The sequence below is a fragment of the Aquirufa echingensis genome (assembly GCF_042714525.1).
GTDB classification, from domain to species: domain Bacteria; phylum Bacteroidota; class Bacteroidia; order Cytophagales; family Spirosomataceae; genus Aquirufa; species Aquirufa echingensis.
The window spans coordinates 393,819-502,840 of record NZ_JBBKYA010000004.1; the positions used below are offsets into that span (position 1 = coordinate 393,819).

Sequence of the window (109,022 nt, forward strand, 5' to 3'; positions counted from 1 at the left end):
GTGTTGAGCAGTGCGGGAGGAGATGGATATGCTGCGGGTTATACGGCGGGCAATGGGGGTAATCTTAGTATCTCGGGTTTTGGGGGCTTGAGTTTGCGGGGTGATGTGAATGCGAGTATGGGCTTGGGCGTTGGCGTAGCTGGCGATATCAGTTTAAGTGATGGCAATGGGGTGTTGACCTCAGGCGGTGGTGTGAATGATGGTTTGGTAGGGGGAGTGTTGAAGGGAGTGAATGTGACGAAGTTGGGCGTGGGGGTATTGGGTTTAGGGGGAGCGAATGCGTATACGGGAGCCACCAACTTAAATGCAGGTTCCATCGTCCTGAATGTTGCTGAAGGAATTCCGTCAACGAGTGATTTAACGATGGCGGCAAATACAACCTTTGACCTACATGGATTTAACAATACGGTGAAGTCACTGGCTGGGGTCAGCTCGAGTAAGATTACCAATAGCGCATCGAGTCCGGTTACCCTAAGTTTTGGCACGAATACATCTACCTATAGTGGATTAATTGAGGATGGAACTGGTGTCCTTAATCTCCAAAAGATGGGTGCTGGTACGACGACGTTGTCAACGACCGCAAATACCTACACAGGTACAATGACGATTTCGGGTGGTATTTTGGCAATCAGTCATGCCTTGTCATTAGGTTCAGCAACGGGTTCTACAGTGGTTAATGGTGGCTATTTGCAATTAAATAATGTCACTGTTTCTAGTGAACCTTTGACGCTATACACTGCTTCCACGGCGGGAACCTTGCGCGCCATGTCGGGGACAAGTAGTTGGAATGCTCCCATAAATTTAGGTAGTGCGTCATCCATGTATGTGGAATCGGGGGCGAGCTTAGCGATTGCGCCTTCGAGCGGTGTTGCTATTCAAGGAACCAATACAAATTTGACTGTATATACTGTTGGGAATTTAAGCATCACAGGTGAAATAGCCACAGGTAATGCAACAGTAACGAAAAATAATGCGGGCATTTTGACCTTGAATGGGGCTAATTCTTACAATGGTTTGACTACGCTGAATGATGGCCAAACGATTATCAAAAATGAATTAGGCTTAGGCTCCAATTTGGCAGGAACCACTCTGGGGGCAACGGCTAATTTGACCTTGGATGGTGCGCTGAATGTGACGGGTGAATCCTTAACGATGACGAGTAATGCCATCACGGCCAATGGCTCTATATTGACTAAAAACGGTGCGAGTTCATGGTCAGGAAATATCTCGCTGAATGGGACTAGTGTGTATTGGAATACGGAATCCGATTTTAATGTTATTGGAAATGTTACGAATACGAGCACGCTTTGGACCGTCGGAAGAAGCGCTGCAAGCACCGGAAATTTAACGATCAATGGAACGATTTCCGGAGCGGGTGCTTTGGAAAAAACAGGTAGTGGAATTCTATTATTGAATGCCGCAAACACGTATACAGGCTTAAGTAAAATTACTGCAGGAACGTTGCGATTAGGTATCGCTGATGCCATCAAAAACACGAATTCATTGACCTTAAATGGAGGAGAATTACAAACAAATGGCTTTGACCAAACACTTGCCAACTTAAACGTTAGTGCGAACTCGTCTATTTTATTAGGAGCATCTACCGTACATGCACTTCGTTTTGGTGCCTTAGGAACCTTCTATTTTAAAATGCTAAAATTGTATGGGTGGGAAGGAAGTTACAGTACTGGAACGAGTGGAACGGCCGGCCAAATATTCATTGGAAATAGTTCCACGTTAACCCAAGATAAAAAGGATCAAATTCGTTTTTATGATCCTGCGAACCCAACGAATAAATATGCGCCTTTGCATTTGTCTACAGGCGAAGTTGTGCCGAATGGGGCAGCCAATGCCACTTCAGGAAAGGCCAATGTGCGCATTTCAAACGAACCTACAATTAATGGAGTTTGGACGTTAGTAGGTAATATCAACACGTTTAATCCGAGTGATGAGAATGCGAATATAAACGCTGGGGATTTGAATCTGTTAGCCGGAAAATTCGCCACAGATAAATCGGTTGTAATCAATTCTAATTTGGCAGGAGCCTCTCAGGCAGGGATTGTAATCGTGGATGATATCGTGAATCCTACCTTTAATACGACTGCTGTCCGAAATTTCACGATCAATGCGGGTGCTGATTTACAAGTGAATCAAACGATTAACTTGGGTTCTCCCAATCCAAGTACCTTGGCTGGAATAGGATTAATTCTCAATAGCTCTGGGAATATTAACTTGAATGCGAATGTTACGACAACGGCCGCGAATGTTTCAATTTCTGGAACACCTAGAGCTAGCGGGAATATTACGATAAACGCTACCGGATATGTGAAATTAGGCAGTGGATTGTCAATTAGTGCGCGCGGCGTGACGAATACCTACGCATCAACGGCCGGTCTAGGAGGTAACGCAGGCAGTATAGCCATTACTGGTACAGGTGGTTTGAGTTTATTGGGAGATCTGAACGCTGCTGGGGGAGGAGCCTATTCCAATGGCAGTTACGTAGGAACCCCATTGAGTATCCTATTGAGTACAAATGCTACTACTTTAACTGTGGGAGAGGGGAATGATGGCCAGCTAGGTAAAATAAGTGGGGCAAATGTTACATTGTACGGGACGGGAAAATACCTATTTAGTGGGATGAATGATTATTCGGGAACGACGATTCTGGCGGATGGATCTTCCCTTCGATTAGCTGCCGCTGGGGTTATCCCGGATTTAAGTGCTGTAACACTGATGACTACTGCCAACGTGCTTGAATTAGGCGATTTTACAGAGACTGTGGGTAGTATTTCAGGAGTGGGAAATATTCGAAGCTATGGAGTCGCAAGTTCTGTTTTAAATACAGGTATTGATTTATCATCTACCGCATTTAGTGGTACGATTAGTGATGGAACAGGAACGGTCAATATAACCAAGCAAGGCACAGGGAATTGGACATTAAATTCTGCTAATACCTATTCAGGTTTAACAACGATATCGACGGGTAGAATTACCATGACCAATGCGAGCGCTTTGGGAAGTGATGCCCAAGGAACTGTTGTTGCCAATGGTGCGGAGTTGGATGTGCAAGGAAATTTAGCTATTGGAAATGAAGCATTAACGATATCGGGAACCGGTATTTCATCGGCTGGGGCATTGCGCCTGGTGAGTGGTGATGTTTCATGGGCAGGGCCTTTAACTGCCTCAGCCGCTAGTCCTCGGATGGTCGTAGCTACAGGTACATGGAATCATACGGGTGATGTCACGTTGAATCAAACCTTGACAACTGCTGTGCTGGGAACAAGTTTAAAATTTGCTGGAATCCTATCAGGGGCAGGAGGAATAACAAAATCGGATGTAGGCTTTTTGGAATTAAGTGGAGCCAATACGTATAGCGGTGCCGTTTCCGTTTCCGCAGGTAATTTGATTATCAAACATGCCACGGCGTTGGGTACGAATGCTGCTGGGACAACGATTAGTTCAGGGGCCAACTTGACACTCGATGGTGGGTTTAGTGTATTAGGCGAAAGTCTGAATTTAAGTGGGGCGATTTCTACGGGAAATGGTGCCATGCGCGTCATAAATGGCCCAAGTAGTTGGTCGGGCAACATTACGTTACTTGGTTCTTTGGTCTACATTAATGCCGAATCAGGTCTAGAAATTTCAGGTAATATTTTAAACAATATCACCAGTTTGACGCTAGGTCGGACGACAGGAACGGGTGCCGCCAATGTCCTCATCAGTGGAATCATTTCCGGTTCGGGAGCTTTGGAAAAAACAGGTACCAATGAATTAACCTTGCAGGGCTTAAATACTTATACGGGTTATACCAAAGTCAATGCCGGTTCCTTGAAATTAGGTGCTGCGAATGTCATTCCGGATAATGTTTTCACCCTGAACGGGGGCGAATTAAATACGAATGGATTCAGTGAAACGCTGGGAACGTTCAATATTACGGCCAACTCCAGCATTCGTTTAGGACCCACCACGCCACACGTTTTACGTGCGAATACCTTGGGGACCTTCTATTTCCGCATGTTGTACATCCGTGGCTGGGAAGGGGTTTATAACGGAGGTACTTCGGGAACTGCGGGTCAGATTTATCTTCAGAATACCAATTTCTTAGTGCGCGATAAATTGGATCAAATTCGTTTTATCGATGAGACCAATAGCAATGCCAAATACGCGCCTTTGCAATTGTCCGACGGAGAAATCATCCCTACCGGTGCGGCCAATGTCGTGACAGGGCAAGTGAATATTCGGGTTTCCAATGAGCCTACTTTTAATGGCGCTTGGGCGCTTTCGGGTTCAACGAATACTTTTAATGCCAGCGATGATAATGCAAATATTAATTACCTCGAGTTACAGACAAATTTAGGCACGACGAATGTGGTCATTAATTCTGCCTTCGCGAATGGCAGCCAGGCCGGGGCGATCTTGTTCGATGAACCGATTGCCGTGACGACAAACAATACCGTCGCGCGTGCATTTACGGTGACGGCTAGTCGGGATATTCATGTGAATCAGGCATTGGGAATGGGTTCGACGGCGTCTACGACGAATCGGGCGCCAACGGTAAGTTTTACGGCTGGACAAAACATTCGAATCAACGCTGCTTTGAGTGTTAGCCCATCGACGATTAATGTGGCGTCAAATTCAATTATTGCAAGTCCCTCGATCAACATGGTCGCTGGAGGAACTATTTATGTGTCGTCGACAGGTTCTGTTTCAAGCGCCGGTGGCGCAAATAGTAGTACGAGTTCGGCTGCTTTTGGGGGTGCTGGAGGTGCTTTGAGTTTACAGGCTGCCGGTTTGTCATTAGCGGGTAATTTAAACGCCGCTGGCGGAGTATCAACGTATGGGTCAGTGAATTCGGGTGCAGGTGGAAATGTGACCTTACAAAATACAATGACCTCTTCGCTTGACAATGAAGGCCAGACCAACGGTGTCATTACAGGAGCATCTTTGGTAAAAAATGGAGTGGGAACCTTGTCTTTAAAAGGGGCTAATGCCTATGTGGCAGCGACCACGCTTAATGCCGGAATGATTATTTTAGGTGCATCTGAATCCCTACCCAATGCAAGTGCGATAACCATTGCATCGGGAGCTACTTTCGATATGGCCGGTTGGAGCGAGACGATCGCGGGATTGAGTGGTGCAGGTACGATTCGCAGTTCTTTGTCGGGAGCCTCTTTGCTTACCTTCGGTTCGAATAATGCGAATACAACATTTACGGGATTGATCGAAGATGGAGCCGGAACATTATCCCTAACCAAAATGGGATCGGGTACTTTTGAACCAATTTATGCGAATACCTATAGTGGATTAACCACGGTGAGTGCGGGTACCTGGATTGCCTCGCAAGTTAATGCCTTCGGATCAAATGCGGGAGGGACATCTGTGCTATCGGGTGCCGTGGCCCAATTGAAGGGGCCATTGAATTTTGGAACGGAGAATTTTACAATTGCCGGAACCGGAATTTCATCGAATGGCGCTTTGCAAATACAAACAGGTAATGTGACGATTGGTGGGACTGTCACGGTTGGGTCAGTTGCGACAACCCTTAAAGTTGAATCGACAGGCTTGAATTTGAATGGAGACATCAGTGTGCCAACGGGCGTTTTGACCTACTTAGGAACAGGAACGACTCAGTTAAACATAGCTGGAAATATCAATTCGGCTGTTGGCCAAATCGTCAATGGCATTTCAGAAACGACAATCTCTGGTATAATCAGTGGTGCGGGTTCGTTGACCAAACGCGGCCTAGGCAATATTACGCTTACCAATGCCAATATCTTTACGGGCTCAGTTTCTGTTGAGGTTGGCAACATGACAATTAGCCACAATCAGGCCTTAGGTTTAGGCGCGGGTGCTACTTCGATTGCGGCCTTATCTAAATTGATTTTACCTGGCGGATTAACGGTTGCTGCTGAGGTACTGAATCTGGCGGGGACGGCATCGGGTGTGGCGAGTTTGGTCTCACAAGGTGGGGCAAATGCATGGAATGGAACGATTAATTTGAGTGGAACGACGAACACCATTCTACCGGAATCTAATTTAGTGATAGGAGGAAATATCGTCAATGCGGGAAGTATTTTGAATGTGGGGACTCCAGTTAATGCAACGACCGTGCGATTCAATGGAATCATTTCGGGTGGGGGTGCTTTTGAGAAAACAGGATTGAGTACGGTGGAATTTGGGGCACAAAATACCTTTACCGGATATACCAAAGTGGCTTCGGGAATTTTACGTTTGGCAGTCAACGAATCGATTCCGAATGCGGGTGTGATGTATTTGGATGGCGGAGAATTTCAGACGGATGGCTATCAAGAGACAATAGGTACGTTACATGTCACAAATCATTCTCAGATTACCTTGGGATCCGGAGTTCATGCCTTAACCTTTAATGCCATGGGGGATTTCAACTTCCGGAAATTACGGATTAATGGTTGGCTTGGGGCCTATGGTTCCGGAACTTCGGGTACGGATGGTCAGATTTTTTGGGGCAATTCACCTTTCTTGATACGTGAAAAATTGGATCAAATTCGATTCTATAATGCCGCGGGTCCGAGTACCCATTACACGACGCAATTGGCCACTGGAGAATTGGTTCCGATGGCAGACATTACCAATGTCACGGGTCACAGTAATATTCGTATTTCGGATGAGGTTCGTACCAATGGAGCCTTTGTATTGGCTTCTGGGACTTATACGTTTACGCCTTCGGATGACAATGCCATAATCAATGCGACGGAGTTGAGAGGTTTGTTGGCCACAAATTCGGTCGTGATAAATACAGCAAGCCCAACAGGCACGCAATACGGTTCCGTATTATTCGATGTGGATATGCCGGCAATGGGGACACCAACGGTGGTTAATACACAAACAGTCAATGCGGGTGCCAATATTTGGCTTAACAAAAACTTGACTTATAGCCCGGTAGGCAGCACCGGAAAAGGGACAAATTTGATTTTCCGAGCAGCGAAAAATATTAGTGTGCTGGGTACATTGACAACGAATACGCTTTCTTCTTCTTCGGGTACGACCATTCCGGCGGCTGGCGATATTAGTTTGGAGGCGACGGAAAACCTGAAAATTGCAAGTGCGATTTCAGCTATCGGAGGGAATAATACATCTTTGACCTACGGGGGAAATGGTGGAGCTGTGTTGTTAAAAGGTATTGCAGGAATCACGATGCTGGCGAATGTGTCCAACAATGGGGGGACTTCCGCAAGCGGTGGAGTTTATAATGGTATTTCAGGATCAGTCATTATTCAAACGGAAAATGCAACCCAAACAACGGGTGGAGGGGTCAATGATGGGCAGTCGGCCGGTGTGTTCAATGGACTGAATTTGACCAAAGAAGGAAGCGGTATTTTTATGCTCAAAGGTGCAAATACCTACACCGGAAATACGACTGTGAATGCAGGAACTTTGCGTTTAGGGGCTTCGGAATCGATCACCAATACGAGTATTTTAACGGTGAATGCCTCGGGCGTATTTGAAATGAAGGATTTTAATGAGACCGTAAATAATATATCAGGTTCCGGTCTCATTCGAAATGGTGGTTCGACGACGAGTTTGTTGACTTTGGGGGCTAATAATTTAGCGAGTACCTACAGTGGAATATTGGAAAATGGCGGCGGTGTTTTGGCCTTGACGAAAAACGGTACTGGAATTTTGACCTTGTCGAATGCGAATACCTATTCGGGGGCGACCTTGTTGAATGCTGGGGGTATTTTGGCAACTAATAATACGGCATTGGGTGATGCGGTCGGGACTACGACGGTCGCATCAGGTGCGGTGCTTCAAATCCAAGGTGGGATTCAAGTATCTGAAAATTTGACGATTACGGGAACTGGAATAAGTTCTTTGGGAGCACTTATAAGTAAGAGCGGGGATAATGTTTGGCAAGGAAATATCACAACAGGTACCGCAGCGACGTCTATTCGGGTAGATGCGGGGAATTTGACGATGCAGGGAACGACAACGATGGGAGGGAATCTGAACATCGGTGGTGCAGGAACTAGTTTACTACATTCGGGTGCATTGATTTCTACGGGTGCCTTAACCTGGGACGGAGCACTTGTACAAAGCTATTCTGGTCGGATTTCAGGCACTGCGAATATTGCGAAAAGTGGAACGGGTAATGTGACTTTGAGCGGAGATAATACGTATACGGGTACGATGACATTGTCTACTGGGACCTTGATTTTACAACATGCGAATGCCTTAGGGACTGCGCTGGGGTCAACGACCGTGAACTCCGGGACGAGTTTGATTTTGGATGGAGGTATTTCGATTGCCTCTGAGCCACTTTCATTGAATGGCGCCTTGGCGAGTGGAACGGGAACATTGCGGTCGATTAATGGGACGAATGCCTTTTTAGGGCCGATTACCACCGGAGGGTCTTTGGTTTATATTAATGCGGAAAGTGATTTGAGTTTAGGAAGCATTTCGAATTCGATTAGTTTGACCTTGGGTTCTGCGACGGGCGCTGGAAATATTGTGTTAACTGCAGGTATTTCGGGAGGGGGATCTTTGGAAAAAACGAGTACGAATCGCTTGACTTGGAACGCGACTAGCTCGTATTCGGGCTTAACTCGCTTGACGGCTGGAACGATGCATTTGGGTATTGCGCAGGCTATTCCTGCGGCGAGTGCCTTCTATTTCAATGGAGGAACTTTGGTCACCAATAATTATTCCAATACGTTGGGGACGCTTTATTTGACTAACAACTCGGTGTTGGAATTAGGAACAAGTGCGGCACATAATTTGATCTTTTCGAGCATCAGTCAATTATTTGATTTTAAGCGTTTAAGCATCAAAGGCTGGCAGGGTGATTATACGAATATGACGCCGGGAACGGTGGGGCGGGTGAAATTTACGTCATCTGTGAGTACTTATGTGCTCGATCAAATCTTGTTTGAAAGTCCTACACCAACTTATCATTATGCGAATATGATTACGGACGGAACGTTTGAGATTGTTCCTGGGGCGAATATGATAGTCAATCCAACGAGTTATAGCAATGTGATTTTGAGTACGGCTACGCCGAGTAATGGGACTTGGAGTGCCTTGACTGGGGGCGTTTACACCTTCACGCCTAATACGGATAATGCGATTTTGAATGTGACGGAGGTCCAAACAAAACTGGCCACTGGGGATGTGACTGTACTTACTTCGAATGGTTCTGGAACCCAGTCGGGCGCCATCATTGTCGTAGGGGCATTATCGGCATCAAATGCTTCGGCGGCTGCGCGAAAATTAACGTTGACAGCTCGAGGTACAGTCAATGTGTATGCGGGTATGACCTTAGGTTCGTCGACCGCGGCTACTTCCTATCCGGGGATTGAGGCATATTTTGAATCATTAACAGGAGATGTTACGGTTTCGTCTGCGGGTTCTATTACCACTTCGGCTGGGAATTATACGGGGAATGTGTCTGCGTCACGGGCTGGGAATGCGGGTAATATTACGTTGAAGTCGGTGGGTGGCATCATGTTAAATGGGCCTCTAACGGCAATTGGGGGTAATAATGCATCGACCTTCACGAATTCGGGTGGAGGAAATGGTGGAAATATTACATTGATCGGGCCCTTGGGAATAACGGCGAATTCGAATATCACTTCACAGGCGGGAAATAATGCCTTTGCGAGTAATTATGCCAATGCTTTTCCAGGAATTTTGACGGTAGAAACGGATGCCTTGACGGATGCAAGTGGGCAAAATTTGGGACAAACGTCGACGAGTATCATCAAGGCAGGAAATGTCGTGAAGAATGGGACGGGAACGTTCATGTTGCGGAATTACAGTTATGGTGGATTTACGACGGGTGGGGTTTTAGTGCAGACGCCATCTGTGCAAGTAAATGTAGGTACCTTGAAATTAATGACTGCGACTAGTATTTGGGATTATGCGGATGTGTCAGTGGCATCTGGGGCGATTTGGGATTTGGGTGGATTTAGTGAGACGGTTGGTTCGATTGCGGGAGCTGGGACAATCCGGAATGCGGCTACGTTGACATTGAGTTATAATAATCCGAGTTTGACGACTAATTTTTCTGGTTTATTGGAGGGAAGTATGGCGCTTGTGAAGAATGGGCCAACAGGTATTTTGGAATTGAGTAGTGCGAATACCTATACCGGTTTAACGACGATTTCGCAGGGAATTATTCGCTTAAAGCATGCGGATGGTTTGGGGACATCGGCAGCGGGAACGCTTGTGTCGGATGGAGCTAGTTTGCAATTAGACGGAGGTATTTCGGTTGCGACGGAGGCATTGACTTTGAATGGAACCGGTGGTGGGTTGGGTTCATTGCGGAATATGTCGGGGTCAAATACTTATGCGGGTGCGATAACTTTGGGTACGCCGGCGGTGCGGATTAATTCGGATGCGGGAATGTTGAGTATTTCGGGGGCTGTTTCAAATCCGAATGGATTGACATTAGGTGGCGTTTCGAATGTGGATGTTTCGGGAGTAATCTCAGGAGCATCGACCTTGACTAAAGATGGAGCGGGTTATTTATTGTTGCGAGGGAATAACACCTATTCAGGTTTGACGACGGTTTCAGCTGGTAAACTATTTGTGGAATCAGCGAATGCATTGGGCTCAACGGCCGCGGGGACATCGGTGACAGCTGGTGCGAGTTTGCAAATACGTGGCGGGGTTTTTATGGCGGCGGAGCCTTTGACGATAAATGGGTCTATGGCGGCAGGTGATGGGGCATTAGCGAGTACATCCGGAATTAATACCTGGACGGGACCAGTGACTTTGGGGTCTTCGGCAATTGTTTCAGCAGATGCGGATGAGTTGCGGATTTCGGGGTCGATTACGACTGCAGGATTTTTATTTAAATCAGGGAAAGCGGCAGCATTAGGTAGCTTGAAGGTTTCAGGAATAATTTCAGGTGCCGGGATGGTGGAGAAGATAGGAGATGGGACTTTGACATTGAGTGGAAATAATACCTATACGGGCTACACGAAGGTGTCAGGTGGCGTTCTTTCGTTAGGAGCCAGTGAGGTGATTCCGAATGCAAATGCATTCTATTTCAATGGAGGAACATTACGTACTGAAGGATTTACGGAGACGACGGGTGTGGTGCATATTTCTGAAAATTCGCAATTACAATTTGCGCCAGGTGTACAGCGGGTGACTTTTGCTTCGCCAGGAACTTTTACTGCGGGCAAATTATTGAATGTTTACGGATGGGAAGGGGATTTTGCGATACCTTCCAGTGGCCAACGCCCTAACGTGGAGGATTCGGGAATGATTCAAATAAGTTCATCGCGTTATGTGACCATCAATGGGGTCTTGCGTTCAGCGGGTGGAATAAACCAATATGGACAGATTAATTTTACGGGATTCCCGGGTACGGCGGGTAAATTATTTATCAATACGCGTTTGAGTTTGCCTTTGTTGGAGCAAATCAAAATCATCAATGATGCCGATAGTTCAGTTCATTTCTCGGTGCAACTAGGGAGTAATGAGATAGTGCCGGATTATACGCGGTAGGAGGAGGGGGTAGACGCTGCCGGGGTCGCAGACCCCGGCAGCGTCACCGCCACAACGATCTATTTAAGATTAAAGTATGCGTGTCCGCGAGATTATCAGGTTGTTTTTAAGCTAAAATGGGGGCAGGCAGTTTATCAAGTTCTTGGATAAACATGTGATGATCGTAGAAAAAAAAGTCTTCTGGGATTCAGTGGAGGTCGAATTATCTAGAAAATGATAATCGAAGTGGGGAGATACTAAATTGGACTTTGGCTCGTTAGCGGAGTGACGCTGCCGGGGTCGCAGACCCCGGCAGCGTCTACCCTCATCACTATACTTGTGCTTTCAAGAAATGCACAATAACCTCCAATCCCCTCTCAAAATGATCGTTATTCGGAATAACGATATCACAAGAACGTTTGTGTGGGCGAATATATGCTTCGTATGTGGGTTTTACATGGTATTTCCAACGGTACATCACGTCCTGTAAGTCATAACCTCGTTCCTCATTGTCGCGTTTGATGCGGCGCTTCAACTTCACCTTATCTTTGGCATCAATGAAGATTTTTAAATCCAATAATTTGGCAACTTCTGGAAAATGAAAGACAAAAATCCCTTCCACCACTAAGATTTTGCGTGGATGGAAATGTAATAAATCAGGTACTTTCGTTGAATTGTTAAATGTGTATTCCGGTCGGGTTACGACTTCGCCTGAACGTAATTTTTCAACATCCGCCGCAAAAGCTTCATCATCAATAGCACCCGGCAAATCGAAATTCTCAATACCATTATGGTCTTTGGTCTGATGCTCAATCGGACGGTAATAATTGTCCTGCGATAATAAACAGATTTCATCAGCCGGAAACTGCTCCATCAAGCGCTTCAAAAAATGCGTTTTGCCCGAAGCACTCCCTCCCGTAATTCCGATAATAAATGGTTTGTCGATGTTGCTCATATAAGCTACAAATTTGCGAAAAGCATCGCTAGGAATCAAGCCTCAACGAACGAATTTTACATAATCAGCCTCTTGGTCTTTGGATGTCTGAAAGTCGACGCGCATGTCTACATCCCGAAATAATTGAATTAATTCATCCAATTTAAATAGGCGTTTTCCACATCCTTCATGAATTCCGCCCGTAAGTATTTCCTCCATGATCACACAACCATCCAACTTCAAAACGCGGTCAATTTCATGCAACACGCTGGCAAGGTCATCCATTTCATGCAAGGAATTTAATAACCAAACTTGGTCCACCGATGCAGCTGCTAAAGGAATAGCTGATGCTTCTGCATGCAATATTTGTATGGGCGTTCCGACACGGGTTTGATAATGGTTTTCAAAATAAGACAAGCCTTCTTCGATGTCTGGCCAGTTTAATACATCTTTATTCGGGTCCAATAAAAGTAATTCGCCCGCGGCATTTTCCGCCATCTGCTTAATCTCCCACCAAGCGGCTCCACAACCCAATGAAAGGATGCAATCATCCTCCGACCACCCCGCAACCTCGAATAAACTTTTCTCCATGCAGCAAATTATCAATTCTGTTTATCTTTGACAAAAAAAGAATGCTATGGCTTTATTTATCGCACCTACCGCCAGCGTCATGGGGCGCGTCAAAATTGAAAAAGATGTCACCATTTGGTACGGCGCTGTCGTACGTGCAGACGTCGAGGAAATCCACCTAGGGGAAGGTTGCAATATTCAAGATAATGCCGTTTTGCACGCGGATGAGGGTGATAAAACGATTATTGGTGCGCGTGTGACCGTGGGTCATTCAGCCATTGTACATGGTGCGGAAATCGGGGAAGGATCCTTGATCGGCATGCATGCAACGGTTTTGAATCGGGCCAAAGTGGGAAAATGTTGTTTAATCGGCGCACATGCTTTAGTCACTGCGGGCATGGAAATTCCTGATTATTCATTGGTTTTGGGTAGTCCTGCCAAAGTAGTCAAAACCCTGAGTCCCGAGCAAATCGAAGCCTTAAAACACGGCGCGGATCATTATATCAAAATGGGTGCCAAACACGCCGCTGGTGAATATCCACTAATCAAATCATGATTGAACTCATCCTCATCCGTCATGCCCACGCTGGACCCTATACGAGTCCGGATGAAGCCCGACATTTGTCGGAGAGAGGAATCAGCGAGGCGAGAAATCTAGCGAAAATACTTGCAGATTATCCCTTGCCAGATGGAATTTGGTATGTTTCCGATGCGATTAGAACCTTGGAAACCTATCAAATTATAACGGATAAACCCGCTGAAGTATCTAATGATTGGTACCATGCTTCAGGACCTGCCTATTGGGAAAAATTACGTCAAAGTGCTGTATCCTGCGTTTATCTCGTTGCACACAATCCTTCCATTTCTTATGTGGCTTCCTATTTATCTGGGGAGGAAATTCAAATGGATACGGCCAATTTTGTACATTTGCAGTGGCCCACGCTTGATGATTGGGAGCAAGTCACGCAAGGCAGCGCCACAGTTAAAGCACGGTTTTAATATGAATAATCAGAAAATATTTCGTTGGGTGATTATCTTGTTCACCCTTTTGATGATTGCTTTGGCGATCGATATGGCGAGTAATACGACGGCGCCATGGAATAAGAAGAAGGTGAGCAGGGGTCAGTAGTCAGTAGTCAGTGGTCAGTGGGTAGTCCGGAGGGAAATAAGTCCGGAGTCCGAAGGGAAACAGTAGTCAGTTGTCAGTTTTCAGTGGTCAGTTGTCAGTGGGCAGTAGTCATTACCTAGTCACTAGTCCGGAGATGATGTCTCTTGTTTTATAACCCTGGGTTTTAACCTGGGGATTTCAGCGAAATCGAAACGATATTTAAGGCTTTTTGCCGTCCCTAGGTTGAAGCCTAGGGTTAATTAATAAGACGCGAAGTATCGCGTCTCTACGATCTAATGTCTATCGTCTAATGTCCAACATCTAATGTCTAAAAGACGCGAAGTATCGCGTCTCTACTATTCAATCGCCGCATTTCATGTGTCTCAAACTTTGGCAATCTTGTAAGGTTTGCCAAAGATAAAACCTCTTCATTCTTCACTCTTAACTCTTCACTCTTAATTCAAAACCGACTCCACATGCTTCAAATGATGCACACAATGCCAAGCATATATCCCCAGCACGCGATCCAAACGATAGCTTATCCCTCGCTCCGGATGAAAATACGTCTTTGACCAGTCAGACTCCTGCATCGTTTTCATCAAATAAACCCAACGCAAGTGAATGTATTTAATACCCTCGATCGACCATTGAATAGGTGCCTCGTTGCCATCCGGCATCTCAGCCCATGTATTTTCGTCGTAGGGTTTGATCGTCGGATTGTCCTCCGTCAATGCCATCTTGAAACGAATGTAGCTATTGATGTGGCTGTCAAATAGATGATGAATCACTTTTCTTGCCGACCAGCCTCCAGGACGATAAGGTGTTTCCAACAGGCTTTCATCTACGTTGGCTAGTAAATCTGCCAATTGACCAGGTAAGTCGGAAATAATTCCAATCCATTCCGCGCGTAATTCCGGCGTAATGATTTCAGGTGCTGAAAATTTCCCGATGGGATATTGCAAAGGATTTAATTCTTCCATGTTATCGAGTATAAAAAGCCGTGATATCAGCGCCTGCCTGACGTGTATGCGCAATCAGTGGATGAACCCCCTGGTGGATACTTTCCATCATTTCCTTGCCGCTTTCTTTGGCCAGTTGGGCTACATGCAACACATATTCAATTTCCCCCTCTTCCATTTCCAAAGGAACAACCACTTTATAAGCCTGATTTCCCAAAGCCGCCAATCGTGCCGCTTCTTTTTTAGCTGCCTCAAAACTGTTTTCTAAATCAGCTGTATCGACCACGATAACTTGTGGCTCTTGAGCTGTTTTTTCACTCAATACTGCTGCTATCGCTTGATCCAAACCTTCCAAAAGCTTCCGGAACGCATGGTAATTCTTTCCATTGCGCATCCGCTCGCGAATCGATTGGCGAATAAAATACGTGATTGAATCCGTAACCGTTAAACCAATTTCAGCCGTTTGTTTAAAGATTAATGAACTCGGAGACATACCCGGAATCGTGTTTGGGTCATGTAAGACAACCACACCATCCGCAGTTAAAAATCCGTCAATCCGCGTGCATACCCCAAATCCCAAATCATCGAAGGCTTGTTTCACCTGCGCCTGAATTTGCTGCAATTGAGCCAAAGATGCGTCCATCGGAATACGCTTGCGCGTTAATTTCGACTTGTATTTGGCATTGAAATCAAATACTTCCACCGACTCATCAATGACAATTTCCGTCGGCGGCAAGGCAACCGAAACTCCTTTTGGTGTCTGAATAACCCCACAAGAGAATTCATTTCCGTTGACAAATGCCTCTAGTAACACAGCATCTTCAGAATGCATCGAATGAATGCTTGCCTTCGTAACCGTATGAACAAAATAGTCCTTCAGCGCAGCGTGTAATTCCGCCGGATGCACATAAGTCTGATGATTAAAACGCACAGGAAAACCGATGCCCTCATCTAAATTGACCATTTTTTGAAGCACATCTACTTGCTCCGCTTCTGAATAGGTAATCCATTGCTCCCGGTAAATTTCCTGAATGAACAAGCATTTTTTGATTGCTTGGTCAAATACTTCCAAAGAATCTTCCTTCACAAAAGCCAAGCCAATCGACGATCCCTGATGCGGCGCTTTGGCCACAAATGGAATTCCAATAGCTTTTTTGACTTGCTCGAACAAGGTCTCCCGACCGTACGCTTCGTAGTCGGCACGCTGCAACACAAAATATTTTTTATCCAAACCGACGCTCTTTGCAAGCCAATCGTTTTGTTTGATTTTGTCGATTCCAATCGAAGAACCCAATAAACTTGGTCCTGAATACGGAATATTAAACCACTCCAATAAACCCTGAATACTGCCATCCTCTGCGCCAGGGCCATGCATGGCGATGAAGGCAAAGTCAAAATGATTAGCAAAATCGGCCGGGGAAATGGGGATTCCGATTTCCTCCAACATGCTCGAATAATTGTCGATGTCGGTCAACGATTCGGTATAAACCGAAAATGGCGCACGCTGGTAAGCAGCAGGCGGGAAGAAATTTCGGATCGATTCCTGGTAGATGAGTTCTTCCTTGATCAATACAAAATTGCCTAAGCCATCTACAAAAACGGGGACTGGGCTAAATAAAGCCTTGTTGATATGAGCCATGGCCGTTTTGCCACCAGCAAAACTGATTTCACGCTCACGCGCTTGTCCACCAAAAAATATTCCAATTCGCATCATCCTACTTTGATTTCTTCTACAGCTGTAATTTCAGGTACATCGCGACGAATCGCTTCTTCTACGCCGGCACGGAAGGTCATAGCCGACATATTACATGACTGGCAATTACCGACTAACGCTAATTTTAACACATTTTCTGTCGTGATTTCAACGACCTCTACATTGCCACCATCTGCCACTAAATAGGGTCTAATGCTATCTAAGGCTGTTTGGATTCTGGGATAGAGTGGGTGATTTTCCATGCTTGTGTTTATTGTGCGTTGTTTATCGCGATTTGCTGCGCCAAATTAGCCGCAATTTGTCCAAATGCATCGGCCGTCGGACCTTCTTCCGCCGCGATCGGTTTTCCCGCATCACCGGCTTCCCGAATTCCTTGTACCAATGGCACCTCTCCTAAAAAGGGAACCTTATATTTCGTCGCTAATTCCTTGCCGCCATCTTTGCCAAACAAATAATATTTATTGTCGGGCAATTCCGCCGGTGTGAAATAAGCCATATTCTCTACCAAGCCCAAAATAGGCACGTTGATGCTATTTTGTTTGAAAAATTGCAATCCTTTTGTCGCATCTGATAAGGCCACTTTTTGTGGAGTAGTGACGATTACGGCTCCGGTCAATTTGATCAATTGTACCAATGTCAAGTGAATATCAGATGTTCCTGGAGGTAAGTCGATTAATAAATAATCTAATTCTTCCCAATTCGTATCGCCAAAGAACTGACGCAAAGCTTGCGTCATCATTGGACCACGCCATGGCACAGGGCTTTCCGTAGGCGCTAAAAAGCCCATCGAAATTAACTTAATGCCATATTGGTTAATGGGTTGAATGCGATTTTTGCCATTCACTTCTTGCACCAATGGTTGCATGTCTTCTGCACCAAACATCACCGGAATCGAAGGACCCGAAATGTCGGCATCTAAAATACCTACTTTGGCACCTGCCTTTTTCAAAGCCATCGCCAAATTCGCCGTAACCGTAGATTTACCTACACCCCCTTTGCCAGAAGCCACCGCAATGACATTCTTAACACCTGGAATTAAGGGATCTTGCTGTTGGATAGACGTAACCTCTGCGGTCATGTTGATGACAACTTTTAGGTCTGGATGCACCAAATTATGAATAGCACCCTCGCAATCTTGTCTGATTTTTTCCTTCAGCGGACAAGCGGGTGTGGTCAAAACGACTGTAAAGCGAACCTCGCCCACGCCCAATTCAATATCTTTAATCATACCCAAAGTCACCAAATCCTTTTTCAGATCGGGTTCTTGGACCGTGCTCAACGCACCCAAGATGATTTCTTTCGTTACACTCAATTCTCCCATAATACGTTCTTTCCTTTCAAACCTCAAATATAGGGCTTTGTATTAAGATAAGGCCAATATTTGTTGGTCTATTTTTGCCAACATCTTAGATGAATCAATACTTGATTTGGCATCCTCAATTTCCTTCCGCAGCCGTAATAAGATTTCGCGATGTTGCGCGTACAGCAAGGGATGCGGTCGATGTTCAAGGGTTCGTAGCATTTCTTCCCATTTTTTGGCGATATCTAATAAATCATCCTCGAAATGAGCCTGTTTGAAACGCTTGTAAATGTATTCTACTGCTTGTTCGGTGGGATGAATCATGTCCGACTGGTAAAATCGGTAATCGCGTAATTCGTCCATCATGATTTCATAAGCGGGGAAATAGCTCACTTGATCTGGAAATTTCTTCGCCAAAGTATCTGCCGCCACCCGCAAAATGGCTTTAGATGTCGCATTTTCGGGTATCCCGTCTCGCGTATGTCGGACGGGCGAAACGCTTAGGATAATTTTTTGCAATGGGTTTTCTCGCAAAAAGCTTTCGTATGCCAAACAAATTTCTTCCACCGTGCTTTGTTTCTTGATAAATCGCGAAGCGGCCTGTTTATGGCAGTTGGCAATTGCCCTTCCCAATTGTTGATCCTCGTAATAAAAGGCCGTCCCCCAGGTGATAATCAGGAAATTGCTAGACTTTAAAAATGCGATCGTTTTCGACTTGATTTCTGCGAGTCTCGTTAAAAAGTCCGTGGGATTCTCGCCCATAAATTGCGAATGAAAATCCGGATGGACATAAAAATTCCCTTGTTGGTATAAATCGCTCGCTTGTAAATTTTGCTCACGTAATCCCTGCAAAATTTTCAGCGGATGGAACATCGTACCCAAAGCCTGATTAGAAACTTCCAAAGGCAATTGATCCAAACGCTTTCCCATGTTTTCCGCAAAACAGGATCCGATGCAAAGGATTTGGCTGTTCGGTTCTATCAGGTGGGTAGCGCGCGGGATGGAGAAGGTGGTGGTGAGGTTGATCATATGTAAATCCCCAGGCTGAAGCCTGGGGTTATTAAAATATATAGCCTCAGGCTACAGCCTGGGGGGAGTCGACGCGAAATCGCGTCTTAACTTTGGCAATCCTCTAAGGTTTGCCAAAGGAAAATGCCTACAATCCTTTCGCCCAACGATTCATTTTATTTTCCATGACATCCAATGGCATATTGCCATCTTTCAAGATTTCATCGTGGAAATCGGAAAGCTTAAATTTAGGTCCTAATTCCTTGCTCAAGCGTTCGCGAATCTCGCGGATTTTCAATGCCCCAATTTTATAGGAAAGTGCCTGCGCTGGAATCGCCATGTAGCGTTCGATTTCGGCAACGGTTCCTTCTTCGCTGAGTGGTTCATTGTCCATCATGTACTTGATGGCTTCCTCTCTCGTCATGTTTTTTGCGTGCATCCCTGCATCCACGACAAGTCTAATCGCCCGGTGCATTTCATCACCTAAAGCTCCCATATATTGGTATGGATCCGTATATAAACCCAATTCTTTTCCTAAGCTTTCCGTATAAAGTGCCCAACCTTCTGCATAGGCCGAGTTGCCACCGAAGCGACGGAATTTAGGCAATTGGCTATTTTCTTGTTGGAGACTCACTTGGTAATGATGTCCTGGTATCGCCTCGTGCAAGAATAAACTTTCCATGCCGGAAGTGGTATTGAATTTGGTCGCGTCTAAAATCGGTACATAGAAAATACCGGGACGAGTTCCATCTTCGGATCCTTGGAAATATTCCGCTGATGCAGATGCCGCACGGAATGCTTCGGTTTGACGAATCTCAAATGGCGTTTTGGGAACTCGGCCAAACATCGTCTTTAATGCTGGTTCCATCTTTTTGTGAATCGCATGAAAAGCAGCTAGTACTTCAGCTGGTGTCTTGTATGGATAGAATTTAGTATCCGTTTTCATGTGCGCGAAGAATTCTGCCAATGTTCCTTTGAATCCGACTGACTGCTTCGTTTTCTCCATTTCCGTCCGAATACGCTTCACTTCGGATAAACCGGTTTGGTAAATTTCCTCCGCAGGTTTATCTGTGGTCGTCAACACGCGAATTAAATATTGATAATATTTAGCTCCATTCGGAATGGCTGAAATACCCGTAGTCGTACGGGATTTTGGTAGGTATTCCGTTTGAAGATATTGTGCCAAACGTGCGTAGGCAGGCACGATCTCCGACTGGATTATTTGCGTGTATTCTTGTGTGAATTTCGCTTTGTCGGCCGCCGTGAAATCCTTTGGAAAATTATTCAATGGACCGTAAAAAGTGCTTTGTTTGATATCAGTCACGTTGAACGATTGCAATTGCGGAATGATTTTTTGAACTAAAGCCTTTGGCAAAACAATGTTTGCTGCAACGCCTTTTTTGAAATAAACGATGCTCGAATCCATGTATGCGGCCCCGATGTGCATGCGTTTTTCCCAGTTTTCATAATCCTTTTTCGTGGCGAAGGGTTGCATCACGGAACCGCTGCCCAATTGCGCAAAGGTCAAGTGAAAGCCATAAAATTGGTTTAAGGGCATTAAATTGTCTTGAAATGTCAAGCCCTCTAATCCCAATTCGATGTCACGCTTCAAGATATCAAAGGTGATTTGGTCATTCGCATCTAATTTCTCTCGATCGATTTCGCCTAAACTCGTTTGCGTTTTCGCTAAGAGTGCCTTGATTTTTGCACGATGTGCATCCGTGAAATCAATGTTTAATTGATCGTTGTAACGATTGTCGCCATTGGCCGTCGCCGCAACGGGGTTGAGTTTCAATTGCTCCTCGTAGTACGTATCCACAAGTGTGCTGAGTTCTTTCTTGGCATCGCCTGATTTACAAGAAACGAAGGCCAGCAAGCATAATAGGTAAGTCAGTTTTTTCATTATGTTGATTTAGAATTTCGAATATAAAAAGAAAGCGGAACAACACCTGCATGCCTTGCGCATTTGTCCTTTTTCTACAAAAGGTAATTTCGCCAAAAATTCTATATTTGTAGTTTGCATCACATATCAACACCTAAGCATTTATCAATTTATGTCAAATAGGGGAGCTGAACGCGAACGACTGAGTCTTCGTAACGATAATAAAGGTTGGAAAAAGTGGGGGCCTTACTTGACAGAGCGTCAGTGGGGCACGGTTCGTGAAGATTATTCAGCCAGCGGAAATGCCTGGGAGACGATTTCACATGATATGGCTCGCTCGAAAGCCTATCGCTGGGGTGAAGAGGGAATCGGTGGAATTTCAGATAATAAACAACATGTTTGTTTTGCTTTTGCCTTTTGGAATCACCGCGATCATATCTTAAAAGAACGCTTTTTTGGCCTTACGGGTAATGAATCAAATCACGGGGAAGACGTGAAGGAATTGTATTATTACCAAGATTCTACACCTACGCACTCCTACCAAAAAATGCTGTATAAGTATCCGCAGCATACATTTCCCTATCAAAAACTCATCGACGAAAGCAAAAAACGCACCCGTTTAGAGCCGGAATATGAGTTGATGGACACGGGCATCTTCGATAAAAATGAGTTTTTCGACATCTCCATGGAATATGCCAAAGGGGATGAACAAGATATTTTAATTCAGGTAACGGTGGAAAACCGTTCTAAAGTAGCTGCGCCGATCACGGTATTGCCAACGATTTGGTACCGAAATACCTGGTGCTGGGGCTACGAAAAGTATAATTATAAACCGATGTTGACGGGCGTAGGTCATTCCTTTATCGAGGTGGATCATCGCGTCGTAGGCCGCTTTAAATTATATGCTGAAGATGCGGATGAGTTCTTGTTTTGTGATAATGAGACCAATTTCGACCGTTTACACGGTTCGCCGAATCTTTCCCATTTTACAAAAGATGGCATCAACGATTACATCGTCAATAAAAATAAACACGCCGTCAATCCGAATCACATCGGTACCAAAGCATCCGTTCGCTATTCGGCGAAGATTCCGGCAGGTGGGAAGAAGGTATTTCGTTTGCGTTTAACTACTCTGACCTTGCGTGAACCCTTCGCGGATTTTGATGAAATCTATGCAGCCCGATTGAAAGACGCGGACGATTTTTACGCAGATTTACAAAAAGATATTCAGGACGCGAGCATGCGTAATTTGCAGCGTCAGGCCTATGCGGGTATGTTGTGGACCAAACAATGGTATTATTACAATGTATTCGAATGGATCAAAGGGGATCCTGCCATGCCAAAACCGGATGCTTCTCGGAAGCTCGGTCGAAACAGCACCTGGCGCCACATGTATGCGGCGAATATCCTTTCCATGCCAGATAAATGGGAATATCCTTGGTTTGCGGCATGGGATTTGGCCTTCCATACCTTGCCATTGGCACGTTTGGATCCTGATTTTGCCAAACGCCAATTAGCTGTAATTCTGCGCGAATATTACATGCACCCGAATGGGCAGATTCCTGCTTATGAATGGTCATTCTCGGATGTGAACCCTCCCGTGCACGCTTGGGCGACATGGAAGGTTTACGAGATCGACAAGGAGATGAATGGGGGCAAAGGGGATGTCGTTTTCTTGGAGCGTATTTTCCATAAATTATTGCTGAATTTCACCTGGTGGGTGAATTTGAAAGACGAGGGAGGAAATAACATTTTTGGAGGTGGTTTCTTGGGTATGGATAATATCGGGGTGTTTGACCGTTCGGCACAATTGCCTACGGGTGGGCACTTGGAACAAGCGGATGGAACGGGATGGATGGCGATGTACAGCTTAAATATGTTGCGCATTGCTTGTGAGATTGCCTTGGAAAATCCGGTGTATCAAGATATGGCTTCCAAATTCTTCGAACATTTCTTACACATCGCCGGTGCGATGCAGTCGATCGGTGGAGATAAGTTAAACCTTTGGGATGAGGACGACCAATTCTATTATGACATGTTGCATAAGGAAGATGGGTCTGCCGAATTGTTGAAAGTACGTTCGATGGTGGGCTTGATTCCACTATTTGCCGTTGAGGTGTTGACCTCGGATATGTTGGAGAAATTACCAGCTTTCAAACGCCGTGTGGAATGGGTGTTGAACAACCGACCGGATTTGGCGAGTTTGATTTCGCGTTGGTATGAGCCGGGCAAAGGGGAGAGTCGTTTGCTCTCGATCTTGCGTGGTCACCGGATGAAGATGATTATGAAGCGGATGTTTGATGAAACCGAATTTTTATCGGATTATGGCATTCGTTCCTTATCGAAATACCACAAGGAAAATCCCTACAAATTTGCCATTGAAGGCGGAACGCTGCAGGTTGATTATACCCCAGCGGAGTCGACGGGCAGTATGTTTGGGGGTAACTCCAACTGGCGTGGCCCGATTTGGTTCCCGATGAATTATTTGATTTTGGATTCCTTGAGCAAGTTCTCGGATTATTATGGTTCGGATTACGAGGTAGAATTCCCAACGAATTCCGGCGAAATGATGAACATCAAAGATGCCGCTGAAGGGGTTTCTCGACGCTTATTAGCCATGTTTGTGCCGAATGAAAAGGGCGTTATACCGATGTACGATGGGCATGAGAAATTACATGAGGATTCCCATTTGTTCTTTGAGTACTTTGACGGAGATACCGGAAAGGGCTTGGGAGCGAATCATCAAACCGGTTGGACCGGCTTAATCTCTGAAATTATCCTTCAATTACATAAAAAATAATGCAAACACCCGAAGAGCGTTTCGCGGCCTTAGGCCTTGTTTTACCCCCAGCACCGAAACCTTTAGGGGTTTATAAACCGGGTTTGCAGGTAGGGGAATTTTATTATGTTTCGGGCCATGGTCCTGTCATGCCAGATGCATCCTTGATCATAGGTCGGATCGGTGCGGATATGGACATCGAGGCGGGGAAGCATGCTGCCCAACAAGTGGGCCTTACCATTTTAGCCACCTTAAAGGCACAATTAGGTTCGTTGAATCGGGTAAAACGGGTGATTAAGGTTTTGGGGATGGTCAATGCGACGGATGATTTTTTGCGTCATCCCTATGTGATTAATGGCTGTTCAGAATTATTTGCCAAAGTTTGGGGTGAAGAAAACGGCATCGGTGTTCGTTCTGCCGTGGGTATGGGGACCTTGCCGGATAATATACCGGTGGAGATTGAGGCGATGTTTGAGCTAGACAATTAAACGTGATACATCACGTTTAATTGTCTAGCAGTCGCTAGTCACTAGTCGCTAGTCTTTTTGGCAAAGCATTTAGAGACGAGATAATCGCGTCTTTTTTCTTTGGCAATCCTTTCAGGTTTGCCAAAGTTTGAGGCGCTTTGCGCCGATTCCCCAGACTGAAGTCTGGGGTTATAAATTTTGATTGTTTGTTATGGGTTGATTTGAGGCGCTTTTTGCGCCGATTCCCCAGACTGAAGTCTGGGGTTATAACCCCAGGTTTTAACCTGGGGAGTAGACGCGAGGTATCGCGTCTATACTAAGCCGAAATTTCTAACATCCTTTTCAGCGCCTTATACGCCGGCACACGGATGGATTCTTCTAAATTGATTTCAGGTAATTCGTAGTACAAGGCATTGTACAACTTCTCCAAGGTATTCATTTTCATGTAAGGACATTCCGAACAAGCACAGGTGTTTTGCTCATTCGCCGGTGCTGGAATCAAATGCTTATGCGGTACAGATTGCTTCATTTTGTGCATGATGCCTGCCTCGGTAGCTACAATGAACGTAGAGTTTGAAGAGGTTTCCACGTATTTCAACAAGGCCGTCGTCGAGCCAACGTAATCCGCTTCTTTCAAGATGATTTCCTTGCATTCTGGGTGGGCGATCAACAAAGCGTCTGGGTATTCCTTTTTCAAGGCCGCTAATTTCTCTAAGGAAATGTCGATGTGCACCATGCAAGCGCCTTCCCAAAGAATCAATTCCCGACCGGTTTTGTGTGCCACGTAGCGACCTAAATTCGCATCCGGTGCGAAGATGATTTCACGATCCGCTGGAATTGACTCGACGATTTGGACCGCATTGGATGAGGTACAAATGATGTCGGTCATGGCCTTGATTTCGGCTGAGCAGTTGATGTATGAAACAACAATTGCATCGGGATGAGCTGCTTTTAATGCCGCAAATTCCGAAGCTGGAACCGAATCCGCTAAAGAACATCCCGCGTTGAAGTCCGGAACCACTACTTTTTTTGAAGGGTTTAGGATTTTAGCTGTTTCACCCATGAAATGCACGCCACAGAAGACGATTAAATCTGCCTCTGTTTTTTCAGCGGCTTGGGACAAACCGAGGGAATCGCCAACATAATCAGCTAATTCCTGGATTTCACCATCCACATAATAATGTGCTAAAATCACCGCGTTTTTCTCCTTTTTCAGGCGCTGGATTTCGGTAATTAACTCAACACCTTTGGGGGTGGAGCGGGCGATGTAGCCAACTGATGTTGCTTCTTCTATTAGATTCATTTCGCTTTGAGGCTAAGGTCTAAACTTTTCACTTGGTGGGTTAAGGCACCCACGGAAATATAATCAACCCCTGTTTCGCCATAGGCGCGGAGTGTTTTTTCATTGATTCCACCGGAGGCTTCGGTTACGAACCGACCGTCAATTTTCCGGATAGCAGCGCGGAGGCGATCGGGGCTGAAATTGTCCAACATGATTCGTTGGACGCCACCGATGGCCAAAACCTGGTCTAATTCGTCTTCGTTGCGCACTTCGATTTCAATGGCTAAAGGTTCTGGTAAGGACGCATTGTAGGTAAATGCTTTTTCTAATGCCGCTTGGATTCCACCTGCAAAGTCGACGTGATTGTCTTTGATGAGGATCATGTCGAACAAACCATAGCGGTGATTTACTGCGCCACCAATCTTGCAGGCCCATTTTTCCGCCAAACGGAAGTTGGGCGTCGTTTTCCGCGTATCCAACAATTTGGCACGCGTACCTTCTAAAATATTGACTAATGAGCGCGTGTATGTCGCGATTCCCGACATCCTTTGCATGCAGTTCAGTACCAAACGTTCCGCTTTTAAAATGGATTGGGAGGAACCTGTTACTTCCAAAACGACTTGACCCGGTTCGATCCAAATGCCATCGTGGATGAAGACTTTCACCTGCAAGGACGCGTCCACTTCCTTGAAAATCGCCAAAGATAATTCTACCCCAGCGAGAATTCCGCGGTCTTTCACCAACAATTGTGCTGTACCATTCGCATCAGCAGGGACGGTGGAAAGGGAGGTATGATCTCCATCGCCAATGTCCTCAGCGAGGGCAGCTTGGATAAAAGCTTGTACGTAAGTGGGCGCTAAATAATTGAACATGTCGATTTTTTGGAAAGGCAAATTTACGAAAATTCCATTCCGAATTGATTTCTAAGAAAATTATCCTATTTTTGCTACTTATCATGCAAAAGAAGGTAAACGTATTTCATTTATTGTTGTTTATGCCCGTGCTGTTTTGGCTCGTGGCTAAACCAATATCGTTCGTTAAGGCCGACCAAGCAAAGGTAAAAACGGAGAAACAGCAAAAGACGATTCAAGTCGCTGAACAGCATGTTTACCAAACAAGCTCTAGTACCCAACTCGATTTTCCGCAGGATTTTGTATTCCCTAGCCTTCACGTAATCATCGCGAAGGTTTCTTCTACAGCCATTAAATTGCCTTCGGTGGTCCATCGGACGCAATTTATGCGCATTTTATTAACTCAATTTATTGCCACACTGGCGCCGTGAAATCAGTCGCTAGTCACTAGTCGCTAGTCACTAGTCGCTAGTCGTCAGCCGCTAGTCAAATGACCAACGTCTAATGTCTAATGTCTAACGTCTAAAGTCTAACGACTATTATTTACAATTTTTTATTTACAATTTAACTTAAAGTTATGCGTTACAAAAGTGCCGTTATTTGGCTGTCTACGATTATTTCAGCCTTATGTATTTTCTTCCTATCGTTTACATGGAAGTCAAACCAATTAAAAGATCAAGCAATTCAATATGCGACTACAGCCGATGGTAAGGTAGATGCAGCGAAGCGTTTGCATTTCATTGATTCCCTTTGGAAGCAACCGGTTTACATCGGATATACCTTACAAGAAGTTACGCAATATGCCTTGCAAAAAGGTCTTGACTTAGAAGGTGGTTTACACGCGGTTTTGGAGGTTTCTCCAGTAGAAATCTTGCGTGCCCTTTCTGGACAATCCAACGACCCGAATTTCGAGAAGGCTTTAGCAGAGGCAAGTGCTGCACAAGCGACTTCGACGTCATCGTTTAATGAGTTGTTCTACGAGGCATTTGCTCGTATTGCTCCGAAACAATCGTTGGCATCTGTATTCTCAAACTCGGTAAACCGTGGAAAAATTTCTTCTACTTCATCAGATGCGCAAGTGAAGCGTGTGATTGATGCGGAGATTGACGGTGCTGTGGATCGTGTTTACAAGATTATCCAAGCGCGTATCGATAAATTTGGTGTTGCGAATCCAAACATCCAACGTTTGCCAGGTTCAAACCGTATTCAAGTAGAATTGCCAGGGGTAGAGAACCCAGAGCGTGCACGTAAATTATTATCAGGTGCAGCGAAATTAGAATTTGTTGAGTGTTATGAATTGAACGAATATGGTGCAGGTTTAAATGCCTTAGGCGCGATTTTAGAGCGTGAGGCGAAGGCTCCAGCAGTAGCAGCTACAGCAGCAGCTCCAGCAGCGAAAGATACAGCAGCGAATGCATTGGCATCTCAATTAGCAGCTCCAGCGAAAGATTCTGCAGGTAAAGCGAAGGCAGATACGTCAGGTTCAGCCTTGACGAAATTGTTTATCCAAATGGGTAATGGTATCGGTGTATACGTAAAAGATACAGCGCGTGTGAATGCATTGTTCCGTCGTGCAGATGTGAAAGGTTTCTTCCCAGCGAATTTGAAATTTGCTTGGGCAGCGAAAGGTGTTCCTGCAACGAATGGCGATGAGATCTTAGCATTAGAAGCATTGAAACAAGCGGAAGGCCAAAAGGCTCCTTTGGAAGGTGATGTGATTACAGATGCTGCACAAGATTTTGACCAAACAGGTCGTGCAGAAGTAACGATGTCCATGAACGGAACAGGTGCTCGCATCTGGAAAAACTTGACAGGCGCGAACATCGGTCGTCGCATTGCGATTGTATTGGATGGTTATGTGTATTCTGCTCCGGTTATCAACGGTGAGATTCCAGGTGGTCGTTCTTCGATCTCAGGTAGCTTCACGGTAGAAGAAGCAAAAGATTTAGCGAACGTATTGAAAGCAGGTAAATTGCCAGCTCCTACACGTATCGTGGAAGATGCATTCGTAGGTCCATCATTGGGTGCGGAGGCGATCAACCAAGGCTATATGTCGATGTTATTAGGTTTGTTATTGGTTATCGTGTTCATGGTCGGTTACTATGGCGCTCCAGGATGGATGGCGAATTTGGCCTTGTTCTTCAACGTATTCTTCATCGCGGGTGTATTGGTTCAAATCCAAGCAGCTTTGACTTTGCCAGGTATCGCGGGTATCGTGTTGACATTGGGTATGGCGGTAGATGCCAACGTATTGATCAACGAACGTATTCGTGAGGAATTACACAAAGGAAAAGGTTTATTGGAAGCCATCAATGTTGGTTACGAGAAAGCATTAAGCGCGATTTTGGATGGTAACATCACGACAGTATTGATCGGGGTGATTTTGATCATCTTCGGTTCAGGTTCTGTGAAAGGATTTGGGGTAACACTTTGTATCGGTTTGGTTACGTCGGTATTCTCTGCAGTTTACATCTCACATTTATTGGTGAATTGGATGGCAAAACGTGCGATCAAAGCTGGTAAAGAGAAGGAAATGACGTTTGAGACATTCATCTCACGTGATTTGTTCAAAGGCATGAACTTTGATTTCATCGGAAAACGTAAGTATTCATACTGGTTCTCTTGGTTGTTAATCGCTGCAGGTGCTATCGTTGTGATTATGCAAGGTGGTTTCAACTTAGGTGTTGACTTCAAAGGTGGACGTTCGTATGTGGTTGAGTTTAACCAAGCAGTTCCTACGGATAAAGTAAAAGAAGCTTTGGCAGATGATTTCGGTGGAAAAGGTGTTGAGGTGAAGACTTTCAACGGTCCTACGAAATTGAAGGTGACTACTTCTTATTTAGTAGAAGATGAGTCGATTGTTGCGAACAACACGGTTCGTACGGCATTGGAAACAGGATTGAAGGATTTCGCTGCAAATGCTCCAAAAGTAGTTTCTGAGTCGAAAGTAGGTGCGACCGTAGCAGATGATATCTTGATGCAATCGTTTGTATCGATTTTCTACGCCTTGATCGCGATCTTTATCTACATCTTGATTCGTTTCCGTAAATGGCAATATTCATTAGGCGGTATTGTTGCCTTGTTACACGATACATTAGTAGTATTGGGTATGGTCGGTATCGTTCGTTTGTTCGGTTTCGAATTGGAAATTGACCAAGTATTCATCGCGGCGGTCTTGACGGTGATTGGTTATTCAATTAACGATACCGTGGTCGTATTTGACCGTATTCGTGAGGAAATTGGTGTGAATCCAGATTTGGGTAATAAGGCCTTGATGATCAAAACAATCAATGAGTCAATTAACCATACGATGTCACGTACAGTAATGACGGCAACAACGGTATTCTTGGTAGTAACGGTGTTGTTGATTTTCGGTGGTGATGTATTACGTGGATTCTCATTCGCGATGTTCGTCGGGGTTGTATTTGGTGCATATTCTTCTATTTTTGTAGCGGCGCCAATCGTAATCGACCTAGGAACATCTTCGAAACCAAAGAAATAAGTTCTCATGCCGGTTGCTCGAAAGGGTGACCGGCATTTATATATTCCAACAAATTAATCAACTATGAACAACAGTATCTGGAGAAAGAAACCCATGCACATGTTTGAGCAAGACATGCAAAAAAGCGAGCTCAAACGCGTATTGGGAAAATGGAGCCTAACGGCGATTGGTATCGGTGCGATTATTGGTGGGGGTGTTTTTGTATTAACAGGAACAGCCGCGCATTTTCACGCAGGACCTGCCTTAGCGATTTCATTCATTATTGCAGGTATCGGCTGTATTTTTGCCGCGCTTTGCTATGCCGAATTTGCGGCGATGTTACCAGTAGAGGGTAGTGCCTATGCCTATGCTTACGGAACCGTAGGTGAATTATTTGCCTGGATTATCGGTTGGGGACTAATCCTCGAGTACGCCATGGGTGCGATGACGGTTGCGGTATCGTGGTCGGGCTATTTCAATAAACTCTTACATCTCTTTGGGATACATTTACCTGCCAACTTAACCAATGACCCGGTGTCATTTGGTGGGGCTTCGGTTAATTTACCAGCTTTGGTGATTGTTTGGTTTGTGACTTGGATCTTGGTTAAAGGGATCAAAGAGGCAGCGAGTGCGAACAATTTAATCGTGGTATTGAAAGTAGCGGTGATCTTGTTTGTGATCATCATGGGTGCGTTTTACATTGATGTGGCCAACTGGACTCCATTCATTCCGGAGGAAACATTGGTACAACATGAGAATGGAGAGATGTTGCCTGCGTATGGATGGGGTGGTATCATCTCAGGTGCATCGGCGATTTTCTTTGCATACATTGGATTTGATGCGGTGTCTACCCAAGCGGGTGAGGCAATCAATCCGAAGAAAGATATGCCATTCGCGATCATTGCTTCCTTGTTGATCTGTACTGTATTGTACATCGCGGTATCTTTGGTATTAACAGGTATGATTAACTACAAGAACATTACGGGTGATGCGTTAAAAGCGCCAGTTGCCTATGCATTTGATGTTGCGGGTCAGCCTTGGGCGGTATTTGTGATTACAGCAGCAGCGACAGCAGGTTTGCTTTCGGTGATGTTGGTGATGATGTTGGGCCAAACGCGTGTCTTCTTAGGCATGGCGAAAGATGGTTTATTGCCAAAGTTCTTTGCGGAGGTACACCCTACGTTTAAGACACCTTGGAAATCGACGATTTTGGTCGGAGCTGTGGTTTCAATCGTAGCCGGTTTTACTCCAATTTCATTATTGGGTGATATGACGAGTTTTGGTACCTTATTTGCCTTTACGATGGTATGTTTAGCGGTATGGATTTTACGTTTCCGTGATCCAAACCGTGATCGTCCATTTAAGGTTTCAGGATTGAACATCGTGGCTCCTTTGGGAATCTTGGTGAATACCTTTTTGATTTTGAATTTAGGTCGGACAGCCCAAATCTTCGCTTTAGCGTGGTTGGTGTTCGGTTTGGTGGTCTACTTCTTGTACGGCCGACCGAAGTCGCACTTGAATACGAGAGAGTAAATGGAAAGCCCCTGTGTAAGGGGCTTTTTTATGGGCTTTTTTCTCTTTGGCAAAGCTTCGCGCTTTGCCAAAGGTTGAGGCGCTTTTTGCGCCGATTCCCCAGACTAAAGTCTGGGGTTATAAATAACCCTAGGCTTCAGCCTAGGGATTCCAGCCGAAGGCAGGTGGGCGACATCCTATCTCTATAACCCTAGGCTTCAGCCTAGGGATTCCAGCCGAAGGCAGGTGGGCGACATCCTATCTCTATAACCCTAGGCTTTAGCCTAGGGATTCCAGCCGAAGGCTGGTGGGCGACATCCTATCTCTATAGCCCTAGGCTTCAGCCTAGGGATTTCAGCCGAAGGCTGGTGGGCGACATCCTATCTCTATAACCCTAGGCTTCAGCCTAGGGATTCCAGCCGAAGGCTGGTAGGCGAGACATTCTTCATGTTCTCAGACTTAGGTTAACTATTTGAGATTATCAGTATTAAAGGGACACATTGATAATAAATTTTATACATTTGCATTGGATTGGGTGTAGCCTGGTCGGTAGAAGAGTCAATGTTTTTCGCATTGGCTCTTTTATTTTTATCTGAGTAATATCTTTTTCAAAGGTTGAAGGATTTTCTTTGCTATAATATCAAAAGCAGGATTCAGAGCTTGTACATTTAATAGATATTTGGCTATCGGATAGGCTGTTAAATCGGCAATTTGTAAGCCAACTAAACCTTCTTTTTTATGATTGAATTTGAAGGTAATACGCAAAGAATTGAATGATTCAGCCGAGTTTTTGTAAGTTCCATTTGAAATAATTTTGGTAATATGAGAGGCTAATTTATTATCCTCTTTTTCACCTCTTTTTTCTAAAACGATAACTAACTCATTTAGATTTGTTTGATTCTTTAAATGTGAAATACATAAATCAAAGACAGAAGAAAGGCACAACTCATAGGGGTCATTTCCTAAATTTCCATATTTTTTCACGTAGTTGAATTTATTAAGGCCTACAGGAATTATCCAATATGAATGGTTCTCAAGCGTTTTATTTAGTTCTCGGTAAAATTTTAATTTAGTTTTTTCATCTAGCAAAATTTTAAATGCATTAGCACATTTTCTTATATCACGCGAGTGAAAAATAGGTGAATTATCTCGCCAAAAAAATGATTTCAATTTCGTTATTTCTGATTTTAAAATTTCATTTTCATTGTCGGATATAAGTATGCCACACAGGAGAAATATCGGAAAATGAAAGTCAATTTTGCTCAGACCATGGTCCCCGCATTCATCAATGAATAGATAGTATTTCATGATGGAAAATAATAGAATATAGGTAGGGTAAGGGTACCAGTTATCACAATATCAGCTTGTTGATTATAAGACTAAGAGTTTTAAGTTAAAACCTGTAGAGCCCCAGGTTAAAACCTGTAGATCCCCAGACTAAAGTCTGGGGTTATAAATAGCCCTAGGCTTTAGCCTAGGGATTCCAGCCGTAGGCTGGTGGGTGAATTTCATCATATTCACCGACTGTCTTCAGATCCCCAGACTGAAGTCTGCAGATCCCCAGGTTAAAACCTGTAGAGCCCCAGACTAAAGTCTGGGGTTATAAATAACCCTAGGCTTTAGCCTAGGGATTTCAGCCGAAGGCTGGTGGGCGACATCCTATCTCTATAACCCTAGGCTTCAGCCTAGGGAATCGATGCTGCGCATCTCAAACTTAGGCAAAGCGCGAAGCTTTGCCTAAGAGATAAAGGTTTGCCAAAGAGCTATTTTTGGCGTATTTTTGCAGCTTGATTTATCATTATGCAAAAGCTTGACGCGGAAATTGCCAAACGACGGACCTTTGGTATCATCTCTCACCCCGATGCGGGAAAAACAACCCTGACAGAAAAATTGCTACTCTTCGGAGGGGCCATTCAAACGGCAGGGGCCGTAAAATCGAATAAAATTAAGAAGGGGGCGACCTCCGACTTCATGGAAATCGAGCGCCAAAGAGGGATCTCGGTGGCGACGTCTGTGATGACTTTTGAGTACAATGATGTAAAAATCAACATCTTGGATACGCCGGGTCACAAGGACTTTGCGGAAGATACCTATCGGACTTTGACGGCCGTGGATTCCGTGATTTTGGTGATTGACTGCGTGAAGGGTGTCGAGGAACAAACAGAACGATTGATGGAAGTTTGTCGCATGCGCAAGACGCCTGTGATTATTTTCATCAATAAAATGGACCGTGAGGGCCAAAACCCGTTTGACCTACTGGACGAATTAGAACAGAAATTAGGCATCTCGGTGCGTCCTTTGACATGGCCGATTAATATGGGCCAAAACTTCAAAGGCGTTTACCATTTGTTGGATCGTTCCTTGAACTTGTTCTCAGCGAATAAAACGAAGATTGAAAAGAATGTCGTGTCAGTAGATATCGCAACGCCGGAATTGGATGCACGTGTGGGTGAACGTGATGCGAACCAATTGCGCGAAGATGTCGATTTGATTGAAGGGGTTTACGAAACTTTTGACAGAGAAGAATATTTAAGTGGGGAGTTGGCGCCCGTGTTTTTTGGTTCGGCGGTCAATAACTTTGGTATCCAAGAATTGTTGGATACGTTTACCAAAATCGCTCCTCCGACCCAAGCGCGTGGTACGGATGTGCGTGTGGTGGAACCCAATGAAAAGAAATTTACCGGATTCGTATTCAAGATTCACGCGAATTTGGATCCGAAACACCGTGACCGGATTGCGTTCTTACGTATTTGTTCGGGCGTGTTTCATCGCAATACATTTTACCAACATATTCGTTTGAAGAAGAACGTTCGCTTCGCGAATCCGTATAATTTCATGGCGCAGGATAAAGAGGTCGTGGAGGAAGGATTCCCGGGGGATGTAATCGGTTTATACGATACGGGTACGTTTAAAATTGGCGATACGCTGACCGAAGGGGAGGTGATGAATTACCAAGGAATCCCGAGCTTCTCGCCGGAGATTTTCAAGGAATTGATCAATTTGGATCCGATGAAATCCAAACAATTGGAAAAGGGTATCGATCAGCTCACCGACGAAGGTGTTGCCCAGTTATTTACGCAACCCCAATTAGGTAATCGGAAGATTGTGGGAACGGTGGGAGACCTGCAGTATGAGGTAATTCAATACCGTTTGGAGCATGAATACGGGGCGAAGTGTCGCTTTGATGGCATGTCGGTGACCAAAGCTTGTTGGATCACCTCCGAAGACCCGAAAAAACTTCAAGAATTCGTTCGTTTGAAGGGCCAAAACATCGCACAAGATAAGGACGGAAATTACGTGTTCTTAGCTGAATCCGATTGGATTCTTCGCATGAACCAAACGAATAATCCCGAGATTGAATTCCACTTTACGAGTGAGTTTAAGTTGGCGTAAAAGTCGTTAGATCCCCAGACTAAAGTCTGGGGTTAATTTATAACCCTAGGCTAAAGCCTAGGGACTAGACGCGAAGTATCGCGTCTCTACACTAACCCCAGATCCTTCTGAATCACCCCAACCTTCTCCTGCAAAGCAGCAAAGGTCTTGTCGAAATCGGCAGCGGATGCCAAAGGTGCATTCACCGATACATAGAACTTAATCTTCGGTTCCGTGCCCGATGGACGCGCGGAGACTTTGGAGCCGTCGGCAAGGATGAGTTGGATGACGTTGGAAGCTTCGATGCCACGGCCTACGGTGATAGGTGTTTGGATTCCAGAAACTAAATCTGTCGAAACGAGGCCTTCGTAATCTAATACGGTTACCGGTTTAGAACCCGCCACGGATGCAGGAACGTTCGAACGCAGATTGATCATCATTTGCTTGATTTCCTCGGCGCCGGCTTTGCCCTTTTTAGTTAGGGAAATTAAGCCTTCGTAATAGAAATTATTCTCAATGTACATTTCGGCTAGGAAGTCGAACAGGGATTTGCCCTGATCTTTCGCGTAAGCTGTTAATTCTGCGATCATGGCACATGAGGCCACCGCGTCTTTGTCGCGGACTGCATCGCCAATTAAATAGCCGTAGGACTCTTCGCCACCGCCGATGAACTTTTCTTTGCCCTCCAACTCGCGGATGACCTGCGCGATGTATTTAAATCCGGTCAAGGTATTGTAACACGGCACGCCTTTGGACGCACACATTTTATCAATCAAATCCGTAGTCACAATCGTTTTGGCCACAAATTCATTGCCTTTCAAATCCGTTACTTTCAATAAGTAATACAGAATCAAACTTGCCATTTGGTTACCGTTCAACAGTACCCATTCGCCATGCTGGTTTTTCACGGCTGCACCCACGCGATCCGCGTCAGGGTCCGTGGCAATCACTAAATCCGCATCGATCGCTTTGGCTTTGTTTAAGGCCAAAGTCATCGCTTCTTTTTCCTCCGGATTAGGATATACGACCGTAGGGAAATTGCCGTTGGGAATTGCTTGTTCTTCCACGACCGTTACGGCCTCAAATCCTAATAGCTCTAATGCTTTGGGCACTAAGGTAATTCCCGTTCCATGGATTGGAGAGAAGACGATTTTAAGGTCTTTTTGACGTTGGATGACGTCTGGCTTCCGACAATTATCCTTAATCGTTGTCAAATAAGCGGCATCGATGGATTCGTCCAATAAATGTAATAGGGAATCATTGCCCTCAAATTTGATGTCGGCAACGGTGGAAATGGCATTTACCTCCGCTACGATGTTCTTGTCATGCGGCGCTACGACCTGCGAGCCATCAGCCCAATAAGCTTTGTAGCCATTGTATTCTTTGGGGTTGTGGGATGCGGTGATCACCAAACCGGCTTGGCAGCCCAACTCGCGTACGGTAAACGATAGCTGCGGGGTAGGGCGCAAGGCAGGGAAGAGGTAGACCTCAATGCCATTTGCGGTGAAGATATTCGCTGCGATGCGCGTGAATTCCGGAGAATTATTGCGGGAATCGTGCGCGATAGCCACCTTGATTTTTTGCTTAGGCAGACATTTGTTCAGGTAATTCGCAAAACCTTGTGTCGCAGCACCCACGGTGTACTGATTCATGCGGTTGCAACCTACGCCCATCTCGCCGCGCATGCCGCCCGTCCCAAATTCCAGGGATTTGTAGAAGGAATCCGTCAAAGCGGTCTGTTCGCCGGCAGCGATCATCGCTTGGATTTGTGTTTTGGTTTCGGCGTCATAGGGGCCGTTTAACCATTGGTCGATGTTTGCTTGGGTAGTTGCGTCAAATGTCATATCCTAATCGCTTAAATTTCTCCAGTAAAAACGTGTTTGGCAGGGCCAATTAAAAATATTTGGGTGAATCCGTCTGTGCTGTTTCCTTCGAATTGCACGGCTAATTCACCGCCTAAAGTCTTGATTTGAATGGGGCTAGGCATGCCTTTGGTGGCATTGGATACCAAAGCCGCTGCCGTCACGCCTGTTCCGCAGGAATAGGTCTCGTCTTCCACGCCGCGCTCGTAGGTCCGAACGAAGAGGGTTTGGGGATCTAATTTCTCCACGAAATTCACGTTGGTGCCATGTTGGCCTTGATAAGCCTCCGAGTAACGGATCGCTGCGCCGATGTTCTTCACGTCGGTGAATTGCACCTGTTGGACGTAACGCACCACATGCGGCGAGCCGGTATTGGTAAAATAATCGTCATCGTGCTGGGCGATATTTGCCACATCTTGCATTTGCAAGGCTATTTTTTCAGGTGTGATATGTGCCAAATGCGGGCCATCCACCGCGATAAAATGTGCTTTTTCTTGAACGATGCCTTGGTCGGCGGCAAAGCGTACTAAACATCTGCCACCATTTCCACACATCGTACCCTCGGTACCGTCTGAATTAAAATAAACCATGCGGAAATCGTAACCCTCAGCCATTTGGAGCAACATCAAGCCATCTGCACCTATCCCAAAACGGCGGTGGCACAGCTGTGCAATCGCGGGGGTATCGAGGTTAAAAGCTTGATTTCGGTCGTCAATGATGACAAAATCGTTTCCGGTTCCTTGGTATTTGTAAAATTGCATGACCCAATTTAAGAAAAATGTGGAAAGTATCGTGCTCGAATGACGTTAAGATGATGTTTTTCGTGCCCGGCAATCATCCAACACAGCGCCCGGACGGAAATCGAATTGCCGTTGGCCTGCCCTAATTGATTCGCCTGCGTCTCTGTCAAGGAGCTCATAAACAAGACATTGGCCTTACGAACCGCTTCGTATTGTTCGATGACTTGTGCCAAAGTCTGGTTTTCATAGCCCGCTTGTTGCATGTAGGCATTCTCGTCGAAACCGGGTAGGGATTGCGTCTCTCCCCGACTGATCGCTAGGGCGCGGTAGGAAAAGATCCGTTCGGTATCGATCATGTGTCCCAAGATTTGTTTGAGGCTCCATTTGCCAGCTGAGTAGGCGTAATTGCCGTCTTGCTCTGTTAGGCCTTTGTAGATTTGCAGGATTTCAGCCGTTTGGGCTTCATATACCTCAAAGAGATTTGCATCTGCGGGGAAATCCAAGTATTCGGCGAAATAGGGTGCGTTCGGGTATTCGTAGTTGGCAGGGAAATGCATGGTGTCGATGGGTTTATTCTCTTACCTTTGGCAAACCTCAAAGGATTGCCAAAGGTACAGGGGAAAAAGGAAAATGGGAAGCATAGAACAGATAAAGCGAATCAAGAAATTGATTTTTTAGGAAAGGGATGCTGATCCGCCAAAGTCGTGATTTTCAGTTGGATAAGCGTGTTCATCTCCACGATCCCTAATTTTTTCATATTTTTTTTCACGCATCTATTGCATCCAAGCAGAATTTCCCTAATTTTGTGCCACCAATTACAAGACGGTCCGGTAGTTCAGTTGGTTAGAATACATGCCTGTCACGCATGGGGTCGCGGGTTCGAGTCCCGTCCGGACCGCCAACTAAGAGAAAAGCCTCAGAGAAATCTGAGGCTTTTTTTTGCCCCTTCCTAAATGGGGGTGCAATAAATTGGATTATCCTAATCGATTCGGATGGTTCTTATTTATTCAAAATGTCTATATTAAATATCTTACTTTAGGAGACAAAGTTTTCTATAACACCATTACGAATATTCCTACCACTCTTAAATCAATCATATCATCTTCTTGAAGTACTATTTCATTGTGGCCGTCTTGATCAGTTAGGGGCTTTAAAATAATTGATTCATGGCTCCATTCTTCTTCAGATACATTTTTTGTGCTATGATATTCTTTCACGGTATAACCTGAGCCAAATTCAGAATCATGAATATTGGTTGATTCTACTAACACAATTTTCCCATTTCTGCTACCGCCGTCATCTTGTTTGAAAAGACAATATGATCCATTAGGTATTATTTTGTTCATTGATTCCCCAACTACTTTACATATAAAGTATCCATTTTGAACTGCGATATTAAAGGGTGGCTCAACCCAAGTTAATTCTGAGTGAACTTGTAAGTTGCTGAATTTACCAGCAGCAGCGGAAATATCAACTAGCGGAATCGAATTAACATATGGTTTAACTTCTTCATTACGTAATATTCTAAATGGAATTTCTTTTCTAAATGTTTGAATATGTTGAGACAAATATTCTCTTAATTCTTTGTTATAAGCGTAGATAAAAGTGCCTTTTATTCCACGATACATAATTGTCTTGTAAATATTGATAATGTACTCTTTTAAGATTTCAGGATCAGAAATCCCCTTTTTGCCATTAAGATCAAAATATTTACTCGGATCAATTTCAATACAATTCTTGCCTCTATTATAATTAATTTCTTTACCAAATATGACAGCAGCATAATTAAGGTCATATCCTTGAGTAGTATGGATACACCCTATTTCATCAAATGCTTTAGGCGAGTTTATCCAATCTTTATCGGTTGAGTTCCACTTAAACTTTAAACCATCTAGATCTATATCTGTCACGCTTGGGTCGGGCAATGGAGTTTGCTTTGGACTAGACAACCAAGGCCAAGAATATCCTGCAATCATTCTACATAATCCGAATTGATTTTCTTTTTTCAAAAGCTCAGAATGGAGATCGCCAAAATTCTCAAATAAAAATAAATCATAATTTTCTTCTTGATATTTTACAGGATTCGATCTACTTACATTCAACAAGTCATGAACAAATTGAATATAATTATTTCCGCCTTTAACTCTCATTTGAGATTTCAATTCAAGCAAAAGGGTATTTTCATCCTTTAGTATTTTGGTAAAATTACTCGCATCAACATCCGATGGCTTAACTGATTGGGCAGTATCATAGAAGAAAATTTGATTTTTACTGTTTGCAATTATCCAATCGAGTTCAGTTCCATTATTATCTAATCCCAACTTTTCATTATTCTTTTTGAAGGCACCCATCCAACTAATGTTTTTATATTGTCTTAGACGGTGTGCCTCATCTACGATAAGCAAATCATATTTTTCAATTGATTTAAATGTATCGGATGGATTTATTACCATGGAAGATTTCAGTCCAGGAATTTTTTTGAAAACACTTTCCAAAGATTCCCGTAGCGAAGTCATAGCAACTACTAACCCAATCTTTGCATTAGGAAATTTTTTCTTGAATTTAACGATGTAATTTATTTCACGTAATTCTTCATCATTAAGTTCATCGAGACGAATACTTTCAATATCAGTTGTCAACAGCTTCATTAAATATGTTGCGAGTATCGTTTTGCCAGTACCAGCGCTACCACTAATGACTATTTTAGATGATTTTGATGAGGTTAGACCTTCAAGGATTTCAAGAACTGAATTATATTGATCTTCATTTAATGACTTGTAGGGAGAATATTTAAACAGTTCTGAATTCTCAATTTCTGATAAAGATTTTGTTACGACCCTTTGCTCGACTAGTTTATTCCAAATTTCTTTAAAAAGATTTTTATAAAGGTCTTGTTGGTAGTATTTATGATTAATTAACCCATAATTACCATTTTGAAGTGCATAGGTTCCTTCTGAGCTGAGATATTGTATTAAGCTAGATTCTATATCAAGTGTTGCTGATTTGTTGAATTTATCAGAACCTATAATTGATATCTTATCAAGTTTGCGTCTTTCTGGATTAGCTAAATGATTTTTTATTCTACTTGCGGCATTTGTTGATTCTCCTACGTAGGCTAGTTTCAAAGAATCATTTTGAATAAAATAAACAAGGGGCCATTGGTTTTTAACCCATGTATTTTGTTCAATTCGAGATAATGATTCTTTTGTGAAATCGTATTTCTCTGAAACCTCAACAGAAAGCTCGAAAGACAAACTCATAGTTCATCGTATTTTTTTGCAGTTCCTTTTGCTTTTTCAACAGGGTATTTCTCTCCATTTTTAGAGATTTTGTCAAGGACAATTTCTCTAACATCTAATTTGTATTTTTCAGCTAACAGGAAAGAATATGCAAATACATCCGCTAATTCTTCTTTTATTTTTTCAGTATTTGCATTTTCAGAATTCTTCCATAAAAAAAGCTCTAACAATTCCCCTGCTTCGACGTTAATAGCTAATGCCAAGTCCTTGGGATTATGAAACTGCTCCCAATCTCTTTCATTTCTAAACTTTAGAAGCTCTTGAGTTATTTCTTCTATATCTTTCATCCCTGTATATTTTAAACTGAAATTAAATCTATTTTGTCAAATAGTCATATAGCGAATCTTGCACCGGTTGATTTAATTTAAATATCACCTTTACTACGGAAACACTCTTGCCATGATCGTCCAGAATTGTAGTCTCTTCAAAACTTTCTTGTACAGGTTTTACATCACCCATATAGTAAAAATCACTTCCTTCTCCATTACTTTTTTTGATAAATAAAGATAAGCGTAACTCGTTTTTATGATTCTTTATAGCGGTAACATCTGGACTATCTAGATTTCTCCTTGGTTTTGAAAACCATTGAAAATAGCTATTGTTGATAAATTTATCTTCAAATTTAGTAGAGGCAGCTATATTTTCATCTTTATGGTAATTTACAAAAATAGGACAAGTGCTATTTTTTATACTATAGCCATACATGGTAGATTCTTCATTTTTTTTCCAATTTAAAATTCTACAAATATCTTTACGCGAATACTTATGATGAATTAAAAAACCACCTAAATATTTATCCAAATCAAATGTTTGTTCAAATCTAGTTATGCCATAATAAACACTATCTAATAAATAGCTGTGGAACGTCGGATTTGATAATTGCTTTTTGAAATATTCAGAAATTGAGATTATTCCATCAACAAAATTCACCAAATCATTTGAACCTAAACCTTTGATAGCGTTTCGCTTATTTATAAAATAGAAATTCAAATTTGAGATAACAGAATTAATCGTTTCAATGGTAGGTTTAAATCCATATTTACCATATATCAATGTAGAAAATTTAGAAATTTCGACTTGGTTCTTTGTTAGCAAAATGTAAAGTAATTCCGACTCTTCCGCGCGTTTAGCGTTATTTACTTCTAGAGAAAACAGTTTTAAGATAGTTAATTGATCTGAAGATAACTTTCCAGCTAAATCGGGTTCAATGGTAGAAACAAATTGAAAATAAGACCCAGAGTATTCCACATATAAAAAAGGATCTCTTGATCCATGATGGAGAAAATCCAACATCATAGGACTTTGGCCAATTTTATACTTTAACAAATCGTAATCCTTTATCAAATCTTTCTTTAAAGAGAAATTAGATTGATCAATAGCCGCATATATTTTCTCTTTGGCAATCTTATCAAAATTAATCGTTGAAGTGCCAGGGATTTGATTACTTCCTCCTGCAATCAATTTTCTTAGATTATCCTTGTTGTATGAAGTGTCGCCAAATAGTGCAATTGGAATTAAAAAGTTATTTGAATAATTTCCTATAAAGTCAATTACGGTCAAGTACTCTTTTCCTTCAGATTTTCGTAACCCTCTACCCAATTGCTGAACAAAAATGATTGCCGACTGAGTGGGGCGAAGCATGATTACCTGATTAACTCGAGGGATGTCAATACCCTCATTAAATATGTCGACAGTAAAAATATAGTCAATTTTGTCTGCAGGATCATCTGATTCTAATCGATCAATTGCAGTATTTCTTTGCTCATCTGAACTTTCACCAGACAAAGCAATCGACTTAAAACCGCGTCTTTCAAACTGTTCAGATAGTGCTTTAGCTTCTTCTACTTTTGAACAAAAAACTAATCCCCTGATATTGCCATCATCGCAACTGTAAAATTGAGACTGTTCAATAATACGAGTGACCCTTTCATTTGAAGTCAATAAATTGAAATCAGATTTTTCTTCTACTTCTTGTCCGTTGATGGTCAAATCAGTTACTCCAAAATAATGGAATGGGGACAAGATTTCGATCTCCAATGCTTTTTGCAATCGAATTTCATAAGCTATATTGTGATCATAAAGTGAGAAAATGTCAAATCCATCTGTTCTTTCTGGCGTTGCTGTCATCCCGAGCAAAAACTTAGGATTAAAATAGTTGACAATTTTTAGATAAGAATCTGCACCGGCTCGGTGCGATTCATCAATAATGATGTAATCAAAATGATCCGGAGAAAACTTTGACATATTCTCCTCTTTAGAAATTGTCTGAATTGTAGAAAAGATAAAGTCTTTTTCTGCTTCTTTTCTTGTGCCGGAATAAAAACCCATTTCCTTTTCAAATCCAAAAACTTGTTCAAAAGTTCTATGAGTCGCCTCTGCAATATTTGCACGATGTACTACAAATAGAAGTCTTTTTGGATTAAACTCTTTAGCATCAAAGGCAGATAAATAGGTTTTACCTGTACCAGTTGCAGAAATCAATAAAGCTTTATCATTGCCCTCAGATCTTAATTTTTTTAGATTGGCCAAAGCTTCGACCTGCATAACATTCGGACTAATTTTTTTCTTCCCAGCTGGTGTTATTTCTATTTGTTTGAAAATATACTCAGATTGTAGGTTTTTACTATTTTCATACTCTGCTTCGTATTGATCAATAAACGCTTCATCAACAATTATTGAACTGTTGAAATCATTATTAAATTCAAGCAAAGCCTTTTGAATAATATAACTATCAATTTTGGCCGAAACCTTTAAGTTGAGTTCTTTATTAGTACTTAAGGCTGTGGCTGTCAAATTACTAGAACCGATAATCAGGTTGTAATATTCCCCCTTTTTAAACAAATAGCCCTTAGAATGAAAATTGTCATTTGTATTGATTCGTAATTCGATATTTTTGAATTTTAATAACCTTTTTAACGCTTCTGGTTGTGTAAAATTCAAATATTGAGAAACCAATATCCTTCCCTTAATCTGTTGATTTTGTAATTCTTTGAAGGTATTTAATAAAGATTGTAATCCGCCATTCGTTAAAAAAGCAACTGAAAACCAAAACTCTTGACAAGAATTCAGCTCTGCAATAATACTTGATAGAACTTTCACCCCCTCACTTCTTTCATTTGTTAGTAATCTGGGAATGTATTCACCTGATGATTCTATAGACTTCTCTATAAAACCTGCTTTGATATTATTAAAGAATTCATCGTTAACCTCAGCCATTGGATTCAGAAATTAGTTTTTCCACAAATGGGATGTCTGCTGCGGCCCAATCAAGGCCAGAAAGTTGACTTAAAGATAATTGCAGAAAATTTAAATGTTCATTTAATTGAATCTCTTCCAAATTGGAAGTAAAACATTTAAATGCATGCATAGTGATTTTAAAATCTGGATACTGGTGATCAACAGTTTGGAAAAAATCTAACCCCGATATATTTAAATTTAATTCCTCTTTTATTTCTCGAACTAAAGCTGATTCAGGTGTTTCTCCTACTTCTATTTTACCTCCTGGAAATTCATATTTTTGAGAAACATAATCAAATTTGCTTGGCCCCCTTTGAAAACAAAGAATTTCATCATTGACTTGAATAATTGCTGCAGACACAAAATAGTGCTTCATAAGCGTTTCATAAAATAAAATCAATTTACTTATTAAAATCAGAATTGCCAGGGATCGAAAAAGAGAATACAAAGTATAATTTCTGAGCAATGATAATTTAGGCAGATGGATTTTTGTTGTTTTTAAGCTAAAAATCGAATTTGACTTTTAAAAATTGATTAAATGTCAATTCGGGCGGGTTCTTTTTGACTCTTGAATTATCATTATCCCTCGAATAAAAGGTCATGAATTTTGTCACTAAAATTTCCTCCTCCGTTTTTGGCCTATTTTCTAATTCGCTTTCTTGCAGCGTATTAACGTAGGGATATGCAAAAAATCATTTGGGTTATATGTTTGTTGGCCTGCTTGGGTTGTCGGGAATCGACGCTGGAATGGGGGCAGAAATTGTTGGCCGCCAAAAATTATGAAAAGGGGCGGGATGCGTTTACGTTGTCGATCCAGGAGGATGAGACACATTGGGAGGCGTATTACGGTCGGGCGCAATGCGAGACCGCCTTGGATTTGTCGGCGGAAGCCTTAGCCGATTATGAAAAGGCCTATATCATGCACCCTACGGCGGAGACCTGTACCGGATTGGGGAAAGGGTATTGGGATGAGCGGAATTTGGAAAAGGCCAAATCCTATTTGAATCGGGCAATCGGGATGGATGCAGATTACGCAGATGCCTATCTGAATCTGGGATTGATTTATGCGAAAGAGGAGGAGTTTCCTAAGGCCTTGCCCTATTTGCTACATGCGAAAGGACTATATAAGCAAATGCCTGAAGAGCTGTCGATGGCATTGATGTTGGTCTATTTTGAGACGGGAAATGATCCCGCTTGTTTGGAAATCATTCGTTCGTTTAAATCTTCAGACACCGTGACCTCCGCTGCGTATGAATACCATGGGCGGTTGTTGCAGCGCAAAAAGCAGTATCAACAGGCACTGAAGGAGTTCAATGCGGCGGTGGATATTGATTCCACGAATGTGTATGCGAAGGTGTTGGTGGCGGAGGTATATGCCCAACAAGCGCAGTATGAGGCTGAGATTAAGGAACGAACTCGGATCATTCGGCAAGTGGAGGATCAGAAAGCTGATGCGGAATTGATAGGCTTGTCGTATTATTTTCGAGGTATGGCCAAAGATAATGCAGGGGATTTTCGTGGGGCATTACGGGATTTGGATCATAGCATAGCCCTGTCGGACGGTCGGGCCTGGGCCTATTTTTGTCGGACGGTGGCGAAGATCCACCTACGGGATTTTTCGGGGGCATTGCAGGATTACCAACAGGCAGTTCGCTTACGACCGGATGTGGCATTTGATGATTATTTGTCGGAGGATCCTTCGAGTTATGCGACGTTTATTGCTTATGCGAGTCGGCATGGCGTTCGCTTTTCTCACAATAAATCGACTATTATATGACGCAGATCAAACATGCTTTTTTGTTTTGAGTTATTTAATTTAAATTTGCATTGCCGTGCCCAACTATGCTTCGATGTAGAACTGCACGTTAAAAAGTATACATAACCCAGACTCGATCTGGGTTTTTTGTTTTTGGGCTTCTGTGATGATTTTTCAGCGAGAGCATTGAATAATTCTTTTTATTTCAAGCAAGTAGGCATATTGCCTTATTTTTTGGGCGAGCAATCAACAGAATCAAAGACTCGTAAAATCCGAATAGTTCAAATGGAGGATTCATCAATGCAATAATTTACCCTTTTTTCGAATAAGCAGCTGTTGGTATAGTAGGTAATTTTCGGTCTATGAAAACCTACGCTATTCACATTGATTATTCCAAGATTAATTCACTTAATGACCTTGTAGGTCAATTATCTAGCTTATTAAACTTAGATAAATTGTATGATGTGGAGGTTGAAATTGACTTTAATGACATCTCTGAAATAAACCTTGATTACTTTTCCATTGTATACAGTGTAATCGTCAATTTGATCGAGCATGGAATAACAGTTTATAGTAAAGCGAAGCATTTGGGTAATTATGCATTAAGGTTTTCTAATATAAATAAGATTGACTTATCTAGCGCGAATGGATTAAACTACTTGGAGTCGATTAAGGCTCAAATATCCATGCATTGCCTATTTGAAATGAAGCAATTTTCGGATCCCAAGGGTGCTCTAAATATGCACAAGGAAATTATGAAAATGCTAATGGGGTCTGGAGTTAAGGATGAACTATTATCAATATTGGAGTTCTGTCTTTGGGAGTTAATTGATAATACATTAAACCATTCGGTTGAAGGAGATTTTTTAGGTTTGGGAAGGGGATTGGTTTCTGTTCAATTTTACCCTGAGAAAAAAATAATTCGATTTTTGATTGCTGATCACGGATGTGGTATTTATAGGGCATTAACAAAACACCCAGACTCTGTTTATTTATACTATACGGAAGCTGAAGCATTATCGAATTGTGTTAAAAAAGGAGTAACGAATGGTACAGGTGCAGGATTTGGACTTTGGGCCATAGCCAAATTTGTTGAATTAAATAAAGGTTACATGTCTATTCATTCTGGGGGAAAACAACTTCAAGTAAATCAAGTGGCTAAGGTTTCTGATGCATTTCGCTGGTATGGAACGTATGTTTTATTGGAAATCAATACCGATATATTAGTTGACCCATATGCAATTTTTGGTAACGAGCATACTGATTTTTATCGTGAGCTGAAAGATGAATTATTTGAAAATTTAATCGATCTTTGGTAGGCTTTTTAGATTTTATATAGATATTCTTTAAGATGATCATTCAATTTAGTCATTCGGGAGATTCCTTAGGAACAAGATTTTTGGGCAAGGCTTTGCGTCTCACTTTTGAAAACTCTATTCATGAGGGAGAAAATGTCGTTTTTGATTTTTCAGATGTAAAGACTATTTCACATTCTTTCGCAGATGAGTGTTTCGGGAAGTTATTATTGCGGTGGGATCTTGCAGAACTTAAATCAAAAACAACATTTAAGAACGCGAATGAGCAAGTAAAAAAGATGATTGCATTTACATGGTCAGAAAGATTGTCCAAAAGCGAGCTGGTTTGATGTTAATGCTTACAACAATATTAATCTTGTGTATTATGCTGCATTCGCTTTTCGTTTACTAAATAATGTAAATAAACTTTCCCTTTTTTAGAAGAGTAAGACTATTTGGCAAAGCGATTATTACGGGTTTAGTTTGTAAGCTTCTACCGATTTTTGTTTTAATACTTCTGTGATTAATGCAGCACCATAGAATTGTTTGATCTCTTTTATCTCAAGCGCATTGCCTCGTTCCATTATGCGTCGAATAACCGCATATTTTTGTTTATCCCAGTCGATTTGACTGATATCCGTATCCCAAAAAACTGATTTTCTGATCAAGGATAGATTAGGAGTAATCGGCTTGATCTTTGATTTCTCTACCTGAATATCAAAATAGGTTTGCAGTAATGCCAAAGTTCCTTCTTCCAAACCTAGTTTTTCCTCGATTTTCAGTGCAATTGACGTGGGTAAATTTCGTTTGGCTTTCGTGATCGCATTGATTGTTTGCGGATGTTCCCCAACGGAAAGCGCGAAAGGACGCTGAGCGATTCCTCTCTTTTTTAATTCCCGGGCTAAAATTATCCCAGGATGGATGCCCCTAAATTTTGCTAGGTAAGTATTCATTGCATAAATGTAAACAAAATTGTTTACAAATTATTTCAAGGAAAGTTATATGCATAAAATGCATATTGCATTTTCATAAGAACATTTCATTCGTCTTATGTTAGGTGTTTTGCAGGCCATTGGGATCTAGCGTATCCAACAGTTCGTAAATTCCGAACTGTTCAAATGGAGAATTCATCAATGTAATAAATTACCCAATTTTCGAATAAGCAGTTGTCGGTATTCAGTGTAAGTTTGGGAAATAAATCAAACGAGATGGACCACAATCGAAAACAAGTTGAGTTGCATTTGGAATTGGCTAAAAAATTGATGGCTGAGAAAAGGTCAAAAGCTGAGATATTAGCTGATTTTGTACGAGCAGGGATAATGGATGCTGAGGGGGAGTTTACTGAGCCTTACAAAGAATTACGCAAACTGAAAAGAGTTAAGGTTTAATATTCAATTTTCGTCACAACCATCAAGTCGGATTTAACGATTGTATTGAATCTGTTTAGGATTTTTCTTTCCAAATGTCTAGTTGTTTTTGTCACTGAAATCCCGACAAATAGAGTCGGAGCTTTTCTGAATTTCCCGGAATTTTGTAAATTGATGTATACGGTAAAATTCAAACGATATGAATCCGAGCATCGAACTATTGACAATTAAACGTGCGGATGTGCGTGTTTACATGAACCTCGGTTTCGAGGGCGAAGATCTAAAATTTGACGGGCATGATTTGGGAACCACGGTGGATGAACACTGGGGCAGTTCCGAATATGAATATACGGCCACCGTGCTTGCCAAAGATTTGGCAGCGCTCTATGCTTTGCATGGTATTGTGCCGGGCGATAAGGAGGCTTTGCTTCAGGCTTTGGCTCCTCTGTTTTCGAATAATTCAGGCTATACCCTGTTCAAGAAATATTTAACGAAGGAGGGAATTCCCTTTGATACATTTACTTATTAAGAATTATTTATGGTTGATTTGATTGGAGATATACATGGCCATGCCGACAAGCTCGAGGAGATTTTGGCAATCATGGGCTATGTGAAAGAAGCGGGTGTGTACCAACATCCCGCAAAACGGAAATTGGTTTTCTTGGGTGATTACATTGATCGGGGTCCTAAAATTCGGGAAACGCTCCAAATCGTCAAGTCGATGTGTGATGCGGGCCACGCACTCGCAATCATGGGCAACCACGAATTCAATGCCATTTGTTTTCATACCAAAGACAAGGTGAAGGGAGGGTTTTATCGGAAGCATACGGTGGTTGAAATAGACCAACACATCGAAACCCTTCGGCAGTTTCGGAATTATACACAGGAATGGGAACAGGTGTATTTGCCTTGGTTTCATACGCTGCCGCTCTATTTAGAACAGGATGATTTTCGTGCCGTGCATGCTTGTTGGGATGATGCGCATATCAACTGGCTTGAAACCAATTTCATTTACGAAGAAACTCAAGGCCAAAAACGTATTTCCGAAAAGGTGTTGGTTCAATATGTTGCCAAAGAATCTCCTGTCTACGAGGTATTGGAGGAGTTATTAAAGGGCAAGGAATTTGATTTGCCAGCAGGGCAGGAGTTTGTCGATAAAGATGGAACGACACGTAAAAGTGCGCGGATCAAATGGTTCCAACCTGTTGAAGACCGAAAATTACATAAGGACGTCTTCTTGGGAATCGGGGAGGAGTTTGGCGAATTACTCTTGGATGAATCGATACATGAAGCTTTACACAGATACGATGCGGATAAGTCGGTGTTTTTTGGGCATTATTGGTTGAAAGGCAAACCCACGGACGCATTAGCCAAATCCATTTGTTTGGATTACAGTGTGGCCAAAGATGGGCACCTCGTCGCTTACCGTTTAGATTCAAAAGAGTTTGTCATCGTTTAAGTATGTGCGAAATCACTGACCAAATCAAGTTTTGCACCTGTGTCAAAGGACATTATTCTAAACTTCCACATTACTGGTTGTATTACCGCGTGGGGGAGATGAAGGAGAATATCATGATGGGGACAGCCGTTATTCCTAATTATCTAAGTCTGCCTGATTATATTGAAAATCAATTCAAGCTCCTTGGGCGTTTAAATAATCCGGATGCCTTTGATGTAGAAATCCATCCCAAAGATGGAGATCGGATGGAAATTGTGTTGAATAATTTAAGAAAGTCTAGGGCTGAATTTCATTTTATCTTTCAAGACTCAAGTTGGGATTGGGAAAATCATAATCCTTTTGAGGTGTTGAATCACCACATCAAAAACCTTGCCAAAGGCCCCATTTGCTAAGGGAATAAATTGAGACCAATAATCAAGTTGAGAATCAAAGCTGTTATTGTCAAATAAAACATCGTATTGCAAACAATCTTCGTAAGGCGGTATTCGTCACTCACCTCCGCTTTATAAAGATTCATAAATGGCAAAGGGAAGAATAAGATGCTTTGCCAGGTTTTGGCCTTTCCCATTGTCTGGTCCAAATAGACATGTAAGCTGACTTTTACGCAAAAAGCCAATACGATGATAATGCCTGAGGCGGTATGTAGCTGGTGTAGGTTGAACATGGTTGATTTTGTTACCTTTGGCAATCCCCCACCACCCCTTTACCTTTGGCAATCCTTGGAGGTTTGCCAAAGGTAGCGCGTTTCGACCAAAATTTTGAACAGTTAATTGATAAAATAGCCATGGATTCCTACAACCTCAACCGCTTTCTCCTCGCACAAGAAAACACCTACGATCAAGCGCTTCGCGAGATTCAATCGGGTCACAAAATGAGCCATTGGATGTGGTTTGTTTTTCCGCAGCTGAAGGGTTTGGGGACTTCGTATAATTCAACGTTTTATGGAATCAGTGGGAGGGAGGAGGCGGAGACTTTTTTGGCACATCCTGTATTAGGGCCCCGACTAATTGAAATTTCAAAGGCTTTGTTGGCGCATACCGATAAGCCCATCCAACAAATTTTCGGTCATACGGATTCCCTTAAATTGAAATCTAGTATGGAATTGTTCGGAACTTTGCCAGGTGCGCATCAAGTTTTTAATGAAATTCGAATGCGGTTTTTTGGGGAAACCAACAAATAAAAAGAAAGCAGGTAATCCAAGTCAACCTGCTTTCGATTTGGTACTTCTTAAAGACTACTGTTCACTAGCGTTGATTTCTTACTTTCAACAATAACGCCGGCGATTGTTTTTTCTACCTTGGTTATTCCTGCGCTTGTTTCAGATACGATGATCAAATCATAGCTTCCTGCTGCCAAAAATGAGAATTGATAGCTGCCATTGCTTTCTAATTTTGTACTGGTAATGGCATTGGGGAACGAAACGTTTTCACCTGTTGGCTCGCTGCTTTCACTAGCCGTGTATTTATCTTTTTCATACACGTAGATAATGTATTTGTTCGTGCTCAATAGGTTTGATATGGTCCCCTTTATTTCGCCTGCTTGATTATTGACAATAATTTTAAGCGTTGGATTAAGAATATAGGTGCTACCTGACCCTGTCAAAACAACAGATTTTCGTAAGTCAAAATCAGCAGTAACTGCCACAGTGAAGTTGATAGGTACTGTGAAATTCCCATTGGCTTTGTAACCAGATTGAGAGCCGCTAGGTACAAATAGCGGTTTCTTTTCTCCGCTAATTAATTCTACGTAGCAGCCAGGATTGCTTGGGGTGTTTGCCCCTCTACTAGGTGCGTCAAGTTTGAAGCGCAATCCGGTATAATTACCAGCATTCAAATTGAATTCTCCTAGTAAAGAAGTTTTGCCGTTTTGTAAATCAAGTAAATTAACGAGTTGGGCTTTGGTGAATTCTGTTGCAGTGGTCCAGTTCCCACCGCTGTTTTGGTATTCTAAACCTGTAAATGTGACATAAACGGCTTTGACATTGCTTGCATCAATCGGGGAGTCCGTAACGCTCAAAGCTAATTTTCCTGTTCCGGATGCAGCATCGTCTTGTTGGCATGCAAAAAGAAGGGAAGCAAGTACAAAGAAGTAGGCGGCTGTTTGTATACGTTTCATGGCATTTTTGTTTAGTTTCTTTCTTAACGAAAATAGTCCCATAAAAGTGCTGGATACCTACATAATTTTCAATATGTCTTATCTAGGAGTTTTTTAAACAAAAAAACCAGGAATCTATTGATAGCCTGGTTTCTTGTCTTTCTTTTCTAATTTCTTCTCCTTCGGAGTCTTCGCGGGTTCCTTCTTCTCCGCCTTCTTGGAATTCATGCCTTTTGCCATGTTGTTGGGGTTTAGGCAAGCAAGAACGGGAAAATTATTGGAATAGTTTCTACTATAGCCTAAGGGATTTTAACGATTTTCTTCGCCAAGGTCTTCATTTTATCCACTGATTCAATGTGTAATAAGTAGGTTCCCGGACTCAAAAATCCCAAATCCAATATTTCTCCTTGTGTGATTTGACTACGCGTTGCTTGCTGTTTTCCTTGCATGTCAACGACTTGGATCAAAGCGGTGTTCCCAAATTGTGCAGGGAAATTGACCTGAATTTGCCTTGTAAATGGATTCGGTGAAATGCTTGTTTCTTGCTCTTCTTGCGTGCCTAATATGACGGTTTCCGCAACATCAATTACCTGGTAAACGCGCTCTAAAATTGAATATGTATTGTATTTCGTGTTGGTTACTTTGATCGGTAAAGTGATTTTTTTCGTCGCGATGGTTTCATAGTCAATCGCGGATTTGACATATATTTTGTTGTTCTTTAAACCGATGTAATTGTTTTCTTCGAGTAGGCTGAAGTTGAAATTTGCTGATAAATGTGGACTCGGAATGGCGATAGAATCTATTTCAACGTTGATATCGGTGTTTTCTTTCACCTCTTTTTGACCTGAGTTAAATTGGAAATCTCCACTAGCCTGCCAAAGTTGGTCTAAATTATTGCCGGTAATTAAAATCTCGACTTTCCCATCTTTGTCAAAATCATGGAAGAAATAAGGTCCATTGGGACTTGGTTCAAAGGGTTTTACCGCATTGATTTTACCTGCTGAATTGTCGTCGGAAATTCGTTGAATCGCACCTAGGCGCTTTGTTTGGTATTTGCCATTGACAAGATCATAGTATTGAAATCCGGCGTAGTTGTTCCAGTAGCCATACCAACCGGCTTTTGGGAAAAAGCTGTAATATGCAGGGTCAAGGGCATTGAAGTTGGGGATAATCTCCAGCTCCGCATCCTCATCGATATTCTTTAGGCTGAAATTACCCCCGTTTTTAGAGGATACCTTGATGTTGTTTGATGAACCTTCAAAATAGGTACTTGTTTGGTCGATGATCGTTCCTGTTTTGCCTATCTCAACGATCCGATAAAACTGTTGGGATGAATAAGGGGATTCGTTTTCGACCGTTGAAAATTCTTTGGCGAAGCAAAAAACGATTTCTTGCGTACCATTTTTATTGATGTCTTCTGCATATACATCGCTGAGGACATAGTTTAGGTAATTTTCTTTAGATAGGCTTTCGTTGTAGGGAACCAAATCTTTGACATTTTCGAAATCGAAACCTTGATTTTTGTTGTTTAGCACATAAACAATGCGATTAGGTTGATGTGTTCCGGTGCTTTTTTGAAGACAAAATACCAAATCGCCAAAGCCATCTTGATTGATATCAATCAAATAGGGAAGTATGGTTGAAATCCTGCGCTCAAAACCTTCTTTCATGAAGTCTCCATAATCAAACGGATATATTTTTTTTAGCGCGAATTGATAATTTTGATTTATTAAGGTCCAAATGCCTTCACTCATCACAACAATGTCATTGTCTCCATCTTTGTCGAAATCCCCCGCAGTTCCTGTGATGGAAGCTGAAAGGGGAATACCGTCGGGGATTAAATTCCGCTTGTCTACCAGTTTTCCATTAACGATTTCATAAAAAGTTAATTTTTTTAGGTACATCAATTTGTTGTATGCCGAAGGATTATCTGATCCCGCAAAATCAATATTCTCCTTTAAACCATTGAATTTGGCAAACTCCGGAAGTAAAGGGTCTGGCGATTGATGATAACCTTCTCCCCATCCTATCATTTCCTTTTTCCCGTCCCCGTTCAGGTCGATGATACTAGCCCGATTGATATTGTGAAATAGCTGAATTGGCTTGCTATCCGGAAAGGACATGTCCTCATTATCGTTTTTAATGGACATGCTGTTGTCTTTATTTTTGGTGATATATTTATACAATGGGATCGCCATACCACCGGTATTAAATTGTTTTCCTTGAAAAAAAGCGCTGTTTGTTGATAGAACAAAGTCATCGATTTTGTCATTATTGAGGTCCTCCATCAAGAGAAAAGGGCTGTAGGGGAAAATGGTTGAGACATTGGGGTTGAAATTGCCCACTTGGTTGGCATAATTACTCACGATATCCCGCGGGAGATTTTGCTTTTTGAACGTTTGATTATATACGAAAGCGAAGTCTTGATTACTTGAACGGTTGAAAACATAAAATTTCGTCGAGGCACCAGCTTTTTGTTTCGCGCACAAATACAAAATGGGTTGGAATTCATTCCCCGTGGCTTCTTTGGCCGCTAGGATATCAATATTGAATTTAGCACCAGCACTTCCTTCCGTTCCGGTTTTACTGATTGCCTTTGCTAGACTTGGAAAGTTGTAGGTAAAAGGGTAGTCGGGACTCGTTGAGATATACAGTTCTAGTCCTACCAAACTGCTGTTTGATAGATCAAATACGATTTTTCGTTGGTTATGAATGGTGATGTTGGCCGGATTTTGTCCATTGATTTGAATTTTGTTTTGGGCGAACGAAACTTGATAGGTTGAATCGAAGTCGATGGAGGCGTGTTGGCCCAATCCCACAAAACTAAGTAATGTAAAGAAGAGGAATAAGGAGGACTTTAATGAGCTTAAAGCAATTAATCGGTTCATAGAATCTAGGAATATATTTCTTTTTGAAATTAAATATTCATGATTTTTTTTCCGATAATAATTTATTTAATGGTCGATTTTTGATGTTAATCCTCCCCCTTACCTTTGGCAAACCTTGGAGGATTGCCAAAGGTAGTGAGTGAGCAGCAATTGAAAAGCTGATAAACTGATTCAAATTATCAACAACTTGGATATTTTATAGTCTACATGTTCCCATTTCCCCGTAGCTTTGGCAATCCTCCAAGGTTTGCCAAAGCTAGGTGAGGCCGTAATTAAAAACGCATGTTATAAGCTAAATAGGGTATCGCCGCCTGCGCTCCCGTAGGTGTCAAAAAACCCACATCAAAGGCCGTTTTTCTACCTAAGATCCTTACACCTGCCGAAAAGATGCCCTCGTAATTAGACACCCGATTGACGAATTGGCCTGTGCCATCATCGTAATTGACCGAGGTTACATTGAATATCCAATTCTCCGACATCAACATTACGCGCTTCGATATACGCGTCATGCCGGAGAGCGTCAGCATCGGTTTGTTGGCAAATTTCCAAGTATAATCCGAAGTCCCCAATCCCGTATTTTCCTTCACAGCCCCCAAACCTAAATTCACCGTTAGATTATGCTCATGCGTCCCATAGGTCATCGAACCATATAAGGCTCCCACCCCAAAATTCAAATCACGAATTAAAGATGTCGCAAAAAGCACACCTCCGCCCAGATGTAATTTAGGTGCTACTTGATAGCCTATTTTAGGTGTTAAAAATAAAGCGAATGGCACAAGTACTCCGCCTCCCACAGAGAGATGATCGTTCAGCCCTATTTGGATGGAATTCAGTAAAAAGTAGGCGTTTTGATAATATTTATCCCCTTTTTTCAGCGGAATTGCAGACGGGCCAAAGAAATAACGGTTTGGGTGTGGATTCGCCCATCTGTTTTGGTTCGCCTTCTCGAGTCGACTTACCGACTGCACACTTTCCCAGGGAATGGTCAAAAGTCCGGTGCCGGGTAGCTCAACGCTGATACTCTTGTCGTTTTGGTGCTTTAATACGCCCTCCACGGGGGAACCTTGTTTCAACTCGATACGAACGAAGGTGGAATCTTGGGCATTTGCCAACCACGGAAGTATGAACAAGAAAAGGATAATAAGCTTTTTCATGGTGGAAGATATTTTCTGTTTGCCAAATTACAATTATTTGTCAGGTAATCCTTAGCGTTTTATGCCGTTAAATAAGTATCACTTGCTGAATAGCCATGTTTGTTGTAACATTGGTTTCGAAATTGTTTAGGATATGAAAAACCTCTTCGTATTAACGCTTGCTTTGATTGTTTTTGCATGCAGCAAATCAGCAGATCCCGCACCCACTCCGGTTGCTCCTGCGCCTACAGCCGCTGAATTAGTGAAAAAAGTGTGGTCTGCAGGTGTTGTACAATGGGACGGAACGACGCAGTTCGACAAATCCGCTTCGGCCAATTTAGTGGCGGGTTATAGCCAATTTCGATTGGATTTAACAAGTAGCACAGCAGTAAGTCTGACGGAATTCGACGGCAAGAAATTTACGGGAACGTATACATTGTCAAGTGATGCGAAGAAATTAACATTATCAGGATTAACAAGTGCGGAGGGTGCACCTTCGGGAACGAATGGAGTTTTGGAATTTACGGTTTTGTCGTCGCCATCCGCAACGAGTATGTCCATCGAAACAACGGGGACTTACATCAAAGCCAGCAGCAAAAAAGTCAAGCTTAACCTAGTTCTATAAATATAGATCTACTCTTTATATCGAGAAGGCCACGTTTGTGGCCTTTTTTTTGCCCTTCCCTTACCTTTGGCAAACCTCCCACTTACCTTTGGCAAACCTCCCACTCACCTTTGGCAAACCTGGTTGGAGGATTGCCAAAGGTGAGTGGGAGGAGATATGCCCCAAATAAAAAACTGATTAAATGAATCAGTTGCCTGATAATTTATTACACCACCAACAAGCCCATTTCCCGCAATTCCTCCCCAATTTCCCCTTGCCAAAATTGCATGAAATCACCGAGTTTCGCCTGGCTAAAGGCATTTTGGAATTCCACAAAGGTGCAAGTTTTCGATGGACCTAAGGAGACAGAAGCCAGGACTTCCACGAGCCAACTAGCTAGTTTCTCCGGAACCTGCAATTCCACTTCTTCCCGACCCGTACTCAGATGGAAAGCGTATTTGCCGCGCGTAATTTGGCCTAAAGAAGGGATGGGGCCGAGCCAACAAATTTTGGCATTCGCCTTAGGTATTTTTTCGTCCTGATGGGTTAAGATGCGCGCGATGTAATTTTTGGGAATCTGCGTCCGCGGAATTTTGAAATCAAACCACTCCTGCAGCGGCATGTCTAATCCAATGCCATGCATGTAATTAAACAAGGATTTCTTTAAGCCCTCACTAAATTGTGCATGGTCCGTTCCCTTTGGATCCGCATGTTCCAAATCATTATTGGCAAAGCTTCCCGGTTCCGGATTCAATATTTTTATGTGATACGCATCCGGATTCAAGCCCACCGGACTGTGCGCCGTCAACGCAAATTGATGCCAAAAACCGGAGTGCATCACCCCATTTTCGACGAGTTGGCGTACAACCTCCAAAGAATCCACCGTCTCTTGCGCGGTCTGCGTCGGGAATCCATACATCAAATAGGCATGGACCAAAATGCCCGCCTGCGTAAAATGATCCGCGACTTGGGCTACTTGGGCCACCGTAACTCCTTTATCAATTAAGTCCAATAAACGATCGGAAGCTACTTCCAACCCGCCCGAAACAGCAATACAGCCGGAGCGCACCAATAATTGGCATAAATCCTTCGTGAAACTTTTCTCAAATCGAATATTTGTCCACCAAACCACCGTCAAATCCCTGCGGATAATTTCCAATGCCACATCGCGCATCAAAGCTGGTGGCGCGGCTTCATCTACAAAATGGAAGCCATTGTTTCCAGTTTGGGCAATCATCGCCTCCATGCGGTCGACCAACATAGGTGCTGTCGTGGATTCATAGTTTTTGATGTAGTCCAAAGAAATGTCGCAGAAAGTACATTTGCCCCAATAACAACCATGGGCCAGCGTCAACTTATTCCACCGACCATCACTCCACAAGCGATGCATCGGATTCGCTATTTCAATGACCGATAAATAGGAACCCAAAGGCAAATCCGTGTAATCCGGAACGCCCACGTCCTTCTGCTTGACGTCTGAATCTTGAGAGCCATTTAAGTAAGTAAGTGTTCCATCGATGCAACAAAACGTGCGTTTCAAATCGCTTAATGTTCGTTCGCCCTGTAAATGCTCCAGCAAATTCATCAGCGGTGTTTCCCCATCATCCAAGGTGATGAAGTCGACGAATTCAAATACCCGTGGATCTTGTAAGGAGCGTAATTCCGTATTCGCATATCCACCACCAAAGGCGACTTTGATCTGCGGATGGTGTTTTTTGATCCATTGCCCGCAACGCAAGGCACCGTATAAATTGCCCGGAAAGGGTGCTGTGATGGCAACCAAATCGGGCTTTTCAGTTTGAATTTTTTGTTTCAGGATGCCTACCAACAGCTCATCAATGTAGGTCAAAGGCGCTTCTAATGCCTGGTTTAATTCATGAAAACTCGATGCCGATCGCCCGAGCCGTTCCGCGTACCGACTAAACCCAAAATGAGGGTCAACGGCATCAATGATTAAATCCGAAATATCTTCTAAATAAAGTGTAGCCAAATGTCGCGCTTTATCGCGCACGCCCATGCTACCAAAGGCCCATTCCAAATCTGTAACTTGCTGAAAACGTGATGCTTCCGGCAGGTAATTTTGTTCGGCAATGACATGCGCCATCGTGGGGTTTTTGTCATGTAAAAATGAAATAACAGGGTCAATCGTGAGAATGTAGGACTGTTTCAGTCGGAGCATGCGCTGCCCGTTTTCATTCAGTTTTTTGCCAGATGCCTCTATGTGCGCGAATAATCGTTGGAGTCCTACTTTCGAAAACAGTTGGAGAATGACTTCCAAACCTAAGTCGGCCTGATACGACTCCAACCCCTTCGTATTCAAGAACCCCTTCAAATAAGCCGTCGCTGGGTAGGGCGTATTTAATTGGGTAAACGGCGGGGTAATGAAAAATACCTTGGTGTTTTTTGTGCTCATGAATCATCCCTCACCTTTGGCAAACCTTGGAGGATTGCCAAAGGTACGGTGGCGGCGGGACATTTCAGCGAGAAGAGCTGATAAAGAATATCAAGAAATTGATCATTTGTTTTCACGCTCCTCACCTTTGGCAATCCTCAAACCAGGTTTGCCAAAGGTAGTGTGGGGGAGCGGAACTCTGATGGTTGTAACTCATAAAAATTATCAAGAAGCTGGTTTTTTTTCTACCAAGTATTTACCCAGCAACCCTGCACCTTTGGCAATCCTCAAACCAGGTTTGCCAAAGGTAGTGTGGGGGAGCGGAACTCTGATGGTTGTAACTCATAAAAATTATCAAGAAGCTGGTTTTTTTCTACCAAGTATTTACCCAGCAACCCTGTACCTTTGGCAATCCTCAAACCAGGTTTGCCAAAGGTAACGTGGGGGCAAGAATTGCCAAGGCTCAGTTTAATATCCACCGTGCGCTGTAGCATTTCACAAATTCCCTAAATCTTGTAACTTGCCCTTCTAAACCTATGTCGATGAAAAAAATCCTCTTCTTCCTAGCCGCAGTCTGGACTTTGCAAGCGTGTAAATCTGAAGAAACAAGTGTTTCGAATTACTTCAATTATGGTGACAGCCTCGAATCTGCAGGCGTCCGCATGATTCCCATTCAAACGCCGAAAGGCACATTCAAGGTTTGGACGAAACGATTTGGCAATAATCCCAAAATCAAAATCTTATTGCTCCATGGCGGTCCTGCCATGACGCATGAATACATGGAATGCTTCGAGACTTTTTTCCAGCGGGAGGGTTTCGAGTTTTATGAATATGACCAATTGGGGTCTTATTATAGCGACCAGCCAACGGATACGACTTTGTGGACCAACGAGCGTTTCGTGGAAGAAGTCGAGCAAGTTCGCATGGCGATCGGGGCTGATGCTTCCAATTTCTACATTTTGGGAAACTCCTGGGGTGGTATTCTGGGGATGGAATATGCGCTGAAATACCAGAAGAATCTGAAAGGTTTGTTGATCTCCAACATGGTCGCTAGCGCACCCGAATATGGAAAATATGCAGATGAAGTTTTGGCCAAACAAATGGACCCACAAATTTTAAAAGAAATCCGAGCGATTGAAGCGAAAAAAGACTTCGCCAATCCCCGCTACATGGAATTACTGATTCCGAATTTTTACCATGAACACATTTGCCGCTTGCAAGAATGGCCAGATGCCCTGAATCGCTCCTTGAAACATGCAAACGGTGTCATTTATACACAAATGCAAGGTCCCAGTGAATTTGGGATTGGAGGTTCTTTGGCAAAATGGGACATCAAAAACCGCTTAAAAGAAATCTCCGTTCCTACCTTGATGATCGGAGGGAAATATGACACGATGGATCCCAAAGCCATGGAAGCACAAAGTAAAATGGTTCAAAAAGGCTCCTATTTATATTGTCCAAACGGAAGCCATCTTTCCATGTGGGATGACCAAAAGGTCTACATGAAAGGTGTCATCGATTTCATCCACAAAGTGGATGTGGGCGCCAATTAAAATCAATCCAAGCAGTCCATCCCAATAGGTGCTCCATCAGGAATGTTAGGTGTTTGCATCGGTTTCCAATCGTTTGGATTCGCCTTAAATTGGTCGATCGTCTGAACGATGTATTTTGCCATGGCTGTCGGCTTAAGGCTATAATTTGCCCGAATCTTCTGTACAAATACTTGCACCTGCGCCGCCGCAAGGGGAGAAATACTAGGTGCATTCAATGTGTTCAATAAGGCCGAAACGACTTTAAAATTGATGGTTTCTTGCGTGGCTTGTAGATAAGAATCTGTTTGCGATTTATTAATCGTTGCTTGCATCAGCCTATCCAAAGTTTCTTCCACGCCCAATTGTTTCGAATCCACGGATTTGTTGCCAGCCAAGCGGGATAGTCGATCCGGATGCAATAAAAAGTCTAAGGTAAAATCAGCTGCCGACTCCACCGCTCCCATGGGATCAAAGGTGATGCCCGTTTTTCCTTTGAATGATTCACGCGTCCGATCGTAATTGAAGGCGCGCGGTGGGAATAATGCGAGTTTGTCCTTGGGTATGGCTAAGGTTTGTGCATCCAAAGTAGTCGTCAACGCTTGCAATGCATCGAGCTGTAAAGCAAGAGGTGCTGGTGATAAGACCATCTCTTTTCCACCCCGTACGGCATAGTTATATTCCGAACCTCCGATGATTTTGGAAACCGCCTCCGTCTGATAGCGATGTAAGAAATACAAGGGAACAAATACATCTTCTAAGTGCGAATACGTTTCATTTGGGCGGATATTGTTTGCTGAAAAGTTCGCAATGGCTTGTTGGCGAACCTTCAAAATCTTCTGCAACTCATCCACAATGGTTGTTCCATTGTCCCAAAGGTGCGCATAAATATGTGCGCCGCCCGGATTTCTTGCGTCCGCGTCCGTAATGAAACGCATTCCTTTTTCGTAAGCATTGTCCAATACTTGATTCAGCGCTGCCTGGGTTTTATGTTCTCCATAGGCATAATCGACCGAAACCTTATCCCAATCCCCTATTTTCGTATCATAGGCATGGCTGAAATCCATTTGATTGTTTTTGAACTCGATTTGCGGGTGGGGGTAATCCATCACACTGCTATTGTTGCGCGCACTCGCCGCATAATTATGGGCAAATCCGAGCGTATGGCCTATTTCATGTGCGGCTAATTGTCGAATTCTTGCCAAAGCCATCGCCATCATCGGACCATTGTTTGATCCATCCACGGCAAACGGGGCATTCATCAAGGCCTGCGCAATTAAGAAATCTTGGCGAATGCGTAGACTACCTAAGCTCACATGACCTTTCATGATTTCTCCAGTGCGCGGGTCGGCGATGCTCGCACCATACGACCAGCCGCGTGTCGAGCGATGTACCCATTGAATGACATGATAGCGCACATCCATGGGATCAGCATCTTCCGGTAATAATTTGATTTGAAAGGCATCTTTGTACCCGATGGCTTCGAATGCTTGGTTCCACCAGCGGCCTCCCTCCATCAGCGCAGAACGGATGGGTTCAGGGGTACCATTGTCCAAATAGTAAATGATAGGTTTGATTGCCTCACTCACAGCGGCTTTCGGGTCTTTTTTCTCCAAACGATGCCGCGTAATCCACTTTTTTTCAATCACTTCTTGAACCGGAGAAGCATAATCTTGAAAGGTGATCGCATTAGCTCCAGAACGAGGGTCAAAAAGGCGTGGTTGATAATTATTGTCGGGAAGTTCAATAAACGAATGGTGTTCAACCACGGTCACGTTATCTGCATTCGGAGCCACAGAACGTATTTCGGCTCCCGTTCCATTGCCAGCAAAGGTCAGTCGGGCCTCGAATTCCGTATTTTTAGGAAACGATTTGGTGCGTTCTAATGCCAAAGAGCTTTTTGATTTATCTAGGCTATAAGTACCTTGTTTCGCTTGCGCTAAGCGTTTCAAAACCCCATGTGCATCTTGCATAAGGAAGTCCGTTAAATCAATGAAATAGGATCCATTGCGTGTATATTCGATTTTAAAACCAAACAAAACCGATTTCGCAAAGGCTTGTTGGACCGATAATTTTTCTAATGCATTCGTCGTATTCGCTCGGTAACGCGTGTTGGGCTGAACGAGGAAAATTTTATTGCCCTGCTTCTCGAAAAACACAACTTGCTCATTGCCTAATTGGCCGCGGTCTAAGCCAAGGTCATTATTCCCTACGCCTTGGGCGAGTGAATAGGCATACAAAAATTCCTCGTTGAGTTTGTTGACTTCGAGATAGATTTTGTCGGCAGTATCATCGTAATAAAAATTAAAATAGCCCGGATGGGCTTTCATGGACTGGATTTTATCGGCGATTTGTGCCTGCGCACCTAGACTTAATAGGACAAAAAGAAGGACTAATTTTTTCATTTTCGTTTGTTGTTACTCCGGATAGACCGGTTTGATTTCTTGGCCAATTTGCCTATCATTGGCATGTAATTTCTAAACTTATGAAAAATATTCTATTGTTGCTTCTTTTGGCGTTTACGAGTGTAGGCCAAACGAAACCTTTGCGTATCATTTTTATTGGTGCGCACCCAGATGATTGTGATATTAAAGGCGGAGGAACGGCTGCCTTATTTGTGGAAATGGGGCATCAGGTTAAATTTCTTTCCGTCACAAATGGGGATGCCGGTCATCAAACGCAGGGAGGCGGGATGCTTGCTAAACGGCGCATTGCGGAAACGCGCGAAGTGGCGAAGCGTTTAGGCGTTTCCTACGATGTTTTGGATAATCATGATGGCGAATTGTTACCTAGCTTGGAAATTCGCTTACAAATCATTCGAAAAATAAGGGAATGGAAGGCGGATGTCGTGATTGCGCCTAGGTCAAATGATTACCATCCGGATCATCGCTATACGGGAATATTGGTTCAAGATGCCGCGTTTATGGTGGGTGTTCCCAATGTCGCTCCGGATGTAGAACCGCTCCGCAAAAACCCGGTATTTCTCTATTATCAAGATAATTTCAAGAAACCCAATCCTTTCCAACCCGACATTGCTGTGGACATTACGCCCGTAATTGCCAAGAAGTTGGCCGGCCTCGATGCCCATCAATCGCAGTTTTATGAGTGGTTGCCTTGGATCGGGAATTATGAATCCGAGGTGCCCAAGGATCCAGCTAAATACAAAGATTGGTTATTGCAAAAACGTGTGTTGAAACCCAATCCCGAAGTACAAAAGAGCCTAGTAAAATGGTATGGGGAAACGCGTGCTGCCAAAGCGCTTTATGCGGAAGCCTTTGAAATCTGTGAATATGGCACACAGCCAAGTGAAGCGGAAATTCGGAACTTGTTTCCCATGTTGAAATAAATCAGATACAAATGAAAAATACCTTATTATTCATTGCGTTCCTGCTGTCTTTTAGCTTGAATGCTCAAAACTGGAAACCACTTTTCAACGGCAAAGATTTGACCGGTTGGAAACACGTAGGAGGCGGCTCTCGTTTCGTTGAGAATGGCTTGCTCGCTAGCAAAGGCGGCATGGGCCTCTTGTATTGGACTGGCGGAAAATTAGGCAATTGCCAAATCAAAGTCGTTTACAAAATGCAGAAATTCAATAGCAATGCCGGCATTTTTGTGAAAGTTCCTATCGAGCCCAAAGAGGAATGGATGCCCGTATTTTATGGCTATGAAGTACAAATCGATAACCACCCTGAAACTTCCGGCGAGGATGAATATCACATCAGTGGCACGCTTTATGCTTTTACGAAACCCAAAAGCAAACCCGGGAAACCGGGTCCCGAGTGGAATACCATGTTGATCACCTTGGACGGACCGCGGACGATTGTGCACCTCAACGATGAACTCGTGACGGATTACCGGGAAGGGGAACCTGTGCCGGCAAGGAAATTTGATTTTGAACCTTACCCAGGACGCCGACCGGATTCCGGGTATTTTGGCTTGCAGAATCATGGCGATGAAGATGTCGTGTATTTCAAAGAAGTTTCTGTTAGACCCTTGAAAAAATGAAACGTTCCGAATTTATAAAGAAAAGTACCTTCGCTTCGGCGGGTTTTTTTATTGTTCCCCGCCATGTCTTGGGAGGTAAAGGATTTGTCGCACCCAGTGATCAATTGGTCATCGCGGCCATTGGTTGCGGAGGCGAGGGGGATAATGATATCCAGCATTTAGCCAAAACACCCAATAACAATTCGACCATCGGTTTTCTATGCGATGTGGATCAGCGACAAGCCGCTCCGAAACGCAAGCAATTTCCGAAGGCCAAATTTTACGAAGATTGGCGGGAATTGTTCGACAAAGAAGGTCAGCATTTTGATGCGGTCACGGTAGCGATTCCGGATCATAACCATGCCTTGGTGGGACTGCGTGCCATGCAGATGAAAAAGCATTTGTATTTGCAGAAGCCTTTGACCCATGACATTCATGAAGCTCGAATTATTACACAGGCTGCATCGAAATACAAAGTCGTTACCCAAATGGGCGATCAAGGCGCATCTTGTGAGGGCATGCAAACCATGCGCGAATGGATCGAAGCGGATTTGATTGGTGAGATTTCCAAAGTCTATTGCTGGACCGACCGGCCCGTTTGGCCACAAGGCATTGCCTGGCCGAAAACCCCGAGTCGGATCCCGAAAGAATTAAACTGGGATTTATGGTTGGGCACCGCACCAAAAACAAATTACATAGAGAATCTTGTGCCCTTCAACTGGCGCGGTTGGTGGGAATTTGGGACAGGTGCCTTGGGTGACATGGGATGTCACATCATGGGACCGCCGTTTAAATTATTGAATTTGGGCTATCCACATGAGGTATCGGGAAGTGCTTCCACGACCTACAGTGGCGTATTTAAGGAGTCGGCCTATCTGGAAAGCGGTCCTATTTCGAGTTCCTTGAAATACCGGTTTACGATGAACAACGGCAAGGATTTGGATTTGTATTGGATGGATGGCGGGATTACGCCGGAGCGTTTGCAGGCTTTGGCACCCGACGTGAATATGAATGATGCACTTGGGGATTATCCGGGTGAAAATGATTTTGAGGGTTCAACCTTATTTATGGGGACCAAAGGCGTTATTGCCTGTGGATGGGGTGGTTCACATCCCCGCTTGTTTTCGAAGGAATTGCAAGAAGCGGCGAGTCACATCCCGCAAAAATATGCCCGCGTGAAAGGTGGGATGGATGGACACTGGTGGCAGTGGATCGATGCGAGTATCGCGGGTTATGGTAATATGGAGGTGAGTTCTCCTTTTGAAGGCTATGGTGGACCGTTGACGGAAACCGTGTTATTGGGTAATTTATTGTTGAGGAGCTTCAACATCCGCGAAAAGGTCAAAAAGATGGATCCCGTGTATGGTGCCATGGAAGGTTATTCCTATAGTGGTCGCTACAAGGCGCTTAAATGGGATGGGGCCAACATGCGTGTCACCAATTACGAACCGGCGAATCAGTTTCTACGGAGAACCTACCGACAAGGATGGGGTGATTTGGTGCTTTAATCGAAGATCCGCTTGTTTGAAACCAAAGGTTTGGCCCAAAAACCAATGCTAAAAATATAGCCCATGCTCAGAAACAGGATACTCATACCTGTTTTTAGGCCAAAAATATCGCCAATTCCCCCGACAATGAAGGGAAAAATGGCGCCACCCACGATGCCGGTAACGATGATGCCGGCGAAGGATCCATGGTGTTCGGAGACTGAATTTAGGGCCAACGAAAAAATGATGGGGTACATGACCGAGGCAAAAAATCCGATCAGCGGGAAAGCGATTAGCGCCATGGTGGCGTTCCCGTAGAGCGCAAAAGCGAGCGCTATCATAGCTAGAAACGTGAAAGCTACCAGTACAATTCGGCTGTCTAATAATTTCAATAAAACAATGCCTAAGATACCTCCGGCGGTCATCAGACCCCAGTAATAGGCAATCGTATTGGCGCCGTCGGTCTGCGGATTTAATCCATGGTAGGTTTGGAGGAATTGCGAAATCCATGTCGCGATTCCCTGTTCGGTACCTACATAGCAGAGCATGGCTAAGAAGTACAAAATCACTTGTTTGTTTTTGAAGAGTTCGAGGTGGATGGCAATGGCACCCGGTTTCTCGTCTTGGGCTAATTCGACTTTGGGAAATGGGGTGCTAACGGTTACGAACATCATGACCGCCGAAATGCCAATAAAAAGGATGTATAAACTAAGCCAGGGCAGGTTTATGCCAATGAAATATTGATAGACCATCGGACTTAAAAACGAGGCAAAGCCAAAGATTAACTGCGCCCAAACCGAATAATTCGTATAATGTTCTTCGCCACCTGCGGTTCTTAGCAGCGGATTGATCACAACCTGTAACATCGCCATGCCACTGCCGATGAGGAAAAGGGATAATAAGGCAGTTAGGTAATGCGGCGACAAAACGATGAGTAGGGATCCTAACGTTGCTAGGCCAAAAGCCATCAACATCACTTTTTTCTCATGGAATGTTTCGAGCAAAATTCCTGCCGGAATGGACGTAACGCCGTAGGCAATGAAAAAGGCAAAGGGGAGAAGCGATACGAGCGTTAAACTTAAATCAAAAGTCCGAATGAGATCTGGGATGATGGGCCCAATGATGTTCGAAATAAATGAAATCACGAAGAAAGTCAATAAGATGACTGAGACAAGCTGTTTGTTTTTCATAACCTTACCTTTGGCAATCCTCCAACCAGGTTTGCCAAAGGTACAGGGGTATTTTGATTTTTGATGGGTGCCAACTGATAATTATTATCAAGAATCTGATTGTTTGATTTCTATGCCTAATTTTTTGATTCCGCAAGGCTACCTTTGGCAATCCTTCAACCAGGTTTGCCAAAGGTAAGAGCTTTGGCTTATTTAAAATAATTCTAAATAAGCTTGCATTTGTAATCTGTCACATGTAGTTTTGGTCATTATTTATAATTAGTCTAAACAAACATAAGTATATGATCCGCCTAATAATTCTTTTAATTTGTTCGTTTACAGTTGTTTATGGTCAGCAAGCCTCTTTGGAAGGTGTTGTTCGAGATGCCAAACAGCAAGTTGTTCCGGGTGTTTCTGTTCGATTGATCGAGTTGAAGCGCGGAAAGCCATCGGATGTTGATGGGAAATTCAATTTTCAAGGCTTGAAGCCGGGTATGTACACCTTGCAAGCTTCATTTGTAGGATATAAAACCTTGCAAGAAAAAGTAAATCTGGTCGCAGATAAAGCACTTCATTTGGATTTGGAATTGGTTGAGGCAAGCAATGATTTGAAAGAAATTGTTGTCGTAGGCTATGTGAGTCAAAACGAGAAGCCAATCACCATCGGAAAATTGCCTATCAAACCCATGGATTTGCCGCAAAGTGTGGTGACGCTCGATAAAAGTTTGTTGGAGGCCCAACAGGTCAACCGAATGAGTGATGTATTGATGAACACAAATGGCGTTTATATTTTCGGTGCTACGGGTGGCTACCAAGAGGAAATTGCCGCGCGGGGTTTTTCGATGGCGAGTTCAAATACCTTTAAGAATGGAATGCGCTATGCGAACGGAATGATTTCGGAATTGAGTGGAGTGGAGAAAGTGGAGATTCTGAAAGGTAGTGCTGCGATTCTGTATGGAAATGTGGCCGCTGGGGGTGTGCTAAATTTGGTGACCAAGAAACCTAAATTCAATTTCGGGGGAGAAATAAGTCTTCGTACGGGTTCATGGGGTATGTACAAGCCTTCCGTCGACGTATATGGTGGACTTTCCAAAAACATCGCCGTTCGCTTAAATGCGAGTGCCGAGCAGGCAAATAGTTTTCGGGTAGGTGTTTCCTCGGAACGCGTATATGTGAATCCGTCAATCTTGTTTAAGCTAGGTAAAAAGACGGAATTGATTGTGGAAGGGGATTATTTGGCCGACCAAAGAACGCCTGATTTCGGTGCTGGAATCATTAATTACCAAATTGTTGATATTCCCCGGGAACGATTTTTAGGCGTTGCCTGGTCGAATATTAAATCATCTCAAAGTTCTATTACGACTACTTTGACACATCAAATCAATGAAAATTGGACACTAAAATGGATGAATGGCTGGCGCCAAAATGCCAGTAATCTTTTCTCCAACACGCGTCCGAATGCTGGCACCTTAATCTCAGCAAACGGCCAATGGATTCGAAATTTACAGAAATCTGAGGTAGAGGAAAGCTATGGAATAACCCAATTGGATTTAATTGGCTCATTGAATTTGGCAGGGATGAAACATCAAGTATTAGTTGGTCTAGATTCGGATTTTTATAACACGGATACCTATGCCTATAATCAATTTGCGCGATACGACACCATCAATGTGTATGCGAGTAGCTTAAAGACTAGTCGGTCAGATCAACCTACCATGACTCCGTTTACTAAAACGATGGCTCCTATTCGTCGCTTAGGTGTTTATGCGCAGGATCTTATTCATATTAATGGACAGTGGAAAATTTTGGCGGGCTTGCGTTATTCATACCAACAAACTTTGAGCGATGTTTATGCCTATGCGACTGGCAAAACTACATCGACGTCTAATTTTGATGGGGCATTTTCACCTCGTTTGGGAATCGTATATAAACCTTCGTTGGACCATGCCTTGTTTGCCAGTTATTCGAATTCATTCACCTTGAATACGGGAGTGGATATCAATAATCAGGCTTTGCCTCCATCTTTAATTGATCAGTATGAAGTAGGGGCAAAGAATGAATTATGGGATGGGTTGATTTCTGTTAATTTGACCGCTTACCGGATATTGAATAATAATTTAGCCCAAAATGCCCTACTCAACGCGACCACGTATTCCTATGTCAAAGAAATGGCAGGTTCCGTGCAAAGTGAGGGCGTCGAATTGGATGTGATGTCTAAACCAATAGCAGGTTTTACGCTATCGGGTGGGTATAGTTTCAATGAAACGAAGTATGTCAAAAGTAATACCTATATCGAAGGAAGCTTATTGAAATATAACCCACGTCATACTGCGAATTTAGGCGTTCAATATCGTTATCAAGGTTTTCAATTAGGCTTGACGGCGGTGTATATCGGCGAACGGTTTGCGGGGCGGTCGACGCGTGTGCTGGTGGCGAATGATGCCTACAGACTCATTGCGCTTCCAGCTTATGTGCAAGCAGATTTAACAGCGGGCTATACGTTCAAGAAAATGTCCTTGCGGGCTCGCGTGGCGAATTTGGGAGATGTGTTGAGTTACAATGTTCACGATGATAATTCTGTGAATCCCATTGCCCCTCGGAATTATAGTTTGACCTTGACCTATGGGTGGTAATACCCCCTCTTACCTTTGGCAAACCTGGTTGGAGGATTGCCAAAGGTAGGGGTTTAGCGTGATTTAAATGTAAAGGCCAACTGATAATGCTGGCCAATTAACTGATAATCAATACAAACTAATCGGTCAAGTCCACAATCCTCCGTACCTTTGGCAATCCTCCAACCAGGTTTGCCAAAGGTAAGGGAGCACTAAAACAAAATTCATGTCAAAAATCAAAAGCACCCTTGTGCTAACAGCAGCGCTACTTTCATTCAGTTTTTTAAGTACAGCGCAGAAAAGAAATTTAACCTTGTCGCTCATGCCTGATTCCTATGCCGTTTGTAGGCTGGCACCCGATTCCAAAGTGCCTGAATGGGCGTACCAAGGAAGCTTCTACTCCATTTCAAAAACGAATGATGAGTTGTCGATCGTAGTCGATCAGCGATTTGCACCGGCAGGAATAAAGAAAGCAGAAAACTGGAAAGGGTTTAAGATTGAAGGTCCACTTGACTTTTCGATTACGGGTATATTAGCGGCATTGTCGAAGACCTTAGCTGATAATCAAATTCCCTTGTTTTGTGTGAGTACGTTTGATACGGATTATATCTTGGTGGAAAGCAAGTACTACGAAAAAGCGAAAATGGTGTTGGCCAAAGAAAACACAATCAAGTAATTGATAAAATAAAAAAAGGAGGACATCATGTCCTCCTTCCCCCGTACCTTTGGCAAACCTGGTTTGAGGATTGCCAAAGGTAAGTGCGGGTTATTTCGCGATACTTCCCCAAGCTAAATGACGGAATTTTTCATTAAATCGCGTAGGTTCAGGTGCAATTTGTAGGAACACCATTCCAAGCATGTCTTCCTTGCGGTCCACCCAAAATTGCGTTCCAAAATATCCTTTCCAGAAATATGTTCCCGCTGAGATTGTCTCGAATTTCGTTTGTTCCTCAGGATAAACATAAACGGTAACGCCCGCTTTGAACTGCGATCTACCCGTAACGCCTTTGGCAACTCCATCATTCGTCGCCACATCGAATAAAGGTTTCTCGATCATCTCAACCGTTTTCTTACTCAAAATGCGTGCGCCATCCAATTCTCCATAGTTAAGGATCATTTGGAAGAATCGAGCATAATCGTCTACATTGCTAACAATGTCCGTTCCACCCATGGCTAATGACGTGTTCGTGTTCTTGTAGTAGTCCATCGACATGTCTGCTGAAAACCCTAATAATTTCTTGCCTACTTCATCCGTGTAGACGCTCTTTTTCCCCGATTTGTCCTGCGTGTAAACCTGCGCCATGTTTTTCCATTCGTTTGGCGTAACACCTACAAACGTTCTTGTCATTTTTAAGGGCGTAAAGATTTCTTGGCGAAGGAAGTCGGCAAAGGTACGGCCATCCAAAACCTCAATCACACGACCTAATACTTCGAGATTCATGCCGTATGTCCAGCTCTCCCCGGGCTCATGAACCAACGGTAATTTTGCCACACCGCGAATAATTTCCGCGATGGTTAATTTTGTGTCCCCCTTGGGGAAAGCGATCGTAATGCCCGCATTCAAATAGCCCTCGCGGCCTAAACTTGAGAAGGGTGGATAGGCAATGCCCGACGTATGTGTAAATACGTGCTTCATCAAGATCTTGTTTTTAGCAGGTCGTGTGATGAATTGATGTTTCAAGGTATCGTATCCGACCAAAATTTGCATATTGGCAAATTCAGGTAAAATCGTTTCCAAAGGCGTATCCATTGTGAATAGTCCTCTTTCGAATAATTTAAGGCCTGCAACGCCGGTAATAATTTTGGTCATACTCGCCATCCGGAAAAGGTGGTCGGTGCGCATCGCTTCACCCGTTTCGAGGTTCGCTTTGCCAAAAGCTTTTTTGTAAGCAACTTTCCCATGTCGGACGATCATGCCAATCGACCCAGGAATGTGTTGATTTTCTGATTCTTTTGCCAAAAAGGCATCGACGCGTGCAAGTCCTTCTTTGGATAAACCGAGATGGACCGGGTCACCTGCAGGTAGATTTTGAGCAAGGCTGCCAAAGGAAATAAGGGCAACGAAAAGGAGTAAAGTGTGTTTCATCGGATGGAGTAATTTGTGTTAATCAAGATACTGATAATATAACAAAAGGAGGACTCGTTATCCTCCTTTCCCCGTACCTTTGGCAAACCTTGGAGGATTGCCAAAGGTAAAGGAGTTTGATGAAATATGATTATTGCATGATTTCGTTAATCTTCTTCGTGTCATAGCGTAACCATTCAACCACCTGCTTGCCATCTTTGATGCCGTCTACTGAGTGGATGATGACTTTCACCGACTTGTCTCCACGCGTTAATGTGAACCAAGCATATGCGTAGACAAAATGATTGCAATCGAAGTATCCTTTTTCGTTGTAAATCGTTTCTGTGATATTCGGGATGGAATCCAACTTCATCGTAATTCCTTTCGCTTTGAAAGCGGTGAATAAGGAAACGTTTTGGTCTAATGTAATCGTATCCGCGTTGTCATAAAAGACCGCATCTTCCGAATAGGTAGCACGATAGGTTACAGAATCCCCATCGCTTAAGGCTTGCATCGATTTCTTGGCTAAATCGATGTTGGCCGACTTGTCTATTACATAACCTACAGCACCTTCTGGCAACTTACTTTCTTGTTTAGAACAAGACATCATTCCGCCTGCGATTAGGCAAGCAAAAATCATTAATTTTTTCATGATTGTTGGGTTTAAAATGGCCGACTCATGCGAGTCGGCCTGGAAAATTTAGAACTAGTTAAATGTACCTACCGCGTATTGTAACAATACAGATTGGTTGATGCTACGTAAATCCCCTACTTTTTTAGTGAATTGTTCAGGAGTCAGATTCATGTATTTTTTTGCTCCATTGATGTAGACTGGGCTTGAATCAAAGTCAAATTTGGACAAGTCTTTGAAGAAAGTTAGCGTTGTGAATTGGCCAGATCCTTCATAGGAGATAGGTGTCAAATGTTGTAAAAATGCCCATTCCTGAATGTTGTCAGCTTTGATTCGATCTGTTTGAATGGCTTTAACTTGTTTTTCGAAATCCAAGTAGGCAAAATAGTTTTGTTGTGTGACTTTCATTGTTTCCATCAATATGATCGAATTCAAATCATTGGATGGACCTGTTGTTTCTATAACCTTAGTCAATTTGTTGCGAACAATCGATTGAACCTTTAACGTTTCATCCATTAAAGAATAAAAACTTGGATCTTCTTTCATTAAGGCTGTTCCCATATCCGCTGGATATTGTGTAAGCTTGTTTAAATCTTCTGAAGCATTTAGGGATACATAATCATAATCCACCGATTCCGATTTGTATTCATTCATAATTGGATAAACAGCCCAGGCGCCAATTAGGCCTGCAGCCTTACGTTTCAAATGAATAACTTTCCATTTCTTTTCGAGCGCCATGGCCTCATCAATTGTGTGGCCGGGCTTTAATTTGTGAAAAGCAATGTTGATATAATAGGTCTTGTTTTGTGCGAATGTGCTCGCTGTGATTGCAAAAAATGCAAGGAATAATAGAGTAAGTTTTTTCATGGTTTTTGGGGTTTAAAATATTGTCCGTGTGCGATGTGCACACGGACTTAATTGGTTATTTTTTTGTTTTTTCTTTAGAAAATTGAGTGATTTGATCGATCTTACCCGCAAGATTAAACCGGAAAACTTCAATTAAATCTTTGTCCCAAACGCTACCATCTTTCAATACACGTTTCTCAGAAGAGTAAACGATAATGCCAGATACGGGATCGGTATTTTGCAATTTGAATGGAAGGATTAAACCGGGTTTCCAATCCAAAGATTTAAATTCAGCAAATGTAGCAGGAATCATAGCTTTCGTTAGTTTAGATGTTGAGCCATCAAATCCCTCAATTGTTACTTCATCTGCAATTACTTCCGAAAATGCTTTAACATCCATCGCATTCCAAGCTTTCGCTAATTTTTCAATGGCTTCTACTTCGCCACGGTTTGAGAATTCGAGTGGACGTCCATCAACTTCTGACCCCGGTTTCTGCGCAATGTATTTACCACCATATGTTTTTCCATATTCATTGGTTTTTGGAATCGAATAGTACTGTGTAAATCCTGAGATTTTGCCAGCTTTATCTACTTGAAATAATTCAAATAAGTTTAAATTTTGCTTCGAGCCATTTTTATAAATGCGCTCTTCCGTTGATTGCAATAGGACAACTTCTGTTTTTTGACCCTCAGCATATAAGGGAAGAATTGCCATAGGTTTGTTTACGACGGATTGATATTCCGCATGTCCTTTTTGATTCGCTTCAGCGTATTTCTTAATCATTTCATCAGACCACAAGGCAGTCTCTGCAGCAGAGTTATTTGCGTTGTAAGCTTTTACTGCTTCCAAAACAACGTTGCTGCTTTTTTCAGAACCGAACTTGAAGGGTTTCCCTTGGCTATCGCCAACAAATATTTTGCCAGCTGTTTGCGCTTTTACGAAGAATACTGAGGCTACTAAGGCCCCTAATAGAACTAGTTTTTTCATGTGTTTTTTGATTATTAATTAAGGAAAGCAAGAACGAAAGTTTGATTCCCTTTTCGAATAATTTCAATGGGCAATTTGTACCCTTTTGCATTTTTGGGAACAGATTAATTATGCCTACACAGGCATTTCGGATATGCGTTTTATACTTTTGAACACAAACCAAACATATTCTGTATGAAAAAAATAATTATGCTCGTGTTTGCGGCAGGAACCTTATTTTCTTGCACGACACAAAGTGAACAAAATGAAAAAGTAGCAGCGGAAAATGTTGCCAATTACGGTCACGTATGGGATGTTGTTATCAATGAAGGACGTAGTAATATTTTAGATACGGCCTACGCTGAAAATGTGGTATTGCATACCGTACCTGAAATTAAAGGAAAGGCAGCTGCTAAAGCCTATTACGAAAACTACATCACGGGATTTTCTGATCGGGAATTTATTGTGAAAGAATCTTTCGCATCAGGAAATAAATTGGTTAAATACTGGCAGTTCAAAGGAAAACACACAGGTAATTTCTTTGGGATTCCTGCCACTGGTAAATCGGTGGATGTAATCGGTTGCACGATTGCGACGATCATCGGAGGTAAGATTACGGAGGAACAAGACTTTTTTGATAACCTCGAGTTTTTCAAACAGTTAGGGTTGAAAGCTCCGTAATTTTAGATGAAGTAGGTAGTTTTTAAAGCCCCTTGCTAGTTAGCAGCGGGCTTTTTTGATTTGATGAAAGCGGATGGGGTAACGCCTTGTCGGCTTTTAAATGCATCAATGAATTTAGATCTCGACTGGAAACCCGCTTCGGCGGATAGCGCTTCAATCGTATAGACTGCTGCGTGACCATCTTCAATCAATTTCACCACATATTCGATTCGTTGGTCATTTTTCCATTCACCAAATGTCTTCTGCAGGTCACTGTTGAAATAGGCAGAAAGGTTTCGTTCAGGAATCTTCAGGTCAAATGACATTTGCGATAAGGTAAAATCCTTTTTGATGAAGGGGGCCGATTTCAAATAATCAATCAATTGCAGCTCGAATTCTGGGGTGTTCTCCAGGGGTTTAACCTGTTTGGCAAAACTTGATTTGATTTTCTGGAAAGTTGAAGCCTCGTCCAAATCCAAGGAATAAGAAATGTTCCCATACAAAATATTGGGAAAGAGGAATAAGAAGAAATTTTGGATAAAAAATCCACCCCCACAAATACGAAAGAAGTGTTCTTCGCTAAATATACTTTGGGAAGAAATACCTAAAATATAAACCGGTTTAAAATACAAGGTAATCATATGGCCTAAACTTGTGGAGGCGATGATCACTTGTAAGGTGATTAAGGTGAAAAACCAGCGTTGGATGATGGGATGGTTAGTTGGGATCATGCCATATTTTTTCAGCAACATTTGTTTGTTCCAAAAGAAATACCCGATCGAGACGAAGGCATACAAAATCACATGAATCGATCGTCCATAGAGCAATTGCTCAAAGGTGACCCAGTTGAAATTGAGTCGGTAATCCTCCGTGAAATTCACGATTTGATGTGCCATTTGGGTTTTGATTGCCAAAGGCTGCAGGGTGAAGGGGAGGGTGGCGATGCCAACAAATATAGCCGGGATCAGGTGTAAAGAATCCTGCCAGGTAAATGCTTTGTTTTCGGAAACGGTGTGCTTGACGTAATAGAATAGGGTAGGGCCTAATAGGAAAGAGAGCGGTAGGAAATGCACAAAACAGATACCTTCCCAAAACTCCATCTTGCTGTAATGCAAACCGAAATAGACCATCACCACGAGGTTGCAGCACAGGAAAAAGAGTGCTAAAAAGATGTTCGACCTGTTTAATGAACTGAGGTAATACAGCAGGATGAACGAGGTAAAGATGCCAAAAACGGGCGCAAGTATTTCCAAATGAACTAGTTAATTAACGAAAGATAATCAAAACGAATTAAATTCTCCACCCCTTACCTTTGGCAAACCTGGGAGGATTGCCAAAGGTAGTGGGAATAGAATTATTTTTAATTGACAAAACTGATAATTTCGCATAATTACATCTTCGCGCTTAAGCAGCATTTTAATTCGAATGCCGTTCGATGACTTATGTTGGGGATCATAAAGTGTCCCCCTGTCTTCAATTGAATATGCAGCTCCGTAAAAAGATTTTTCTTTACTAAAGTGACGGAATCTATTTCCTTGTATAAAATCCGGTGCGTACACTGGCTGAATTGAAAGAGCGATAACGTGTCGATTTCAATTTGGCTTGCCCCTACATATATTTTGTGTTTGGTGCATCCCAAAAGGGTGCTAAACCATGGACTTTGAAACGTGTGTTGCATGGGAAAATCGATTTGCTCAAATATAGGTCAAAACCGTTTAATCAGCAAAATCCAAATGTGTTCAAATACTTTATAGCCAATGACTTAGGTTTTTTTGCCAACGATTTGAGTTCGAAGTGCAACGTATTACAGCGTGTAGACTTAAGTTTTGGTTGCATAACATGTACTGTTCTCGAAACCTATCCAATCCACCTCCCACAAAGCTCCTTTCAAAGAGCTGATCACCACGAAATCTTTTGTTTCTTGATCTTTGTATTCCAAACCTTTTGCTACAATGATGTCCGTGAAATGTTCCAAGTCATTCCAATTCATACAGCCGAATCGGACTAAGTCCTCATCTTCGCGTAATGACCGATTCGGTAGGTCCTTGCGAAATTGTTCAATACCGCCCTGGTATTTTTCCTCCAAGGTGCTTTTGCGTATCACCAAATTGATAAATTCTAGTTCTATTGCCATGCCGCAAAACTACGCAGGTTTTGTGTAGGAAATATCGGTTTGGTGTTTTTCGAATTGTCAATTTTGAATGCGTTTAATCCGTTTATTTTCAGCACGTTGGCAATCATTTTATTTCGTAATGTGCGTAAAAATTGTCACAGTATTTTTTGGGAAAATTCGTATTCGTAAAATGAATTTGCAGCTTTGCATCTCGCAAAAGTAGAATCCATGAACACTATTTCGGAACGCATCAAAAAACATTTTGACGGGGATGTACACATCCTTTTAATTGTTATTCTTCTCAGTATCGTTGGCGTTATTATTCAATTCTCCGCCAAAGGGCGATTAACGATGGGCGGTCCTTTTGTTCCGCTCCAACATCTCGTTAAGTCACTCGTTATCTTGGTGGGGGGATTCTATGCGATGGGGGTCTTTTCGCGAAAGGATTATTTGAAATCAACGAAATATGTGGATTTAGCCCTCTACGGATCGTGGTTCCTCATCGGACTCGCGTATCTATACGGAAAGGAAGCGGGCGGCGCAAGTCGGTGGTTGCAAATGGGACCTTTGAGTTTTATGCCTTCCGATATGGCTAAATTGTGTTTGACGATTTCCTTGTCGAAGATGTTTGCTGCCCGACAAGCCGATCCGGAAGCCTATGATCCCGCGGTATTATTTGTTATTTGCTTTAAATTAGGGGTGACCTGTTTTCTGATTTTCTTGTCCAATTTTTCCACGAGTGTGATTGTCTTCGTGACCTCGATCGTCTTAATGATTTTCGGTCGGGTGCCCTACAAGGCCATTGCCATTGTACTAGGAATTTTCATATCCACGGGTATAGGATTGATTGTGGGTGGTGTAGGCCAAAGGGCTGAAACGATTAAACATCGAATTGAAGTGTATGTGAAACGTATGTTTGGGCATCCTTCCAAAGAGGAAATTGAGCTGGATGATCAAGGAACGAATTATCAATTGAAACAAAGCCTTTATGCCATTGCTACAGGTGGTTTGCAGCCCAAAGGTCCGGGAAATAGCCAATTTCGCTTTCATTTATCGCAGGCGGAATCTGATTTTGTATATGCCATCATCGTAGAAGAATGGGGGATTGTTGCTGGATTTTTATTGCCTGTAATGTTTATGTGGTTGTTTTGGCGTGGTGCTCTCGCAATTTCTTATAGCGCCAAACCGCTCGGCGGACTGATGTCGGCCGGCTTAACTTTCTCGATTGTCAGTCAAGCATTCTTAAATATGTTCGTGGCCGTAGGGGCGATTCCGGTGACGGGCCAACCGATTCCCTTGGTGTCAGCGGGTGGAACCTCGTTGATCTTTACCATGATTAGTATCGGGTATATTCTTTCGGTTACGCGGGATAAAGCTAAAACGCAACTCGCGCGCACTTAGCTTCCTAACTCAGCTTTGGCAAACCTTGGAGGATTGCCAAAGCTAAGGGTTTTAAGGGGCAATGTTTGTAGGCCAACTGATATTCGATTTCAGTTAATTGATAATCTGTTTCTCGCCCCCAAAAATCTCCCTCAAAACCACTACCTTTGGCAAACCTCAAAGGATTGCCAAAGGTAAGGATGGCTAGCCAAGGTAAAGCAAACAACCCAAGGTATAGGAGCTCGAACACATTGAAATACATCACCTTCTTCTTGTTACTAATCTGCGCTTCCCTGCATGCGCAAAGCCCCCTCGATTCCTTGATGCAACAAGCCGAATCACTCGGTCTACGTTCGAAAGATTATCAATACACACCGCAAGATACCAGCGCGGCGAAAAAGGCAGTCCAACAGTTCATGCTGGATCTCAAGTTTGGGAATCAATCACCTTACCTCCGCTTTCAAGGCTATGATTTTAACCTGTCGCGCGATGCCTATCGAAACCGCTATGGCGAACTTTGGAGTACACCTAAAATTAAAGAGTTAGCGAATCGTCTAATTGATGAAGAAAATGAAGTCAGTCAAATCCTTCAAGTATTAAAAGATTCCGTACAATACAGCCCAGAAAAAAAACAATTATTAGCCAAAGCCGCCAATGAATACCGCTGGCTCATCGCTGCCAGAGCTAATCGTTCCTTGGTTTTGGTCAATATTCCTTCGACCCAACTCAAAGCTTTCGAATCTCATAAACAAGTCATGCAAATGCGCGTTGTCCTCGGTAAACCCACAAGACCTAGCAAAACGCTTTCCAGTAAATTGAAAAACATGATTATCACGCCCTATTGGAGCGTGCCGCGTAGCATCTGCATCGAAGAACTTGTGCCGGAAATCCGGAAGAATATCCGCTATTTCTATGCGAGTCATTTGGAAATTTTCGACCAACAAAATCGAAAAGTAGAACCTGAAAAAGTGCCTTGGAGTCGACTGAATGCTAATTATTTCCCGTACTCCATGCGCCAGCGAACTGGAAAATGGAACACCTTAGGGATTTTGAAAATTCAATTTGATAATCCCTTCAAGATGTACCTCCATGATACATCTGAAAAGAAATTATTCAGTAAAGAAAAACGATTTTACAGCCATAGCTGCATCCGACTAGAAAAGCCTTTAAACTTTGGTTCTTGGTTATTGAAACCGAATTCAACCGCCATCGACACGCTCGATGCCCAAGCGGCCTATTCCGATAAAACGCCTAAATACCTAACGATTAAGCGCAATATCCCCTTGGTCATTTGGTACAGCCAAGTGGATTTTGACGAAAACGGTAAGCTGACGTTTTACCCGAATATCTACAAGCGTTAAATCTTGTAGTATTGCTCCCAACCTTTTCGTGGCGCTGGGCCTACCAATAATTGGTTCGCTAATTTATTGTTCGTGATCAATTTTGTATCGCGGTCAAACACCAATTTGGTGTTCAATTTTTGAGCTAAAACTCCTAAAGAGAATACTTGACTCAATGGTCCAGCAATCGCAAATGGTGAACGCGTTTTCTCCTGACCCATACATGCCTTCAAGAAATTCGCATAGTGATTCGATGGGCTCTTTGGTACATCGGGTAATTTTAAATCTTTCCCAGCATCTCCTAAAATCGATAAAGTTGAGCCATGCGATCCCCCTTTGAAGGTCAAATCTTTGCTATAAATGATCTTACCCGGGTTCAATTTAGCTGGTTGGATTTTGCCATTTCCCGCTGGCGGAATGTTCGGATCTAATTCCGTCGTACCGTAGTTGGCCGGCACAGGAGGTATATTATTCAAGCCATCATACCACGTAATATCCATTGCTGGCATGTTCTTGCGAGAAGGGAATTTAAATTGAATGGTCGACGACATTGGATAAAAGAAATCATTGTGTCCATCCGCACGCAACATGTTAATTTCAGTAGGTAATCCTAATTCCAAAAATTCATGTGCCGTATCCATAATATGTGCGCCCCAGTCGCCCAAAGCACCTAATCCATAGTCAAACCAGCAACGCCATTGGCCATTAACAAAGTCTTTTTGGTAATCATGATTTGGCGAAACGACGCCTTGCCAAATATCCCAATCTAATGTGCTTGGAATTGCTTCTGCAGGTGGGAAGTTCTTTATTTTAGGGTCCCATCCATGCCATCTGCGAGGGGAGTTCATGTGTGCCGTCATCGCAGTCACATCCTTGATGATGCCCGCTTCTTTCCATGCTTTGAACTGGAAGTAATTGGCCTCCGAATGTCCTTGATTTCCCATTTGGGTAACCAAATTCGGATGCTTACGAGCCGCAGCCATCATTAATTCCACTTCATGAAAGGTACGCGCCATCGGTTTCTCCACAAACACGTGTTTGCCCATTCCCAAAGCCATCATCGTGATTGGAAAATGGGAATGATCCGGTACACCAATCGAGACAGCCTCGAATTGATTGCCCATCTTGTCGAATAGTTGTCGGAAATCCTGAAAACGCGGAACATCTGGGAATTTTTCCAAAACCTTCAAGGTCTGTGGAGCGCCCATGTCCACATCGCAAAGCGCGACGATGTTACAAAGTCCTGTGCTATACAAAGACATGACATCCAATCCCCCTTGGTTTCCTATTCCGATACAGGCTAAATTGACTTTATCACCCGAATTTTTCGAGATAAACGCGGGAAATGCCGCCGCGGAAGTTAATAATGCCGCGTTCTTTAGAAAGGTTCTGCGGGAAGATTCATGTGCTTGATTCATAGCTTTTTATAGGTTTGTACCTAGGAAAGACGATGAACCTTGAAATTTACTGAAAACTATAAATCGATGGAGCAGCGCTCCTCCGCACATTGGATTTTCATCTCGGCTAATTCCAAATCCGACTTCAAAATCTCTCGTTTTTCTTGGGATAATTTCCGAATAATTTTCCCCTCACAGAAACGTCTGACCTGGGTCTCCGTCGTTAATTTAAGCCCTGGAACTTCCGTGAGATTACCATGCTCATCTTTGGCAGCCATCGTAAAATAACAGGAATTCGTGTGGCGCACGATGCCATCCCGCGGGTTAAATGATTCCACACGCATGCCTACGATCATGGTCGTCCGACCGACATAATTAACAGATGCTTTGATCTCGACCAAATCACCAACCTCCACCGGACTTTTGAATTCAACGCCTTCTACGGAAACGGTTACACAATACTGATGGCTATGTTTGGAGGCACAAATGTAGGCTACTTTGTCTAATAAGGACAAGATGATTCCCCCGTGCACCTTACCGCCAAAATTGGCATAAGATGGAATCATTAATTCGGTATAAGTGGTCTCAGATTCGTGTACTTCTTTGTATTGCATGCTACATGATTAAAATTAAACCTGCTATCCCGAGCAAATAAACCCATAAAACAATAAATGAATCGATGCCCATTCGGAGGATTTGGCGTTGAGATGGAATCAGCATGCCTGCCATATAAATGCCGGTCAAAATGATTCCTAAGGTCGTTAAATATAAATCTGTCGGTTTTAAGTTTGGCAAAATAGCGTCACCGCCGATCAACGAAGCAAACAAAAACAGAATAGGTAAAAAGGCATTGCCACCAAAAATATCACTCACGGCCATGTTGTAGTCGCGGATTTTGGCAGATGCAATACCTGTAGATATTTCCGGTAAAGCTGTACATAAGGCCAAAATGGTACCGCCAAAAATGACTCCATTAATATGAAAGCGGGATGCCACAATTTCGCCTGAGGCTTCTAAAAGCCAACCCGAAAATAGAATAAGTAATGCGCCTGTGCCTAATTCAATGAATGCTTTGGTGCTACTTCCTTTGAAGCGTTTCGTTGGATGACGGGAATGGTGCAATTCTTCAGTTAGTCTTTCGCGTGCAGCATCAGCTTTACCTATTCGAGAAATGAAATAAATGGAACCAAGCCAAATCCCAAAAATGATCCATTCAATGGGGCTGCTACGAAAATATTTAAAGCTTTCTGGAAATTGATTTCCCATCAAGACAAAGGTCAAGATGAAAATCACGGCCAACCCTTCCAAGATTAAGACCCTTGCATGCCCTTTCCATGTTAATGGGGCGGTATGACCCACCCCAAAAACATCGATTAAGACTAGTACAACCGTTTGGATGGCTATTCCGCCTAAAATATTACTGACTGCGATATCGTAATTACGGTGGGCCGCGGCCATCAACGTAATCGCAATTTCAGGCAGATTGGTGATAATCGACAAAAAAACCATGCCGCCAAATGCCTCCCCAAGATCAAAACGTATCGTCACGAAATCGACCAATTTGGTAATTCGTACACCCATCCACCAAATGGCGGCTGTTGAAAGTAAGAATATGGCCAGCAGGGTAGTTGTCGAAAAGGCTTGCATGCCCAAAGCTATCAATTTTTAGATAAATAATTGAAATTGAAGCGTTAATGTGTTTAAACGATCACCGGCTTTTATCACATCGCCTTGTACCTGGTAGCTAGGTCTGTTTTGAAAGTCCAAACTCAATTTGGATTTGTTTCCTTGGATGTAATAATTCAGTCCCAGATTATACGTATTCGTTGACAAACCTTGTATGCGGTCATATTGGGCCAGTGTTGCCGTGGCATAAGGCATCCAGCGCTTGGACGGCAAAAGGTAGCCCACCTGACTGTAAATGACATGTCCTGTTCCAAACATCGGATACGAATTTCCATACGTAGGTCCCTGACCTGTCATCGAATTTGAAGCGGTCAACGTACTTCCATTTGCCGGGTTCATCACCCCATTATAGCGCAAATAATTTGTGCCATAATTCGTGTTGAAATAGCCAACATACGCATTGATGGCTCCTTTATTCGCTAAAGGCATATCTACAAAACTCTCCACCGCCCAGTGCATCATCGCATGGTAAGTCGTATCACCCGTGGCCGATTTATTCCAAAGGGCATTCGCTTGGTAAATAGCTCCTGCTGCGATGTTTACGATCTTTTTTGTTCCCAAATACGATCCCGTCATATAGGGTGTCGTGTGGTTTTCATGATCAAAAAACTGATAAATTAAATAAGCTTGCTGTTGGACCGCGTGCCCCTTCGTACTAAAATTCGCAACGGAACTCAAGGCTGGAGGTGTCTGACCATTTGAGCTAATCGGGAATGGATCACTCAAAATATAGCGATAATCCCATTTGCCTATTTGCCCACGGGCATAGATGCTCAGTTTACGTGAAAATTGATCAATCTGATCCACGGTTGTCTGCGCAAAAACAGGGACATCCATGCTCGTAATAGTTCCAATGCTCGGTTGGGAAAAGCGCGATAAACCCGAAATGATGCTTAATCCACCACCTACTTTCAATTGGTTTTTGCTTGAAATCCGATATTCGCCCAATGCATCATGAAAGAATGGAGCAATTTTGCGATTCCCCGTGCTGTTGTATTGGGCATTGAAGTTGTTTTGGCCAAACTGAAAATATAAGAAGGTTCGATCCGTTATTTGACCGAATAATTGCATACGCGTTCTGCGTAATCCGATATCGAAGGTGCTCGATGCCAGATTGCCTTCCACGGTTGTGCCGGGATTGCTTTCATTTGCCCGAACCCAAACTTGGTTCAATAAGGTGGCTTGGAAGTAATGACTTCCCGACTCGTTTAATTTGAATTTTAGCGCTTCGTTATCTTGCGCAAAGGATTGCTGTATGCATATAAAGCTTACGAGCAATAGACATAAATTTTTCATATATGGGTGATTAGGAGGCTGTCCAAAGGGAAGCCTGATGAATAAATAATGGGAAATATAAGCAGGTGATTCTACAGGCGTAGATTTCGGAATCGAATGAAAAGAGGTATTAGAACACGGGAGTTTTGTTGAGTGCGGATTGCATCGCCAACAAAGACTTTAAATTCGATTGTTGAGAAATTCCAGCTAGGCACCGTAGCGGGTAGAAGCACATCATCCTCTTCCTGATCTTCTGCTGTCTGGGCTTGAAGGGTATATTTAGCTTTGGTATTTGTATCTGAAAATGCGAATATCCGATTGGCCGCTACAAAGAGCGTCAAGCATAGACAAATCCGAAAAAGCCAAAGCTGCCTCATTTTCATATTACAAATATGGATTAAAACGTCACATGTTGAATCGGTATTGTCCTGAATGTTGCATTAAAATCTTGATTTTCTGTTTTAAGTCCATATAAAAATCTTGATATTTACATTCAAACCTATTCAAGATGAACAGAAGAAAATTCTTAGCAGCGACTCCTTTGATTGCTGCCTCCGCAGGAAATGCTCCAACAAATAAACCTTTATTACACCACGTATTTTTTTGGTTAAACAATCCAAATTCAGAAGCGGATAAAAAACAATTAATCGCCGGTTTGAAAACCTTGAAAGGGATTCCGACCATTAAGCAAATTCACATTGGTACGCTTGCCTCGACCGAAAAACGAGATGTCGTAGATACGTCTTGGGACGTTTCTGAGTTGATGTTTTTCGATGACGAAGCCGGCCAAAAAGTGTATCAAGATCATCCAATCCATCTGGAATTTGTGAAAAATAATTCCCATTTATGGAAGAAAGTGATTGTTTACGATTCGATTGACGTATAGCTGGGGTAAACGCTGCCGGGGTCTTCAGACCCCGGCAGCGTTAGTCAACGGCTAACTATATGAAATCGTATATCAATTTCTTGATAAATCGCGAAAAGCGAAGTTTAAGTCAATGAATATAAAGATAAAATCAGTTTTTGGGTGGACACCCTGCCGACCTATTACACGAAATCTTCCCGCATAGGCGTAAAAACATCGATTAATTCCCCTTTTTCGATACAAACTGCCCCATGTACTTCTCCACTAGGTACAAAATAGACGTCTCCTGCTGACAATCGCTGGGTTTTCCCATCTATCGTTATATCGAATACTCCTTTGGAGACATAGGACGCCTGCGTATGTGGATGTTGGTGCAAGGTTCCTACGGCGCCTGGCTCAAAAGCTACTTTAACAAGCATCATTTGATCATCAAAGGCCATCACTTTGCGACGAATCCCTGCACCTAGTTCGGTCCATTCAACAGATGAATCATGTATTAATGTTTGCATGCGTTAGTTATTTAAAGACCCTACGGTAATCCAGGATTTTACTTGATCAATTTCGCAAGTAGTTAATTTTGTTGTTGCGGAAGGCATGGGTATGTAGCCCGTTTGGTGCGCGATTGAGCCATATAACTGACCATTTGCAGCATATTTTTGCACATTTGCATGTGTCGTTAAATCGATATTCCCAGATGGTCTAGCGCCACTGTGGCAACCTGTACAATAGTTTATTAATATCGGTTGAACAACAGTTTTAAAACTTACGTTTGTTGTCACGCAATTACTCGCAGATACATCACAAGAATTGTTTTTTGCCCCTTGTTTGATCCAGGTCAACACATTGTTAATGTTTTCCGTTGACAGCGGACCCGCCGGCGGCATCCGGTCTTCGCCCGTCGCAATCAAGGATTTATATAAATCACTTCCCGCAGGATTCGTGATTTTGACTTCACGTATGATGTTGGCATAATCCGTCAGAATAACCCCATCTTTCTTCGAAATTGCATCGTGGCATCCACTCATCGCGCAATTGGAGACCAACAAGGGTAAAATCTTTTGCTTGAAATACACCGAGTCTGGACTGCAATTGACTACAATGGGTGGTTTGATTTGCGGTATATCTACCACAGGATTGATGGGATTTATGGGGTTTAGGTCGATCAAAATATTCCCGCTGGGAGAAGCGCCACGTATCCATTTTTGGATGATGGTGATGTCACAACTACTAAGTTTTGTTGTTGCAGATGGCATCGGTTTATAGCCATTAGCGTGCGTAATGGAACCATATAACTTTCCATTTTTCACATAGGTTTGGATATTTGCATAAGTAGAAAGATCCACGCCGGCCGAAGGGTTATTTGGATTGTGACACGATACGCAATTTGTATTCAATATAGGCCAAACCGATTTGTCAAAGGATATCACCATCGTATCGCAGGTGCTATTCGTACTAGGTACCTCAGTGACAACAGAATCGACCTTATTTTCTTGTGGGACGATCGCGATGTTCTTGTCTTCCAAACAGGCCCAAAAAGATAAACAAATACCAATAATTAATAATCTTTTCATCTAGCGTAGGTTGTACTGAAAGGAGCCTTTTACCTTCACAACTTCCGCAATTTTGGCAAAGACTATTTTAGGGATATCAATCTTATATTCATCTAAACGTATATCAAAGGTGCAGCTTAGTTGCAAGGTCTTGCCGTTCGAAATAATGCTTCCTTTTAATTCAACGGGTCTGGAAATTCCATGAATGGTCGCTGTACCCGCTGCAGTTACCGCATAGGTTCCCGGGATTTTGAGGTCAATACTTTCTTTGATTTTTCCTTTAAAGGTCGCCGACGGAAATTTATCTGTCTCCAAATAGTTCTCGTTAAAATGCTCTTGCATCAATTTGTTAGGGAATACAAAATTGGTTACACGCATTTGTACCGCAACTTCATTATTTGCGGAATTGATGATACTGCCCACTTGTTTGTTGACCGCATCAATATCCTCCATCGGAGTTTTTGAAAAGAAGGAGATTTCCCCTGTTTGGGTGACAAATAATTGCGCGTTTGCCGATAAGCATATCAGGCAAAGTGCTAAAATGAATAGATAACGCATTATTTTTTGATTTTGGGCTCGAAACTAAAGGTTCTCGCCATGTTGAAGCCATAAAAAAGATCCCCATTTTGCCAGGTACCAATCGTTTGGCCGATAAAATGTTTTTCAATCATCCCGCGTGAATTCGTCACATGAAGTTGGAACACGTGCCCACCCGTTTCTATGTCGAATCCAATCGCCAGCGAATTATGGTATGGGTATTTCTGACCGGCGGCTTCTTCGTATTCCTCTTTATCGATTAAATTATAATAATATTCCGCAGAAACACTGAGTCGATTGCTCAATTTATAGCGTCCTCCAAATCCCATCGCGGCCTGCGTATTTTCCATGTAGACATTTTCAGCCAGGTTGTTATGGAAGAGCGTAGGCATCACCTGCAAGGATAATTTATCCGAAAACTTACGGGCAATTAATACTTGGCCCATAAATGTCTGCCTTTGTAAATTATTGTTGAATCGCATCACCGTTCCCGACTCCATCGTATAACCCGTTTTCATCGTATTGCTAGCAATGCTACCATAAGCCGTCACCGTGACGGGCATCTTATTGGATTGACGAATCATTTTGTATTTGACATAGCTATCATACGTTTTTTCGATGGTTGAGCGGCCAGCCCCTACAAGCAAGCGATCCGTGATAGCATATTCTAATCCTAATCGAATTCGTGCCTCATCCAAGCCTAAAAAATTATCAATAAAGCCCGAATTAATCGCCCCAAAACGGTGCGAAATCCAGAAATTTAAATGTTGCTTGGCGATTGTTTCGACCGTTTGGCCATTGATGAGTCGGGAAGCCTTAAAGGTCGCCAATGTGTAATTGGTTTGTTTGGCATCCTCTTTTTCCAACATGGCCATGAGGTCATCCTGTGCATGTAGCTGGATCGATCCCAAAATAAGTACACATGCTATCCATATATTACGCATATACCCGGAGTGTTGTGCCCGTTAGAGCGGTTTGGTAGGTTTTTAACGCTTTGCTTGTCACAGATTCAGCCGTCCCAGATGTGCTAAATGTGGCTCCATGCGCTGTGCAATAGAATTTACTTCCATTGTAAATTACCTGCGCTTTTCCCTCGTGCGTGCATATTTGGGTAACAGCAGCAAAACTTGTTGACGATACCCGAGCCACTACGATTTGATTGTATATGACATATTTCCCTACCGTATTTAATGCAGAATAGGATGCGTTAGATAGGTCAAGCGTGAAATCGACGGCTGATGCTGGAGTTAAGGACTCATTCTCACAAGAACTTAAAGCGGATGCGCCACAATAAACGGCTAATAAAGACGCTCCTTTTAATCCAAGGGATTTTAGGAATTCATTTCGTTTCATTTTCGATTGCATATTTCTTCAGGGTTAGTAACTGCAATTTAGGTTTTTATCAGGATAATTCTTTCAACCCCTCGTATGACATTCATCAGAATCGACAGTTAACGAGCTATGGTCTATCAAAGCCAAGTATCTGACGATTAAATTTTAAGCCGATGTGTCAAGACAAAGCGTTCATTTATTTCCGTACATTTGAAAAATTTAACTTCCATGATTGAGCTTTTTACCCTGCGATTTCTGATCAATTTGTTTTTTACCTTCTTGGTCATTCGATTCATCTATTATCCGCAATACAAGAACAAGGATTTTGTTTTTACCTTCTTCTTGTTCAATTCAATCTTGTTTGTGTTGTGTTTTTTGTTGGCTGAGGCCGACCTGAAATTCGGTTTTGCTTTTGGCCTTTTTGCTATGTTTTCCATGTTTCGCTACCGGACGGTTACCGTTCCCATCGGCGAAATGGGTTATTTTTTCTTGGTTGTGACGTTGGGTATTATCAATTCGATCGCCTCGCTGGAAAATTATCCCATGCTCATACTTGCGAATTCTTTGCTTGTTGGGGTAACCTTTTTGTTGGGGCGTTTTCTGACCTTGACCCATGAAAATTTTCAGGTCTTAACTTATGAGAATTTGGCTTTGGTTAAACCGGACCAAAAGGCATTATTGATTCAAGATTTAATTGATAAGACGGGCCAACCGATTCACCGCGTTCAAGTGGTGAAGGTGGATTACCAAAGAGGTGTCGCGCAATTGAAGGCCTATTACTATTCCAAAGACAACGAAACTTTCTCTGCCGATGCGGAAGCTTAGGCTACTCATTTTTTGCCTCGTTTCACTTCATATAAAAGCTCAAGTGGACACCTTGCGCAATGTCGAAGTGAAAGCTAGCAGACCCGAATTTGGGAAACAGGTCTTTTATCCGTCGGCGAATTTGACCAATTTAGGTGGAAATCTACAAGATGTATTAGCGAATATTCCGTCCATCTACGTCGCTGGCGATGGTTCGATTCAATACCGGGGCAGCCAAAGTCTTACGATTTATTTTGATGGAAAACCTTCCGGAATTCTTTCTTCATCACGGGCCAATGCGCTCAGTCTTTTTCCCGCGGATCGCATCGATTACATCGAAATTATTTCGGCACCAGGGGCAAAATATTCTGCGGAAGGTAGTACGGGAATTTTAAATATTGTCCTGAAAAAAGGAAGTGGATTCAAGCAAGCGCAAGCAAATTTACAATGGGGGACGCATGATCAGGTAGCTCTTTCTACGCGTTATGGGAACGGCTTTAAAAGACTTTCTTATTCGTTCGATTATAATTTCAAACAATCCATCCGAGATAATTTCCAGCATTTGTATCGCGAAAATGCAAGCCAATATGGATTGTCCCAAATCGAACAAAACACCCAAGAGATAAATCGGGATTATAATCACGCTTTACAAGCACGTTTGGAATATAGCTTAAATCCGCGCTGGACCCTGGGATTGCAGGGGATTGGTCGATATTCCAAAGATCACAACAATGAAGCCCGATTGAATTTCTCGCAATTTGTGCGCGCTCCGGATCGCTATTACATACGGGATGCCGACAAGCAAGGAGATGATCGTGGGATGGATGTCTTGATTTCTTTGGGAACTATTGGCAAACAGCGGACATCTGCCCATTTGGATTTTCTATGGATTCGAAATATGGGGTCGGATCAAAATGATTTCACACAACGCTATTTCTACGGCGGCTTTGATATTCCCAATTCGAATTTTCCGAATCGAATCGAACAATCTTCCGCGAGAAGCGGCAATTACACCCTGCTCTTTCAGGGGGATTGGGAAACACAATTCTCAAAAAAGCTCAGCTTTGATTATGGGTTTAAGTTGACAGAACGACTTTTTGATACCGATTTTCGGTACGAAAAATTACGAGGAATTTGGAATATAGACCTCAAACGTAGTAATGCCTTTCAGTATTTAGAGCGTATCCAAGCCGTATATGGGACAACGCATTTTAGCGGGAAAAAATGGGATGTTCAAGGGGGATTGCGTGTGGAGGCAACCCAAGCAAATTTGAATTATGTCCAGCTGTTTCCTTCGATTTCAGTGGAAAAGCAATTGACAAAAAACCAACAAGTTGGATTTCGCTTTTCTTCGCGGGTGAACCGACCGTCCTACAAGGCTTTGAATCCTTTCATATCCTTCGCGGATCCGTTGAATCTGCAGTCGGGAAATCCGATGCTTCAACCCGAGCGAACCTATTTAGCGGAAATCGAACATTCCATGGATGTGGGAACCTTGCATACAAGCAATCAACTATTTTACCGTCGGGTCAATCAATTGGTTGGTCGCGTGCGAACCTTACAAGAAGGCGACACCACCTTAACCCGTTTTGAGAATATTGCTCGGTCGGAAACCTGGGGCTTTGAAAATATTACGACCTTTAACCCAACGAAAAATTGGAAGGTCAATGTAACGAGTTCCTTGTATCAAACCGATTTGCAAGGCCAGGTGCAGGAACAATCCTTGAACATGAATCGCTGGAGTTGGAATGGGCGTTTAAGCCAAATTTGGAACTTATCATCCACCGCATCTTTTCAAATCAGCGGGATTTATCAATCGGCTCAAATTCATCCCTTGGGTATTATTGAGGGTTTTTACACCGTGGATTTAGGTTTCAAAAAAGAGCTGAAAGCGTGGGTGTTGAATGCACGAATTAATGATGTGTTTAATACCCAACAAACCGTTTATGATTCCAGGCCTTTTGGTTTTGTGAGTGATTTGACGAAGAAAAAAGAAACCCGAATTTTCTATTTGGGCCTTGCGTTTAAACTCAGCACCAAGAAAAATTCGGGTCTTAAAAATCGGAAATCGGTCAATGAGGACGAGGCAGGAGAGGAGGATTAATTCGCTCCCTTGACGCGTCCTTTTTCTGCATCTAAACCTGTGGCACGTTGTCTAGCTCCTTTAATGGAGGCATTTCCAAAACGATACGTGAAGTTTAAACGAACTACACGCGAATCGTTCTTTGGCTGAACCAATACATCCAAATCCGCATATTTGATTGTCACCGGTGGGTTAGACGTGTACAAGATATCCTGCGCGTTCAAACGAATGGTTGCACGCTTCTTCATGATGGTTTTTTGAATTCCCATGTTCAGCGATCCTCCTGCGCCAAACACAAATGCGCCTTCTAATCCTCCCGTGAAATAATTCCCGCCCAATTCGATTTTGATGTCTTTGGGAAGGGTAAATGTATGGTTTGAGGAAATGTAGAACATGTTGGCCGAAGGCGAAATGGCCGAAGCCGCGATGTTACCTGTTAATTCCGCGCGGTTAAAGAAAATGTCGGAATTGCTTGTCCACCATTTATTCACTGGGATGGGTAATGAAATCCCCACGCTATAAGTCACGCGTTGCGCCATATTAGCCGTCGTTTGGTAGGTTTTACGTGTAGCCACATCTTGCTTCAATAATTGCGTAATAACCTGGTCAGTGTGACTATATCCCAAGGTTGTCGAAATGCCTCCCATGTAGGTATGGCTCAATTCGAAGGAGTTGGTTAGTTGGGGCATCAACATCGGATTTCCCACATTGTAAGTGTAATTATCCAAGTAGAAGACGAATGGATTCAAATCAGAATAACCCGGTCGGTCGATCCGCCGACTATAAGTCATGCCAAGTGTATGTTTCTTGGATGCTTCGTATTGCAAGAATGCACTTGGAAAAAATTGTAAGTAATCGCGATGGAAACTAATATCGGGTTCTTGAGTATAAGCAGAAGATGTTCCATCGGCAAAGGTCCATTCGCCTCTTAGGCCAATTTGGTAACTCCATTTACCTATGGCCCGCTCGGTATTCAAGTACAGGGCATGGATTTGTTCGGTATAGACGAAGCGATTGCTTTGTCCGGTTAAGAATTGATACTGTTCTCCTTGAAAAGCTTTTGCTCGGAATTGTAAATCATTATCCGTTTTCACCCAAGAGGATTTCATGCCAAGACCCCATTTGGCTTTTAAAAAGGACGGAATAATATAATCAGATTTCAAGGAATATTGATCGATGTAGGATTGTGATCCTGTTCGAAGTAATGAATCTGGACGAACAGGTAAAAATAAGGAATTCGAATAGCGCGACCGGTAGTCATTTTGGTTTTGATCGTTAAAATGCGCATGGTCAATGTCAAGCGTTAGTTCACGGCCTGTGGAATCGTAGGAGTGTTTGAAATTGAAATTAGCTGCATAATTAAAGAAGGGATTGTTCATGGAATTATACGTATCCAAACGCGACAATACTTCATTCTGGCTGTTCATTTGCACCGTTCTATTTAGTCCGTCATTCAGGCTATTGTGATTATAGCCACCAGAAATTAGAATACCATAGGTCGTTTTTGGTGAAAAATACCAATCGACTCCCGCTTTTAATTGCGCATTTTCATTTTGATTCGCATATTGAAAGTTTTGCTCCCAATTTTCTTGTTGGGCTGTGAATTTCCGCAGCAAATAATTCCGTTCCATGTTCGGACGGCGGCCAAAGGATGCATTCCCAAACCAGTTCCAGCCGTTATTGCGGTAGTTAACATTTCCTCCCAATGCTTGGCGATTAAAGTATCCTTGAGCAAGTGTGGTGTTTACCGAACCATTCATGCCGATGTTGGCATTTTTCTTCAATTTAATGTTGATGATTCCACCCGTTCCCGCAGCATCATAGCGCGAAGAGGGATTAGTCATGATTTCCAACGTTGAAATTTGATCCGCAGGAAGGTTGCGTAAGTAATTTGCCAAATCGGTTCCCGTCAAATAGGAGATTTTTCCATCGATCATGACTTTGGCACCGGATTTTCCACGAAGGGAGATGTTTCCATCCTTGTCGACAATCACACCGGGTGAGCGCTCCAAAACCTCCATGGTCGTATTGCCGGCCGCCATGGCCGAATTCTCTACATTGACGATGGTTTTATCCAGTTTTTTTTCGATGAGTGGTTTTGTGGCACGCACTTCAACCTCCGCTAATTCTTTGGTTAAGGCCAATAGACTTATCACACCAAGGTCTATTTGAGATGTCTCTGTGATAGTAGGTAGGCTTAATTTTTGGGTGATAAATCCCGTCGATTGGACTTGTAAAACATAATTGCCTGCCGGGATTTTTGTCAGCTTCCCTATTCCATTTTCGTCGGTCAAAAAGCCTTTGTAGAGGCTTGAATCTGGCAATTTCTTTAGGATGGCGGTGGAAAAGGGGAGGTCTTGTTTGTTCGAATCCTGCAAATGAAACTGCAAGGAATTTTGAGCAAACAATGAGGTGGAAACCAATAATAGTAATAGTAGTAAACGCATGTAGGCGGATTGAATAAGGCTGTTAATGAAAAAAAGCTAGATGCAATTTCTTACGAATGCGTTGCATGGCCAAGCAGATTGGGATGAGTGGCCAAAAAAAAAGCCTGAACGAATCAGGCTTTTTGAAAGAATTATAAAGGTTTTAGTCGGAAGACCATGCCTGGGTTTTCAGTTCCCACATACAAGTATCCGTCTACTCCTTGTTCCACATTCCGCATGCGGCCGAGGTTGACGAGGACTTTTTCTTGTTTGATGACCTTATTGTCTTTGATGACACAGCGATTCAAGTAGTTGAAACGTAATGATCCCACCATCAAATTACCTTTCCAAGCGGGGTATTTGTCGCCTACGACAAAGGTCAATCCCGACGGAGCGATGGATGGAATCCAATAGGTGATCGGTTGTTCCATGCCTTCTTTTTTCGAGATGGCTGTGATGGGTTTTCCGTCGTAGTTGATGCCGTAGGAGATGACAGGCCAACCGTAGTTTTTGCCTGCTTGGATGATGTTGATTTCATCGCCACCGCGTGGACCATGTTCTGTTTCCCAGATTGCGCCGGTACTAGGGTTCAAGGTCAAACCTTGTGGGTTTCGTTGGCCATATGAATAAACCGTTGGGTGTGCGCTTTTGGCAAATGGATTATCAGCAGGGATACTACCGTCATCTTTGATGCGGTGGATTTTGCCATTGTCATTATCCAAAGCTTGTGGAAATACTTTTTCCATGCCGCGTTCGCCAACACTGAAGAAAAGGTAACCTTTTTTATCGAATGCCAAACGAGATCCGAAGTGGTGGAATGTTTTGGTATAAGGTTTTGCCTCGAAAATTTCTTGTGACTCAACCCATTGATTGTTTTTGATTTTACCGCGGACGATGGCTGTAGTCGTTTCTGTTTGACCCGCTTCCGTTCTGAATTTCGAATAAGATATGTAAACCCATCCGTTTTGCGCATACGCAGGATGAAGCGTGATGTCTAATAAACCACCTTGGCCTTTGGCCATCACGGCAGGAGTACCTGAAATGACCGTTTTGTTTTGTTTTTGGTCTACCAAATACAATTTTCCTGCGCGGTCAGTAATTAGATAATCGTGATTTGGCAATTGTGCAAAACCCCAAGGGCTGTCTAAACCTGTGGCGATGGTATCCAACTGAATTGTCATCCCCTCGGATTTAAAGATATTGCTCGTCGGCTTGTTGGCAAATTTATATTGCTCTACACCCGCTAAATTCTCGACGATCAAGTCGGCCAATTTCTCGATTTCTTGTGCCGTCAAAACTTCTTTCCAGGTAGGCATTCCTAATTCGGGATATCCTCCGGTGATGCTTGCGATGATTTGTTCTTTTTTATTGCCGTGTTTCCATTGGCGGTCTACAAATGCTTCAACTTTTTCACCGTGGCAAGAAGCACAGTATTGGGTATATGTTTTCTCCGCGGGTCCGTCGATGGCCACTAGTTTGGCAGGGCTTTTACGTAGCGACATGATAGAAATGGCACTGATGGATAGGGCCGCGAAGAGGAGTATTCTATTTTTCATAGGGATGGAGTTAATGGTGTGTAAAGGTATAAAATTTTTTATAACCCTAGGCTTTAGCCTAGGGGTTCCTGTGGGGTTTCCTTTTGAAAGGCCCCAGGTTAAAACCTGGGGTTATAAAGTATGAGTGATGATAACCCTGGGCTTTAGCCTAGGGGTTCCTGTGGGGTTTCCTTCGGAAGAGTCCTTAGACTAAAGTTTGTAGAGGCCGAGGTTAAAACCTTTAGAGCCCCAGGTTAAAACCTGGGGTTATGAGATATTGGTAAAAAAGCTTATCATTGTATCAAATTATTACAATAGCTAAACCTATCAAGCATGAAAAAATTATTCTTAGCCTTAGGCGTTTGCCTTTTGGGCTCATGGACTGCTCAGGCACAGATTACATTAAGTAAAGATGTGGCTGTAGTTCCTACTGAATCCGGTCAAGTACGTGGATATGTACATAGGGGTGTTTATACCTACAAGGGCATTCCTTATGCGGAGGCAAATCGTTTTGAAGCACCTCATAAACCGAAAGCCTGGTCAGGTGTTCGTAGTTCTTTGACCTATGGTCCCGTTGCCCCTTTGTTGACACCTACCACACAAGTGCAAGATGAATCTGAATTTGTCTTTGATCACTCTTGGGGATATACGAATGAGGATTGTATGCGTGTGAATGTTTGGACTCCGGGAATCAAAGATGGGAAAAAGCGTCCTGTCATGTTTTGGATTCATGGAGGTGGATTTACCGCAGGTTCTGCAGAGGAATTAAAGTCTTATGATGGAGAGAATTTAGCCAAAAAAGGAGATGTTGTTGTTGTATCGATTAATCACCGTTTGAATATTTTGGGTTATTTAGATTTATCAGCCTATGGCGATAAGTACAAATATTCAGCGAATAACTCGGTGATGGACATGAAGGCGGCATTGGAATGGGTAAAGGCCAACATAAGCCAGTTTGGTGGCGATCCCAATAATGTGACGATTTTCGGTCAATCTGGAGGTGGCGCGAAGGTGAATACCTTGATGGCAATGCCTTCTGCCAAGGGTTTGTTTCACAAAGCGATTAATCAAAGTGGAGCCTTCCGTGGTTCTATGCTTGATAAGGCAACAACACAAGCTATTACAGCAGAGGTGTTGAAATCCTTGAATATCAGTGTGGATTCCTTGCAAAAAGTTCCTTTTGCGACTTTGGCAAGTGCTGGAAACAAAGCGCTTCAAGTAGTAGCTGCTCAAATGAAAGCTGCTGGAAAACCTGTGGTTGGTTTTGGATTAAGTTGGGGCCCAAGCGTCGACGGTGACCTGTTACCTTATCAATTATTCTCGGATGAGGCGATGAAATTATCGAAAGATGTCCCTTTGATGATTGGAACGGTAAAGAATGAATTTATGCCATCCTTGATGACCAATATGGCAAACGCGAATGCAGAAGAAGTTGATGCATACATCAAAAAGACCTTTGGAGCCAAAGCAGATGCCTATAAAGCAGCGGTTAAGAAAGCTTATCCTGCGGATACGAAGCCATCGGATTTGATGGATGTGGATACGCGTTTCCGTCCGGGAGCTGTGGTTCAAGCGAATCTGAAATCGGCTTTGAATGCAGCGCCGGTGTTTATGTATTTATTTACTTGGCAATCTCCTGTGATGGATGGCAAATATAAATCGATGCACTGCTTCGAATTGCCTTTCTGTTTCAATAACATTGCGCGTTGTGAAAATATGACGGGCGGAGGAAAAGAAGCTTATGCCTTAGCGGATAAGGTGAGCCAAGCATGGATCAACTTTGCACGGGTAGGAAATCCGAATCATAAAGGTTTGCCAACATGGCCGGCATACAATGCGGCTGCGACTCCAACGATGCATTTGGATAATACCTGTGAGGTGAAGCCACAAATGGACAAAGATTTGTTTGAGTTGACGGCGAATTAATCGATTTTTATAACCCTTGGCTTAAGCCTAGGGTTTCTTAGGTCATCAGACTAAAGTCTGTAGAGCCCCAGGTTAAAACCTGGGGTTATTAATTTATAGCCTTGGGCTTTAGCCTAGGGTTTTTTAGGTCACCGGGAAAAAGTCTGTAGAGCGCTAGGTTAAAACCTGTAGAGCCCCAGGTTAAAACCTGGGGTTATAAATTTTGCCTAGGGAATCGACGCGAAATGCATCTCAAACTTTGGCAAACCTAGAAGGATTGCCAAAGAAGAGTTAGCTAGAAATAATGGATCGCCCTTACGCGATAGACTTCATTTTTACGGGCTTCACGGTAGGATCCGTCGATGAATAATTGCAGCCAAGCAATGTTTTGGTCCGTAATTGTTGATCCCATGTATTCCGTGGAAGACCAATATAGGTCCGTTTTATCGATTCCGCCGATTTTGTCAGCCTGCAAATAAATTTGATTCAATTCATCTTTGCTAGGCAAGAACCATTCACTATAGCCACCATAGGTATAATTCGCACATAATCTTGCCGCGGAATTTAAGGTACCGCACATTCGAACAATTTCAGCGGAATTCGATTTTCCTGCTCCGATGTTTTCAGCGCGCGCTTTGATGATGGATAATCCGGGACATCCCCAATACGTTGATTTGGATATATCCTCCGGACTGACAACAAATCCATGTTGCTCACCCCGAACATAACCAGGATCCGTTTCCTTGAAGAAATAACTGATAACCCCTCCTTGATGCAAATCGCCTATTTTTAAAGAACCTTCCGTTGGGTTGGTTGGGGTCACAGGTTTTGTTGGGTCAACAATCACCACAGGTACACTTGAAAGCGTTTTGAATGTCATGGGTGATCCGTAAACAACGCCTTTGGCATTGATGGCATAAGCGACGATGTAGTAGGTTTTGTTTTCAGATAGATTCGCCAAATAGTAACTGAATGGGCCTAATCCAATTGCAACTGGGAATTTCAGATTATTGATTGTTGGATTAGGGACAATGCTAACACAGAATCCTTTTTCTGTGACTGTAGTATTTCCTTCCGCCGTCAACGTCCCAGTGAGTACTGCTCCATGCGCTGTGATGTCGGTAACCGATACCGTTTTGACACTCGGATAAGTGTATTCACCCGTCGTGAATGGGATGGGTGCTCCGTAGGCAGTGCCTTTTTTATTCGTGGCGAAGGCACGCATGTAATATTTTACATTTGTTTTGAGATTCGTGATGACGAGTCGGTAAGCGCCAATTCCCCCTGGGATGAGAAACTTTTGGCAAGCATTTAAGTCTTCGATATCGGGACATAATAAAAACCCTCGTTCGGTGATGTCGGAACCACCCGTATCCATAACCTCGCCTTGAAAATTTGCGGTTGTATTGGTGATTTCGTTGACATGTGTGCTCGAAACGACGGGTGGGCTAAAATTAAATGTCGTAAAGCTGAGCTCATCACCGTAGGAAATCCCTAGTTCGTTGATGGCATAGGATTTGACATAATAGGTTGTGTTTTCGTTCAGGCCATTGAGGAAATTGTCAAAGGGGCCTTCGCCTTTTCCACTGAATACTCGGTTGTCTTGAATGGTGGGATTGGGATGGGTGCTGAAACAGAATCCCCGATCAAAAACGAGTTTTCCTCCGTCATAGCCAACGATTCCAGCGACTTGGCAGGAGTTGATGTACACATTTTTGATTTTATCGGTGCTGACTTCGGGTAGGGTATATTCGCGGGTAGAGAAGGTTTTGATGGTCCCGAGCGAGGTGGTTTCTGAATTTTTTGCGAAGGCGACGAAGGAATATAAGGTCTCGGCTGCTAATCCTGTCACGAGTACGGCGAAGTCCCCATTGCCTGCGCTTGCGTTTACTTTATGTTTGAGCAGCTCGTCGGGGTTGTTGTGGTCAGCATAAAAAAAACCTCGCTCGGTTATGCCAAGCAAATCTTCTGTGGCGTTGTGTCCTTGCAGCGTGACAGATGTGGCACGTGGATTAATAGCCTCTTTGGTTTCGACATTTGGGGCAATAGGTAATGCCTCTTTTTTGCACGCGGCAAAAAGGCAAAGCAGGGCGAGCCAACAAAAAAAGTTTTTAGAACTAAGTTTATGCATGCAATCTTTGACACGTCAGGCCAAGGATAATTTGCGGTAATATTAGGAATTTAAATTGATAATTTGGGAGCTGTCCTGAGGAATGTCAGTTAGAAAAATTGAAGTTTTTTGTAAATTGCGACATAATATTTCGGTGTGCGCAAGGAAGCAAATTTTCGAATTTGTACCTTTGCAACATAGAAAAAATTAGAACTAGGATTGTTTAAAGCCTCCCTGAGATTCAGGGAGGCTTTTTTTCTAATTAAGCCGTCACCTTTCCTATCGCACAACTCACATAGGATTTCGCCTCCTTCAGGAACGTATTATTCCCTTTTTCTGGATAACCCATGCCATCCATTTTTGTGACAAAAACGGATTTATCTAAATGGTCTCCGTGAATGATGACCTTTTCCTCGTCGAGGATAATTTCAACCGATTTTACTCCGGGAAATGCTAATAGCGCATTTTTAATGCCGTTTATACAACCGCCGCATTTGATGTTTTCAACAAAAATTTCCAAGGTTTCCATAAGATCTTTGTTTGATGTACGCAAAGATACCTATAGAGAATGACACGGGATGTGACGAAAATCATGATCTTACAAGATTGCCTTAATCTTTTCCCTAACACCTTTTTTCAAGCGATACGTGATCAATCGCTTATCTTCTGTGGAGGCGGTACGCTCAATGGCATTTTTGATGTTGTAATAGAAGGCCAGTTTTTCATTAACCTGTTTGATGGTCATGAATCGAATTCTTCGCTGGTTTTCTTGAGATTTTGTACCACATTCCAGAATTTCATTCAGCTCATTCGTCGGGATAAAATTATCACCCGAATCCATCAAGGCTTTCAATAGTTTTCGTTCAAGTGAATCAAAAGTAGGTTGTAGCTTACGCTTTCGTTGGTAAATCCAATACGCGCCCGCTGCTAGGATAAGCAATATCGCAGCACCTAAATAGTAATTGTGGTAGTCGGCTTCATAAAATTTGCCAACAAATTCTGCCTTCTTCAATAACGCATTTACCGCTACAATAGAAAGTGGTCCGCGATGCATAAAGTGATAATACTTGATTGTGTCGCCGCTTAGGTAGTATTCGCCTCCTCCTGCCTCGAAATAGGTAGCATTATCTTTGTAAAGGTAGACCTCATTTTGCCTAGGATCGATGATGTAAATCCGGTCACGCGCCATTTGGATAAAATGTGTTCCATTCCAATAGATTGTACGATGTTCTTTCAAAGGGATAACATCCGTAATGTTGCCTAAAACTTCCCAGGTTTTATTCTTGAAATTGAAGCGTTGAAATTCTTTTACATAATCTATTTTTTCATCCTCCAGGTAATTTTTGTTATTGGCCCCCCCAGAATAAAAGGCGTCATCTTTACGCGAGTAGCCTTGAAATCCGTCGGAAATCATTTCTGGTCCCTTGTTTTTCGGTCTTAATATTTCCCATTCCTTTGATGATTTTTCATCAAAATACGTGATGTGTCTGTTGTAAGACCAAAATCCCTCACCACCTACGGAATAGAGTAAATTATTTCGATAAAAGCGAACAGCGCTGAAATTGTAACCGCTATGTATTGTACGGTCCAAGCGGGTAAGGTTTGCTGATTTTAAATCGAAATCGAATACGATTCCTGTTCCTTGTAGGACAAATCGGATGGATTGGTTGGGAAGGTAAAAGTAGTCGGCTCGGTTAAATTTGCTAATTATGGTCGCTTGATCCTGATCTGAAAGCGTAATAGGACTAACAATCGCCCATTGGTCAATGCTTATTTCTCTTTCCCAGTTTCGGGTATCTACATTGATACGTTGTCTTAAATTTTGCTTGTTCGGTAGCCAATTTATATAATGATCAAGCGCCATGCTCGGACATGAAACGCTTAATAATGCGAATAAAATGAAGTTTCGAACTAGTTTAAACACGCTAATGAATTTTGATGCAAATTAGCTAAATCAACTAAATTATCATGGATTTCTACCTGATGAATTTGTTATAATAACGTGAATAACAGATTTTTTAACGGATTTGTCATCTTATCCAAGCTATTTTGATATTGAAACATTCTGCTAGCTAAAAATGAAATTACTTGTAGCCTATTTATCTCTTTCCATTTCAGCCCTCTGTTTTCCCGCTTTTTCACAAGATATTCGTGTTAAAACCGTAAACAAAAATGTACTCGTTTTTGATTCGAGTACCCCTAAACTATTAACGGATTTAGGAATTGCTGATCGGTTTCACGTTTCGCGTTATCAGGAATATGCCGACTTCAACGGCGATGGGAAAAAAGACTTTTTCATCAACTATGCGGGTAACCCGGAGAAGGCTTACATGAGTGCCTTGTTTGTACAGAAAACGGTGAATGGTAAAATGCAGTGGGTCGAAGATGTCAATTACCGCGTCAAGCAAAATTCAGATTTTGGATTTGTGACAGGCTTGTCGGCGGATTTCAACGGCGATGGGAAACGAGACATTTACCAATACACTCAAAATTACCATGGAAAGCCTGGGAATCAACCACCCAATTTTATAGGTAGAAAAAGTAATTATCCGGACAATTATTTAATTAACACAGGATCAGGATTTAATTATGTCATGGGAGATTATTATTTTGATGGTGATCAATCCAATGGCGATTATCTAAATCAAAAGGAACCTATCATCTTAGATCCCGATAAGGATGGAATACCCAATGTTGTGTTTGCCAACTTGGGCCAATTCGGTAATGACGTGTACCAGAGAAAGCCTGGTCTATATGATTTATTTTATTCGTATGAAATGGATGCGAATAACAAATGGATGCGGGAATTTTTATATCCCAATGCTAATCCAATTGGGTTTTGTTGTGATCACTTGGAGGCATTTCCGTTTAATGGGCAAGTTGTCAACAACAAAGACTACTACTTCTTGCTACGCTATGATCAAATGTGGGATAAGTCAACGGGTAAAGTACAGCCCTTTACTTCATGGAACTTGTCGGATAATCAATACGTAGTTCAGCAGTATCAAATTCGGAAACAAGATTTAAGTCTCAATTTTGACAGCAATGGGGCTCAGGATTTTGGACAGCTACAACGCGAATATCCTTATTCCATCGTGAATGATTGGGGAACGCATTTTGCGGATTTGGATAAAGATGGAAATCTGGAAATGATTACCCTCGAATGGGGGAATAATAAAGGGACGGATAATCGCCCGAATAAAATTGGGATCTATAATCTGAAAGGGGAGGAGATATCCGCTCAGTGGTTTGATAATCGATTGAATTATGATAATACGAACTCGCATGGGAATGGTATTCACTTGGTCGATGTGAACAATGATGGCTTGGTCGATATCGTTCCGCAGAACGGATGGTATGAAAAGAAAAACGATCAATGGGGCTATTTTATATTCATCAATAATGGAAAGAAAATGGTGAAACGTTCGGTGGTTTTCCCAACCAACGATCATTCGAGTGAATTTTTTGATCAAAGTGGAAATTGGAAAGGTTTCAAGATTCCCATTGATTTCAATGGTGATGGCATCTATGAAATCATGCAAATTCGCATGGATTATAACATCGATGTTGTTGAGTTGAATTTAACGGATCTTGATAAGGATGGTATTATCGATGACTTGGATAATTGTCCAAAGTCATACAACCCGGACCAAGCGGATGTCGATAAAGATGGCATCGGAGATGTGTGTGATGTGCTGAATTCTTATTTGGTCAATCCCATTAAATTAAAAAGTACTGAAACGGTAGATATCTATGCGATTAAAAATCCATTTGCCTATGAGAATGATAATGGACGTATTGTGAATGGATTAGAGGATTTTCATCCGCCATTTGACCGAGGAACCATTCCTTTGGATTACAACCAAGATGGGAAAATGGATATCATCCATTCGAGTACTTACATTGATGGTATCAATTCTCCCATAGAGATGGGGCATACCTCAGCACCGCTTTATTTTAAAAATAAGGGCAATTTTAGTTTCGAGGTGTATCGAAATCCCAATTACCTAGATTACAGTATTTTCCATGGCATTCAAAATTATGACCTCGTGGATGTCAATAAAGATGGCAAAATGGAAATCTTCCCAGGAGGGGAACATTATCACTGGGAAATGGGTGGAGCTGATAATTATCCCAAATTGTTGTTTTGGATGGATAAAAACAACAATCACCGCGTAGGACTCGATTACAGTAAAGGGGAATTAAAATTAAACCGCTATTATTCGTTTAAAGACCAAAATTACCTGATTGATGAAGTAGCTAAAATTGATATTTCCACAGAAAAAGCGAAGGATCCTAGTAATATTTTTGACTCGATTCAGTCGATTGGATCTGGGGACATTGACAATGATGGCGATGTGGATTTGGTCCAAATGGCACACAGCACGAGTGGACGTTACTTTTCCGTGATGCTGAATGATGGCAAGGGTAACTTTACGTTGACAAAAACGAAGACCGACATGACCTTTCCGGAAGGCCGACTGATCTTAGACGATTTGAATCAAGACGGGAAATTGGAATTGTTGGGCGTCGGGAAAAAGGGAGATTCGAAACAATTGTATTTATACCAATACGATAATTTGGGAGGGACGAGTTTTGATTTTCAAAATCCCAAACAGCTCGATTTGGTGTATAATGCAACGGATCCGATTAATCCAGGAAATCAAAGTTTGCGGTCCTTTAAAAAGCAGGATTTGGATGGCGATGGGAACCCGGAATTCATTTGTTATTTGACGAATCAATATTCAGGATTGGGTAGTTTGGATTTTCAGCCTACTAAATTGGCATTAATTGAACCGCACAATCAGGTGCTTGTTTATACGAATACCAAAGGTGTTTTGAGCAATACGACGACCAAATTCATTCCGGATCAAAAGAATTTAGGCAAATGGTTTAGTAATGAAAGTGGCATGTATTTCATGGATCTGGATTTGGATGGAAATTTAGATTTAGTGCCGTTTGTTAATACGCTGGAACCCGTTTATTTGTGGAATGGAACGTCAGATTTTCAATATTTCAGTTTTAACCCTACAACGAAGAAGTTTGAGTACAAAAGCAAACCCAATTACATTTCATTATTCCCAACGTCAGATAAAAATTATGGTTATGTGGCTAAAAATTTAGGGCGCTACGCTTATGATTATGCGGATTTAGATGGCGATGGGGCATTGGAAGTGATTCAGCCATCGGTTAATCTAGATTTAGATCCCAATGTGAAGGGGAGGGAAAATTATCTGTTGATCATTAAAGATAAAGCCTTAGATAAGCGCCCAGATGATGATGGCGATGGTGTGAAAAATGTTCAAGATAAATGTCCTAATACCGTCGCAGGAGCTAAGATTGATGCGACTGGTTGTGAAATTGTGTTAGCCACAGCAAAAGAAGATGTTGGTCTACTCATTTCACCCAATCCATTCGATCAATTTGTGAAAATTACGTACCCCACTAGTTTTGGTTCTTTTGTTACGGCTGAATTGACGGATATCAAAGGGGCTTTGGTTTGGAGGAAAAATCAGGTGACGAATGATGAGCCATTTGATCTGTCATTCTTGTCGGCAGGCAATTATTTCATGAAAGTGTTGTCGTTGACGACGGGGCAGTCGCAGGTTTTGAAATTAAGTAAATCAACACATTAATGAAACGATTACACATTGCAATTGTTTGTTTGGGTTTAGTTGCCTGCTCCAAAGAAATTTTAACCCACAAATTAAGTACCGACGCAAGTCCCATGAATGGAGGAAACGTTTCCCCGCTTGGGAATTCCTATGAGCATGGGCAGCAGGTAAACCTAACGGCTACTCCCATTGGCGAGTATCTCTTTAAAGAATGGAAAGGGAGTGTGACAGGAACAACGAATCCGGCTAGTTTGGTGATGGATGCCGACAAGCAAGTAACCGGTGTTTTTGAGAAGCGCCAATATCCTTTGACTTTAACGATTGAGGGGAATGGAACGGTGAAAGAGGAGGTGATTGCGGTGGCGACACAATCGCAGTATCCGTCGGGGACCACGGTGAAGTTGACCGCAATAGCGAGCGAGGGTTGGAAATTTGATCGATGGACTGGAGATCAGGCTAGTACAAATAATCCTATAAATTTGCTGATTACAAAAAATATCTCCTTACATGCAGATTTTAAACCTATCACATTTGATTATTTGAAATCATCTTTTGAATTGAGGAGTAATACCAAGTGGCTTGATTATTATGATATCCCTAAGCAAAATCAAGTTGATGTTTTAAGCCCAGCTGGAAAGTCATATTTAGGTGGTGTTGCAATGGCTGATTTTAATTTAGATGGTTATCTGGATGTTGTCATGGCCCCAGGTGTAAATCGAAATATTCGTATTCCAGTTGAAATGTATTTTTATAATCCAACCAATGGAAATTATGTACTGAATACAAGTTCGATTGGTGGAAATTTAGGGACCAATTCTATCATAAAATCATTAGTCGGGGATTTTAACGGAGATCAAATTCCAGATGTATTTTTTGCTGATTCAGGTTCTGAATACGGACCAATGCCTAGTACGGGTTGGCCGGGAGAGAATCTAAGTATGCTATTAAGTGAATCTAAAGGTAAATTCAAGCTTTCTATTTTAACACAGTTCCCTATTAATTTTTATCATGGCGCATGCTCAGGTGATTTTGACCGTGATGGAGATTTAGATATATTTTTACCTGCTGATTGTTCTTTCCTGTTAAATGATGGGAAAGCGAATTTCACTCGATCTTTGGATGTTTTTGAAAATCCTGTGAAAGGAATTGTGACTTGTGAGCTGGTTGATATTAATCAAGATGGTTATTTGGATTTAATTGTTGGAGGACAGAATACTTTCGCTGATTTACCCGGCTTTATTGACGCCAATAGAATTTATTGGGGTAATGGGAAAAAATATGAACTTAACCGTTCCTTGGCATTGCCTGAGCTTAGTGGATGGGACTTGACCTTGGATTTTGGCTTTACAGATTTAAATTCTGATGGTCAAAAAGAATTAATTGTGTTGCGTACCGGCGATAGTTCAGGAAAAGGTACACAGTTTTATATGGGTTATAATTTTCAAATTTTAGCTGGGGATAAAAGTGGTTTTCAAGATCAGACAGCTATTTATTTTAAGGAGAACTATAATTTATCTGGGCGAAACATACCAAGTTTTTTGGTGGGAGATTTTAATCAAAATGGCTTAATTGATATAGTTCATCCGGATAAAGGTTCATCTTATGGTTCTCCTAACAATAAGAATCCCTCAATCATTTGGGAAATTGATGCATCAGGAAAATTTGTAAAGAAATAGCAATTCATTTCAATTTTGTTTTTTTTTGAAACATGAACAAACGCCAATTTCTCAAATCCACTCTCGGCCTCAGCCTCGCGCCTTCGTTGGCAAAATTACTCGCACAACCCGCCGCGGCTGATGATGAGTTATATTGGGCGCAAATACGAAAAGCCTATCGCATCAAGCCCGACTACATTAATTTAGAAAATGGCTATTACAATATCCTGCCGGAAGCTACGCTCGAAAAACACATTCAGCATATTCGAGATGTGAATTACCAGGGGGCTTATTACATGCGGACGACGCAGTTCCCCGACCGCAAAGCGATGAGTAAATTGGTCGCGGAAGTCGTGCATTGTTCCCCGGATGATTTGATTTTAACCCGGAATACGACGGAATCCTTGGACATGATTATCGGAGGTTTTCCCTGGCAAGCAGGTGATGAAGCCGTGTTCGCTATCCAGGATTATGGTGCGATGCAGGATATGTTTGAGCAGGTTGCTCGCCGACAAGGCATCGTACTCAAAAAAGTATCGTTGCCTCTGCATCCCACGAATGATGATGAAATCGTGGAGCTTTATGCGAATGCGATTACGCATAAAACCAAATTGCTTATGGTTTGTCACATGGTCAATGTGACGGGCCAAATTCTTCCCATCCGCAAAATTTGTGACATGGCTCATGCGAAAGGTGTCGAGGTAATGGTCGACGGCGCACATGCGGTCGCACATATTGAATTCAATCTCCCTGATTTAGCCTGCGATTATTATGGAGCAAGTTTACATAAATGGCTAGCCGTACCTTTGGGTGTAGGGATGCTATATGTGAAACCTGAACATGTCAAAAAGATTTGGCCGGTATTTGCTGAAAATGAAAGTGCCGTTAAAGGCATCGAACGCCTAAATCACCTAGGGACAAATCCCGTGCATGCACATTTGGCGATTCAGGATTCGGTGGAGTTTTATCGCCAACTAGGCCCTGCTCGGAAGGAGGCGCGTTTGCGATACCTCCAACAATACTGGACTAAACAGGTCCGAAATCTTCCCGGCATTATCCTAAATACCCCCGAAGAACCAAAACGCCACGGGGCGATTGCGAATGTAGGCGTCGCCAAACTGAAACCTGCCGAACTAGCCAAGCGCCTTTTGAATGAATTTAAAATCTACACGGTGGCCATTGATGGCAATGGCGTTCATGGTTGTCGGATTACCCCAAATGTCTTCACGAGTACCGTGGAACTCGACCAATTGGTTCGGGCATTGAAAGCTTTGGCCTAAAAAAAAGCCCGCTTCTAGATTGCCCCCAAAAAGTTAGACACTTATTGGGGGCATTTTTATGAACAAAAGAAACAAGTATGATTACAAGTTTAGGCTTCAATGTGTTGAAGCCGTAATCAAAGACAACTGCTCGATACGAACAGTTGCTCAAAAAAAAGGAGTTAACATCACTAATTTACGCCTTTGGTATCGTTTCTATGAACGATATGGCAAGGATGGGCTGAAAGAAAGAAAATACCAATTCTACACCCCATCTTTTAAGCTCATGGTGCTTCAGTCTATTGAAAAGGAATTTCTATCTTTACGGGGAGCCTGTGCACGATTCAATATCCCAAGTGAATCGACAATTATCAAGTGGAAAAAGGTATATGAAATAGAGGGTGTAGCGGGCTTGAATTCTAAACCTAAAGGACGACCAGCTAAGATGTCAAATTCCATCAAACCCATCGCAAAGAAAGCCCAGAAGCCTCTAACAAGAGAAGAAGAATTACTTAAGGAAAACGAATACTTAAGGGCTGAAAATGACTTACTAAAAAAGCTTCAAGCCTTAGTTCAAGCAGACAAAAAGCGCAAGCCGTAAGTGAACTAAGGCATAAGCACAGGTTAGCAGTATTGCTTACTTGTGTAAAAATGGCAAGGAGTTGTTTTTATTATTATTCAAAACAAGGGACCGAAGACAAGTACTCGAAGCTAAAGCAAGAAATTGAACTGATCTATCATCACCATAAGGGCAGATTGGGTTATCGTCGTATAACCATTCTACTGCGTCAAGCTGGCCACCTAATTAATCACAAGACTGTTCATCGACTAATGACATGCTTGAAATTAAAGAGCTTGATTAGAAGGAAGAAATATAAATCCTACAAAGGAGAGCAAGGTAAAATAGCGCCCAATATTTTAAACAGGGCTTTTAAAGCAATGGCTCCTAATCAAAAATGGACAACCGATGTAACAGAGTTTAATGTATTAGGAAGGAAGCTATACTTGTCGCCTGTATTGGACTTATACAATCAAGAAATCGTCTCCTACGACATATCAGAACGACCTGATTTTAAAAATGTCATGAATATGCTAACAAAGGCAGTGAAAAAGAAGTCAAAGTCAACAGCCCTTCTGATGCACTCGGATCAAGGATGGCAATACCAAATGAAGCAGTATCAAAGTGTTTTGAAAGACAATGGAATCCAACAAAGCATGTCTAGAAAAGGAAACTGCTTGGATAATGCAGTCATGGAAAACTTCTTTGGAACACTAAAATCGGAACTGTTTTACCTGAACAAATATGAGTCAATAAAACAACTAAAGAAAGAAATCAATGAATATATCAAATACTACAATTATGAAAGAATCAAACTCAATTTAAACGG

83 protein-coding genes and 1 tRNA gene are annotated in these 109,022 nt (G+C 42.7%); 38 read left to right on the forward strand and 46 right to left on the reverse strand.

Annotated features, from left to right (window positions below):
- Positions 1 to 3: 3 nt before the first annotated feature.
- Positions 4 to 11,493, forward strand: coding sequence for an autotransporter-associated beta strand repeat-containing protein (locus SKC38_RS09710; RefSeq protein WP_377976938.1), 11,490 nt, complete (start codon positions 4 to 6; stop codon positions 11,491 to 11,493).
- Positions 11,494 to 11,803: 310 nt separating this feature from the next.
- On the opposite strand, the gene udk is transcribed toward SKC38_RS09710, so the two are convergent.
- Both udk and SKC38_RS09720 read right to left on the reverse strand, forming a co-directional pair.
- Positions 11,804 to 12,427, reverse strand: coding sequence for a uridine kinase (udk, locus tag SKC38_RS09715; protein WP_377976939.1), 624 nt, complete (start codon positions 12,425 to 12,427; stop codon positions 11,804 to 11,806).
- Between the two features lie 42 nt (positions 12,428 to 12,469).
- Complete coding sequence (locus tag SKC38_RS09720) at positions 12,470 to 12,997, reverse strand: class I SAM-dependent methyltransferase (RefSeq protein WP_377976940.1); 528 nt, start codon at positions 12,995 to 12,997, stop codon at positions 12,470 to 12,472.
- A gap of 46 nt (positions 12,998 to 13,043) precedes the next feature.
- Between SKC38_RS09720 and SKC38_RS09725 the strand changes: the two genes are divergently transcribed.
- The 3 genes from SKC38_RS09725 to SKC38_RS09735 are packed head-to-tail and all read left to right on the forward strand — an operon-like array spanning position 13,044 to position 14,105.
- Positions 13,044 to 13,532, forward strand: a complete 489-nt coding sequence (locus SKC38_RS09725; protein ID WP_377976941.1) for a gamma carbonic anhydrase family protein — start codon at positions 13,044 to 13,046, stop codon at positions 13,530 to 13,532.
- Entirely contained in the window at positions 13,529 to 13,975 is a 447-nt protein-coding gene (locus SKC38_RS09730) for a SixA phosphatase family protein (RefSeq protein ID WP_377976942.1), read from the forward strand. Before SKC38_RS09725 ends, SKC38_RS09730 begins: the two co-directional genes overlap by 4 nt.
- Before the next feature lies 1 nt (position 13,976).
- Entirely contained in the window at positions 13,977 to 14,105 is a 129-nt protein-coding gene (locus SKC38_RS09735; RefSeq protein ID WP_377976943.1) for a hypothetical protein, read from the forward strand.
- Between the two features lie 434 nt (positions 14,106 to 14,539).
- On the opposite strand, the gene SKC38_RS09740 is transcribed toward SKC38_RS09735, so the two are convergent.
- From SKC38_RS09740 to SKC38_RS09765, 6 genes are all read right to left on the reverse strand, one after another.
- Positions 14,540 to 15,064 carry a YfiT family bacillithiol transferase gene (locus tag SKC38_RS09740; protein ID WP_377976944.1) on the reverse strand — a complete coding sequence of 175 codons (525 nt, stop codon included), beginning with the start codon at positions 15,062 to 15,064 and terminating at the stop codon, positions 14,540 to 14,542.
- 1 nt (position 15,065) lies between these two features.
- On the reverse strand, positions 15,066 to 16,757 hold the full coding sequence (locus tag SKC38_RS09745) for a D-alanine--D-alanine ligase family protein (protein WP_377976945.1): 1,692 nt from the start codon (positions 16,755 to 16,757) through the stop codon (positions 15,066 to 15,068).
- Positions 16,754 to 16,999 (reverse strand): NifU family protein, encoded by a 246-nt coding sequence (locus SKC38_RS09750; protein ID WP_377976946.1) that lies wholly within the window; start codon positions 16,997 to 16,999, stop codon positions 16,754 to 16,756. Before SKC38_RS09750 ends, SKC38_RS09745 begins: the two co-directional genes overlap by 4 nt.
- Before the next feature lie 8 nt (positions 17,000 to 17,007).
- Complete coding sequence (locus SKC38_RS09755; RefSeq protein WP_377976947.1) at positions 17,008 to 18,078, reverse strand: Mrp/NBP35 family ATP-binding protein; 1,071 nt, start codon at positions 18,076 to 18,078, stop codon at positions 17,008 to 17,010.
- Positions 18,079 to 18,120: 42 nt separating this feature from the next.
- Complete coding sequence (locus SKC38_RS09760; protein WP_377976948.1) at positions 18,121 to 19,086, reverse strand: GSCFA domain-containing protein; 966 nt, start codon at positions 19,084 to 19,086, stop codon at positions 18,121 to 18,123.
- A gap of 127 nt (positions 19,087 to 19,213) precedes the next feature.
- Positions 19,214 to 20,968, reverse strand: a complete 1,755-nt coding sequence (locus SKC38_RS09765; RefSeq protein ID WP_377976949.1) for a DUF885 domain-containing protein — start codon at positions 20,966 to 20,968, stop codon at positions 19,214 to 19,216.
- A 151-nt stretch (positions 20,969 to 21,119) separates the two neighbouring features.
- On the opposite strand from SKC38_RS09765, the gene SKC38_RS09770 reads away from it, so the two are divergent.
- Complete coding sequence (locus SKC38_RS09770; RefSeq protein ID WP_377976950.1) at positions 21,120 to 23,747, forward strand: MGH1-like glycoside hydrolase domain-containing protein; 2,628 nt, start codon at positions 21,120 to 21,122, stop codon at positions 23,745 to 23,747.
- Positions 23,747 to 24,214, forward strand: a complete 468-nt coding sequence (locus SKC38_RS09775) for a RidA family protein (protein ID WP_377976951.1) — start codon at positions 23,747 to 23,749, stop codon at positions 24,212 to 24,214. Before SKC38_RS09770 ends, SKC38_RS09775 begins: the two co-directional genes overlap by 1 nt.
- A 295-nt stretch (positions 24,215 to 24,509) precedes the next feature.
- Here SKC38_RS09775 and nadA read toward each other — a convergent pair whose 3' ends face one another.
- The gene (nadA, locus tag SKC38_RS09780) at positions 24,510 to 25,496 is read right to left on the reverse strand and encodes a quinolinate synthase NadA (protein WP_377976952.1); all 987 of its coding nucleotides are present in this window, start codon (positions 25,494 to 25,496) and stop codon (positions 24,510 to 24,512) included.
- Entirely contained in the window at positions 25,493 to 26,347 is an 855-nt protein-coding gene (gene nadC, locus SKC38_RS09785; protein WP_377976953.1) for a carboxylating nicotinate-nucleotide diphosphorylase, read from the reverse strand. Before nadC ends, nadA begins: the two co-directional genes overlap by 4 nt.
- An 83-nt stretch (positions 26,348 to 26,430) precedes the next feature.
- On the opposite strand from nadC, the gene SKC38_RS09790 reads away from it, so the two are divergent.
- The 3 genes from SKC38_RS09790 (at position 26,431) to SKC38_RS09800 (ending at position 31,340) form a co-directional block, all read left to right on the forward strand.
- Complete coding sequence (locus SKC38_RS09790; protein ID WP_377976954.1) at positions 26,431 to 26,757, forward strand: hypothetical protein; 327 nt, start codon at positions 26,431 to 26,433, stop codon at positions 26,755 to 26,757.
- Between the two features lie 146 nt (positions 26,758 to 26,903).
- Positions 26,904 to 29,828: a protein translocase subunit SecDF gene (secDF, locus tag SKC38_RS09795; RefSeq protein WP_377976955.1), complete on the forward strand. Its 2,925-nt coding sequence runs from the start codon at positions 26,904 to 26,906 to the stop codon at positions 29,826 to 29,828.
- Between the two features lie 63 nt (positions 29,829 to 29,891).
- A complete protein-coding gene (locus SKC38_RS09800; RefSeq protein WP_377976956.1) occupies positions 29,892 to 31,340 on the forward strand; it encodes an APC family permease in 1,449 nt (482 codons plus the stop codon).
- Between the two features lie 567 nt (positions 31,341 to 31,907).
- Here SKC38_RS09800 and SKC38_RS09805 read toward each other — a convergent pair.
- Entirely contained in the window at positions 31,908 to 32,627 is a 720-nt protein-coding gene (locus SKC38_RS09805) for a DUF3800 domain-containing protein (protein WP_377976957.1), read from the reverse strand.
- Between the two features lie 492 nt (positions 32,628 to 33,119).
- On the opposite strand from SKC38_RS09805, the gene SKC38_RS09810 reads away from it, so the two are divergent.
- A complete protein-coding gene (locus SKC38_RS09810; protein WP_377976958.1) occupies positions 33,120 to 34,712 on the forward strand; it encodes a peptide chain release factor 3 in 1,593 nt (530 codons plus the stop codon).
- 86 nt (positions 34,713 to 34,798) lie between these two features.
- Here SKC38_RS09810 and SKC38_RS09815 read toward each other — a convergent pair whose 3' ends face one another.
- Genes SKC38_RS09815 through SKC38_RS09825 form a run of 3 tightly spaced genes read right to left on the reverse strand, consistent with a single transcriptional unit; the run spans position 34,799 to position 37,850 of the window.
- Complete coding sequence (locus SKC38_RS09815) at positions 34,799 to 36,535, reverse strand: phospho-sugar mutase (protein WP_377976959.1); 1,737 nt, start codon at positions 36,533 to 36,535, stop codon at positions 34,799 to 34,801.
- An 11-nt stretch (positions 36,536 to 36,546) separates the two neighbouring features.
- Entirely contained in the window at positions 36,547 to 37,314 is a 768-nt protein-coding gene (gene dapF / locus SKC38_RS09820) for a diaminopimelate epimerase (protein WP_377976960.1), read from the reverse strand.
- An 8-nt stretch (positions 37,315 to 37,322) separates the two neighbouring features.
- Positions 37,323 to 37,850, reverse strand: coding sequence for a DinB family protein (locus SKC38_RS09825; protein ID WP_377976961.1), 528 nt, complete (start codon positions 37,848 to 37,850; stop codon positions 37,323 to 37,325).
- 267 nt (positions 37,851 to 38,117) lie between these two features.
- Between SKC38_RS09825 and SKC38_RS09830 the strand changes: the two genes are divergently transcribed.
- Positions 38,118 to 38,194 (forward strand) — tRNA-Asp (locus SKC38_RS09830).
- Between the two features lie 151 nt (positions 38,195 to 38,345).
- On the opposite strand, the gene SKC38_RS09835 is transcribed toward SKC38_RS09830, so the two are convergent.
- From SKC38_RS09835 to SKC38_RS09850, 4 genes are read right to left on the reverse strand one after another with little or no spacing between them, the layout of a single operon-like run.
- A complete protein-coding gene (locus SKC38_RS09835; RefSeq protein ID WP_377976962.1) occupies positions 38,346 to 40,553 on the reverse strand; it encodes a DNA/RNA helicase domain-containing protein in 2,208 nt (735 codons plus the stop codon).
- Positions 40,550 to 40,879, reverse strand: coding sequence for a nucleotide pyrophosphohydrolase (locus SKC38_RS09840; RefSeq protein WP_377976963.1), 330 nt, complete (start codon positions 40,877 to 40,879; stop codon positions 40,550 to 40,552). The genes SKC38_RS09835 and SKC38_RS09840 overlap by 4 nt, the downstream gene beginning before the upstream one ends.
- A 28-nt stretch (positions 40,880 to 40,907) precedes the next feature.
- Entirely contained in the window at positions 40,908 to 43,808 is a 2,901-nt protein-coding gene (locus SKC38_RS09845; RefSeq protein WP_377976964.1) for a DEAD/DEAH box helicase, read from the reverse strand.
- A complete protein-coding gene (locus tag SKC38_RS09850) occupies positions 43,801 to 44,205 on the reverse strand; it encodes a (deoxy)nucleoside triphosphate pyrophosphohydrolase (RefSeq protein WP_377976965.1) in 405 nt (134 codons plus the stop codon). Before SKC38_RS09850 ends, SKC38_RS09845 begins: the two co-directional genes overlap by 8 nt.
- Before the next feature lie 306 nt (positions 44,206 to 44,511).
- Here SKC38_RS09850 and SKC38_RS09855 point away from each other — a divergent pair, with 306 nt between their 5' ends.
- The 3 genes from SKC38_RS09855 to SKC38_RS09865 all read left to right on the forward strand — a co-directional run bounded on the left by SKC38_RS09855 (position 44,512) and on the right by SKC38_RS09865 (position 47,230).
- Entirely contained in the window at positions 44,512 to 45,606 is a 1,095-nt protein-coding gene (locus SKC38_RS09855) for a tetratricopeptide repeat protein (RefSeq protein WP_377976966.1), read from the forward strand.
- Positions 45,607 to 45,947: 341 nt separating this feature from the next.
- The gene (locus tag SKC38_RS09860; protein WP_377976967.1) at positions 45,948 to 46,904 is read left to right on the forward strand and encodes an ATP-binding protein; all 957 of its coding nucleotides are present in this window, start codon (positions 45,948 to 45,950) and stop codon (positions 46,902 to 46,904) included.
- Positions 46,905 to 46,936: 32 nt separating this feature from the next.
- Complete coding sequence (locus SKC38_RS09865) at positions 46,937 to 47,230, forward strand: STAS-like domain-containing protein (protein WP_377976968.1); 294 nt, start codon at positions 46,937 to 46,939, stop codon at positions 47,228 to 47,230.
- A gap of 120 nt (positions 47,231 to 47,350) precedes the next feature.
- Here SKC38_RS09865 and SKC38_RS09870 read toward each other — a convergent pair whose 3' ends face one another.
- Positions 47,351 to 47,833: a helix-turn-helix transcriptional regulator gene (locus SKC38_RS09870; protein WP_377976969.1), complete on the reverse strand. Its 483-nt coding sequence runs from the start codon at positions 47,831 to 47,833 to the stop codon at positions 47,351 to 47,353.
- Between the two features lie 255 nt (positions 47,834 to 48,088).
- Here SKC38_RS09870 and SKC38_RS09875 point away from each other — a divergent pair, with 255 nt between their 5' ends.
- From SKC38_RS09875 to SKC38_RS09890, 4 genes are all read left to right on the forward strand, one after another.
- The gene (locus SKC38_RS09875) at positions 48,089 to 48,268 is read left to right on the forward strand and encodes a hypothetical protein (RefSeq protein ID WP_377976970.1); all 180 of its coding nucleotides are present in this window, start codon (positions 48,089 to 48,091) and stop codon (positions 48,266 to 48,268) included.
- A 178-nt stretch (positions 48,269 to 48,446) separates the two neighbouring features.
- Positions 48,447 to 48,776, forward strand: coding sequence for a hypothetical protein (locus SKC38_RS09880; RefSeq protein ID WP_377976971.1), 330 nt, complete (start codon positions 48,447 to 48,449; stop codon positions 48,774 to 48,776).
- Positions 48,777 to 48,785: 9 nt separating this feature from the next.
- Entirely contained in the window at positions 48,786 to 49,706 is a 921-nt protein-coding gene (locus tag SKC38_RS09885; protein ID WP_377976972.1) for a metallophosphoesterase, read from the forward strand.
- 2 nt (positions 49,707 to 49,708) lie between these two features.
- The gene (locus tag SKC38_RS09890; protein ID WP_377976973.1) at positions 49,709 to 50,098 is read left to right on the forward strand and encodes a hypothetical protein; all 390 of its coding nucleotides are present in this window, start codon (positions 49,709 to 49,711) and stop codon (positions 50,096 to 50,098) included.
- Here SKC38_RS09890 and SKC38_RS09895 read toward each other — a convergent pair.
- Entirely contained in the window at positions 50,095 to 50,370 is a 276-nt protein-coding gene (locus tag SKC38_RS09895; RefSeq protein WP_377976974.1) for a hypothetical protein, read from the reverse strand. The two genes, SKC38_RS09890 and SKC38_RS09895, sit on opposite strands and share 4 nt — an antisense overlap.
- Before the next feature lie 45 nt (positions 50,371 to 50,415).
- Between SKC38_RS09895 and SKC38_RS09900 the strand changes: the two genes are divergently transcribed.
- Positions 50,416 to 50,886 carry a DUF1810 domain-containing protein gene (locus SKC38_RS09900; RefSeq protein ID WP_377976975.1) on the forward strand — a complete coding sequence of 157 codons (471 nt, stop codon included), beginning with the start codon at positions 50,416 to 50,418 and terminating at the stop codon, positions 50,884 to 50,886.
- Positions 50,887 to 50,933: 47 nt separating this feature from the next.
- Here SKC38_RS09900 and SKC38_RS09905 read toward each other — a convergent pair whose 3' ends face one another.
- The 3 genes from SKC38_RS09905 to SKC38_RS09915 all read right to left on the reverse strand — a co-directional run bounded on the left by SKC38_RS09905 (position 50,934) and on the right by SKC38_RS09915 (position 55,842).
- On the reverse strand, positions 50,934 to 51,821 hold the full coding sequence (locus SKC38_RS09905; protein ID WP_377976976.1) for a DUF4382 domain-containing protein: 888 nt from the start codon (positions 51,819 to 51,821) through the stop codon (positions 50,934 to 50,936).
- A gap of 278 nt (positions 51,822 to 52,099) precedes the next feature.
- On the reverse strand, positions 52,100 to 54,688 hold the full coding sequence (locus SKC38_RS09910; RefSeq protein WP_377976977.1) for a T9SS type A sorting domain-containing protein: 2,589 nt from the start codon (positions 54,686 to 54,688) through the stop codon (positions 52,100 to 52,102).
- A gap of 272 nt (positions 54,689 to 54,960) precedes the next feature.
- The gene (locus SKC38_RS09915; RefSeq protein WP_377976978.1) at positions 54,961 to 55,842 is read right to left on the reverse strand and encodes a hypothetical protein; all 882 of its coding nucleotides are present in this window, start codon (positions 55,840 to 55,842) and stop codon (positions 54,961 to 54,963) included.
- Between the two features lie 133 nt (positions 55,843 to 55,975).
- Here SKC38_RS09915 and SKC38_RS09920 point away from each other — a divergent pair, with 133 nt between their 5' ends.
- Positions 55,976 to 56,446, forward strand: a complete 471-nt coding sequence (locus SKC38_RS09920) for a hypothetical protein (protein WP_377976979.1) — start codon at positions 55,976 to 55,978, stop codon at positions 56,444 to 56,446.
- A 205-nt stretch (positions 56,447 to 56,651) separates the two neighbouring features.
- Here SKC38_RS09920 and SKC38_RS09925 read toward each other — a convergent pair whose 3' ends face one another.
- Positions 56,652 to 58,838 (reverse strand): B12-binding domain-containing radical SAM protein, encoded by a 2,187-nt coding sequence (locus tag SKC38_RS09925; protein WP_377976980.1) that lies wholly within the window; start codon positions 58,836 to 58,838, stop codon positions 56,652 to 56,654.
- Here SKC38_RS09925 and SKC38_RS09930 point away from each other — a divergent pair.
- Complete coding sequence (locus tag SKC38_RS09930; protein ID WP_377976981.1) at positions 58,807 to 59,256, forward strand: hypothetical protein; 450 nt, start codon at positions 58,807 to 58,809, stop codon at positions 59,254 to 59,256. The genes SKC38_RS09925 and SKC38_RS09930 overlap by 32 nt on opposite strands.
- Positions 59,257 to 59,359: 103 nt before the next feature.
- Positions 59,360 to 60,370 (forward strand): proline iminopeptidase-family hydrolase, encoded by a 1,011-nt coding sequence (locus SKC38_RS09935; protein ID WP_377976982.1) that lies wholly within the window; start codon positions 59,360 to 59,362, stop codon positions 60,368 to 60,370.
- Between the two features lie 2 nt (positions 60,371 to 60,372).
- Here SKC38_RS09935 and SKC38_RS09940 read toward each other — a convergent pair whose 3' ends face one another.
- A complete protein-coding gene (locus SKC38_RS09940) occupies positions 60,373 to 62,751 on the reverse strand; it encodes a zinc-dependent metalloprotease (protein WP_377976983.1) in 2,379 nt (792 codons plus the stop codon).
- Between the two features lie 80 nt (positions 62,752 to 62,831).
- Here SKC38_RS09940 and SKC38_RS09945 point away from each other — a divergent pair, with 80 nt between their 5' ends.
- Genes SKC38_RS09945 through SKC38_RS09955 form a run of 3 tightly spaced genes read left to right on the forward strand, consistent with a single transcriptional unit; the run spans position 62,832 to position 65,838 of the window.
- Positions 62,832 to 63,692, forward strand: coding sequence for a PIG-L deacetylase family protein (locus SKC38_RS09945; protein ID WP_377976984.1), 861 nt, complete (start codon positions 62,832 to 62,834; stop codon positions 63,690 to 63,692).
- A gap of 11 nt (positions 63,693 to 63,703) precedes the next feature.
- A complete protein-coding gene (locus SKC38_RS09950) occupies positions 63,704 to 64,351 on the forward strand; it encodes a 3-keto-disaccharide hydrolase (RefSeq protein WP_377976985.1) in 648 nt (215 codons plus the stop codon).
- Positions 64,348 to 65,838 carry a Gfo/Idh/MocA family protein gene (locus SKC38_RS09955; RefSeq protein ID WP_377976986.1) on the forward strand — a complete coding sequence of 497 codons (1,491 nt, stop codon included), beginning with the start codon at positions 64,348 to 64,350 and terminating at the stop codon, positions 65,836 to 65,838. The genes SKC38_RS09950 and SKC38_RS09955 overlap by 4 nt, the downstream gene beginning before the upstream one ends.
- On the opposite strand, the gene SKC38_RS09960 is transcribed toward SKC38_RS09955, so the two are convergent.
- Positions 65,835 to 67,007, reverse strand: a complete 1,173-nt coding sequence (locus tag SKC38_RS09960; RefSeq protein ID WP_377976987.1) for an MFS transporter — start codon at positions 67,005 to 67,007, stop codon at positions 65,835 to 65,837. The genes SKC38_RS09955 and SKC38_RS09960 overlap by 4 nt on opposite strands.
- A 281-nt stretch (positions 67,008 to 67,288) precedes the next feature.
- Between SKC38_RS09960 and SKC38_RS09965 the strand changes: the two genes are divergently transcribed.
- Complete coding sequence (locus SKC38_RS09965; RefSeq protein ID WP_377976988.1) at positions 67,289 to 69,619, forward strand: TonB-dependent siderophore receptor; 2,331 nt, start codon at positions 67,289 to 67,291, stop codon at positions 69,617 to 69,619.
- 205 nt (positions 69,620 to 69,824) lie between these two features.
- On the forward strand, positions 69,825 to 70,274 hold the full coding sequence (locus tag SKC38_RS09970) for an ACT domain-containing protein (RefSeq protein ID WP_377976989.1): 450 nt from the start codon (positions 69,825 to 69,827) through the stop codon (positions 70,272 to 70,274).
- 90 nt (positions 70,275 to 70,364) lie between these two features.
- Here the strand turns inward: SKC38_RS09970 and SKC38_RS09975 are convergent, their stop codons facing one another.
- The 4 genes from SKC38_RS09975 to SKC38_RS09990 all read right to left on the reverse strand — a co-directional run bounded on the left by SKC38_RS09975 (position 70,365) and on the right by SKC38_RS09990 (position 74,128).
- A complete protein-coding gene (locus tag SKC38_RS09975) occupies positions 70,365 to 71,684 on the reverse strand; it encodes a serine hydrolase domain-containing protein (protein WP_377976990.1) in 1,320 nt (439 codons plus the stop codon).
- 130 nt (positions 71,685 to 71,814) lie between these two features.
- Entirely contained in the window at positions 71,815 to 72,315 is a 501-nt protein-coding gene (locus SKC38_RS09980) for a hypothetical protein (protein ID WP_377976991.1), read from the reverse strand.
- A gap of 54 nt (positions 72,316 to 72,369) precedes the next feature.
- On the reverse strand, positions 72,370 to 73,161 hold the full coding sequence (locus SKC38_RS09985; protein ID WP_377976992.1) for a hypothetical protein: 792 nt from the start codon (positions 73,159 to 73,161) through the stop codon (positions 72,370 to 72,372).
- Positions 73,162 to 73,216: 55 nt separating this feature from the next.
- Positions 73,217 to 74,128 carry a nuclear transport factor 2-like protein gene (locus SKC38_RS09990; protein ID WP_377976993.1) on the reverse strand — a complete coding sequence of 304 codons (912 nt, stop codon included), beginning with the start codon at positions 74,126 to 74,128 and terminating at the stop codon, positions 73,217 to 73,219.
- A gap of 174 nt (positions 74,129 to 74,302) precedes the next feature.
- Here SKC38_RS09990 and SKC38_RS09995 point away from each other — a divergent pair, with 174 nt between their 5' ends.
- Positions 74,303 to 74,788, forward strand: coding sequence for an ester cyclase (locus SKC38_RS09995; protein WP_377976994.1), 486 nt, complete (start codon positions 74,303 to 74,305; stop codon positions 74,786 to 74,788).
- A gap of 35 nt (positions 74,789 to 74,823) precedes the next feature.
- On the opposite strand, the gene SKC38_RS10000 is transcribed toward SKC38_RS09995, so the two are convergent.
- Together SKC38_RS10000 and SKC38_RS10005 are read right to left on the reverse strand one after the other, a co-directional pair.
- Complete coding sequence (locus SKC38_RS10000; RefSeq protein WP_377976995.1) at positions 74,824 to 76,020, reverse strand: helix-turn-helix domain-containing protein; 1,197 nt, start codon at positions 76,018 to 76,020, stop codon at positions 74,824 to 74,826.
- A 566-nt stretch (positions 76,021 to 76,586) separates the two neighbouring features.
- The gene (locus SKC38_RS10005) at positions 76,587 to 76,901 is read right to left on the reverse strand and encodes a hypothetical protein (RefSeq protein WP_377976996.1); all 315 of its coding nucleotides are present in this window, start codon (positions 76,899 to 76,901) and stop codon (positions 76,587 to 76,589) included.
- 207 nt (positions 76,902 to 77,108) lie between these two features.
- Here SKC38_RS10005 and SKC38_RS10010 point away from each other — a divergent pair, with 207 nt between their 5' ends.
- Positions 77,109 to 78,281 carry an FtsW/RodA/SpoVE family cell cycle protein gene (locus tag SKC38_RS10010; RefSeq protein WP_377976997.1) on the forward strand — a complete coding sequence of 391 codons (1,173 nt, stop codon included), beginning with the start codon at positions 77,109 to 77,111 and terminating at the stop codon, positions 78,279 to 78,281.
- Between the two features lie 146 nt (positions 78,282 to 78,427).
- Positions 78,428 to 79,621: a L,D-transpeptidase family protein gene (locus SKC38_RS10015; RefSeq protein WP_377976998.1), complete on the forward strand. Its 1,194-nt coding sequence runs from the start codon at positions 78,428 to 78,430 to the stop codon at positions 79,619 to 79,621.
- Here the strand turns inward: SKC38_RS10015 and SKC38_RS10020 are convergent.
- From SKC38_RS10020 to SKC38_RS10035, 4 genes are read right to left on the reverse strand one after another with little or no spacing between them, the layout of a single operon-like run.
- Entirely contained in the window at positions 79,618 to 81,018 is a 1,401-nt protein-coding gene (locus SKC38_RS10020; protein ID WP_377976999.1) for a Gfo/Idh/MocA family protein, read from the reverse strand. The two genes, SKC38_RS10015 and SKC38_RS10020, sit on opposite strands and share 4 nt — an antisense overlap.
- A 56-nt stretch (positions 81,019 to 81,074) precedes the next feature.
- On the reverse strand, positions 81,075 to 81,611 hold the full coding sequence (locus SKC38_RS10025; RefSeq protein ID WP_377977000.1) for an acyl-CoA thioesterase: 537 nt from the start codon (positions 81,609 to 81,611) through the stop codon (positions 81,075 to 81,077).
- Between the two features lies 1 nt (position 81,612).
- Entirely contained in the window at positions 81,613 to 82,644 is a 1,032-nt protein-coding gene (locus SKC38_RS10030) for a sodium:calcium antiporter (protein WP_377977001.1), read from the reverse strand.
- 18 nt (positions 82,645 to 82,662) lie between these two features.
- Positions 82,663 to 83,979, reverse strand: coding sequence for a hypothetical protein (locus SKC38_RS10035; RefSeq protein ID WP_377977002.1), 1,317 nt, complete (start codon positions 83,977 to 83,979; stop codon positions 82,663 to 82,665).
- A gap of 487 nt (positions 83,980 to 84,466) precedes the next feature.
- Here SKC38_RS10035 and SKC38_RS10040 point away from each other — a divergent pair, with 487 nt between their 5' ends.
- A complete protein-coding gene (locus SKC38_RS10040; protein ID WP_377977003.1) occupies positions 84,467 to 84,844 on the forward strand; it encodes a Dabb family protein in 378 nt (125 codons plus the stop codon).
- Between the two features lie 161 nt (positions 84,845 to 85,005).
- Here SKC38_RS10040 and SKC38_RS10045 read toward each other — a convergent pair whose 3' ends face one another.
- From SKC38_RS10045 to SKC38_RS10065, 5 genes are read right to left on the reverse strand one after another with little or no spacing between them, the layout of a single operon-like run.
- Positions 85,006 to 85,332, reverse strand: coding sequence for a cupin domain-containing protein (locus tag SKC38_RS10045; protein ID WP_377977004.1), 327 nt, complete (start codon positions 85,330 to 85,332; stop codon positions 85,006 to 85,008).
- 3 nt (positions 85,333 to 85,335) lie between these two features.
- Positions 85,336 to 86,394, reverse strand: a complete 1,059-nt coding sequence (locus SKC38_RS10050) for a hypothetical protein (protein WP_377977005.1) — start codon at positions 86,392 to 86,394, stop codon at positions 85,336 to 85,338.
- On the reverse strand, positions 86,395 to 86,931 hold the full coding sequence (locus SKC38_RS10055; protein ID WP_377977006.1) for a YceI family protein: 537 nt from the start codon (positions 86,929 to 86,931) through the stop codon (positions 86,395 to 86,397).
- Positions 86,931 to 87,854 (reverse strand): DUF5777 family beta-barrel protein, encoded by a 924-nt coding sequence (locus tag SKC38_RS10060; RefSeq protein WP_377977007.1) that lies wholly within the window; start codon positions 87,852 to 87,854, stop codon positions 86,931 to 86,933. The genes SKC38_RS10055 and SKC38_RS10060 overlap by 1 nt, the downstream gene beginning before the upstream one ends.
- Positions 87,847 to 88,275, reverse strand: a complete 429-nt coding sequence (locus tag SKC38_RS10065; protein WP_377977008.1) for a Rieske 2Fe-2S domain-containing protein — start codon at positions 88,273 to 88,275, stop codon at positions 87,847 to 87,849. Before SKC38_RS10065 ends, SKC38_RS10060 begins: the two co-directional genes overlap by 8 nt.
- A 195-nt stretch (positions 88,276 to 88,470) precedes the next feature.
- On the opposite strand from SKC38_RS10065, the gene SKC38_RS10070 reads away from it, so the two are divergent.
- Together SKC38_RS10070 and SKC38_RS10075 are read left to right on the forward strand one after the other, a co-directional pair.
- Positions 88,471 to 89,067: a DUF4956 domain-containing protein gene (locus tag SKC38_RS10070; RefSeq protein WP_377977009.1), complete on the forward strand. Its 597-nt coding sequence runs from the start codon at positions 88,471 to 88,473 to the stop codon at positions 89,065 to 89,067.
- Entirely contained in the window at positions 89,054 to 91,150 is a 2,097-nt protein-coding gene (locus SKC38_RS10075) for a TonB-dependent receptor domain-containing protein (RefSeq protein ID WP_377977010.1), read from the forward strand. The genes SKC38_RS10070 and SKC38_RS10075 overlap by 14 nt, the downstream gene beginning before the upstream one ends.
- On the opposite strand, the gene SKC38_RS10080 is transcribed toward SKC38_RS10075, so the two are convergent.
- A complete protein-coding gene (locus SKC38_RS10080; RefSeq protein ID WP_377977011.1) occupies positions 91,147 to 93,576 on the reverse strand; it encodes a TonB-dependent receptor in 2,430 nt (809 codons plus the stop codon). The two genes, SKC38_RS10075 and SKC38_RS10080, sit on opposite strands and share 4 nt — an antisense overlap.
- A gap of 131 nt (positions 93,577 to 93,707) precedes the next feature.
- A complete protein-coding gene (locus SKC38_RS10085) occupies positions 93,708 to 95,111 on the reverse strand; it encodes a PQQ-dependent sugar dehydrogenase (protein ID WP_377977012.1) in 1,404 nt (467 codons plus the stop codon).
- A 312-nt stretch (positions 95,112 to 95,423) separates the two neighbouring features.
- Here SKC38_RS10085 and SKC38_RS10090 point away from each other — a divergent pair, with 312 nt between their 5' ends.
- Complete coding sequence (locus SKC38_RS10090) at positions 95,424 to 97,016, forward strand: carboxylesterase/lipase family protein (RefSeq protein ID WP_377977013.1); 1,593 nt, start codon at positions 95,424 to 95,426, stop codon at positions 97,014 to 97,016.
- Between the two features lie 274 nt (positions 97,017 to 97,290).
- On the opposite strand, the gene SKC38_RS10095 is transcribed toward SKC38_RS10090, so the two are convergent.
- The 3 genes from SKC38_RS10095 to SKC38_RS10105 all read right to left on the reverse strand — a co-directional run bounded on the left by SKC38_RS10095 (position 97,291) and on the right by SKC38_RS10105 (position 101,029).
- A complete protein-coding gene (locus SKC38_RS10095; RefSeq protein WP_377977014.1) occupies positions 97,291 to 99,126 on the reverse strand; it encodes an Lcl C-terminal domain-containing protein in 1,836 nt (611 codons plus the stop codon).
- A gap of 241 nt (positions 99,127 to 99,367) precedes the next feature.
- Positions 99,368 to 99,634: a heavy-metal-associated domain-containing protein gene (locus tag SKC38_RS10100; protein WP_377977015.1), complete on the reverse strand. Its 267-nt coding sequence runs from the start codon at positions 99,632 to 99,634 to the stop codon at positions 99,368 to 99,370.
- A 69-nt stretch (positions 99,635 to 99,703) separates the two neighbouring features.
- Positions 99,704 to 101,029: a hypothetical protein gene (locus tag SKC38_RS10105; protein WP_377977016.1), complete on the reverse strand. Its 1,326-nt coding sequence runs from the start codon at positions 101,027 to 101,029 to the stop codon at positions 99,704 to 99,706.
- Positions 101,030 to 101,183: 154 nt separating this feature from the next.
- Between SKC38_RS10105 and SKC38_RS10110 the strand changes: the two genes are divergently transcribed.
- From SKC38_RS10110 to SKC38_RS10125, 4 genes are all read left to right on the forward strand, one after another.
- On the forward strand, positions 101,184 to 104,741 hold the full coding sequence (locus tag SKC38_RS10110; RefSeq protein WP_377977017.1) for a T9SS type A sorting domain-containing protein: 3,558 nt from the start codon (positions 101,184 to 101,186) through the stop codon (positions 104,739 to 104,741).
- Complete coding sequence (locus SKC38_RS10115; RefSeq protein ID WP_377977018.1) at positions 104,741 to 106,396, forward strand: VCBS repeat-containing protein; 1,656 nt, start codon at positions 104,741 to 104,743, stop codon at positions 106,394 to 106,396. Before SKC38_RS10110 ends, SKC38_RS10115 begins: the two co-directional genes overlap by 1 nt.
- Positions 106,397 to 106,428: 32 nt before the next feature.
- Positions 106,429 to 107,655, forward strand: a complete 1,227-nt coding sequence (locus SKC38_RS10120) for an aminotransferase class V-fold PLP-dependent enzyme (RefSeq protein WP_377977019.1) — start codon at positions 106,429 to 106,431, stop codon at positions 107,653 to 107,655.
- Positions 107,656 to 107,713: 58 nt separating this feature from the next.
- Positions 107,714 to 109,022, forward strand: a protein-coding gene (locus SKC38_RS10125) for an IS3 family transposase (protein ID WP_377977020.1) whose coding sequence is annotated in 2 segments (ribosomal slippage) — positions 107,714 to 108,197 and positions 108,197 to 109,022 — 1,310 coding nt annotated over the 2 segments. Because the reading frame shifts where the segments join, the coding sequence is not laid out codon by codon here. This gene is flagged as partial in the annotation.

Excerpts from the sequence above, each read along its gene's own strand:
- udk (WP_377976939.1), bottom strand. The coding sequence starts at position 12,427 with ATGAGCAACATCGACAAACCATTTATTATCGGAATTACGGGAGGGAGT.
- SKC38_RS09720 (WP_377976940.1), bottom strand. The coding sequence starts at position 12,997 with ATGGAGAAAAGTTTATTCGAGGTTGCGGGGTGGTCGGAGGATGATTGC.
- SKC38_RS09725 (WP_377976941.1), top strand. The coding sequence starts at position 13,044 with ATGGCTTTATTTATCGCACCTACCGCCAGCGTCATGGGGCGCGTCAAA.
- SKC38_RS09730 (WP_377976942.1), top strand. The coding sequence starts at position 13,529 with ATGATTGAACTCATCCTCATCCGTCATGCCCACGCTGGACCCTATACG.
- SKC38_RS09735 (WP_377976943.1), top strand. The coding sequence starts at position 13,977 with ATGAATAATCAGAAAATATTTCGTTGGGTGATTATCTTGTTCACCCTT.
- SKC38_RS09740 (WP_377976944.1), bottom strand. The coding sequence starts at position 15,064 with ATGGAAGAATTAAATCCTTTGCAATATCCCATCGGGAAATTTTCAGCA.
- SKC38_RS09745 (WP_377976945.1), bottom strand. The coding sequence starts at position 16,757 with ATGATGCGAATTGGAATATTTTTTGGTGGACAAGCGCGTGAGCGTGAA.
- SKC38_RS09750 (WP_377976946.1), bottom strand. The coding sequence starts at position 16,999 with ATGGAAAATCACCCACTCTATCCCAGAATCCAAACAGCCTTAGATAGC.
- SKC38_RS09755 (WP_377976947.1), bottom strand. The coding sequence starts at position 18,078 with ATGGGAGAATTGAGTGTAACGAAAGAAATCATCTTGGGTGCGTTGAGC.
- SKC38_RS09760 (WP_377976948.1), bottom strand. The coding sequence starts at position 19,086 with ATGATCAACCTCACCACCACCTTCTCCATCCCGCGCGCTACCCACCTG.
- SKC38_RS09765 (WP_377976949.1), bottom strand. The coding sequence starts at position 20,968 with ATGAAAAAACTGACTTACCTATTATGCTTGCTGGCCTTCGTTTCTTGT.
- SKC38_RS09770 (WP_377976950.1), top strand. The coding sequence starts at position 21,120 with ATGTCAAATAGGGGAGCTGAACGCGAACGACTGAGTCTTCGTAACGAT.
- SKC38_RS09775 (WP_377976951.1), top strand. The coding sequence starts at position 23,747 with ATGCAAACACCCGAAGAGCGTTTCGCGGCCTTAGGCCTTGTTTTACCC.
- nadA (WP_377976952.1), bottom strand. The coding sequence starts at position 25,496 with ATGAATCTAATAGAAGAAGCAACATCAGTTGGCTACATCGCCCGCTCC.
- nadC (WP_377976953.1), bottom strand. The coding sequence starts at position 26,347 with ATGTTCAATTATTTAGCGCCCACTTACGTACAAGCTTTTATCCAAGCT.
- SKC38_RS09790 (WP_377976954.1), top strand. The coding sequence starts at position 26,431 with ATGCAAAAGAAGGTAAACGTATTTCATTTATTGTTGTTTATGCCCGTG.
- secDF (WP_377976955.1), top strand. The coding sequence starts at position 26,904 with ATGCGTTACAAAAGTGCCGTTATTTGGCTGTCTACGATTATTTCAGCC.
- SKC38_RS09800 (WP_377976956.1), top strand. The coding sequence starts at position 29,892 with ATGAACAACAGTATCTGGAGAAAGAAACCCATGCACATGTTTGAGCAA.
- SKC38_RS09805 (WP_377976957.1), bottom strand. The coding sequence starts at position 32,627 with ATGAAATACTATCTATTCATTGATGAATGCGGGGACCATGGTCTGAGC.
- SKC38_RS09810 (WP_377976958.1), top strand. The coding sequence starts at position 33,120 with ATGCAAAAGCTTGACGCGGAAATTGCCAAACGACGGACCTTTGGTATC.
- SKC38_RS09815 (WP_377976959.1), bottom strand. The coding sequence starts at position 36,535 with ATGACATTTGACGCAACTACCCAAGCAAACATCGACCAATGGTTAAAC.
- dapF (WP_377976960.1), bottom strand. The coding sequence starts at position 37,314 with ATGCAATTTTACAAATACCAAGGAACCGGAAACGATTTTGTCATCATT.
- SKC38_RS09825 (WP_377976961.1), bottom strand. The coding sequence starts at position 37,850 with ATGCATTTCCCTGCCAACTACGAATACCCGAACGCACCCTATTTCGCC.
- SKC38_RS09835 (WP_377976962.1), bottom strand. The coding sequence starts at position 40,553 with ATGAGTTTGTCTTTCGAGCTTTCTGTTGAGGTTTCAGAGAAATACGAT.
- SKC38_RS09840 (WP_377976963.1), bottom strand. The coding sequence starts at position 40,879 with ATGAAAGATATAGAAGAAATAACTCAAGAGCTTCTAAAGTTTAGAAAT.
- SKC38_RS09845 (WP_377976964.1), bottom strand. The coding sequence starts at position 43,808 with ATGGCTGAGGTTAACGATGAATTCTTTAATAATATCAAAGCAGGTTTT.
- SKC38_RS09850 (WP_377976965.1), bottom strand. The coding sequence starts at position 44,205 with ATGAAGCACTATTTTGTGTCTGCAGCAATTATTCAAGTCAATGATGAA.
- SKC38_RS09855 (WP_377976966.1), top strand. The coding sequence starts at position 44,512 with ATGCAAAAAATCATTTGGGTTATATGTTTGTTGGCCTGCTTGGGTTGT.
- SKC38_RS09860 (WP_377976967.1), top strand. The coding sequence starts at position 45,948 with ATGAAAACCTACGCTATTCACATTGATTATTCCAAGATTAATTCACTT.
- SKC38_RS09865 (WP_377976968.1), top strand. The coding sequence starts at position 46,937 with ATGATCATTCAATTTAGTCATTCGGGAGATTCCTTAGGAACAAGATTT.
- SKC38_RS09870 (WP_377976969.1), bottom strand. The coding sequence starts at position 47,833 with ATGAATACTTACCTAGCAAAATTTAGGGGCATCCATCCTGGGATAATT.
- SKC38_RS09875 (WP_377976970.1), top strand. The coding sequence starts at position 48,089 with ATGGACCACAATCGAAAACAAGTTGAGTTGCATTTGGAATTGGCTAAA.
- SKC38_RS09880 (WP_377976971.1), top strand. The coding sequence starts at position 48,447 with ATGAATCCGAGCATCGAACTATTGACAATTAAACGTGCGGATGTGCGT.
- SKC38_RS09885 (WP_377976972.1), top strand. The coding sequence starts at position 48,786 with ATGGTTGATTTGATTGGAGATATACATGGCCATGCCGACAAGCTCGAG.
- SKC38_RS09890 (WP_377976973.1), top strand. The coding sequence starts at position 49,709 with ATGTGCGAAATCACTGACCAAATCAAGTTTTGCACCTGTGTCAAAGGA.
- SKC38_RS09895 (WP_377976974.1), bottom strand. The coding sequence starts at position 50,370 with ATGTTCAACCTACACCAGCTACATACCGCCTCAGGCATTATCATCGTA.
- SKC38_RS09905 (WP_377976976.1), bottom strand. The coding sequence starts at position 51,821 with ATGAAACGTATACAAACAGCCGCCTACTTCTTTGTACTTGCTTCCCTT.
- SKC38_RS09910 (WP_377976977.1), bottom strand. The coding sequence starts at position 54,688 with ATGAACCGATTAATTGCTTTAAGCTCATTAAAGTCCTCCTTATTCCTC.
- SKC38_RS09915 (WP_377976978.1), bottom strand. The coding sequence starts at position 55,842 with ATGAAAAAGCTTATTATCCTTTTCTTGTTCATACTTCCGTGGTTGGCA.
- SKC38_RS09920 (WP_377976979.1), top strand. The coding sequence starts at position 55,976 with ATGAAAAACCTCTTCGTATTAACGCTTGCTTTGATTGTTTTTGCATGC.
- SKC38_RS09930 (WP_377976981.1), top strand. The coding sequence starts at position 58,807 with ATGAAAAATACCTTGGTGTTTTTTGTGCTCATGAATCATCCCTCACCT.
- SKC38_RS09925 (WP_377976980.1), bottom strand. The coding sequence starts at position 58,838 with ATGAGCACAAAAAACACCAAGGTATTTTTCATTACCCCGCCGTTTACC.
- SKC38_RS09935 (WP_377976982.1), top strand. The coding sequence starts at position 59,360 with ATGAAAAAAATCCTCTTCTTCCTAGCCGCAGTCTGGACTTTGCAAGCG.
- SKC38_RS09940 (WP_377976983.1), bottom strand. The coding sequence starts at position 62,751 with ATGAAAAAATTAGTCCTTCTTTTTGTCCTATTAAGTCTAGGTGCGCAG.
- SKC38_RS09945 (WP_377976984.1), top strand. The coding sequence starts at position 62,832 with ATGAAAAATATTCTATTGTTGCTTCTTTTGGCGTTTACGAGTGTAGGC.
- SKC38_RS09950 (WP_377976985.1), top strand. The coding sequence starts at position 63,704 with ATGAAAAATACCTTATTATTCATTGCGTTCCTGCTGTCTTTTAGCTTG.
- SKC38_RS09955 (WP_377976986.1), top strand. The coding sequence starts at position 64,348 with ATGAAACGTTCCGAATTTATAAAGAAAAGTACCTTCGCTTCGGCGGGT.
- SKC38_RS09960 (WP_377976987.1), bottom strand. The coding sequence starts at position 67,007 with ATGAAAAACAAACAGCTTGTCTCAGTCATCTTATTGACTTTCTTCGTG.
- SKC38_RS09965 (WP_377976988.1), top strand. The coding sequence starts at position 67,289 with ATGATCCGCCTAATAATTCTTTTAATTTGTTCGTTTACAGTTGTTTAT.
- SKC38_RS09970 (WP_377976989.1), top strand. The coding sequence starts at position 69,825 with ATGTCAAAAATCAAAAGCACCCTTGTGCTAACAGCAGCGCTACTTTCA.
- SKC38_RS09975 (WP_377976990.1), bottom strand. The coding sequence starts at position 71,684 with ATGAAACACACTTTACTCCTTTTCGTTGCCCTTATTTCCTTTGGCAGC.
- SKC38_RS09980 (WP_377976991.1), bottom strand. The coding sequence starts at position 72,315 with ATGAAAAAATTAATGATTTTTGCTTGCCTAATCGCAGGCGGAATGATG.
- SKC38_RS09985 (WP_377976992.1), bottom strand. The coding sequence starts at position 73,161 with ATGAAAAAACTTACTCTATTATTCCTTGCATTTTTTGCAATCACAGCG.
- SKC38_RS09990 (WP_377976993.1), bottom strand. The coding sequence starts at position 74,128 with ATGAAAAAACTAGTTCTATTAGGGGCCTTAGTAGCCTCAGTATTCTTC.
- SKC38_RS09995 (WP_377976994.1), top strand. The coding sequence starts at position 74,303 with ATGAAAAAAATAATTATGCTCGTGTTTGCGGCAGGAACCTTATTTTCT.
- SKC38_RS10005 (WP_377976996.1), bottom strand. The coding sequence starts at position 76,901 with ATGGCAATAGAACTAGAATTTATCAATTTGGTGATACGCAAAAGCACC.
- SKC38_RS10010 (WP_377976997.1), top strand. The coding sequence starts at position 77,109 with ATGAACACTATTTCGGAACGCATCAAAAAACATTTTGACGGGGATGTA.
- SKC38_RS10020 (WP_377976999.1), bottom strand. The coding sequence starts at position 81,018 with ATGAATCAAGCACATGAATCTTCCCGCAGAACCTTTCTAAAGAACGCG.
- SKC38_RS10025 (WP_377977000.1), bottom strand. The coding sequence starts at position 81,611 with ATGCAATACAAAGAAGTACACGAATCTGAGACCACTTATACCGAATTA.
- SKC38_RS10030 (WP_377977001.1), bottom strand. The coding sequence starts at position 82,644 with ATGCAAGCCTTTTCGACAACTACCCTGCTGGCCATATTCTTACTTTCA.
- SKC38_RS10035 (WP_377977002.1), bottom strand. The coding sequence starts at position 83,979 with ATGAAAAATTTATGTCTATTGCTCGTAAGCTTTATATGCATACAGCAA.
- SKC38_RS10040 (WP_377977003.1), top strand. The coding sequence starts at position 84,467 with ATGAACAGAAGAAAATTCTTAGCAGCGACTCCTTTGATTGCTGCCTCC.
- SKC38_RS10045 (WP_377977004.1), bottom strand. The coding sequence starts at position 85,332 with ATGCAAACATTAATACATGATTCATCTGTTGAATGGACCGAACTAGGT.
- SKC38_RS10050 (WP_377977005.1), bottom strand. The coding sequence starts at position 86,394 with ATGAAAAGATTATTAATTATTGGTATTTGTTTATCTTTTTGGGCCTGT.
- SKC38_RS10055 (WP_377977006.1), bottom strand. The coding sequence starts at position 86,931 with ATGCGTTATCTATTCATTTTAGCACTTTGCCTGATATGCTTATCGGCA.
- SKC38_RS10060 (WP_377977007.1), bottom strand. The coding sequence starts at position 87,854 with ATGCGTAATATATGGATAGCATGTGTACTTATTTTGGGATCGATCCAG.
- SKC38_RS10065 (WP_377977008.1), bottom strand. The coding sequence starts at position 88,275 with ATGCAATCGAAAATGAAACGAAATGAATTCCTAAAATCCCTTGGATTA.
- SKC38_RS10070 (WP_377977009.1), top strand. The coding sequence starts at position 88,471 with ATGATTGAGCTTTTTACCCTGCGATTTCTGATCAATTTGTTTTTTACC.
- SKC38_RS10075 (WP_377977010.1), top strand. The coding sequence starts at position 89,054 with ATGCGGAAGCTTAGGCTACTCATTTTTTGCCTCGTTTCACTTCATATA.
- SKC38_RS10080 (WP_377977011.1), bottom strand. The coding sequence starts at position 93,576 with ATGCGTTTACTACTATTACTATTATTGGTTTCCACCTCATTGTTTGCT.
- SKC38_RS10085 (WP_377977012.1), bottom strand. The coding sequence starts at position 95,111 with ATGAAAAATAGAATACTCCTCTTCGCGGCCCTATCCATCAGTGCCATT.
- SKC38_RS10090 (WP_377977013.1), top strand. The coding sequence starts at position 95,424 with ATGAAAAAATTATTCTTAGCCTTAGGCGTTTGCCTTTTGGGCTCATGG.
- SKC38_RS10095 (WP_377977014.1), bottom strand. The coding sequence starts at position 99,126 with ATGCATAAACTTAGTTCTAAAAACTTTTTTTGTTGGCTCGCCCTGCTT.
- SKC38_RS10100 (WP_377977015.1), bottom strand. The coding sequence starts at position 99,634 with ATGGAAACCTTGGAAATTTTTGTTGAAAACATCAAATGCGGCGGTTGT.
- SKC38_RS10110 (WP_377977017.1), top strand. The coding sequence starts at position 101,184 with ATGAAATTACTTGTAGCCTATTTATCTCTTTCCATTTCAGCCCTCTGT.
- SKC38_RS10115 (WP_377977018.1), top strand. The coding sequence starts at position 104,741 with ATGAAACGATTACACATTGCAATTGTTTGTTTGGGTTTAGTTGCCTGC.
- SKC38_RS10120 (WP_377977019.1), top strand. The coding sequence starts at position 106,429 with ATGAACAAACGCCAATTTCTCAAATCCACTCTCGGCCTCAGCCTCGCG.